111 protein-coding genes, 2 tRNA genes and 1 pseudogene (1 of these 114 running past the window's edge) are annotated in these 115343 nt (G+C 49.8%); 63 read left to right on the forward strand and 51 right to left on the reverse strand.

The window, feature by feature from the left end:
- From JVX88_RS05200 to JVX88_RS05215, 4 genes are all read left to right on the forward strand, one after another.
- A protein-coding gene (locus JVX88_RS05200) for a class I SAM-dependent methyltransferase (RefSeq protein WP_211626274.1) crosses the window boundary here: on the forward strand, nucleotides 1-477 show its 3' portion. The gene continues 279 nt to the left of window position 1, outside the view; only the last 477 of its 756 coding nucleotides appear in the window; its start codon lies off the left edge, out of view; it ends in the stop codon at nucleotides 475-477.
- A gap of 9 nt (nucleotides 478-486) precedes the next feature.
- Complete coding sequence (locus JVX88_RS05205; protein ID WP_211626275.1) at nucleotides 487-1347, forward strand: MqnA/MqnD/SBP family protein; 861 nt, start codon at nucleotides 487-489, stop codon at nucleotides 1345-1347.
- Nucleotides 1348-1472: 125 nt separating this feature from the next.
- A complete protein-coding gene (locus JVX88_RS05210; RefSeq protein WP_211626276.1) occupies nucleotides 1473-1793 on the forward strand; it encodes an STAS domain-containing protein in 321 nt (106 codons plus the stop codon).
- On the forward strand, nucleotides 1793-2734 hold the full coding sequence (locus JVX88_RS05215; RefSeq protein WP_211626277.1) for an HD-GYP domain-containing protein: 942 nt from the start codon (nucleotides 1793-1795) through the stop codon (nucleotides 2732-2734). The genes JVX88_RS05210 and JVX88_RS05215 overlap by 1 nt, the downstream gene beginning before the upstream one ends.
- Here the strand turns inward: JVX88_RS05215 and JVX88_RS05220 are convergent.
- From JVX88_RS05220 to JVX88_RS05245, 6 genes are all read right to left on the reverse strand, one after another.
- Nucleotides 2670-4280: an AMP-dependent synthetase/ligase gene (locus tag JVX88_RS05220; RefSeq protein ID WP_211626278.1), complete on the reverse strand. Its 1611-nt coding sequence runs from the start codon at nucleotides 4278-4280 to the stop codon at nucleotides 2670-2672. The two genes, JVX88_RS05215 and JVX88_RS05220, sit on opposite strands and share 65 nt — an antisense overlap.
- A 115-nt stretch (nucleotides 4281-4395) precedes the next feature.
- Complete coding sequence (locus tag JVX88_RS05225) at nucleotides 4396-6411, reverse strand: O-antigen ligase family protein (protein ID WP_211626279.1); 2016 nt, start codon at nucleotides 6409-6411, stop codon at nucleotides 4396-4398.
- Between the two features lie 99 nt (nucleotides 6412-6510).
- Complete coding sequence (locus JVX88_RS41750) at nucleotides 6511-7062, reverse strand: type II secretion system protein (protein ID WP_315875322.1); 552 nt, start codon at nucleotides 7060-7062, stop codon at nucleotides 6511-6513.
- Between the two features lie 322 nt (nucleotides 7063-7384).
- A complete protein-coding gene (locus tag JVX88_RS05235; protein ID WP_211626280.1) occupies nucleotides 7385-7900 on the reverse strand; it encodes a prepilin-type N-terminal cleavage/methylation domain-containing protein in 516 nt (171 codons plus the stop codon).
- 105 nt (nucleotides 7901-8005) lie between these two features.
- The gene (locus JVX88_RS05240) at nucleotides 8006-9400 is read right to left on the reverse strand and encodes a sigma-54-dependent transcriptional regulator (protein WP_211626281.1); all 1395 of its coding nucleotides are present in this window, start codon (nucleotides 9398-9400) and stop codon (nucleotides 8006-8008) included.
- A gap of 101 nt (nucleotides 9401-9501) precedes the next feature.
- Complete coding sequence (locus tag JVX88_RS05245; RefSeq protein ID WP_211626282.1) at nucleotides 9502-11202, reverse strand: two-component system sensor histidine kinase NtrB; 1701 nt, start codon at nucleotides 11200-11202, stop codon at nucleotides 9502-9504.
- Between the two features lie 65 nt (nucleotides 11203-11267).
- Between JVX88_RS05245 and JVX88_RS05250 the strand changes: the two genes are divergently transcribed.
- Together JVX88_RS05250 and JVX88_RS05255 are read left to right on the forward strand one after the other, a co-directional pair.
- Nucleotides 11268-11645, forward strand: a complete 378-nt coding sequence (locus JVX88_RS05250; protein ID WP_211626283.1) for a phosphomannose isomerase type II C-terminal cupin domain — start codon at nucleotides 11268-11270, stop codon at nucleotides 11643-11645.
- 128 nt (nucleotides 11646-11773) lie between these two features.
- A complete protein-coding gene (locus tag JVX88_RS05255; protein WP_211626284.1) occupies nucleotides 11774-13351 on the forward strand; it encodes a sensor histidine kinase in 1578 nt (525 codons plus the stop codon).
- Here JVX88_RS05255 and JVX88_RS05260 read toward each other — a convergent pair.
- Nucleotides 13256-13693: a D-glycero-alpha-D-manno-heptose-1,7-bisphosphate 7-phosphatase gene (locus JVX88_RS05260; RefSeq protein ID WP_211626285.1), complete on the reverse strand. Its 438-nt coding sequence runs from the start codon at nucleotides 13691-13693 to the stop codon at nucleotides 13256-13258. The two genes, JVX88_RS05255 and JVX88_RS05260, sit on opposite strands and share 96 nt — an antisense overlap.
- Nucleotides 13694-14065: 372 nt before the next feature.
- On the opposite strand from JVX88_RS05260, the gene JVX88_RS40445 reads away from it, so the two are divergent.
- A complete protein-coding gene (locus tag JVX88_RS40445; RefSeq protein ID WP_263975472.1) occupies nucleotides 14066-14200 on the forward strand; it encodes a hypothetical protein in 135 nt (44 codons plus the stop codon).
- Nucleotides 14201-14395: 195 nt separating this feature from the next.
- Here JVX88_RS40445 and JVX88_RS05265 read toward each other — a convergent pair whose 3' ends face one another.
- The 3 genes from JVX88_RS05265 to JVX88_RS05275 form a co-directional block, all read right to left on the reverse strand.
- Entirely contained in the window at nucleotides 14396-16213 is a 1818-nt protein-coding gene (locus tag JVX88_RS05265) for a tetratricopeptide repeat protein (RefSeq protein ID WP_211626286.1), read from the reverse strand.
- An 81-nt stretch (nucleotides 16214-16294) separates the two neighbouring features.
- Nucleotides 16295-16369: transfer RNA gene (locus tag JVX88_RS05270), tRNA-Glu, on the reverse strand.
- 95 nt (nucleotides 16370-16464) lie between these two features.
- A complete protein-coding gene (locus tag JVX88_RS05275) occupies nucleotides 16465-17007 on the reverse strand; it encodes a hypothetical protein (protein ID WP_211626287.1) in 543 nt (180 codons plus the stop codon).
- A gap of 149 nt (nucleotides 17008-17156) precedes the next feature.
- Here JVX88_RS05275 and JVX88_RS05280 point away from each other — a divergent pair, with 149 nt between their 5' ends.
- The 3 genes from JVX88_RS05280 to JVX88_RS05290 all read left to right on the forward strand — a co-directional run bounded on the left by JVX88_RS05280 (nucleotide 17157) and on the right by JVX88_RS05290 (nucleotide 19074).
- Nucleotides 17157-18167 (forward strand): YdiY family protein, encoded by a 1011-nt coding sequence (locus JVX88_RS05280; RefSeq protein WP_211626288.1) that lies wholly within the window; start codon nucleotides 17157-17159, stop codon nucleotides 18165-18167.
- A gap of 78 nt (nucleotides 18168-18245) precedes the next feature.
- Nucleotides 18246-18707: a thioredoxin-dependent thiol peroxidase gene (gene bcp / locus JVX88_RS05285; RefSeq protein ID WP_211628621.1), complete on the forward strand. Its 462-nt coding sequence runs from the start codon at nucleotides 18246-18248 to the stop codon at nucleotides 18705-18707.
- Between the two features lie 25 nt (nucleotides 18708-18732).
- Nucleotides 18733-19074: a rhodanese-like domain-containing protein gene (locus JVX88_RS05290; RefSeq protein WP_211626289.1), complete on the forward strand. Its 342-nt coding sequence runs from the start codon at nucleotides 18733-18735 to the stop codon at nucleotides 19072-19074.
- Nucleotides 19075-19297: 223 nt separating this feature from the next.
- On the opposite strand, the gene JVX88_RS05295 is transcribed toward JVX88_RS05290, so the two are convergent.
- On the reverse strand, nucleotides 19298-20635 hold the full coding sequence (locus JVX88_RS05295; protein WP_211626290.1) for a nucleotide sugar dehydrogenase: 1338 nt from the start codon (nucleotides 20633-20635) through the stop codon (nucleotides 19298-19300).
- A 167-nt stretch (nucleotides 20636-20802) separates the two neighbouring features.
- Here JVX88_RS05295 and JVX88_RS05300 point away from each other — a divergent pair, with 167 nt between their 5' ends.
- The 9 genes from JVX88_RS05300 (at nucleotide 20803) to JVX88_RS05340 (ending at nucleotide 29972) form a co-directional block, all read left to right on the forward strand.
- Nucleotides 20803-22011 (forward strand): hypothetical protein, encoded by a 1209-nt coding sequence (locus tag JVX88_RS05300; RefSeq protein WP_211626291.1) that lies wholly within the window; start codon nucleotides 20803-20805, stop codon nucleotides 22009-22011.
- A 60-nt stretch (nucleotides 22012-22071) separates the two neighbouring features.
- Nucleotides 22072-22938 (forward strand): UbiA-like polyprenyltransferase, encoded by an 867-nt coding sequence (locus JVX88_RS05305; RefSeq protein WP_211626292.1) that lies wholly within the window; start codon nucleotides 22072-22074, stop codon nucleotides 22936-22938.
- A complete protein-coding gene (locus JVX88_RS05310) occupies nucleotides 22938-23498 on the forward strand; it encodes a DUF6642 family protein (RefSeq protein WP_211626293.1) in 561 nt (186 codons plus the stop codon). Before JVX88_RS05305 ends, JVX88_RS05310 begins: the two co-directional genes overlap by 1 nt.
- A 51-nt stretch (nucleotides 23499-23549) precedes the next feature.
- Nucleotides 23550-24530 carry a radical SAM protein gene (locus JVX88_RS05315; RefSeq protein WP_211626294.1) on the forward strand — a complete coding sequence of 327 codons (981 nt, stop codon included), beginning with the start codon at nucleotides 23550-23552 and terminating at the stop codon, nucleotides 24528-24530.
- Nucleotides 24481-24885, forward strand: a complete 405-nt coding sequence (locus JVX88_RS05320) for an EVE domain-containing protein (RefSeq protein ID WP_211626295.1) — start codon at nucleotides 24481-24483, stop codon at nucleotides 24883-24885. Before JVX88_RS05315 ends, JVX88_RS05320 begins: the two co-directional genes overlap by 50 nt.
- 22 nt (nucleotides 24886-24907) lie before the next feature.
- A complete protein-coding gene (locus JVX88_RS05325) occupies nucleotides 24908-26263 on the forward strand; it encodes a hypothetical protein (RefSeq protein WP_211626296.1) in 1356 nt (451 codons plus the stop codon).
- Entirely contained in the window at nucleotides 26260-27720 is a 1461-nt protein-coding gene (locus tag JVX88_RS05330) for a reprolysin-like metallopeptidase (protein WP_211626297.1), read from the forward strand. The genes JVX88_RS05325 and JVX88_RS05330 overlap by 4 nt, the downstream gene beginning before the upstream one ends.
- A gap of 79 nt (nucleotides 27721-27799) precedes the next feature.
- A complete protein-coding gene (locus JVX88_RS05335) occupies nucleotides 27800-29413 on the forward strand; it encodes an acyl-CoA carboxylase subunit beta (RefSeq protein ID WP_211626298.1) in 1614 nt (537 codons plus the stop codon).
- 22 nt (nucleotides 29414-29435) lie between these two features.
- Entirely contained in the window at nucleotides 29436-29972 is a 537-nt protein-coding gene (locus tag JVX88_RS05340; protein ID WP_211626299.1) for a DinB family protein, read from the forward strand.
- 96 nt (nucleotides 29973-30068) lie between these two features.
- Here the strand turns inward: JVX88_RS05340 and JVX88_RS05345 are convergent, their stop codons facing one another.
- Both JVX88_RS05345 and JVX88_RS05350 read right to left on the reverse strand, forming a co-directional pair.
- The gene (locus JVX88_RS05345) at nucleotides 30069-30221 is read right to left on the reverse strand and encodes a lmo0937 family membrane protein (protein WP_211626300.1); all 153 of its coding nucleotides are present in this window, start codon (nucleotides 30219-30221) and stop codon (nucleotides 30069-30071) included.
- 246 nt (nucleotides 30222-30467) lie between these two features.
- The gene (locus JVX88_RS05350; protein ID WP_211626301.1) at nucleotides 30468-31085 is read right to left on the reverse strand and encodes an inorganic pyrophosphatase; all 618 of its coding nucleotides are present in this window, start codon (nucleotides 31083-31085) and stop codon (nucleotides 30468-30470) included.
- A 29-nt stretch (nucleotides 31086-31114) separates the two neighbouring features.
- On the opposite strand from JVX88_RS05350, the gene JVX88_RS05355 reads away from it, so the two are divergent.
- Nucleotides 31115-31687 carry an enoyl-CoA hydratase/isomerase family protein gene (locus JVX88_RS05355; RefSeq protein WP_211626302.1) on the forward strand — a complete coding sequence of 191 codons (573 nt, stop codon included), beginning with the start codon at nucleotides 31115-31117 and terminating at the stop codon, nucleotides 31685-31687.
- Here JVX88_RS05355 and JVX88_RS05360 read toward each other — a convergent pair.
- A complete protein-coding gene (locus tag JVX88_RS05360) occupies nucleotides 31684-32637 on the reverse strand; it encodes a hypothetical protein (RefSeq protein ID WP_211626303.1) in 954 nt (317 codons plus the stop codon). The two genes, JVX88_RS05355 and JVX88_RS05360, sit on opposite strands and share 4 nt — an antisense overlap.
- 65 nt (nucleotides 32638-32702) lie before the next feature.
- Between JVX88_RS05360 and JVX88_RS05365 the strand changes: the two genes are divergently transcribed.
- From JVX88_RS05365 to JVX88_RS05375, 3 genes are all read left to right on the forward strand, one after another.
- Nucleotides 32703-33026, forward strand: coding sequence for a hypothetical protein (locus JVX88_RS05365; RefSeq protein ID WP_211626304.1), 324 nt, complete (start codon nucleotides 32703-32705; stop codon nucleotides 33024-33026).
- A gap of 4 nt (nucleotides 33027-33030) precedes the next feature.
- Nucleotides 33031-33795 (forward strand): enoyl-CoA hydratase/isomerase family protein, encoded by a 765-nt coding sequence (locus tag JVX88_RS05370; protein WP_211626305.1) that lies wholly within the window; start codon nucleotides 33031-33033, stop codon nucleotides 33793-33795.
- Nucleotides 33796-33920: 125 nt separating this feature from the next.
- The gene (locus JVX88_RS05375) at nucleotides 33921-34985 is read left to right on the forward strand and encodes a DEAD/DEAH box helicase family protein (RefSeq protein ID WP_211626306.1); all 1065 of its coding nucleotides are present in this window, start codon (nucleotides 33921-33923) and stop codon (nucleotides 34983-34985) included.
- A gap of 274 nt (nucleotides 34986-35259) precedes the next feature.
- Here the strand turns inward: JVX88_RS05375 and JVX88_RS43885 are convergent.
- The 10 genes and pseudogenes from JVX88_RS43885 to JVX88_RS05425 all read right to left on the reverse strand — a co-directional run.
- A pseudogene (locus tag JVX88_RS43885) lies at nucleotides 35260-35361 on the reverse strand (twin-arginine translocase TatA/TatE family subunit); the annotation flags it as partial.
- Nucleotides 35362-35410: 49 nt separating this feature from the next.
- A complete protein-coding gene (selD, locus tag JVX88_RS05385) occupies nucleotides 35411-36388 on the reverse strand; it encodes a selenide, water dikinase SelD (RefSeq protein ID WP_211626307.1) in 978 nt (325 codons plus the stop codon).
- Nucleotides 36389-36468: 80 nt separating this feature from the next.
- A complete protein-coding gene (locus JVX88_RS05390; RefSeq protein WP_211626308.1) occupies nucleotides 36469-37380 on the reverse strand; it encodes a ParB/RepB/Spo0J family partition protein in 912 nt (303 codons plus the stop codon).
- The gene (locus JVX88_RS05395) at nucleotides 37373-38134 is read right to left on the reverse strand and encodes a ParA family protein (protein ID WP_211626309.1); all 762 of its coding nucleotides are present in this window, start codon (nucleotides 38132-38134) and stop codon (nucleotides 37373-37375) included. Before JVX88_RS05395 ends, JVX88_RS05390 begins: the two co-directional genes overlap by 8 nt.
- Before the next feature lie 111 nt (nucleotides 38135-38245).
- On the reverse strand, nucleotides 38246-40135 hold the full coding sequence (gene mnmG / locus JVX88_RS05400) for a tRNA uridine-5-carboxymethylaminomethyl(34) synthesis enzyme MnmG (RefSeq protein WP_211626310.1): 1890 nt from the start codon (nucleotides 40133-40135) through the stop codon (nucleotides 38246-38248).
- A gap of 83 nt (nucleotides 40136-40218) precedes the next feature.
- The gene (locus JVX88_RS05405; protein WP_211626311.1) at nucleotides 40219-41721 is read right to left on the reverse strand and encodes a type VI secretion system contractile sheath domain-containing protein; all 1503 of its coding nucleotides are present in this window, start codon (nucleotides 41719-41721) and stop codon (nucleotides 40219-40221) included.
- A gap of 70 nt (nucleotides 41722-41791) precedes the next feature.
- Nucleotides 41792-42112, reverse strand: coding sequence for a PilZ domain-containing protein (locus tag JVX88_RS05410; protein WP_211626312.1), 321 nt, complete (start codon nucleotides 42110-42112; stop codon nucleotides 41792-41794).
- Nucleotides 42113-42199: 87 nt separating this feature from the next.
- The gene (locus JVX88_RS05415; protein WP_211626313.1) at nucleotides 42200-43549 is read right to left on the reverse strand and encodes an SLC13 family permease; all 1350 of its coding nucleotides are present in this window, start codon (nucleotides 43547-43549) and stop codon (nucleotides 42200-42202) included.
- 334 nt (nucleotides 43550-43883) lie between these two features.
- Nucleotides 43884-44066, reverse strand: coding sequence for a hypothetical protein (locus JVX88_RS05420; protein ID WP_211626314.1), 183 nt, complete (start codon nucleotides 44064-44066; stop codon nucleotides 43884-43886).
- Between the two features lie 274 nt (nucleotides 44067-44340).
- Nucleotides 44341-44829 carry a pyridoxamine 5'-phosphate oxidase family protein gene (locus tag JVX88_RS05425; RefSeq protein ID WP_211626315.1) on the reverse strand — a complete coding sequence of 163 codons (489 nt, stop codon included), beginning with the start codon at nucleotides 44827-44829 and terminating at the stop codon, nucleotides 44341-44343.
- 95 nt (nucleotides 44830-44924) lie between these two features.
- Here JVX88_RS05425 and JVX88_RS05430 point away from each other — a divergent pair, with 95 nt between their 5' ends.
- From JVX88_RS05430 to JVX88_RS05440, 3 genes are read left to right on the forward strand one after another with little or no spacing between them, the layout of a single operon-like run.
- Nucleotides 44925-45623 carry a universal stress protein gene (locus tag JVX88_RS05430; RefSeq protein ID WP_211626316.1) on the forward strand — a complete coding sequence of 233 codons (699 nt, stop codon included), beginning with the start codon at nucleotides 44925-44927 and terminating at the stop codon, nucleotides 45621-45623.
- 51 nt (nucleotides 45624-45674) lie between these two features.
- Complete coding sequence (locus JVX88_RS05435) at nucleotides 45675-45890, forward strand: hypothetical protein (RefSeq protein WP_211626317.1); 216 nt, start codon at nucleotides 45675-45677, stop codon at nucleotides 45888-45890.
- Between the two features lie 14 nt (nucleotides 45891-45904).
- On the forward strand, nucleotides 45905-46198 hold the full coding sequence (locus JVX88_RS05440; RefSeq protein ID WP_211626318.1) for a hypothetical protein: 294 nt from the start codon (nucleotides 45905-45907) through the stop codon (nucleotides 46196-46198).
- Here the strand turns inward: JVX88_RS05440 and JVX88_RS05445 are convergent.
- The gene (locus JVX88_RS05445; protein WP_211626319.1) at nucleotides 46149-46463 is read right to left on the reverse strand and encodes an ArsR/SmtB family transcription factor; all 315 of its coding nucleotides are present in this window, start codon (nucleotides 46461-46463) and stop codon (nucleotides 46149-46151) included. The genes JVX88_RS05440 and JVX88_RS05445 overlap by 50 nt on opposite strands.
- 115 nt (nucleotides 46464-46578) lie before the next feature.
- On the opposite strand from JVX88_RS05445, the gene JVX88_RS05450 reads away from it, so the two are divergent.
- From JVX88_RS05450 to JVX88_RS05470, 5 genes are all read left to right on the forward strand, one after another.
- Nucleotides 46579-47079, forward strand: a complete 501-nt coding sequence (locus JVX88_RS05450) for an SRPBCC domain-containing protein (RefSeq protein WP_211626320.1) — start codon at nucleotides 46579-46581, stop codon at nucleotides 47077-47079.
- 42 nt (nucleotides 47080-47121) lie between these two features.
- Nucleotides 47122-48720 carry an L-aspartate oxidase gene (nadB, locus tag JVX88_RS05455; RefSeq protein ID WP_211626321.1) on the forward strand — a complete coding sequence of 533 codons (1599 nt, stop codon included), beginning with the start codon at nucleotides 47122-47124 and terminating at the stop codon, nucleotides 48718-48720.
- A gap of 89 nt (nucleotides 48721-48809) precedes the next feature.
- Nucleotides 48810-50405 carry a long-chain-fatty-acid--CoA ligase gene (locus JVX88_RS05460; RefSeq protein WP_211626322.1) on the forward strand — a complete coding sequence of 532 codons (1596 nt, stop codon included), beginning with the start codon at nucleotides 48810-48812 and terminating at the stop codon, nucleotides 50403-50405.
- A gap of 77 nt (nucleotides 50406-50482) precedes the next feature.
- Nucleotides 50483-50833 carry a c-type cytochrome gene (locus JVX88_RS05465; protein WP_211626323.1) on the forward strand — a complete coding sequence of 117 codons (351 nt, stop codon included), beginning with the start codon at nucleotides 50483-50485 and terminating at the stop codon, nucleotides 50831-50833.
- Nucleotides 50830-51729 carry a TIGR01777 family oxidoreductase gene (locus JVX88_RS05470; protein ID WP_211626324.1) on the forward strand — a complete coding sequence of 300 codons (900 nt, stop codon included), beginning with the start codon at nucleotides 50830-50832 and terminating at the stop codon, nucleotides 51727-51729. The genes JVX88_RS05465 and JVX88_RS05470 overlap by 4 nt, the downstream gene beginning before the upstream one ends.
- Nucleotides 51730-51741: 12 nt before the next feature.
- Here the strand turns inward: JVX88_RS05470 and JVX88_RS05475 are convergent, their stop codons facing one another.
- From JVX88_RS05475 to JVX88_RS05490, 4 genes are all read right to left on the reverse strand, one after another.
- Entirely contained in the window at nucleotides 51742-52488 is a 747-nt protein-coding gene (locus JVX88_RS05475) for a cyclase family protein (RefSeq protein WP_211626325.1), read from the reverse strand.
- A gap of 69 nt (nucleotides 52489-52557) precedes the next feature.
- The gene (locus JVX88_RS05480) at nucleotides 52558-53898 is read right to left on the reverse strand and encodes an FAD-dependent oxidoreductase (RefSeq protein WP_211626326.1); all 1341 of its coding nucleotides are present in this window, start codon (nucleotides 53896-53898) and stop codon (nucleotides 52558-52560) included.
- Nucleotides 53899-53968: 70 nt separating this feature from the next.
- Nucleotides 53969-55267 (reverse strand): kynureninase, encoded by a 1299-nt coding sequence (gene kynU, locus JVX88_RS05485; protein ID WP_211626327.1) that lies wholly within the window; start codon nucleotides 55265-55267, stop codon nucleotides 53969-53971.
- 360 nt (nucleotides 55268-55627) lie between these two features.
- Nucleotides 55628-56056, reverse strand: coding sequence for an amidohydrolase family protein (locus tag JVX88_RS05490; protein ID WP_211626328.1), 429 nt, complete (start codon nucleotides 56054-56056; stop codon nucleotides 55628-55630).
- Here JVX88_RS05490 and JVX88_RS05495 point away from each other — a divergent pair.
- Complete coding sequence (locus tag JVX88_RS05495) at nucleotides 56037-57428, forward strand: FG-GAP-like repeat-containing protein (RefSeq protein ID WP_211626329.1); 1392 nt, start codon at nucleotides 56037-56039, stop codon at nucleotides 57426-57428. The genes JVX88_RS05490 and JVX88_RS05495 overlap by 20 nt on opposite strands.
- Nucleotides 57429-57504: 76 nt before the next feature.
- A complete protein-coding gene (locus JVX88_RS05500) occupies nucleotides 57505-59172 on the forward strand; it encodes a PrsW family glutamic-type intramembrane protease (protein ID WP_211626330.1) in 1668 nt (555 codons plus the stop codon).
- Nucleotides 59173-59253: 81 nt separating this feature from the next.
- Here the strand turns inward: JVX88_RS05500 and JVX88_RS05505 are convergent.
- Nucleotides 59254-59329 (reverse strand) — tRNA-Lys (locus tag JVX88_RS05505).
- A 153-nt stretch (nucleotides 59330-59482) separates the two neighbouring features.
- Here JVX88_RS05505 and JVX88_RS05510 point away from each other — a divergent pair.
- On the forward strand, nucleotides 59483-60499 hold the full coding sequence (locus JVX88_RS05510; protein WP_211626331.1) for a tetratricopeptide repeat protein: 1017 nt from the start codon (nucleotides 59483-59485) through the stop codon (nucleotides 60497-60499).
- A 145-nt stretch (nucleotides 60500-60644) separates the two neighbouring features.
- Here the strand turns inward: JVX88_RS05510 and hutU are convergent, their stop codons facing one another.
- Nucleotides 60645-62300 carry a urocanate hydratase gene (gene hutU / locus JVX88_RS05515; RefSeq protein WP_211626332.1) on the reverse strand — a complete coding sequence of 552 codons (1656 nt, stop codon included), beginning with the start codon at nucleotides 62298-62300 and terminating at the stop codon, nucleotides 60645-60647.
- A gap of 117 nt (nucleotides 62301-62417) precedes the next feature.
- On the opposite strand from hutU, the gene JVX88_RS05520 reads away from it, so the two are divergent.
- Genes JVX88_RS05520 through mfd form a run of 3 tightly spaced genes read left to right on the forward strand, consistent with a single transcriptional unit; the run spans nucleotide 62418 to nucleotide 68114 of the window.
- Nucleotides 62418-62885: a YciI family protein gene (locus tag JVX88_RS05520; protein ID WP_211626333.1), complete on the forward strand. Its 468-nt coding sequence runs from the start codon at nucleotides 62418-62420 to the stop codon at nucleotides 62883-62885.
- Nucleotides 62886-62930: 45 nt separating this feature from the next.
- A complete protein-coding gene (locus JVX88_RS05525) occupies nucleotides 62931-65876 on the forward strand; it encodes a carboxypeptidase regulatory-like domain-containing protein (RefSeq protein WP_211626334.1) in 2946 nt (981 codons plus the stop codon).
- A gap of 21 nt (nucleotides 65877-65897) precedes the next feature.
- Nucleotides 65898-68114, forward strand: a complete 2217-nt coding sequence (gene mfd / locus JVX88_RS05530; protein WP_211626335.1) for a transcription-repair coupling factor — start codon at nucleotides 65898-65900, stop codon at nucleotides 68112-68114.
- Here mfd and JVX88_RS05535 read toward each other — a convergent pair.
- Nucleotides 68071-68652: a hypothetical protein gene (locus JVX88_RS05535; RefSeq protein WP_211626336.1), complete on the reverse strand. Its 582-nt coding sequence runs from the start codon at nucleotides 68650-68652 to the stop codon at nucleotides 68071-68073. The two genes, mfd and JVX88_RS05535, sit on opposite strands and share 44 nt — an antisense overlap.
- Nucleotides 68653-68960: 308 nt before the next feature.
- Here JVX88_RS05535 and JVX88_RS05540 point away from each other — a divergent pair, with 308 nt between their 5' ends.
- Together JVX88_RS05540 and JVX88_RS05545 are read left to right on the forward strand one after the other, a co-directional pair.
- Complete coding sequence (locus JVX88_RS05540; protein WP_211626337.1) at nucleotides 68961-70016, forward strand: peptidyl-prolyl cis-trans isomerase; 1056 nt, start codon at nucleotides 68961-68963, stop codon at nucleotides 70014-70016.
- A gap of 59 nt (nucleotides 70017-70075) precedes the next feature.
- Complete coding sequence (locus JVX88_RS05545; protein WP_211626338.1) at nucleotides 70076-70324, forward strand: S4 domain-containing protein; 249 nt, start codon at nucleotides 70076-70078, stop codon at nucleotides 70322-70324.
- Nucleotides 70325-70333: 9 nt separating this feature from the next.
- Here JVX88_RS05545 and JVX88_RS05550 read toward each other — a convergent pair whose 3' ends face one another.
- Genes JVX88_RS05550 through JVX88_RS05580 form a run of 7 tightly spaced genes read right to left on the reverse strand, consistent with a single transcriptional unit; the run spans nucleotide 70334 to nucleotide 76664 of the window.
- Nucleotides 70334-70801 (reverse strand): hypothetical protein, encoded by a 468-nt coding sequence (locus JVX88_RS05550; RefSeq protein WP_211626339.1) that lies wholly within the window; start codon nucleotides 70799-70801, stop codon nucleotides 70334-70336.
- Nucleotides 70802-70804: 3 nt separating this feature from the next.
- Nucleotides 70805-71650, reverse strand: coding sequence for a hypothetical protein (locus JVX88_RS05555; RefSeq protein ID WP_211626340.1), 846 nt, complete (start codon nucleotides 71648-71650; stop codon nucleotides 70805-70807).
- A 24-nt stretch (nucleotides 71651-71674) separates the two neighbouring features.
- Nucleotides 71675-72754, reverse strand: coding sequence for a tRNA dihydrouridine synthase DusB (gene dusB, locus JVX88_RS05560; protein ID WP_211626341.1), 1080 nt, complete (start codon nucleotides 72752-72754; stop codon nucleotides 71675-71677).
- 18 nt (nucleotides 72755-72772) lie between these two features.
- Nucleotides 72773-73159 (reverse strand): hypothetical protein, encoded by a 387-nt coding sequence (locus tag JVX88_RS05565; RefSeq protein WP_211626342.1) that lies wholly within the window; start codon nucleotides 73157-73159, stop codon nucleotides 72773-72775.
- Between the two features lie 13 nt (nucleotides 73160-73172).
- A complete protein-coding gene (locus JVX88_RS05570) occupies nucleotides 73173-73709 on the reverse strand; it encodes a DUF4920 domain-containing protein (RefSeq protein ID WP_211626343.1) in 537 nt (178 codons plus the stop codon).
- A gap of 43 nt (nucleotides 73710-73752) precedes the next feature.
- Nucleotides 73753-75207 (reverse strand): amidohydrolase, encoded by a 1455-nt coding sequence (locus JVX88_RS05575; RefSeq protein ID WP_211626344.1) that lies wholly within the window; start codon nucleotides 75205-75207, stop codon nucleotides 73753-73755.
- Nucleotides 75204-76664: an amidohydrolase gene (locus tag JVX88_RS05580; protein ID WP_211626345.1), complete on the reverse strand. Its 1461-nt coding sequence runs from the start codon at nucleotides 76662-76664 to the stop codon at nucleotides 75204-75206. The genes JVX88_RS05575 and JVX88_RS05580 overlap by 4 nt, the downstream gene beginning before the upstream one ends.
- Between JVX88_RS05580 and argH the strand changes: the two genes are divergently transcribed.
- The 7 genes from argH to holA all read left to right on the forward strand — a co-directional run bounded on the left by argH (nucleotide 76621) and on the right by holA (nucleotide 83500).
- A complete protein-coding gene (gene argH, locus JVX88_RS05585) occupies nucleotides 76621-77268 on the forward strand; it encodes an argininosuccinate lyase (protein WP_211626346.1) in 648 nt (215 codons plus the stop codon). The genes JVX88_RS05580 and argH overlap by 44 nt on opposite strands.
- Nucleotides 77269-77343: 75 nt before the next feature.
- Nucleotides 77344-77778 (forward strand): PaaI family thioesterase, encoded by a 435-nt coding sequence (locus tag JVX88_RS05590; protein ID WP_211626347.1) that lies wholly within the window; start codon nucleotides 77344-77346, stop codon nucleotides 77776-77778.
- An 80-nt stretch (nucleotides 77779-77858) separates the two neighbouring features.
- Complete coding sequence (gene tilS / locus JVX88_RS05595) at nucleotides 77859-78896, forward strand: tRNA lysidine(34) synthetase TilS (protein WP_211626348.1); 1038 nt, start codon at nucleotides 77859-77861, stop codon at nucleotides 78894-78896.
- A 122-nt stretch (nucleotides 78897-79018) separates the two neighbouring features.
- Complete coding sequence (gene ftsH, locus JVX88_RS05600) at nucleotides 79019-80968, forward strand: ATP-dependent zinc metalloprotease FtsH (protein WP_225931346.1); 1950 nt, start codon at nucleotides 79019-79021, stop codon at nucleotides 80966-80968.
- 82 nt (nucleotides 80969-81050) lie between these two features.
- Nucleotides 81051-81896, forward strand: a complete 846-nt coding sequence (gene folP / locus JVX88_RS05605; protein WP_211626349.1) for a dihydropteroate synthase — start codon at nucleotides 81051-81053, stop codon at nucleotides 81894-81896.
- Entirely contained in the window at nucleotides 81893-82444 is a 552-nt protein-coding gene (gene lptE, locus JVX88_RS05610; RefSeq protein WP_211626350.1) for an LPS assembly lipoprotein LptE, read from the forward strand. Before folP ends, lptE begins: the two co-directional genes overlap by 4 nt.
- 9 nt (nucleotides 82445-82453) lie before the next feature.
- Complete coding sequence (holA, locus tag JVX88_RS05615; protein WP_211626351.1) at nucleotides 82454-83500, forward strand: DNA polymerase III subunit delta; 1047 nt, start codon at nucleotides 82454-82456, stop codon at nucleotides 83498-83500.
- A 148-nt stretch (nucleotides 83501-83648) separates the two neighbouring features.
- On the opposite strand, the gene JVX88_RS05620 is transcribed toward holA, so the two are convergent.
- From JVX88_RS05620 to JVX88_RS05640, 5 genes are all read right to left on the reverse strand, one after another.
- Nucleotides 83649-84380 carry a zinc-ribbon domain-containing protein gene (locus tag JVX88_RS05620; protein ID WP_211626352.1) on the reverse strand — a complete coding sequence of 244 codons (732 nt, stop codon included), beginning with the start codon at nucleotides 84378-84380 and terminating at the stop codon, nucleotides 83649-83651.
- Nucleotides 84381-84440: 60 nt separating this feature from the next.
- Nucleotides 84441-85646 (reverse strand): type IV pilus twitching motility protein PilT, encoded by a 1206-nt coding sequence (locus JVX88_RS05625; RefSeq protein ID WP_211626353.1) that lies wholly within the window; start codon nucleotides 85644-85646, stop codon nucleotides 84441-84443.
- A gap of 152 nt (nucleotides 85647-85798) precedes the next feature.
- On the reverse strand, nucleotides 85799-86431 hold the full coding sequence (gene thiE, locus JVX88_RS05630; protein ID WP_211626354.1) for a thiamine phosphate synthase: 633 nt from the start codon (nucleotides 86429-86431) through the stop codon (nucleotides 85799-85801).
- A 19-nt stretch (nucleotides 86432-86450) separates the two neighbouring features.
- Complete coding sequence (locus tag JVX88_RS05635; protein ID WP_211626355.1) at nucleotides 86451-86879, reverse strand: GNAT family N-acetyltransferase; 429 nt, start codon at nucleotides 86877-86879, stop codon at nucleotides 86451-86453.
- Between the two features lie 328 nt (nucleotides 86880-87207).
- Nucleotides 87208-87357 carry a hypothetical protein gene (locus JVX88_RS05640; protein ID WP_211626356.1) on the reverse strand — a complete coding sequence of 50 codons (150 nt, stop codon included), beginning with the start codon at nucleotides 87355-87357 and terminating at the stop codon, nucleotides 87208-87210.
- 409 nt (nucleotides 87358-87766) lie between these two features.
- Between JVX88_RS05640 and JVX88_RS05645 the strand changes: the two genes are divergently transcribed.
- The 10 genes from JVX88_RS05645 to JVX88_RS05690 all read left to right on the forward strand — a co-directional run bounded on the left by JVX88_RS05645 (nucleotide 87767) and on the right by JVX88_RS05690 (nucleotide 100374).
- Nucleotides 87767-88855 carry an FG-GAP repeat domain-containing protein gene (locus JVX88_RS05645; RefSeq protein WP_211626357.1) on the forward strand — a complete coding sequence of 363 codons (1089 nt, stop codon included), beginning with the start codon at nucleotides 87767-87769 and terminating at the stop codon, nucleotides 88853-88855.
- An 86-nt stretch (nucleotides 88856-88941) separates the two neighbouring features.
- Nucleotides 88942-90129 carry a hypothetical protein gene (locus JVX88_RS05650; protein WP_211626358.1) on the forward strand — a complete coding sequence of 396 codons (1188 nt, stop codon included), beginning with the start codon at nucleotides 88942-88944 and terminating at the stop codon, nucleotides 90127-90129.
- The gene (locus tag JVX88_RS05655; RefSeq protein ID WP_211626359.1) at nucleotides 90050-94117 is read left to right on the forward strand and encodes an RHS repeat domain-containing protein; all 4068 of its coding nucleotides are present in this window, start codon (nucleotides 90050-90052) and stop codon (nucleotides 94115-94117) included. The genes JVX88_RS05650 and JVX88_RS05655 overlap by 80 nt, the downstream gene beginning before the upstream one ends.
- 29 nt (nucleotides 94118-94146) lie before the next feature.
- The gene (locus JVX88_RS05660) at nucleotides 94147-94806 is read left to right on the forward strand and encodes a hypothetical protein (protein WP_211626360.1); all 660 of its coding nucleotides are present in this window, start codon (nucleotides 94147-94149) and stop codon (nucleotides 94804-94806) included.
- 240 nt (nucleotides 94807-95046) lie between these two features.
- Nucleotides 95047-96288, forward strand: a complete 1242-nt coding sequence (locus JVX88_RS05665; RefSeq protein WP_211626361.1) for an RHS repeat domain-containing protein — start codon at nucleotides 95047-95049, stop codon at nucleotides 96286-96288.
- 5 nt (nucleotides 96289-96293) lie between these two features.
- Nucleotides 96294-96710 (forward strand): hypothetical protein, encoded by a 417-nt coding sequence (locus tag JVX88_RS05670; RefSeq protein ID WP_211626362.1) that lies wholly within the window; start codon nucleotides 96294-96296, stop codon nucleotides 96708-96710.
- A gap of 55 nt (nucleotides 96711-96765) precedes the next feature.
- Complete coding sequence (locus tag JVX88_RS05675; protein ID WP_211626363.1) at nucleotides 96766-97188, forward strand: hypothetical protein; 423 nt, start codon at nucleotides 96766-96768, stop codon at nucleotides 97186-97188.
- Nucleotides 97189-97204: 16 nt separating this feature from the next.
- Nucleotides 97205-97906 (forward strand): NADP-dependent malic enzyme, encoded by a 702-nt coding sequence (locus JVX88_RS05680; protein WP_263975473.1) that lies wholly within the window; start codon nucleotides 97205-97207, stop codon nucleotides 97904-97906.
- A 165-nt stretch (nucleotides 97907-98071) separates the two neighbouring features.
- Nucleotides 98072-99607 carry a carboxypeptidase-like regulatory domain-containing protein gene (locus tag JVX88_RS05685; protein WP_211626364.1) on the forward strand — a complete coding sequence of 512 codons (1536 nt, stop codon included), beginning with the start codon at nucleotides 98072-98074 and terminating at the stop codon, nucleotides 99605-99607.
- 158 nt (nucleotides 99608-99765) lie between these two features.
- The gene (locus JVX88_RS05690) at nucleotides 99766-100374 is read left to right on the forward strand and encodes a hypothetical protein (protein ID WP_211626365.1); all 609 of its coding nucleotides are present in this window, start codon (nucleotides 99766-99768) and stop codon (nucleotides 100372-100374) included.
- A gap of 72 nt (nucleotides 100375-100446) precedes the next feature.
- Here JVX88_RS05690 and JVX88_RS05695 read toward each other — a convergent pair whose 3' ends face one another.
- A complete protein-coding gene (locus JVX88_RS05695; RefSeq protein WP_211626366.1) occupies nucleotides 100447-101478 on the reverse strand; it encodes an NAD(P)-binding domain-containing protein in 1032 nt (343 codons plus the stop codon).
- A 25-nt stretch (nucleotides 101479-101503) separates the two neighbouring features.
- Nucleotides 101504-101773 (reverse strand): hypothetical protein, encoded by a 270-nt coding sequence (locus JVX88_RS05700; protein ID WP_211626367.1) that lies wholly within the window; start codon nucleotides 101771-101773, stop codon nucleotides 101504-101506.
- A gap of 141 nt (nucleotides 101774-101914) precedes the next feature.
- Between JVX88_RS05700 and JVX88_RS05705 the strand changes: the two genes are divergently transcribed.
- On the forward strand, nucleotides 101915-102727 hold the full coding sequence (locus JVX88_RS05705; RefSeq protein ID WP_211626368.1) for a hypothetical protein: 813 nt from the start codon (nucleotides 101915-101917) through the stop codon (nucleotides 102725-102727).
- Nucleotides 102728-102789: 62 nt separating this feature from the next.
- Here the strand turns inward: JVX88_RS05705 and JVX88_RS05710 are convergent, their stop codons facing one another.
- Complete coding sequence (locus JVX88_RS05710; RefSeq protein WP_211626369.1) at nucleotides 102790-103668, reverse strand: YgfZ/GcvT domain-containing protein; 879 nt, start codon at nucleotides 103666-103668, stop codon at nucleotides 102790-102792.
- A 9-nt stretch (nucleotides 103669-103677) separates the two neighbouring features.
- Nucleotides 103678-104268 carry a uracil-DNA glycosylase gene (locus JVX88_RS05715; protein ID WP_211626370.1) on the reverse strand — a complete coding sequence of 197 codons (591 nt, stop codon included), beginning with the start codon at nucleotides 104266-104268 and terminating at the stop codon, nucleotides 103678-103680.
- Nucleotides 104269-104322: 54 nt separating this feature from the next.
- Here JVX88_RS05715 and apbC point away from each other — a divergent pair, with 54 nt between their 5' ends.
- Nucleotides 104323-105405 carry an iron-sulfur cluster carrier protein ApbC gene (gene apbC, locus JVX88_RS05720; protein ID WP_211626371.1) on the forward strand — a complete coding sequence of 361 codons (1083 nt, stop codon included), beginning with the start codon at nucleotides 104323-104325 and terminating at the stop codon, nucleotides 105403-105405.
- Nucleotides 105406-105425: 20 nt separating this feature from the next.
- On the opposite strand, the gene JVX88_RS05725 is transcribed toward apbC, so the two are convergent.
- Nucleotides 105426-107348, reverse strand: a complete 1923-nt coding sequence (locus JVX88_RS05725; RefSeq protein WP_211626372.1) for a winged helix-turn-helix domain-containing protein — start codon at nucleotides 107346-107348, stop codon at nucleotides 105426-105428.
- A 39-nt stretch (nucleotides 107349-107387) separates the two neighbouring features.
- Here JVX88_RS05725 and JVX88_RS05730 point away from each other — a divergent pair, with 39 nt between their 5' ends.
- Genes JVX88_RS05730 through JVX88_RS05745 form a run of 4 tightly spaced genes read left to right on the forward strand, consistent with a single transcriptional unit; the run spans nucleotide 107388 to nucleotide 111148 of the window.
- Nucleotides 107388-107540 carry a hypothetical protein gene (locus JVX88_RS05730; protein WP_211626373.1) on the forward strand — a complete coding sequence of 51 codons (153 nt, stop codon included), beginning with the start codon at nucleotides 107388-107390 and terminating at the stop codon, nucleotides 107538-107540.
- A 3-nt stretch (nucleotides 107541-107543) separates the two neighbouring features.
- A complete protein-coding gene (locus JVX88_RS05735; protein WP_211626374.1) occupies nucleotides 107544-108479 on the forward strand; it encodes a tetratricopeptide repeat protein in 936 nt (311 codons plus the stop codon).
- A complete protein-coding gene (locus tag JVX88_RS05740) occupies nucleotides 108476-110143 on the forward strand; it encodes a 6-pyruvoyl-tetrahydropterin synthase-related protein (protein ID WP_211626375.1) in 1668 nt (555 codons plus the stop codon). The genes JVX88_RS05735 and JVX88_RS05740 overlap by 4 nt, the downstream gene beginning before the upstream one ends.
- 30 nt (nucleotides 110144-110173) lie before the next feature.
- Entirely contained in the window at nucleotides 110174-111148 is a 975-nt protein-coding gene (locus tag JVX88_RS05745; RefSeq protein ID WP_211626376.1) for an ABC transporter ATP-binding protein, read from the forward strand.
- A 20-nt stretch (nucleotides 111149-111168) separates the two neighbouring features.
- On the opposite strand, the gene JVX88_RS05750 is transcribed toward JVX88_RS05745, so the two are convergent.
- A complete protein-coding gene (locus tag JVX88_RS05750) occupies nucleotides 111169-111681 on the reverse strand; it encodes a hypothetical protein (RefSeq protein ID WP_211626377.1) in 513 nt (170 codons plus the stop codon).
- 73 nt (nucleotides 111682-111754) lie between these two features.
- Between JVX88_RS05750 and priA the strand changes: the two genes are divergently transcribed.
- Nucleotides 111755-114229 (forward strand): primosomal protein N', encoded by a 2475-nt coding sequence (gene priA, locus JVX88_RS05755; protein ID WP_211626378.1) that lies wholly within the window; start codon nucleotides 111755-111757, stop codon nucleotides 114227-114229.
- Nucleotides 114230-114254: 25 nt separating this feature from the next.
- On the opposite strand, the gene mtnA is transcribed toward priA, so the two are convergent.
- Nucleotides 114255-115310 carry an S-methyl-5-thioribose-1-phosphate isomerase gene (mtnA, locus tag JVX88_RS05760; RefSeq protein ID WP_211626379.1) on the reverse strand — a complete coding sequence of 352 codons (1056 nt, stop codon included), beginning with the start codon at nucleotides 115308-115310 and terminating at the stop codon, nucleotides 114255-114257.
- Nucleotides 115311-115343: the final 33 nt, after the last annotated feature.

Raw genomic sequence — 115343 nt, forward strand, 5'->3', positions numbered from 1 at the left:
GCGGAAACAGGTTTAGGCGATGCTTCGTGCGACCTCATAATAGCGGCGCAGGCGTTCCACTGGTTCGAGCCCGGACCGACCCGCGCTGAATTTCAGCGGATCCTAAGACCTCACGGACACGTGGCGCTTATCTGGAATGAACGCCAGATCGATTCGACCGAATTCCTAAAAGAATACGAAAAGCTGCTTTTGAAATATGGCCGCGATTATTCCGAGGTGAGGCACGAGCAGATAGACGAGGCCGTGCTTAGGCAGTTTTTCGGAGTTGAGATCAGCAAGGCCACATTCCCGAATTTGCAGGAGTTTGACCTAGAAGGCCTTCGCGGTCGTCTGCTGTCTTCATCGTATATGCCGGATGAAGCAGACCCGGTCTTTCCGAACCTTGAAAAAGAGCTTGCTGTCCTTTTTACCAATCACGCTGAAAACGGTAAAATCAAAGTTTTCTACGACACCAATATTTTCTATTTTGAGCTTTAGTATTTGTTTATGAGTTCTACACCTGAAATATCGCCCGAAGTTCGTATCATTTCCGTTGCGCATTCACCGGATTCGGACGATGCATTTATGTTTTACGGCCTTGCCACGAATAAACTTGAGACGGACGGCCTTAAATTCGAGCATACGCTCAAAGATATTCAGTCTCTGAACGAGGATGCGCGAAACGGCGTTTTTGACGTAACGGCCATATCATTTCACGCCTATGCTTACGTTGCGGATAAATACGCATTGCTTCCGCATGGGGCAAGCATCGGCGACAAATACGGCCCTATCGTAGTAGCAAGAGAGCCCCGGGAGCCGGAAGATATCGGAAAAATGAAGATCGCCGTCCCCGGCGAATTGACCAGCGCCTATCTGGCTCTTCGGATTTTCAACAAAGATTTCGAACACGTCGTAGTGCCCTTTGACGAGATAATCGAGGCGGTCCAGAAAGGCGAGGCCGACGCAGGTTTGCTTATCCATGAAGGCCAGCTTTTTTACAAGCAAATGGGCCTTGATAAGGTGCTCGATCTAGGCGAATGGTGGCATGAGCGTACAGGACTTCCGCTGCCGATGGGCGGCAATGCGATAAAGCGCGAGCTTGGGCCGGAATTGATGAAACAGGTATCAAAACATCTGCACCGGAGTATTCTTTATTCGATGGAGAACCGTGAGGATGCTTTGACGTATGCAATGCAGTTTGCACGAGATATGGCGCCGGAACTCGCCGATCGGTTCGTCGCAATGTGGGTCAATGATCTTACGCTTGACTACGGCGAGCGTGGCCGCGAAGGCGTCCGGCGCTTGTTAGATGAAGGTTACGAGGCAGGAATAATACCGCACAAGGCCAACATCGAGTTCGTCGACTAGCCTTTGGCGGCATCGCCGGGCTCCGCAGATTTTTGTTGTCTTATCTCGGCCTTTGTGTTAAAACATCTCTAAAGTTTTCGTTCATCCCAAGCATTGCAAAAGTAAGAAGGAAAAGAAGTTAAACAATGACGGAATCTGAGCTTGGCGGGGCCATCCGTTCAGAGGGTGAGACCGCAACGGTCTTTGCCGGCGATTATTTGAACAAACTGACCGGTGAAATGATCGAACGCGAATGCCGCCGAAGGCTGGCAGAAGGCTGCCGCGAGATCGTTGTAAATTTTTCCCGGACGGAGATCGTCAATTCGATCGGTGTATCCATATTGCTCGGCGTTATCGATTCAGCCCGCGGTGCCGGAGCAAAGGTAGTCTTCTCTGACCTTAACCAAAGCACGATCGAACTCTTCGATATGCTCGGTGTAACTAAACACGTTGATCTAGTTAACTAGTGAGATTGCAGGACATAAAGACCGCAAACGTTAAACAGATGACCGAGGAGCGGCATCGGCTGATCCACACTTTTGGTGCACTTGCGGAGCTAGGACAGGAAGTTTCGACCGGTCAGAATTTCAACGAAACGGTCAGGACCTCGATGCATCTTATGCTTGGCTCGCTGGCGATAATGCGTGGCGGCGTCGCAAGATATTCCCGGTTCGAACACGAATTCTCAATGCTCGCCGGCCGCGGGCTCGGCGAGGATTTCCCGCTCGCTCTTTCACTATGTTATGAAGACGAGCGCCAGTTCCTTGCCAACGGCCTTTATCCGATCGAGATAGCGCAGGCGAAGGCACTCCCTTTCTTTCAGGTTTACGACCGAAGCCTTGAACTCGGGGGCCTTGAACTTTTCGTGCCGCTCGTGGTACGCGGCGAATTGGTAGGGGCCGCGTTTCTCGGCCGAAAGGCGACCGGTGAACCGTTCACCAGCTATGATAGGGAGATCATCTGCGCCATGGCCCGCCACATAGGCGTCGCTATTGCACACCGTGCGATGATGATCGAATTAGAGCGTCGCGCTGACGAGAATCGCAAGCTCTATGATGAACTGCGGCTTACGTATCGTGATACGGTCCGAGCCTTTGCTGCGGCGATCGACCGAAAGGATAAATACACCGAAGGCCATTCAGTACGCGTCGGGAAATATACCGAGATAATCGCAGAAGAGCTGGGCTGGAATGAGCACGAGGTTGAAGGTGCGGCAGTAGCTGGTTATCTTCACGACGTCGGAAAGATCACCGTAGAGCGAAAAATTATCAATGCCCCTTATCGCATAAATGCGAAGGATTCGGTCGAACTGAACCGCCACCCGACTGCCGGCTACGACATTCTTATGCCGATAAATCATCCATATGCCGATGTTCCGCTAGCAGCAAAATACCAATCGCTTCTTTAGAATTTGGGAGCTTTGCTTGCTTCAAATACTCAAAATCAGGAATGACAACGGCAACCAGCTTCTCGGCTCCGGCTCGGCCTTCTGCCGCATCAGCAACTCCTATTATCGCGAGTTCTTCTACTTCCGGAGCTTTCAGGTAATGAACCTCCAGGTCTTCCGGGTGAACGTTCTTTCCGGAGGGGAGGACGATAACGTCCTTTGCACGGCCGACTATGTAAAGGTGGCCATCCTTGTCGAACTTTCCAAGGTCCCCCGAACGGAACCAGCCATCCTCCGTAAATGACTCAGCAGTGGCCGCCGGATTTTTATAGTAGCCAGAGAAGACCATTCCGCCGCGGATAAGGACTTCACCAACACCTTCGGCGTCCGGATCAGCGATCTTGACTTCAGCTCCAGCGAGTGGCTTTCCAACCGAACCTACTCGGTTGTCGTCAACATATGTACCTGTCGCGGCTCCGCTGGTTTCTGTGAGTCCATAGCCTTGCAGGATCGTGAAACCGAGTTTATGGAAATCGCGGGCGACGTCTTCATCGAAACGAGAGCCGGCTGAGATGGCCATTCGAAGCTCCCCGCCGAAGGATTGATGGACCTTACCAAATAACTTTCGGCCCAGATCGATCCCAGCGGTGTCACGAAGCGCTCCGTTGGTCGTGAGCATCGTACGAAAGAGGGCCCGGATGGCTTTAGGCTTTGCGTCGATCGCATCAAAGATCCTCTTGTGAAACAAATACCACAATCTTGGAACTGTTGTTAGGATTGTCGGTTTGAACTCCTTCATTGCGTTCCCAAGTTCGGCGGGCGAAAGTTCCTTTAGATAACCAACCTCGCAACCGTAAGTTGTTGCTACCCAGAGATTGACGATCTGTAAATAAGCATGGAAAAGCGGAAGAAGGCTAAGGATACGCTCCTTGTCTGTTAGCTCAAGAATATTCTTAATGCCATCAAGCTCGGCGACTATGTTCGCATGCGTAAGCGGCACCCCCTTTGGCGTTCCGGTTGTTCCACTTGTGTAAATTAGTAGAGCAATATCATCTCCTGCTGCCATCGGTTTTTCCATGGCAAAGTTCTCGGGAAACTGTGTGTCTGCCCAATCGCAAAACGGCAGAAATCCGTTGGATCTAACGGTTTCGCTACCATTAGTAGTTTGCCAGACGACAGCCGGGATGTGCCGACCGAGTTTTTCCTCGATCTGTTTGAACCGCTCTGTTTGCGTTGAATCGATGAAAGCGAGCTTTGCCTCGGAATTTTCAAGGAAATTGGTTACAGTTTCTATCTCGCCCTGAGGGTCGATAGGAACACACACTGAACCGCGGTATAGCGTAGCGAGATAAGCGATGGCCCACGAAGGGTGATTCTCGCCCATTACAACGATGCGGTCCCCGAAATCCACATTCTCCTGCTCGATCCGGTAGGCGACCGAGCGGATCATCCTTAGCGACTCACCAAAGGTATAGATATGCGAATCATCACCGACGATCCGCATAGCTACCTTTTCTGATCGAGACTCAAATGATCGGACGAGCCGGTTTAGATACGAATCCGTCATAGGCGGGCTGTTTTACCTAATCTGTCAATGCGAGATTAGGATAACAGGAAATCGCCCGATAGCAATTCATTGGACAAGGGTTGGGAAGTCTAGCGACCCGGATATCAAGCGGGATCTAGCGTCGGAACGGTTTCTCCCACGGGAACTTTATTCGTTCATCTGGAAAGCGAATGTCGCGCTCGGCAAGAACGGCATAGATCGCATCATTCGGGGCGAGGTCCATTAGTTCTAAATGATCATCCCGCTTATGAGCCAGCTCGGAAGCTGCTTTAGCTCCATTGTTGATAAATGCCCACCAAGAATTCGTAGCCTCAGTGTCGATAGCCCGGGCACGTGCTAATTGCTTCTCAGATTCCTCAAACTTACCGTTAATTCGAAGGAGAGCCGCGTATCGAGTAAGTACGAACGGCGATCTAGGATACATTTTTACAGCGATCTCGAACGTTCTTTCGGCACCTACATTATCTCCTGCAAGGCTTTGGGCGGTGGCAAGATAAGAATGATCTGAAGACCTGCCCTTTCCTATCTTTAATGACTCCTCTAGATGCGGAACTGCTTCAGCATACCTACCAACTTCTACAAAGCGGAGCCCAAGAGAATACCGAGCCTCAGGATTTGTCGGATCAAGAGCCATAGCTTGCCGATATATCGGTTCTGCAAGATCTAGCGTTGCGACTGCGTTCGCCCGATTCGTAAGATGAGAACTCCATGCACGAACACCACAGAAAACGGCGAGTCCGACACAAGCCGAAACCGCAGTGAGATGTGCGAAGCGAAACCGACCTTGCTTAAGGTCAAACCTCGCTTCTTGGGAAGATCGTTTACTACGCATCGTATATCGCGACGCGATCGCAAGCAGAAAGAAGAAGACAAAGCCGTTTTGGATCAGTCGGAATGAATAGGACGTTACAAGGGAACTGGCGAGAAAAAGCACTAGTCCTATCGCAGAAGCAAAGGCTAAGGGATAGAGACGGTTCCTTCCGACAGTTGCCCGATAAACGATCAGAGCTACACCGAAAAGGAACCACCCGAAAAGAAGTATCCCGACTGATCCGAGTTCTGCCGATATCTGAACAAATTCGTTGTGGGCACGTTCCGGCAGATAGGCTTCAGATTCGGCGAGGGTAAGATCGTCCGGATATCGTTCGGAAAATCTGATCCTAAAATCATTGACCTTGAAGCCAAAATTGTCAGCGCCAATACCTAAGATCGGTGCGGATCTGAACATCTCTGCGGATATGTTCAGCATAAGGATTCGAAAATTATTGCTGCCGGTTATACCGGCTGAATCGCTGACCCTTTCGACCATCGGAAGACCGGCCTTGTCTGAAAACACTGAGAATATATGAAGCGGAAATGGCGACGTGATCAAAAGAACGATCACCAATGCGAGGCGAGTTCTATACTGTTTTAGGCGTTTCGAGGTGATCAGAAATACCGATGTAATTGTCGAGCCAAAAATGAATAGTCCCCAGCCTGTTCTGCTGAGGCTTGCGAACACCATAAGCCAGAGTAAAACAAGAATGACAACGCCAAGTTTGAATTTCTTTTCCGGTAAAAGTAAAACTGCCACAAAAAGGAGTGGAAAAAGGGAATTCACTTGTTCAGAGTACTTTGAATATATGATACCGAGTGACGGTCCGGTCCCGACTGCGAGTACAGTGCAGTATCCTACTAATGCAAATAGGGCAATAACTGTAAGCGATATTGATGCCGATGAGAGCAGACGTCCGAGATTGTTTCGTCTCTCTAACAGCTCACGTATAAAAAGAAAGAATACGAGATAAATTGTCCAGATAAGTGTGTGGTGTAGCGCAGGCAGCCACCATGACGCCCAAAATGCCGAAAGCCCACTCCACACAATGAAAAGTATTAGCGGAAGTATGATGAATTTTGCTTCATCGCGGGTGAACGGCGTGGGGCGAATTCGATCGTGGCGAGCAGAGAATAGGTAAAGAAGGGCTAAGAGTAAGAAGATCGCTGCTACCAAGTCCGTCTTCCAAGACAAAATGAATGTGTCACCGAATGCGGGTAAGGGAAGCAAAAGAGCTAAGAAAACGAACGCCCAGCCAATACAGAAAAGTATTGCCGGGGCAGACAGAATATTAACGATTCTTTTGATTCGGGACACGGTTTTTAATGGAAATGCCAGTATGATTATCTATCGGTAAAAAAAGGAGGCGGCCATTTCCATAAACCGCCCCCTCTCCAGAATTATACTAAGATGCGATTAGGAGTTACCCATTGGGGTACCATTGCTGTATGAAGCGCCGGTGGCAGCCGAACCACCAAGTGTCATACTACCTGCACCACCTGTTGGCGGAAGGACTTCCGATCCAAGAACACCATCCGTTGCGATACCAAAGTTTCGGGTACCTGTCGCGGTCAGACCTGAGTTGGAGCTCGGTTTTGCGATTGCAGCAAACGAAGCCGGGTTTGGCGGAGCGCTTGTTGCGAGGTCGAAATTGAGCATCGTGAAGTTATAGCCGCTCTTCTGGCCGAGTGTGCTACCGAGAACACCATCGATCAAGCCGGCACCGTTGAGTTCAACAAGTCCGCTTGTTCCGGTTGTTCCAGAATCGCCTGCATAGTTACCGTTACCAGACGTTGCCTGGTAAGTAGCCTGTGCACCGTGAATTGTGCGGAGCGAAGAAACTGCCGAGCCTTCATTCGCCGAGCGACGAGCTGCAAGCAGGTTTGGGATAGCGATCGCTGCGATGATGCCGATGATCACGACAACGATCAAAAGTTCGATAAGTGAGAAACCTTTCTGATTTTTCATTTCTAATTCACAATCTCCTGAAGTTTTTGGTCAAAGTCAGAATCTACCTTTCCCAGGCACTTATGCCTTAATCAATGCGTGTGCCAAACTATTTTCGAGGTGCTAAAATGACTCTAACCTATTGAACAGCAATGAGATAAAGGCTTGGGATGTTATGGTCAAAATGACCGTCCTACTCAGGAGAACCTAGAATTACCAGAATTTGGTAAAGCGGTAATGACAAAAAGTGTCAATAAGAGCGGGCTTTTGGGCTATAAAAATATAAAAAGGCCCGAAGGCCCATTTAGAAGAATACTGGTTTTAGTTGAAATGTAGATACCGATCACTGATTAAAGGGTGGTGCTGATGCAAGTGTTACTGCGTTGAAATGAGTTCCGAGATCGGCTTCTGTTGAATCGGCCTTTACGACGCCATTTGTGGCTATTCCGTAACGACGCACACCGGTCTGGCTAATGCCCGAAGTAGAGATGGGGATGGCAGAAAAATAGAATGTGGGTGGGATGCCCGGTGATGAAGGCACGCGGTCTCCTACGAAGCTGAAACCGCTTTTATAACCACTTCCGAGTACGTTATCGATCAAATTAGCATTGTGGAGTTCTGCAAGCGAAGATGTGTCCTGTGAATTAATATTGCCGGCAAATTCACCGTTTCCGCTGGTAGAACTATAGGTAGTTTGCGCTCCGTGAAGTACCCGCATCGCGGATACTGTAGATGCCTCATTAGAGGCGCGCCGAGCTCCCATGAGATTCGGGATGGCGATAGCCACGATTATTCCTATGATCACAACTACTATTAGAACTTCGACGAGCGAGAAGCCTTGATTTTTGAATCGGACCATAATCCTCCAACGTTGCGGCATAGCCACTAGAAGGAGGACAAGCAAACACTATGCCCAATTACCGTATTACTTAAGATGGCAAGAACTCAACGATCTCCAAACGAGTTATTCGCCATTTCTCATTTGGGCAGAGAGGCTTCGGATACTGTGCTTATCGAGTAAATGGCGAAGCGATCTAACCTGCATTTGAAGGAGGTCTGCCGCTTTTGTTTGATTGCCTGACGTTTTTCTTAATGCCTCAATGACGTAGGTTTTTTCAAGGTTATCTAAATGTGCAGAGAGATTGATCCCGGTGTCAGGAAGCTCAAATTCAGCGTTGATGCGTTCGGGGTTGTAATTCGTTATGTGCTCCGGGAATCGTTCCGGCTGTATCTCATCGCCGCGTTCTAAGGCTACAGCACGTTCGATGGTATGTTCTAATTCGCGCACGTTTCCGCCCCACATATAGTTTTCAAGCAACTGCATTGAGCGTGGCGAAATGGAAAGCTGGCGTCCTGTCTGATCACAGAACTTCCGGATGAAATGTGCGACAAGATCAGCAATGTCCTCGCGACGTTCGCGCAAAGGCGGTAAGGTTATCGGAATCACAGAGATTCGATAGAAGAGGTCCTCACGGAAAAGACCATCGATCGACATTTGCTTAAGGTCGCGATTCGTTGCGGCTATCACCCGCGCGTCGATAGGTATCTCATCATGAGCACCGACAGGACGTATTCTTCTTTCCTGCAGCACGCGAAGTAGCTTTACCTGCATGGCGGCCGACATTTCGCCTATTTCGTCAAGGAAAATAGTACCTTTATTTGCAGCTTCAAATAGACCCTTGCGGTTAGTGTTCGCCCCAGTAAACGAACCTTTTACGTATCCAAAAAGCTCTGATTCGAGAAGCGTTTCTGTAAAAGCCCCGCAATTGATCGAAATAAAGGGCTTCTCAGCACGCGGGCTTAGGTCATGTATGGCGCGTGCGACCAATTCTTTACCCGTACCGCTTTCGCCGGTTATCAAGACTGTCGATTGCACTTCGGCAACCGTCTCGATCATCTGAAAGATCGCCTGCATTTTTGCAGAATTGCCGATTATATTCTTGACACTTCCACGTTCACGCTGAGCGCGTCTGAACGCCCGATTCTCATCGATCAACGCCTGTTTCTCAAGGGTTTTCTTAACGATGAGTTTCAATTCCTCAACGTCGAACGGTTTCTCAATAAAATCGTCGGCACCAAGTTTGAAAGCTTCGCGGGCTGTTTCAACGGAAGCGTGGGCGGTTACAAGAATAACACCAACATCAGGGTATAGTTCGCGCACCTGACGAAGCAGCTCGATGCCGTCCATATCCGGCATTTTTACATCGGAGATGATTACGTGTGCGGGTTCTTTTTTAATGACGTCCACCGCTTCACGTCCGTTAGCGGCAGTTCGGATAATATGGCCGTCGCCTTCGAATACAAGACTTAGTAACTGCCTATAACTTTGCTCGTCGTCAACGATAAGTATGTTGGACATTAGCGTTTCAGAGTTCGTGAAACCTGGGGAATGGACGACACGATCGCGTCGCTTTATTTATTTTCACAAATAATCAAATGATTTATCAAGGCTAATTTTGCTCATTCATTCTTAACATTAAGAAATTCGCTGAGCGGACTGCCCTGATCTGTGTTAGTTTTCTGGATGTTATGTCGGGGTCTTTCTACCGATGTCTGCTCCCGCGGCAGCTCAATTGTAATGGTTGTACCTTCACCTTCAGAGCTTCGGACATTAACCGTTCCGCTGTGATCCTTGATTATTTGATAAACAATCGAAAGGCCTAGGCCGGTTCCGCCGGATGTTGAATTTGTGAACGGCTCAAACAATTGTTCGACCTGTTCGGGAGTCATGCCAATTCCCGTATCCTCGATCGCTATGCGCACCCGTCGGTTTGCGGCCTGCTCTACGCGCACTGTTAATTTCCCACCGTCGGGCATAGCACTGATGGAGTTTCTTGCCAAATTCCAAATAACTTGTTTTAGCTGCGAACTGTCTGCCAACACGGTAACCGGTGCATCTGGCAAGTGTTCGACGATAATGTGGCTATCTTTTAACTCAGGGCTATGCCTAAGAAGTGTTGTTGTGTCACGGATAACTTCACAAACGTCTACTTCTGAGAAGTTGCCAGACTTGGGTTTCGCATAGTTAAGAAAGTTGGTGATTATACTGTTCAAGCGGTCTGATTCACGCATTATTATGCCCATAAGATCGGCCTGCACCGAATCTTTTGGGGTGTTTGACTCCAGAACCTGAATCGCTCCACGCATTGCTCCAAGCGGATTTCTGATCTCATGTGCAAGACCAGCCCCGACGCGTCCGACCGCTGCAAGGCGATCCTTCCGACGAACGCTTTCCTCCATTGATCGGATCTCTGTAAGATCTTGGAAAGTGATTATCAGCCCTGATTTTTCTTGCTCTTCCGAAAAAAGATTCGTTACGCTGTAACCTATCCTTACAGTAAAACCTTCCGGGGTCATGAGATCACATTCAAAGCGAGGGGATTGTTCGCCGCGCGCCTGTGCCTCACTAGTTAGCTGCAGAGCCTCATCAATGTTAGGGATCAGGTCTTGTATCGGCCAACCGTGGATCTCAGCCGCGCTGTAACCGGTGATCTCGGCGGCGGCTGTGTTAAAGGTATAAATCTTGCCCGCGAGATCGGTTGTGATAAGGCCTGAACGTATCGATTCCACAATTCGTTCATGGAGAGCTCGAAGGTCGGCCAGAGATCTTGTCGCCTCGACCAATTGCTCGCCAGAAGTTCTTCGGTCAGATAGTCTCGCCGCCAGTAAACCGACTACAAGGAATGCGACTATGTGGAAGCTCACTACCTGGATCATACGAACCGTTGAAACGCTGTCTCCGGTCCCGTTTATAATGTCGAAAGCTATCAGGACCCCCATTAGCGAGAACAATGCGATCGAAACAAATGCCATCATCAGCGTCTGAGCTGGGTTGAGGAAAATGCTGGAGACGCCGATCACAACGATATACAATGTGATATAAGGCGAGGTTAGGTCGCCAGTTTGCCAGATCAGCCAAGTGATCAAAAAGATGTCAGTCAAAAATTGCGCCCTGACCTGCCAGTTCAGGTTCGTGCTTAGGCGCAAAAACAAGAAATAGACAGCGGTCATCCCGACCGAAATAGCAAATATTAGAAATGGTCCGCGCGGGATATCTGAGAGAGTAAGGTTCAGTGAACGGCTGTACCAGACCCAGCCGGTAATAAGCAAAAGAAAGATGACGATCAGCCGGCCAATTATCAGGTTTTGAACCTTTTGCATGGTTACCGCATTTACCGAGACTGAGTTTTTATCTAAACTTGCCATTAGACTGTAACGTTTTGATCATGAAAAAAAATGATACGCTACTTGGAGCCTTTAGTGAGCAGCGGCCATGGGGCAGCTTTACCATTCTCGATGAAGATGAAGATTTCAAGGTGAAACGCATCGAGGTGTTGCCGCTTAAACGTCTGAGCTATCAGCGCCATTCACATCGCAGCGAACATTGGTTCGTCGTTCGCGGCAAAGCTAAAGTAACACTAAACGGCGAAGAAATTCTAGTTGGTCCCGGGGAGTCTATTGATATTACTGCAGGATCAGCACATCGAGTAGAAAATTCAGATCCGCAAACCAAATTAGTATTCATTGAGACCCAAACTGGCAGCTATTTCGGCGAGGACGATATTGAACGTCTCGAAGATGATTTTGGCAGAGCAGATATCTAAGAGTCAGGCCCAATTATAGCTGAGCCTCACATTTTTGGCTGTAAAACACTAATCGTATATTATACAGAATTAGTGCTCCACTTTTTCCCGCGCTGAGTCAGATCTTCTATTGAGGAAGCAGCTTAACGATGTCATTGAGGTCCGAACGAAAACTTCCGATAATATCGGCTTTCGTGTTCCTTATGCTTGTGATGATAGGTGTGGTGTTTTACCAAAGCACCGTTTCATCTCAGGAAGCTCTCGAATGGCAACGGCATTCTCAGGACATAATTTACAGGCTTGATGAGCTTCTGTATTTAACACTTGACTCTGAAGCCTCCGTGCGTGGGTTTGCACAGGTCGGAAGCGATACATATCTTGACCCGCATCGGCGAGCTGAATCTCAGATAAAAGCCAATCTAAGCTATCTTCGTCAGCGATTCGGTGATCATAAACCGCAGCTTGAAGAGCTGGATCGGCTGGAATCTTTTCTATCCCAGTATCTTTTCGAAGCCAACCGAAAGATAAATATCCGTATCCGCGAGGGAATGGAAGCCGCGATGCTGGAGACATCTCCTCAGAAGGTCAAGCCCATAATTGATGGTATCAGGACGTCGATCGATAAACTGAAAAATGAAGAGTCTGCATTGCTTAATCGGCGAGAGCGTTCACTCTCAGCAAGCCTTAAACAGACGATCTGGATACTGATAAGCGGAAGCGTTGCAGGCATTGCCGCACTTTTTCTGGCAAATTGGTTGGTTTCGCGGGAGTTCCGGCGGAGAAGGGTAGCCGAAGGAGCACTTGTTGAGGCAAATCAGGAGCTTGAACAAAAGGTCACCGAGAGAACCCAAAGTCTTGAGAGCGCAAATGCTGAATTATTGAAGGTCGGGCGAGAACGAGAGGACCTGCTTCGGATGGAACAAGAAGCCAGACGTGAGGCCGAGATCGCAAATCGTTTAAGAGATGAATTTATGGCCACGGTCTCGCACGAATTGAGAACGCCGCTGAACTCAATTTTAGGATGGGCAAGATTGCTGCAGGAAGGCGATCTGGATGAAAAAGAGGTTCAACGTGCCGTTAGCACGATAATTAGAAGTTCGGAGAATCAGAACCGGTTGATCGAGGACCTTCTTGATGTTGCTCGGCTTATCTCCGGAAAGCTCGATCTGAATTATCAGGAGGTTGAGTTAGGCGAGGTCGTGCGTCACTCCGTCGAGAGTCTTCGCCCAACCGCAGATCAAAAGGGTGTGAGATTGCGGTTCGATATTATGCCCGAAAAGCCATGCAAACTCTTGGGAGACCGAGATAGACTTGTTCAGATATTTTCTAATTTGATCGAGAATGCGATAAAATTCTCTTTCTCGGGCAATAATGTTGATATTGTCTTGGAAGAATGTGAGGGTAAAGCAACAGTGCGTGTTCGTGATGAGGGCGCCGGAATTAGCCCTGAATTTCTGCCTCAGGTGTTTGAAAGATTCCGACAGGAATCAAAACGTGATGGAGAAGTGCGTGCCGGACTCGGTCTCGGACTTGCGATTGTCCGTAATCTTACGGAAATGCATAACGGTACAGTAGCGGTTAAAAGCGAAGGGGAAGGTAAGGGGTCGGAATTCCTGGTTACTTTGCCGCTTTCACCTGACGATCCGGAGATCGGGTCTGACGATCTGCCTGACGGCTTCCAAGAGATCAGCGGCGACAACGTTGGGCTTCGTGTTCAAGATGCTTAGATGGCTGGAACCGTATCCCGTTTTAACAAGAGCGGTCTGAATTCCCGCATTCTTTCCTGTTTCTATATCCAGAGTCTTGTCGCCGATCATCCACGAGCCGCGGAGATCGATCGCCAAGTCAGCTTGAGCAGCTTCGAGCATTCCTAGTCCGGGTTTGCGGCAGCGGCAACCTTCGTCTGGCAAGTGAGGACAAAAATAATAACGATCTATTAGCCCTTCGAGCTCTTCATCCATCGCTCTATGAATAGAGTGCATATCGGCTTCGGTATAGATGCCGCGGCCAATGCCCGATTGATTGGTAACAACCACGACGAAAAAACCAGCAGAGCGAAGACTTGCCAACCAAGAACCATACCTCAAAGTCAGGAAAGGAAAAAACAAGAATAAGGGCCGCAGCCAGAGCCAATAATGCATTGCTCAGCGAGGGTATCAGCAGCCTTGCACAATTACGAAGCATTCCAGCTATTCTAGCAAAACAGTTCGCCTATCCATTCGAATGACACGTTTCGTAGCTTAAATTGAAGGCAGTTCATTCAGTTTGAGGCTTTTCTGACCGAAGTGATTCAAAATTTGTCAGGCCGGAAATGACGGAAAATGTCATCTGACGCAAATTTGAAACCTGATAGGCATCAATCTGCATCGGTTTTGGCAGATAATCGTTCATTTTTTCTCAATATGAACTATAGATAAGTGAAAATGCCCAAACATCAATAAATGCAAGGTTTAAAAGCAGGAGAGCCCGGCCGTTTTGGCCAGGCTCTAAAGGAAGGACAACTGAAGGAACGCTCGGAAGGTGATCAAGCACAGTGGCAAACCGCGCTCGGATGTGTGTTGGCGGCGGGGTCTTGATTGACTTCATCAAGCTAGCCGCTTTTCAATTAGCACGCAGCGTGCCAAAGATGCGTTCCAGTTCAGATCCGAAGTGATGAGTATCTATGGAAGCGGCTAACTCTATATAGCACAAATAGTTAGCGACATTGAATGACGATGGGAGATGAGAAGAGGGAAAACTTTCGGCGGTTTACTCAGGTGAATTTGCTTACACTATTTGGAACATCGCTCGGCCTGACGCCCGAGCGAGATCGCATCTGAGTAGTTCGGATCGATCTCTAGGGCTGACGCAGCGTAGTTTTTGACCTGCAGACATTCCCCACGCTCGAAGTAGATCCTGCCCAATGCTATGTGCGCATCGATCTGCCGATTGTCCCAGAAAAGTGCTGTCTTGAAGGAACTCATCGCTTGTTCACGGTCGCCGCGGCGAAGATGTATCTTGCCGAGCAATAAATAGCTTTCCGCATTCATCGGCTCGCCTGAGAGTATGCGGCGTATCACTGCCATCGCTTCTTCGTCGTTTCCGTTCTTGAAGTGCTCTCTGGCTTGCGCCAACAGATTGTCGGTCTCGCTCAAACGCGGCTGAGAAGCGACAGTATTCCGGCGATCCCGAAGAACAACGCTGACAAAATCGCTACGACGCGGCTGCGTTACACGCATTCTGATGTCCGGAATGGTTTGCGATCGTTGCCATTCGCGTTCGAGCGTGGCGTATCGGTTTGCCGTTGAAAGAAATGTACGAGCCTGATCGTCAACGACCGCTGCTGATTCATCCTTCAATGCCTGAAGGCTTTTTGCCAAAAGGTAGAAAGCTTCGCCGTCGCGAGGATTCGCCTCAATGGCCGCCCGAAACTGCGTCGCCGCATCGATGAAATTCTTCTGCAGGAACAGTGTATATCCGTAATTAAAGCGGATCGACGCGTCGTCAGGTGAAGAATCCGCCGCCGTTTTCAAAAGAGCGATACCCTCGGCCAATAATGCTGCAGCGTTCTGTTCATTGCGGCGTTCAGCACGCGATGCCTGAACAGCGATCGCACCAAGAGTGTTATACACGGTCGTGAGCTGCAGATCTTCGGCAAGCGGACGAAGAACTGCAAGTGCCTGTTCGAAATTGCCGCGTTCCCATTGGATAGTGCCAATATAGAATGAAGCCTCTGCAAAGCTTTCGTCGTTGCACCCAAGCATTCTGTCACCGGCTTTCGCCGCGGCCCGACACTGATTGTGAGCCGATACCACACGCTCGAACGCATCGATCGCTTCATTAAACTTACGCTGGCCCAAATATAGATGCCCTAGTTCGAGGGCTGCTTCGGCATAGGCAGATTCGGGATTGCTTTCCGAATACAGCCTGACCGCGTTCCGTAAGAAGTTTTCTCGCAACTCACCAGCCGGAGAAAGTAGCCCCTTGATGTATGCCTCAAATGCACGGGCCGGCACCTTACTGGCTGATTCGATCAGCTGATTTTGCGAGAACGGCAGGGCCTTGTCACGTTGATAAAGTATCTGATATGCGACCTGGCCCTGTACGGACTGCAAGTTTCCCAACGCATCGCGAAGCACTATGTCGCGGCTGATCTGTCTGTTCCCGATCTGTTCGCTTAGATAGCGGCCTTCCGCAACGAGGATTATTTTTACAGTAACGTCGATAATCGCGGCGGTGTCTTCGGCAGCAGGAGTTATCGAGTAACGGCCGGTTATCAATAATGTTGCCCCGGCCTCGCGGCTAAGCCTTAAAGATGATGCAAGGCTGGGTAAACTTGTTAACGGCATCCGAAGCCGTTGCTGTAAAAGTTTGCGTTCAGCGTTTGTTACAACATTAAGGCCGGGCACACGGAGCAGTTCGGATACGGAAAGAGCAAAACTTTCTCCGACCCAATTGAACTCTTGCATATCCGTCCGATTCTCGAACGGCATAACAAGCACGGTGTCACCTGCGGAAGACTGGCCGCGCGATTCTGCCGCTAATACGAAAGGCAGAACAATAATGAAAAGCGTCAGGAGCTTTCGGATCATTTCCATTGTGCCGACCATCCACTCAAGGCCTTAAAAGCAAAAATTCGCCTGATCTTCAAGCGAATTCACTACATATGATGCAAACTGTTGCAAAAAGGGTGGTATCCGGTACGGGATTCGAACCCGTGTTGCCGCCGTGAAAGGGCGGTGTCCTAACCCCTAGACGAACCGGACACATAAAACTTCGGCCAAAGATCGCGTCCGCTTTTCGCAGACGAACGGTTAGATTAACAAGCCAGCTTTGCGGTTGTCAAACGTTTGGCACCGCGTCAATAACTTATAAAACGAGACCAATTCCTGATCGCAACCGGGATCGGACAAGGCAAGGATCGGTCGCCATAAACACGAGCGTTCAAACGTGCTATGCGACTTTCGGCATTTTCAAGCAGCTCGTCCGGCGGCAGGTCCTCTCTTCTTTCATAACAAGCGTGCACTATACATGGCAGCGGCTTTGCGATGTTGTGAACTAAACATCCAATGCCGGCCTCAAATAGCGGACATGCGAAAGTTTTAAGCTCATTAGCGTCTGCTTGATCAAGTTTGAATGTACTTATCGCCCTAGTGGTTCGGTCCCTTACACGTTCGATCAATTCGCTAGGAAGATCTTGGATCGCTGCTCCGATAGCACGGGCTTCAAGACGCGTGATCCTTACATTTACATAATGCTCATCTTGGCAGCATTTGCCCGGAGAATCACATAGATCACAAGGTTTGGCTTTGGCTTCGTATCGTTCGCGGATCATTTTGGTGAAGGAATCGCGCAGTTCTTCGAGCTTAAAAAGTGCTCTTGTTTCTGAGATGGGTTTTATCATTTTACCATTCCCGTTAAAACGCCTGGTACCGATCTAGTTCGTTACCTGTGCTATCAGCGCATCTAATTCACATCACGTATTCATAATGTTAGCATTATCAACATCGGCTTCACCCTGCCGGTTAAAATTTCAAATAAAGGCTAGCACGTATGCTGAAGAAACTGCATTGGCTGGCGGCCCCATTGTTTGCGGCCGTACTCACTTCTGCCGTTTTTCCTAATGAGGTAAAACTCAAGAACGGAGACAAGATCTCCGGTAAAATAATCGAGCGCAATGATGAACACGTCATCATCGAGACCGATTATGCAGGAAAGATAATGATCTCCGCGGAGCACATCGCGTCGATCGCTGATAGAACCGAAGAGGCGTCAGCAGGAAATGCGGGAAATGATGCAAAGGCCATCCCCGTGACCGTGAAGGAAAAGACTGAACCGATAACGCCCCCTCCACCAAAGGCGAGGCTTTTCGGCGGAAGATATATAGGCATCGCCGAAGGGTGGGAAGGCAACGCGAACATCGGCTTCAGTTATACAACCGGCAATTCACGTACATCAACGATGACCACCGGTATTCGTGCCGTAAAGACCGGCGGTATCGACAAGCTGACGGTATATGTCCGAAGCCAGTGGCATAACGACCGGAAACGAACGGCCTTCAACACAACGCAGAACGCGATCTGGGGCGGCACAAGGTATGACAGAAATCTAAACGGTAAAATATTCGGTTTTGCTTCATATGATTTTGAGCGAGACCGCCCGAAACGGCTGAATTTTCGCTCTGTGCTAGGAGGTGGGGTCGGTTATCGTCCGATCCGAAATGAGAATACCGAAGTGGACCTTCTTTTAGGTGCGGCCTGGAACAGAACCTGGCAGATAGGCCCGAACACAGATACACCTGAAGGGCTTGCCGGTGCCGTTTTGAAACATCGCTTCCACGAGCGGCTGAAGCTGCAAAGCACCTTTACGGTTTACCAGAATGTTACCGATCGGCGTGAGTTCCGCTTCATTTTTGATTCAACCTTCTCGGCAGATATAACGAAGCGAATCGGGTGGCACATCACCGTTGGCGACCGCTTTAACAATGACCCGGTCGGCACTGCTGAAAAGAATGACGTACTGATCACTACGGGCCTGAGATGGAATTTCGGGAAAAAGAAATAATGGGCGATTGCGAACAAAGCGAGTATGGTTCAGAATCGTGATGAACAGAATATCAACCATACAAGGGGAAACGAGAATATGTTAGAGATCGGCAAGAAAGCTCCTGATTTTACGGCAAAGGATCAAAACGGAAATAAGGTAAAACTTTCCGACCTTCGCGGACAGCGTGTTGTTCTTTATTTTTATCCGAAAGACGATACTCCGGGATGTACGAAGCAGGCCTGTTCGCTTCGCGATTCATATGAGGTTTTTAAAAAGAAAGGCATTAAAGTGTTGGGCGTTTCGATCGACGATGAAAAGTCACATCAGAAATTCATCGAAAAGTACAAGCTGCCATTCGATCTTCTTGCGGACACTGACAAGAAGTTAGTTGAAAAGTATGGCGTCTGGGGCGAAAAAAGTATGTACGGCAAGAAGTACATGGGCACGCATCGGAAGACTTTTTTAATAGATCCTGACGGCAAACTGGTCAAGATATTCGATAAGGTAAAGGTTACTGAACATGCCGATGAGGTGCTGAAAGCATTTGGCGAGGCGTAAAGAAAGTGAAAAATTTCCAGTCAGTATGACCTCTAAAACAAAGATCGCGGCAATGTTTGCTATTGCGTTCTCGATCGCGGGCTGTCAGTCGGATAACGCGAATGTTTCCCAAGCCGGTCGGGAGATTCTAAATACACAACCATCGCCGGTGAAGAACAATATCCCCTTTCCTTCTGCCAAACGCATCTCGCTTGCAGACGCGAAAACCGCTTATGATGCCGGAACGGCGGTATTTATTGATACGCATTCCGAAGCTTCATTTACAAACGAGCATATTACCGGAGCTATAAACGTTCCCACGCTAAAAGTAGAGGAAAAATTCGATTCGATACCCAAGGGCAAAAAGATCATTGCCTATTGCTCCTGACCGGCCGAGAATGCAAGTGCCGGTCTGGTACAAAAACTCAATGAAAAAGGGATCGAAGAAGCATACGCTTTGCTTGGCGGGACTCAGGCATGGAAAAATGCCGGTTATCCAATGACCATCAAAGGAAAAAAATAAGCGTAAAACAAAAATGAGAAATTACAGATAAATTGCCGGATGCTGCACGAAGTCAGGTCGCGTCCCAGCGACTTAGATAGCCTCTCTATCAAAGCCGTATGATGGTTGCGGAGCTTTGTTTACGGAAATCCTCCGAAAGCGCGTTGCGTGTATCAACGATAAGTGACGAAATATCGCAAACGCGGCCATAGTCAACATCGGTATGGTCGGTACAGATCACCACGCAGTCCGTTTCGCGAATAAGTTCGTCGGTAAGTTCCCTGCTGAATAAAGGTTCGCCATCGCCGATAGTGTATGAATGGTCGAATGTTACCTCGGGAACGAAAGGATCGTGGTAATAGACATTCGCTCCGCGCGATCTCAGCAGGTCGATGATCGAAAGCGCCGGCGATTCGCGCATATCATCGATATCCTTTTTGTATGCAACCCCAAGGATGAGTATGTTTGCCCCCTTGACCGACTTTTCCTTTTCATTCAACGCGTCACGAACCAGCCCTGCAACGTATCTTGGCATCGAAGAATTCACCTGTTCTGCCAAGGAGATGAATTGTGAATCAAAACCGTGCTGACGAGCTTTCCATGAAAGGTAATGCGGGTCAAGCGGGATGCAGTGCCCCCCAATACCAGGCCCTGGATAAAACGGCATAAAACCGAAGGGCTTGGTAGCCGCCGCTCGAACCACCTCCCAAGTATCAATACCAAGTGCATTACACAAACGGGCCATTTCATTTGCCATACCGATGTTGATCGCTCGAAAAGTATTCTCCCAAAGCTTGCATGCCTCGGCGACCCGAGCCGATGAGACCGGGTGAACACTATCGACGATCGTCCCATAAAGCTTGGCCGCAACCTCGGTAGAAGCAGAAGATACGCCCCCGACCACCTTTGTTATATTATGTGTCTGAAACTGCGGATTGCCCGGATCGACGCGTTCCGGAGAGAACCCCAAGAGAAAGTCTTCGTCGAGTTTAAAACCTTTCGCCTCAAGCATCGGGAGTAGAACCTCATCCGTTGTTCCGGGATAGGTGGTGGATTCCAGAAGGACAAGCTGTCCCTTCCGCATGTATTTCTGGATCTCTTCACCCGCTGAAAGTATGAAGGACATATCGGGGTCCTTGGTCTTGCGAAGCGGCGTTGGGACGCAAATAACAATGACGTCACATTCTGTGAGCCGGGAAAAATCGGTCGTCGCGACCAAATGGCCCGCCTCAACGCACTTATTTAGGTTCTCGCTCGGCACATCTACGATGTAGGAAATGCCTTCATTTACCTGTTTTGCTTTATTCTCATCGACCTCAAATCCGATTCCGTCGAAACCTTTGAGGCAAAATTCGACAATTAGCGGAAGCCCCACATAACCTAATCCGATAACCCCGATCTTCGCTTTTCGTTGATCGATCGCTTGTCCTAATTTTTCCTTTAACATGCTTAAGTTCTGGCAGCGCCTGGAGCGGACCGCGGTCGCCAGGCAAAGCTTAAAGTTAGGCGAATACAATTACTTAGTCAAGATGCTGGTCGGCTATGTTAGACTTATCGTAACTTCCCGTCCGCGGGGCTGTTCATCGGCCTTTTCAGCCGCGGTTAGATCCGAATATGGCACTTAGCATTGAATCAACCAACCCGGTCGTAAGGGCCGTGATAGAGGGCAAAGCTCCGCGCAACGCACAGATTGCGGCGGCTCGCGGGATCTTGCCGCTGCCTCCGACAGACCTTCTGGAGATACTTGTAAACCTTGTGACATCGGAAGACGAAGAGCTCTCGAAGCTGGCTTCATCGACTATCCGGGAGCAGGACGCAATGCTTCTCCTGGATGCGATGAACGATCGATCGATAGCTGCTTCGGTGCTTGGCTACTTTGCCGAACATGCAGAGGTTGTGGAAGAAGTGGTTGCTACTGCTGCGATCAATAATGGCCGCACGCCGGAGGCCAGTATCATAGCACTGGCACAGAATGCAAAGAATGGCGAATTGCTTGAACTTCTTTCGTTGAATCAACAGTTGTTGCTGCGCTCGCCGGGGCTGATAGATGCAATTATCTCCAATCCGAACAGCACTTCAGAGGCCGGACGTCGAGCATCAGAGACCAAACGCGAGTTCTTTGAAAAGGAACGCGGGGCGAAGCAGATCGCTAATGAGCTTAGGGCACAAGGAAAGATCGCCGCAGCCGAGTTCTTTGAAAGCTCAGAAATGGATGGTTCCGATCTCTCTGCCGAGGACGCGATACTTTTGGCCGAGATGATCGAAATACCGGACGCGGACATCGACGATTCATGGATGGGCCTTGAGTATCTTGAAGAGTTTTACGAAGAAACTCCTGAAGAACGGGCGGCCATAGTGAACAGGATACTCGGTGAGCTTTCCGCAGATGAATTCGATCTACCGACCGAACGTATCTCGATGATAAATCGGATAATGAAGATGGGAATGAAAGACCGCGTGCGGTTGGCGATGAAAGGCGACCGCGAGGCGAGAAATATTCTCATACGCGATCCGAACCGCATCGTCTGCCAAGCTGTGGTGAACAATCCAAAGATAACCGAACAGGAAGTGGAGAAGATCGCCGCGATGCGTTCAGTAACTGAAGATGTGCTCCGAAAGATCGCAAACGATCGTCAGTGGGCACGCAGCTATCCGATAATGCATAACCTTGCGAGGAACCCGCGTACGCCGATAGCGAACGTGCTGCCAATATTAACGCGACTGCAATTACGAGATCTCACCGCGATCTCGAAGAGCAAAAATGTACCCGACGCAGTTCGCCGCCAGGCCCTCAGACTTTCCCAGGCCCGCTCCGGACGGTGATATGTTTTACCAAAGACGCGCTTTGTGAGATTTCCGATTATAATTTTCTAAATGACCGGAATGGTTTCTAAGCTTAAGACCACACTCGAGATGATAAAATTCGAGCACACGCTTTTTGCGCTTCCGTTCGCCTTTCTCGGGGCGATACTTGCGGCGAACGGCTTGCCGACGTGGCATCAGATACTATGGATCACGACCGCAATGATCGGCGCGCGTTCGGCAGCTATGACGTTCAATCGGATCGTCGATCGTGACATCGATGCCCAAAACCCGCGAACCGCCAACCGTGAATTACCGAGCGGACGGCTTTCTTTAGGATTCGCATGGGGATTTCTATTTATTTCAATCGGCATATTTCTTTTGGCATCTTGGTCGTTAAATTGGCTGACATTCGCGCTTTCGCCGGTCGCTTTGCTTAGCGTACTTGGCTACTCATACGCCAAACGGTTCACCGCCTTCGCACATCTGCTGCTCGGCTGGGCACTTGCCATTTCTCCGACCGCTGCCTGGATCGCGGTGCGCGGAGCAATAGATTCGGAAGTTCCGCTGCTCTTATCTTTGTTCGTACTTATGTGGACTGCAGGTTTTGACGTCCTGTATGCGTGCCAAGATCACGATTTCGACAAGCGTGCAGGGCTTCATTCGATCCCGGCACGGTTTGGCATTGCCCGCGCCCTCTGGATCGCTCGGCTTTTCCATTTTCAGGCGTTTATCGTTTTGGTACTGCTCTATTTAGTTTCCGGGTTGAGCTGGCCGGCTGTCGCCGGCGTTGCTCTGGTTGGGGCGCTGCTGATCTATCAGCATACCCTCGTCAAACCAAACGATCTTTCGCGAATGAACACCGCATTTTTCACGACGAATGCGTTCGTCAGTTTTATTCTGCTTATTTCGTTCGGTTCGGCTGTCTTTTTCGCAGAGCATCAGTAATGTCACGAAGGAAACGAAACATTGCTTGCCTTGAATCAATGTGGACGAGGCGTATCGAGAATCGGCTCAATGTCTTGCCAACGCTGGAACTGGTTTCACGTACCATGGAGGCCAGATTCAGCCACCTTACCTGCAACACACGAGAAGAACTCCGCTACAACCTGAATCTGCTGTGCAAACGCAATTATGGCGTTCTTTATTTCGCCTTTCACGGATCGCCGGGCAAGATACACCTTCACAGCGGAAAGATAACTTTGACCGAACTTGCCGAAATGATGGGCAAACGGTTCGGCAATTGGATCGTCCATTTTGGCACCTGCAGCACGATGCGAAAACCGCGCGAGGTGGCATATTTTGCGGAGGCTACCGGAGTTGCACTCGTGACAGGATTTACTAAGGATGTTGACTGGATAGAATCTTCGGCATTCGAACTGCTGCTCTTTAAGGCTTTTCAAACCTACCAGAGCCCCCGCGTTATCTGCCGCCACCTGCTCACCAAATATCCTGATCTGGCCGAATTGACAGGCTTCACCTATTTCCCGGAAGCCTTGTTGGACTAGTATTTACCAATACGCCCCACCCCTGATTTCTGATAAAATTATCTCATTAGTATGCAGTTCTCATTTGATAAGAATTTGATCGACATTGCCTTCAAGGTTGAAGACGGCGAGCGGTTGACGTTTGACGAAGGTATGGCGTTGTTCCAAACGACCGACCTCAACGCGCTGGGTAAACTCGCAGACACGGTTCGGCGCCGCAAGCACGGGCTGACGACGTATTACAACGTCAACCGTCATTTCAATCACACGAACATCTGCGTCGCGGACTGCAAGTTCTGCGGATTTTATCGCCGTGCTCGTCAGGAAGACGCATACACGCATTCGATCGAAGAAGGCATCGAGATCGCACGCGCGGCGGTGGCCGAGGGAGCGACCGAATTGCATATCGTCGGCGGGCTCAACAGCAAACTTCCCTTCAGCTATTACACCGATCTTTTTTCGTCGCTAAAGCGCGAGTTTCCAAAGCTGCATCTCAAAGCCCTCACGATGGTCGAGCTCGACTTCTTTGCTCGGTTTTACAAGATGTCCGACGAAGATGTCATCGAAAAGCTCAAGGCCGCAGGAATGGATTCCTGTCCCGGCGGCGGTGCCGAGATCTTTGCCGAACCCACACGTTCACGCATCTGCGACCATAAATGCGACGGCGACCGCTGGCTCGAACTTGCCGGCAAGGTTCACAAAGCCGGCCTGAAGACAAACGCGACGATGCTCTACGGCCACATCGAATCGATCGAAGACCGCATCGACCATCTCGTGCGTCTTCGCGAACAGCAGGACAAGACCGGCGGCTTTCAGTGCTTTATCCCGCTCGCGTTCTATCCACCTGGCACGGCGTTACACTTGGAGCGAAGAGCAGAACAAGAACAGCATCCGTGCAAAGATATTCAAGCCCATAAGGCCCTACGTGGAGCGGATGGCTCGCTGGCTGAACAAAAAAGCGGTAAAAGCTCAAAAGAAAACCTAGAAGTATTGGAAAAAGAAAATGAACTATTGGCTGGTGAAACAAGAACCCGGTTCGTATTCTTTCGATGATTTTCAGAAAGAGAAAAAGACGGATTGGACCGGTGTGCGAAACTATCAAGCTCGGAACTTTTTGCGCGATATGCAGAAAGGTGACGAGGTTCTCTTTTATCATTCCGGCGATGAAAAGGCGGTTGTTGGGTTCGCAACCGTTTCGAAAGAGGCATTTCAAGACCCGACCGCGGATGATCCGGCTTGGATTGCTGTTGAGCTGAAGGCAGGTAAAAAACTTAAGACTCCGGTTCCGCTTTCTTCAATCAAGGCTGAACCTAAGCTATCGAATATTTTGCTTGTCAGGAACGGCCGTATTTCTGTTATGTCGCTTACAAAGGCCGAATTTGACCAAATTGTAAAGATGGGTAGCTAACCAATGCTGTCCTCCTGCAAATATGCATAAAGAAGCCGTCGCCTACTATCATTCGCTGCTCGAAGATCACGAACTTGCTAATGAAAGCTTTGAACAACTTCAAAGTGGCCTTGAGCGAAATCTTCTGATCTTCGGCGGACGTCCGCTGTCGCCCTATCTCCGCCCACATTTTGTGAAGCGTTCGGATTGGCAAAAGGCCGCGAACGCTTGCGAAACCATATGGAGCGCATTGCAAAAAGTAAAAGATGCGGCCGTTAGTGACGAACTGCTTCTGGATGAGCTCGGCATCACCGAAATAGAAAGAGAGCTTGTAAAGATCGATCCCGGATACAGGCAAGTTTCACCGACGGCCCGTCTTGATTCGTTTCTTACCGAAAGTGCGTATAGCTTTGTTGAACTCAACGGGGAAAGTCCCGCGGGCATAGCTTACGCCGACGCCGCGTCAGAGATATTCACGGATCTTCCTGTGATGAGGAAATTTGGGGAACGGTATCCTTACTCGGGATTTTCGGGTAGGGAGAAGATGCTCAGCGTTCTCCTCGAATGCTGGAACGAATTCGGCAGCGGGAAGGCTAATAGAAAGCCGATCATCGCGATCGTGGATCTAAAAGACCTGCCAACGCAAAAAGAATTTGATCTGTTCCGTGACTATTTCGAAGCGCAGGGCTACGATGCCGTTATCTGTGCGCCTCAAGACCTTGAATTTGATAACGGAAAGCTGTGGTTTGGCGGTGTGGCAATTGACGTTATTTACAAGCGGTTACTCGTAAATGAATATTTGCCGATAATGGACGAAGCTCCGGCTCTTTTGGAAGCATATCGGGCCGGCGCGGTGTGTATGGTCAATAGCTTTCGGGGAAAGCTGATCCATAAGAAGGCTATTTTTTCTGTCCTCACCAATGAGAAATACGCTAAACTTTTTAATGGGACGGAAACGGAAGCTATCGCCGCTCACGTCCCATGGACGCGAAAGTTTCGCGAGGAACGAACCCTAAATGCGGGAAATGAGATCGATCTGGTCGAATGGACCCGTTCGAATTCGTCAAAACTCGTTTTAAAGCCGAATGATGATTATGGTGGCCACGGCATATACATCGGTTGGAATTCGAGTGAAGCCGAGTGGGATGCGGCGATTGCGGCAGCCCTTGCCGATGGTGATTATCTTGTGCAGGAACGTGTAAGCACCGCCAAAGAGATGTTCCCGATGATATTTGACGAACACGGAAAATGGGGAATGGTCGAACAGCTTGTTGACCTTGACCCTCTTCTTTTTAATGGGATTGTCGGTTCCGCTTTCACGCGGCTTTCTACTTCCGAATTGGCGAATGTTTCTTCTGGTGGCGGCATGGTGCCGACATTTATTATTGAGAATCAATGATGAAGATCTTACTATCCGGCTTATTTCTCTTATTTTTTTCGATCACAGTTGTGAATGCTCAAACTAGGGCAAAACTTTTCAGCATCACTAAAACCGAGAGTGTCTTTACAGAAAAAAGCTCGCCTGCCAGCATTGCTGAATTTATGATCGAATTCGCCAGCGAGGCTTTTACCGCGCCCGACGTCTTTGAGATCACGTTCGACGAAGGTAAGGTTCATACCGCTTCGCGTCTGTCTAAGGAATTTCGGGCGATGGATGACGTTACGTGGCGAGGCAAGATCCTGGAAGGGAAATTCGAGGGCGATGTTATATTGACCTTCCTAAAGGGCCACGTTGCCGGACTAATTTATACTCCGGATGCCGTCTATGAGATCATCCCGCGTGGGCAACATCATATCCTGGCTAAATTGGATCAATCGCTTTTCCCCGAATGCGGTGGCGAGATCAGATCAGAGGAAAAGCAGTTTGATCGTCCGAAAAACGAGGCGGGGCCGGCTGTTGATTCTGGTGATCGGATCGATGTTCTTGTTGTCTATACGACGGCAACAAAGAATTTCCTCGGTGGCGACGTACAGGCGCAGGTGCTCTCCCAGAATGCCATTGACTCAACCAATACCGCATACGTTAACAGCCGGATACGCCAGCGTGTCCGAATGGTGAGCGCACAGGAATGGGTTTATACAGAAACGACGAGCTACAGCACTGACCTCAGCAATTTACGAAACAGCGCAACCATCCAAACAACAAGAAACACCGTTAACGCAGACCTTGTAGCAGCAATAGGCGAGATATCTGGAGCCTGCGGCGTAGGCTACCTTATGGGCAGCAATCCATCAGGCAATCCCAACAATGGATTTACCGTTACGGCACGAAGCTGTGCTGTCGGCAACCTTTCATTTGCTCACGAGCTCGGGCATAACATGGGTAGCCAGCACAATCCTGAGAACGGAAGCGGTGCGACATTTCCTTATGGCTATGGACACTACGCTAATGGTGTGTTCCGAACAGTTATGTCTTATGTCGATCCGTGTCCGAATGGCTGCACCCGACGAGCATACTTTTCCAATCCGTTCATTGCGTATCAAGGTATTCCGACCGGCCTGGATAATCTTCGCGATAACGCTCGCTCGATAAACAACACGGCTGATGCTATTGCGAACTACCGTTACAGCGGTTCGAGCATCTTGCTTCAATCATATGCAGCGGGCGGGACAGTGCCCCGCGGAATTCAACGAACTGTTACCTGGGCATCGAACAATATAGCAGGGAATGTAAGAATCGAGCTATCACGTGATCTGGGTCTAAACTGGACCACACTTGTTGCGAATACTCCCAACGATGGCAGCGAACCAATAACGGTCTGGGGGCAAGCTAGTCGAAGGGCGTGGCTTCGGGTCGTTAGCGTTGACAACCCTAATATATCAGACACAAGCACCGGATCCGTTAGCATTCGTTGATGTATATCGATCAGATCATTTTCCTCAAAGCCCATCCATCGCGATGGGCTGTTTAATTTTTTTGTGTAGAATATTGGCAATGAACGACGTTCCCTCTAGCAGACTTCGAAAATTAACAAATGAGTTCCTTCGACTCTCAGAACGACTCAAGCAAGGTGGCGGGCCGGAGAAGATCCAAAAACTCCACAAGCAAGGCAAGCTAACGGCTCGTGAACGCATCGAGCTTTTGCTCGACAAAGGCACCTTCTCGCAAGAGATCGGATTACTTGTTGCATATGACGAGTACGGCGGGCAGGCGCCAGCGGCCGCCGTTGTAACGGTTGTCGGGAAGATCCATGGCCGAGAATGTGTTGTTGTTGCCAACGATGCGACCATCAAGGCCGGAGCCTGGTATCCGGAAACGATAAAGAAGATCTTGCGCGCTCAGGAGATAGCGATGCGAAACCGTGTTCCCATCGTGTATCTCGTTGATAGCGCGGGGGTGAATTTGCCTTATCAGGGAGGTGTTTTTCCGGGGCAGTACGGTGCCGCCCGCATCTTTTATTACAACTCGATTATGCGGCGCTATTTGAAGGTTCCCCAGATTGCCGCTGTGATGGGAATGTGCGTTGCGGGCGGTGCGTATCTACCGGCGTTGTCGGACGTTATTCTAATGGTCGAAGGCACTTCCTTTATGGGGCTTGGCGGTGCCAACCTTGTGAAAGGGGCGACGGGCCAAACTATCGACAATGAAACACTTGGCGGAGCAATGACCCATAATTCAATCTCCGGGGTTGCTCATTACCGAACAGCAAATGATGAAGAATGTCTCGAGAAAATACGTTGCCTTGTATTGGAGCTGCCAGGAAAAGAACCGACTCGCGTGTCGATTCAAGGTAGTCGTGATCCTTTAGCTGCTAGCTTTAAGCTTTACGATATCTTGCCTGAGGACCACAAAGCTCCTTACGATATGTACGCCGTCCTTGAGACATTTATTGACGCGGACTCGCTTGATGAATTCCAGGCGGACTATGCAAAAGAAATGATCTGCGGAACCGCCCGGATCGGCGGTATTACGGTAGGGGTTATAGCGAACAGCCGCGGAATGTTCAAGGGGAAGCAAGGAGAGCCTCCGCGTTTCGGTGGGATCGTTTATACTGAGTCTGCCGAAAAGACGGCATATTTTATCGAAAACTGCGACCGTCATTCAACGCCGCTACTTTTTGTCCAGGACGTTTCCGGTTTTATGGTTGGCGCCGATGCCGAACATAGCGGCATCATCCGCGCCGGTGCTCGTTTTGTCGAAGCAATGGCGACCGCCGCCGTGCCGAAAATAGTCTTGACGATAAACCACGCATCAGGAGCAGGATACTATGCGATGGCGGGGCTAGGTTTCGATCCGGATTTTATCTTCACTTTGCCGACAGGCCGAATGGGCGTGATGGAAGGTGACAGCGCCGTTCAGGCGATGTTCGGAACGCAGCTTGAAAAACTCAAAAAAGAAGGCACGGAGCCAGACGAGGCAATGCTTTCCGAGATGCAAAAGGTCCGCGAAACCTATGACCGCGAACTCGACGCAAAACATGCCGCCGCTCGCGGCCTGGTCGATGCCATTGTTACACCTGAAGACGTTCGCGATTCGCTGATACTGGCACTTGAAACGTGTCTAAACACATCAAACCCGCACATCGGTCCATTTGTGTTGACAGCCTAAATTAGAGTCCTGATCTTGATGAATGTCTATTACCAGTATGGACTTTGACGTTAACGATGCAAACGCCGTGCTCTCAGCAACACCGAGAACTTTGCGTGCTTGGCTTGGCGATCTGCCAGTTGAGTGGACTGCCTCAAATGGCGATCATAACGACTGGCAGCCGTTTGATATTGTCGGACATTTGATCCACGCAGACGAAACTGATTGGATACCGCGGGCCAGAGTCATCTTGGCACAGGGCGAAGATCTCCATTTTCCACCTTTCGATCGTTTCGGACAATTTGAAAAGACGAAAGGCAAAACACTCAAGACACTTCTAGAGGAATTCGCTGTTGTTCGCCGGAAGTGTCTTGATGAATGGTCATCATGGAAACTCACCCCTGAAAAACTTGCACTTATTGGGATACACCCGGAGTTTGGTGAGGTGTCGCTCGCTCAACTGCTATCCACCTGGGTGGTTCATGACCTGACGCACATCCGCCAGATCGCCATAGCAATGGCTCGTCGGTATGAGGAAGCAGTTGGTCCCTGGAAAGCTTACTTGAGTATTTTGAACTAATTGAATTCTAGGTAGTTCAAACGTGCGTTCGCCTGTTTTCGTAACTATGAGATGTGGGCGGGGTGAGGACCCGCCGCAAGTCAGGATAGAATTACATTATACTGGGCGTCGGCCCGTTATCAGCTGAACAATAAGAACCACAACAGCTACCACAAGAAGTATGTGGATCAGATTACCGAGCGCCGCTCCGGCAACGCCGAAACCAAGTGCCCAAAGTACCAAAAGAATTATAAAGATAGTCCAAAGCATTATTTTCCCTCCCTTGTGTGATTTAGATCTAGCAGATATAGACTATATAAACTAAGAGTCCTTCTGCTTGCTAAGTTTACTTCGGTTTTAGTGTTAGCAAAGGGTGTGCCAAATAATATTCCCCAGCAAAAACCTATATCCACTCAAGGAAACGGAAAATTATGAATTAAATCGATACATACTAAATTCTATTCAGCAGGTCAGATCAAAGTTTCAGCAACGAAATCAATACAAGTGCAAAACTAGTCAAAGTTTGTCTTGGATTAGGTGCTTGTAATCCGCGGCTGCGTTCCTGATAACGCTGTAGGATTCCTCGCGTCCATATGAGTATGCGATCTCACACTGGTTTGGCTGATCCGGTAGGGATTTGTATGTCAGGAAATAGTGTTCAAAGCGCTCGAGTATCCCCTTTGGCAGCTGAGCGATCTCTTGATACTGTTCAAAGACTTTGTCACCTTTAAGTACCGCAATTATCTTGTCGTCGGCCTGGTTATCATCCACAAGGCAAAATCCGCCGATGGGCCTTGCCTTCAGGATGATGTCGCCGCGTGGTATATGGTGTTCCGAAAGGACAAGTATGTCCAACGGATCGCCATCCCCACCATTTATTGTCAGATCGGTTTTTGACCGAGCAAGTTCCGCAATTCCAATGTCGCAGTACGTTTGTGGGACGAAGCCATAGTTCGCAGGAACAACGTTCGAATATTGCTGCGGTCGATCGATCTTTAGGTAACCCGTTTCCTTATCGACCTCGTATTTTACTGTGTCTCGTGGGACTATCTCAATAAAAACAGTTACTTCCTCCGGCGCTGAGCCGCCGATTGGAATGCCGTGCCATGGATGAGCTTTGTCAGTACGGTACATACTTATTATTATTTGTTCTTCAGAAACCTATGTCTAATGGGGTAAGGGTTGAAAGATCCGACTCGACAATAGTGATCAAGTTCGTTCGGCCGGAACTCCGCAATCCGCTTTCGTTATCTGTGCTTGATGAAATGGACCACGCTCTTGACCTAGCTAAGATATCTGGTGCGGAACGTATCATTTTCACCGGAACCGGAAACATTTTTGCTTCAGGTGCAGATCTTCGGGAGATAAATGCGGTTGAGCCTGAACGTGTTCGCGGATTTGCCGCGCGAGGACAACGCCTTATGGAGCGAATAGAACAGTGCCCGCTAACAACGACCGCTTTAATTAATGGAGCGTGTTACGGTGGTGCGCTTGATCTTGCGCTTTCCTGTGAGCAGCGGATCGCCGTTGCGGAGGCCACTTTTTGCCACCCTGGAACCGGCCTCGGAATTATAACCGGATGGGGTGGGACACAGCGTCTTCCTAGGTTGGTCGGCCAGGCAAACGCGTTGAGAATGTTTTTTACAGCGTCGCCGATTTCAGCAAGTGAAGCTCTTCGGATCGGACTCATTGATGCGATAACTGAAGATCTCGCTTCGTGTATCTTAAAAAGTTAATTCTTTACATCTCCTGAGCGAACCTCCACATCAGGATTGGTAAATCTCGTATATTCCATATTCGCCCTGACGTCAGGAATCACCCTTTTCTTCTTTATTTGAAGGGTAAATACCTCGACCATTATCTTAGCGGGCGTGAAGATCGCGAATTCACTTTCAGAATAGGTAAAGTCTGACCGGGTTACGATCACCGGGGCGGGGAATCCATTAGGTTGCGCGGTCATCTCTCTTATTTCGCGCAAAATGTGATGGGTTGCGGCATCGATCCACAACGTTCCCCGAAGTCTCGGATTTAGCGGAACTCGCGTGTCAGTATCCACGGCCACATCCACCAGAACATCCTTAGCTCTCTTGTCCTGGGTGTCATAGATCCTTACGTTTTCACTGGGATTGATCTGTTGGTAGAAAACAACGAGAACCGGTTTGCCTTCTATCTCATCGTGTTTGAGGAATTTGAATTCCATTATTTCACGGAAATTCTCTGCAAGTGGAATTCCTTGAAAGAGAGTGTAGCCCTCGATCTCAAATTCATCGCGGCGGAAGCTTTCTTTTCGGATCTGTTCGATTTCGTCTTTTGAAGAGGCAGCGCGCGAGAGCTTTTCAAAGAAATCTTTAGCGCGAACATCTGCTTTTCCGATCGGTTTCCCATCGACAGAAGTGATGTGCCTGTATTCCATCATTCGATCGTCGTCGCTGGAAAGTTGATAAACAATAAATGTGGAGCCGACGGTGCGACGTCGTCTAACAGAGCCATCTTCCCTCAAGACCTCGAAGGTTCTAAGTTCTTCCGATATCAGGTTTCGGAACGATGCCACATATTCCTTTGATCGTTCAGCCGCTTTTTTGATGACTTCGAGTACGTCCGTTTCGGTCTTTGACTGAGCATTTATGGGAACAACAATAAATGCAACTGAGAGGATGATGTAAATGTGAAAACGGATTAGCTTCATTACGATAAGAAATTCGACCTCCGATAGGTTATTATCATATCAAACTTAGATCAGAGGTTTTTATTATGCGGGTTCAGTTGAAAGATATAGCCCACGCACGTTCGGGAGATAAAGGAGATACTGCGAATATCGGCCTTATAGCTTTGAAGGACGAATATTACCCATTACTTGTTCGCGAGGTTACTGCCGAGCGCGTCAAACAGCATTTTGGTGAAATGGTCACCGGAGAGGTCGAACGATTTGAGTTACCGAATCTGAATGCTCTTAATTTTCTTCTGCATGGAGCCCTGGGTGGAGGCGGGACATTGAGCCTCATGACGGATGCTCAAGGAAAAACTTTCTCGACAGCACTTTTGCGGATGTACATCGATGCCCCAGAATTAAACTGATCTTATGCCTGTCGTCTTAACTTCGACCGAAGATGCGGTCCACATCATCACACTCAACCGCCCTGATAAGCGAAATGCTTTGAATGATGAACTGATCGATGAGCTGAAGACAGCTTTACGTTATGCAAATGATGATGATAGCCTGCGAGCAGTGGTGATTCGTGGCGCGGGCAAGGACTTTTGCTCCGGTGCCGACCTTTCTTCTATACAGAAAATAGCGACTGCAACATACGAAGAAAATCTCGAGGATGCCCGTTCCCTAGCCGAATTGTTTAGCCTTATTCGTGAAGTGAGAGTCCCAGTGATAGCCGCAGTCCATGGCCGTGCTTTAGCAGGCGGATGCGGGCTCGCGACTGCGTGTGATCTGGTTATTGCCACAAAGAGCGCACGTTTCGGTTACCCGGAGGTGAAGATCGGCTTCGTGCCAGCAATGGTATCGGCGATCGTTCGTCGGAACATTGGGGAGAAAAAAAGCTTCGAACTTTTGACGCAGGGCTTCGAGTATTCTGCACAAGAGGCCGAATCGCTCGGCCTTGTGAATAAGGTATTTGAGGATGAAGATTTTGAAACGTCGCAGATCGAATATGCTTCGGTTTATTCAAGGTTAAGCCCTTCAGCGGTCTCGCTATGTAAATCGCTTCTTTATAAGATCGATGGCACATTATTTAGGGAAGCCCTGGAATTTGGCGCCGCAACTAACGCCCAAGCCCGAATGACAGATGATTGCCAGAATGGCATCCGTGCGTTTTTGGAACGAGACAGATCCTAAAATAACGCGTGAGCTATCTCTTCTGTCCAAATTTTCATCAACCTATCGCACGCGAATGTAGGCCAACTTCGTTTTGCACTGATTCTTGCCTTTTGCGCAGACGTTCTCCGCATTATAATTAACCTATGCAATTTCGTCTCATAAGTGAAAATAAGCCGAAGGGGGATCAGCCGGAGGCTATCCGGCAATTGGTCGAGGGTTTGAATTCGGGAGCGCGCGATCAGGTTTTGCTTGGAATTACAGGTTCGGGAAAGACTTTCACCATTGCGAACGTAATACAGGAAGTTCAGCGGCCGACGCTTGTACTGGCTCACAATAAGACTTTGGCCGCACAGCTTTATCAAGAGTTCAAGACTTTTTTTCCGGAGAACGCGGTCGAATATTTTGTTTCCTATTACGACTACTATCAGCCTGAGGCCTATGTGCCTGCCGCCGACCTTTATATAGAGAAAGAGGCAACAATAAATGATGAGATCGACCGGCTGCGGCTCTCTGCAACGCGCGCACTCTTTGAACGTCGTGATGTTATTGTAGTCGCGTCGGTCTCATGTATCTATGGCCTTGGAGATCCGGATGCGTATTTTGGGATGCTGATGTTCATCGAGCCGGGCATGCAGTTGAAACGGGAAGACTTGTTGAAGAAGTTGGTTGAACTCCAATATGAGCGGGTGAACATCGACTTTGACCGCGGAACTTTCCGTGTTCGCGGCGATGTTGTTGAGGTCTATCCGAGCTATCAGGATCAGGCTTACAGAATAGAGTTTTGGGGTGATGAGATCGATTCGATAGCGACTATCGATCCGCTGTTAGGAGAAGTTGTGTTCAAGCATACGTCGCGGCTGCCGATATACCCGAAAACACATTATGTTATGTCGAAAGACACGATAAAACGTGCGGTGCAGACCATACGTGCGGAGCTTGACGAACATGAGGAAAAGCTGATCGGTGAAGGGAAGATCGTTGAGGCTCAGCGGCTACGGCAGCGCACGATGTATGACCTTGAGATGATCAAGGAGATGGGCTTCTGTCGTGGCATCGAGAACTATTCGCGTCATCTGACGGGCAAAAAGCCGGGCGAGCCGCCGCCGACCTTGCTTGATTATTTGCCGCAAGATGCATTGATGGTGATAGATGAATCGCACCAGACGCGTCTTCTTCATTGTCCGGCAAAAGGGTTTCGGCTACATTAGGCTTGTCGTTCGCGATCAAAGAGTTGCTGGTTTCCTCCGCTGCCGCCGAAAGCTTTTCAAATTCTCTCTTGTCGATCGAACGTACCTCCGGCGCAGCCAATTCAGATTCCATCTTTCGTTCCCGAGCGATGGTTCTTTCCTCTTCGACTTCTTTCTCTATTGCGTCAAGATCAAGTGCCTTTTCCTCTCCTTCCAGATCTACCTCGCGCTCCCAGGTCTGACGAAATTCATTCGACGTTTGGCGGAGATCGGCGACGACCTTTCCGATCTTTCGCGCATACTCCGGCAAGCGGCGCGGGCCAAGGAATATCAAGGCGACCAACGCTATCAGGATCAATTCCTGGGTTCCAAGGCTTTCGAGAACTAAGAGAAACATTTTTCTATTCTCTGCCGGCTACATAAGCATGCCGCCTTTACGTCGCGATCTATTCAACCGTGATCAGAACATCCGCTCTTTCGACCACTCGGCCAACGACCGCGGCTTCAGGTACTTGAGTCAAAAATTTATCGGCTCCCGCTTCCGAAATACTGATCAAAAGTCCGCCGGCGGTCTGCGGGTCGAAAAGAATGCTCTGCATAGTTGCGGATACAGAGCCATCGAATGCGACGCTCTCATCAACGTAGATCCTGTTATTCCTATCTCCGCGCGTAAGCATCCCCTGTTCGACAAGTTCAACCACGTCCGGAAGAAGCGGCACTTTCGAAGATTGAATTCTAAAAGTAACGCCGCTGGCACGTGCCATCTCGAACGCATGGCCCAACAGCCCGAATCCGGTAACGTCCGTGCAGCCGTTCGCTCCAGCACTAACCATCGCCTCAGAAGCAGCGCGGGCCGAAGTGCTCATCGCTGCAAGACATGCCTCTGTAGCCTTTTCGCTCGCAACGCCGCGTTTTACTGCCGTATTGATAGCTCCGGTTCCAATCGGTTTTGTTAACAAAAGAATATCTCCGGGCTTTGCCCCCGCATTTGTGATGACACGGTTCGGATCGATAGTTCCCGTAACTGCATAGCCAAACTTCATCTCCTGATCATCTACAGAATGCCCGCCCAAAATAGCGACACCCGCTTCGCTCATCGCGTTTTGCCCGCCGAGAAGTATTTTTGCCAAAACATCCCAATCACCCTTTTGAGGATAACAAACGACCGAAAGCGCGGTAAGCGGCCTGCCGCCCATTGCATAGATATCATTTAGCGAATTGATAGCAGCGACGCGGCCATACGTCTCCGGATCATCAGCCACGGGCGTGAAAAAATCTACTGTTTGCACAAGTGCAACGCTGTCCGAAAGGCGAAATACACCTGCGTCGTCGGCAGTATCAAAACCGACGATCACATTTTCATTCATCTGTTTCGGAAGCTTGCTCAACACCTGAGCAAGGTCGCCTGGGGCGAGTTTTGCCACTCAACCAGCACAGGAGACCATTTCCGTCAAACGCTTGGTCATTCGTGTTGTCCTCCTTTATTGATCATCGACGAAAAAGTTCATTCGCTGAAAGCTGCCTCACTTGAACGTCCCATCAGCAGTTGGAATATGCGGTCGAGGTCATCATTATTGTAGTACTCTATCTCGATCCTGCCGGCGCCATCCTTGTTTCCGGGACGAATCTTTACGTTCGTCCCAAGAGCACGCATCATTTTCGTTTCGGCATAGCGCAGATTAGGATCGATCGACCTTTCTGAAATTTTGTTCTGAGGTTTTGCTGATGGGCGTGACGTGGCCCGCTTTATGGTTCGTTCAGCCTCTCGGACGGACATTTGCCGCTCGATCATTTCACGGGCCGCCCTTATTTGCGTCGAGCGGTCATCTGAGAGGAGCAGGGCTCGTCCGTGTCCTGCTGAAAGCTTTCCCTCTTCGATCAGCTTCTGAATCTCTTCAGGTAACTTTAGCAACCGCAGTGCGGTCGCTATTAATGATCTTTCCTTACCAACGCGTTCGGCTATCTGCTCCTGCGTAAGTCCAATGGTATCAATAAGTTTACGGTATGCAGCAGCCTCTTCGATCGGGTTGAGGTCTTCACGCTGTATATTCTCTATCAATGCCAGTTCGACAATATGATCATCATCTACCTCGCGCACCACGACAGGTACGCGAGAAAGCCCTGCTCTTTGTGCTGCCCGCCAGCGCCGTTCTCCGGCTACGATCTGATATTGGTCGCCCTTTTCACGCACAACTATCGGCTGAACAATACCGTTTGCCGCAATGGAAGCTGCAAGCTCATCAAGCGCTTTCTCATCAAAACGCGTCCTCGGTTGTTCGGGATTGCCGCTTATCCGCGTGATGTCTATTTCTGTAACACCTTTGGCTACAACAGTTAGGGCGTCCTGGTCGGCATTTTCACGCGCCGGCTCACCCAAAAGGGCACTTAGTCCGCGTCCGAGCGGTTTTCTAGCCATGTTCGATGATCTCCTTTGTTAACTCCAAATAGCTTGTAGCTCCCTTCGAACGAGGGTCATATAAAAGTATCGGCTTTCCAAAACTCGGGGCCTCAGCAAGCCGAACATTCCTCGGAATAACAGTTCGCAACACCTGCGGGCCATAGAAATCACGAAGATCTTTAGCTACCGCGGTTGAAAGGTTGGTCCGCTCATCAAACATTGTCAGCAAAAGTCCTTCGATCTTTAGATCAGGATTCAGCTCCCGCTTCAGGCGAGATAGAGTTTCGAAGAGTTCTGCAACGCCTTCCAGTGCAAAATACTCGGTTTGGATCGGTACAAGAAGCGAATCTGCCGCAGTTAAGCCGTTTATGGTTAGAATGCCGAGTGAAGGTGGACAATCAATTATAATATAGTGGAAAAACTCTCTGATCGGGTGGAGAAGGTTTTTGAGAACGATTGCCCGATTGGTATCTTCAGCAAATTCGATCTCAACTCCTGCAAGGTCCTTATCAGACGGAAGCACCCAAAGCTTTTCGATCTCTGTAGGCAAGACTGCCTCGCGAACTGAATCACCCGATACAAATGCATGATAAAGAGACTTGCGGCCGGTCCGCTTCTCAATGCCGGCACCTGAGGTTGCATTACCCTGTGGATCAGCGTCAACGAGCAGGACTTTCCGGCCTGCCATAGCCAATCCTGCTGCAAGATTTATTGCAGTTGTTGTTTTTCCTACGCCGCCTTTTTGATTAGCGATAGCGATTATTCTGCCCATATGCGGAGGTCGGCCTCCAGGTAGCTCCGCAAGAGGCGACTTTTGAAATGATTTTAGGCTAAATGTGGAAGAACACAAACCGAACTAGGTTTAATTGTGGAACGTTCCACATTAGTTTTTTGTGTTCTCGCTTGGTTGTAAAGCTGTTAAATGCACTAGTACGGTCGAAAGAGCGGCCGGAGTAAGTCCCGGAATTGAACGCACCTGTGAAAATGTACGCGGGCGTGCACGCTCTAATCTTTCAACCATCTCATTTGAAAGCCCACTGATCTTGCCAAAATTGAAAGATTCCGGGACCTTAAGTGAATCGTGATGGTTAACGCGCTCGGTAGCATTTCGCAGTTTTTCGATATATCCGGCATAAAGCGAATCCGCTAGTGCAGAATCTAGGTCAGTTTCACGCACCTCATTTCGAATATCCGAAGGCAAGAGCTTTATCAATAGTTCTTTTTCTATCCCTTGCCGCAATCCAAGCTGAGACAGCGTGAAGGCATCACCAAGGTCAGCATCAAGCAAGCTTGAGACCGCGGCATACTCTACCGAGGAGCGTTTGAATCGAGTGTTATCCAATGCATTTCGAAGCCTTGCCAATCGGTCCCGCTTTTTCTCGAACCGCTCCCAATCCGCATCTCCGACCAATCCCGCTTCACGGCCGATTGCCGAAAGCCTTTGATCTGCATTGTCATGCCGAAGCAAAAGTCTTGCTTCAGCACGAGACGTGAAAAGCCGGTAGGGTTCATCTACGCCATGACGAATGAGGTCATCCACAAGGACGCCGATATACGCCTTATCTCGTTCTAAAATAAGCGGTTTGCGACGCTGCACAGAAAAAGCTGCATTGATCCCGGCCATCAGTCCCTGGCAAGCGGCCTCTTCATATCCTGTGGTTCCGTTGATCTGTCCAGCGAGAAAAAGACCTTCGAACCTAGAAGATGCCATAGTTGGAAGCATCTCTCTCGGATCGACATAGTCATACTCTATCGCATAACCCGGCCTTATGATCTGAACACTTTCAAACCCCGGGATCATTCTTAAAAGTTCCAATTGAAGCTCCGACGGCAAAGAGGTCGAAAACCCGTTAAGATAGACCTCGTTAGTGGTATGTCCTTCAGGCTCAAGGAAGAGCTGGTGCCTATCTTTCCCGGCGAACTTAACCACCTTGTCCTCGATAGACGGACAGTATCTAGGTCCTACTCCTTTGATCTTGCCTGAATAAAGCGGAGATCTATGCAGATTGTCGCGGATGGATTGATGGACCTTATTGCTTGTGTAACCAATGAAACACTGTATCTGCGGCTGTTCAATGCGTTCCGTGGAAAACGAGAACGGCACCGGCTTTTCGTCAGGCGGCTGCGGTTCGAATGCATCCCAATCTATAGTACGGCCATCCAGACGCGGCGGTGTGCCCGTTTTTAGACGACCAACCGGAAAGCCAAGCCGTTTCAGCGATTCTGCAAGTTCTATCGAAGCGGGCTCGCCGGCTCGGCCTGCGGAAAAAGTCTGTTGGCCGGTATGTATAGTGCCATTAAGAAAAGTTCCGGTCGCAATGATCACGGCCTTCGCCTCAAAACGCCGCGTATCTTGCATCTCAACACCTATAACTGTATTATTCTCAACAATTAAGTCGATCACCAGGCCTTGTCGCAAATGCAAGTTTGGCGTGGCTTCAAGCACGCGGCGCATCTCCGTTCTGTAAAGGCCGCGGTCTGCTTGCGCTCGAGGCGATCGGACTGCAGGTCCTCGAGAACGATTCAGCAGGCGAAACTGGATTCCGGTTCTGTCGATCACGCGACCCATTATCCCGCCCAGTGCATCGATCTCACGAACAACGTGTCCCTTGGCAATTCCACCGACAGCCGGATTGCACGACATTTGACCTATCAGGTCCAGATTGATCGTTACAAGTGCGGTGGAGGCACCGAGACGCGCAGAGGCAGATGCCGCTTCACAGCCAGCGTGCCCTGCCCCAATAACGATCACATCGAATCTCTCATCAAACATTGCGCAAAACAAAAGCGGGTGAGCCCGCTAAAAACTAAACTTAAATTGTAGTTCAAAGCAGGCCTATTGCCAACAAAATATCGTTAGTACCATCGGCCATTTAGTGCAGTTCCGGCGATGGATTGAAACATTGCGAGCTTGACCTTGTCCGTGCTTTTGTAAGAAACAAGCGGCATTAAGCCTTTCGCGATCATTAGCTCAACCGCGCGGTCTGAAAGTAGCACCTCTCCACAAGGCTTGTAAACGGTTTCTGTTCCTTCCTTGTAGATGTGGAGCGGCAGGCCGTCGATGTCTTGTTTGAAGTGGCGACCCATCTCCCACCCGCGCTCGCTAAATGTGGCCGCAAGCAGATGTCCGGCGATGAAAGCCGAGTTTGCCCAAAGATAATCATCATGTGCGGGCACATCCGCAAACTCTTCGAATAGGAAGCCTTCGAGCGGATCGGTGTCGGAACCGTAAGGCAAACGCCCGAGAAATCGCGGGGTTGTCAAACCGATATAAACTGCTTCCGATTGATCACAAACTGCGGCCCAAAGTTTGGCCGAGCTGCTGTCATCTGCTATTCGCCAATCAGCAGGATCGGGGTTTTCATGGAGCGAATGAACGCCAAGAACATCCGGCCGCATATGCGAGATGAACGGTGCATTCGCGGCGGCCGCGATCTTTGCTGTTCGCATCAGCAGCGCGATGTCATCTATCTCAGGGAGAAGATCGTAATTGCCGATGAGAGCGGCCCATGATTCATTGGTTCTGGTATCTGTCAGCAATTGCTTGTAGATGACAGACTGCTCCAGGTCGTCCACAGAACGCAGATCCTCCGCTAGTTCTTCTTTTGCGATATCAAGGATGAATAGCTTCAGATCCGGCGAGGTCTCCGTTCTTCTTACAAGCAGATAGAGTCCCCGCCACGCCGCCTCAAGCTCTTTGAAACCAGGATGGTGCAGGATCGTTCGCATCAACGTACTGGTCGCTTCATCTACCGCAGCGACATAGGCGGAACGTTCAGTATCATCTATTGATACTAAATGTGGGCGAACAAGATCAGCTACTAAAGCACCAAGATCGTCCGACGGTTTAGGCTTCGGGACCGACCCTCCACCCGCCGGGCGGTCCAGTATGGCGTCAAGCAGGTCATCGGCGGAAACTCCTGTAACAGTAGCGTCCTCGCTGAAGGTCTCCGGTCCGTCTCGGTCGATGTGGGTCGAGAACCGTTCCCGAACGTCTCGAGCGGCCGCATGAAAAGTTTCCTCACTGTTTAATCGTTTTCGAAGGTCACGCAGTTCAGCAAACAAAGGTATTTGTCTAAATATCTGGTCTGGATGAAAGTCGTCGAGCTCTCTGAATACAAGTTCAAGCCGAGCGCCTCCCTCCATATCGATCTCTACCTTCGGCTGCGTTAGGCCTAAGACCTCATCAAAATTATCGCGGTCGATCTCTGTCGGACGGCGATCGGCAAGCGGAGCTTTGACACCTTTGCCGCTCCAATCACCGAGGATCAGCATTCTGAACGGCGGCTCTTCAATAACCGCACCCTGTTTATCTTCAAGAGTAAAAGAGGCTTCAAGGCCGGGATCGTTGGACACCATAGTTTCTCCCAAATCTTCTGAATGGATTCTGAGAAACTATTATCCCTTGTAGAGATATTGTCAACCTTGATCAATATGAAGGTTGCTCGTGATATTGCTCTTCGGGAAGTGCTCTTTCAAGGAAGGCTATCTGTTCAGGGCCGAGATTAGTGAAACGAAGTCCAAATCCAAAGCCGTCCAATACGTAAGCCACCTCGCCGGTGAAGCCAACCGTTCCGCCGGACTGATCGGAAAGATCGAATGAGACTGCTTCGCCGGGTTGAAAACCGGTCATAGATTCAACATAGCATCCGCCTAGGCTTAGATCGCTTATGCGCGATTCGCGTCTTCCGGCTGAGGAATCAAGGACCGTACCAACAGCAACGGTCTTTCTTTCATGTTTTCGGGGCATTCCGGGCAGCTCCTTGTGTTTGAAAAGATCGGGCGGATGAGGCTCCCTATTTTAAAGAGACCGCGAAAACCGTGAGTTTTCCAGCCACTAGCGGAAACCTACAAGAGCAAGCATCTCGCGCCCTGTAAAACTCACTACAAAGCAGCCTGAGATCATGATCAATAGGCCCGGCCATAATAGGTCAGTGGCTCTAAGCCCTCCCTCCCCATACGCCATTGCATTCGGAGGCGTACTGATAATGAACGGAATGCCAAATGAAGCCGAGATCGCGATTATGATAGGGGTGGACGGAGATGGTATCAGCGCGGTGGCGATCGGGATCATCATTATTACCGATGCCGTGTTGCTCATAAGTGCGGCCAAGAGTGCGGTAAATAGACACAAAACAAAAAGTCCGATGCGCGGGTCAATTCCATCAAGGGAAATTTCTGCAATAAAAGTTCCAACCGTGTTTGTAGCCTCGAGCAGTTTGCCCAGTGTGATGCCGCCGGAGATCAGAAGCAGAGTGGACCAATCTATCTTTCTCAAAGACTCTTTGCTAAGGGTACCCAAAAGAAAAAGGGCGGCGGTGGTACAAAGCGATATTACCGCTGCGGGAATACCGTGTATTGGCTCGGCCAACCAAAACAAAATAGTAACCACCATCAAACAAATTAGAATGCCTCTTTGTCTGGTCGCAACCTCATCCAGCGATACCGGTTTGATCTGTTTCCGATATCCTCGCCATGCTTCGCTCGCAACGATCGTTCTGTTTCGCCAAACCAAAAAGATATAACTGATAATCAGCATTCCTATCGTTAGCGGGAACGCAAAGACCATCCAGCCGATGAATGAGACAGGCATCGTTTCGGATATCGAAGCTATGGCGACAGCGTTTGGTCCGGTCCCTATCGGCGTCGCAATGCCTCCAAGATCTGCGCCTAGGGCGACACCCAACAAGAGCATCCGGCGACCTAGATCCTCCTCCCCGAATTCGGCAAGCCACGTTCGAAGGCACGCAAACATCAGAGCAGCGGCCGCAATGTTCGAAAGCCACATTGAAAGGAAAGCAGTAAGGAAGATCACGAGAAAAAGCAATCCACGGTAGGAGCCACCCGAATATCTAATAGCGAAAGCGATCAATTGGCGGTCTAGACCGTAAAGTTCGGCCGCAACACCCATTGCGAAACCGCCGAGAAATAACGCAAGAACTGGGTCCGCGGCCCAATCGAGTACGCGAGCAAGCGACAAGCTCGGATCAAATGGAGCAACGACAAGCGGGATCAAAGCCCAAAGCAGTATAGTCGGGACGAATGGGGGCGCGATCTCTGAAAGCCAAATCACAAGGCAAACGCCTGCCACCGCGATCACGGCTGCGGTCAGCGGCGAGCTAACAAGAAGCTGCGGTAAACATATGACCGCGATCATCACCAACAAAATAACGAACCACCGATTCATTCTTGTTCGCCAAGTCTTGCTAACGCCCCTTTTTTCGAGATAGATGATACCAGTCTTTACTTCTTTCTCACTTTGTCCGAACCTTATACTAGATCGACCTAGAAGTCATTTGATCGCAACTGTGCTATGGCGAAAAATGACATCAGTAAGCTTTTCGTCGGGAGTTTTGCCCCCCACGCCTGTAGGTCTGAGCAAGTTCGACAGTTCGTTGGTCAGACTATGGCCATTATCCAATTAGCGATCCGGAATCTATTTCTTAACAAGCTAAGAACATTGCTAACCTTGCTTGGGATCGTAATTAGCGTTGCTTCGATGATAGCCTTGTAACCATAATTCAGGGCCTGAATACCACAGTCGCAAATACTTTCTCAGCAAATGGTTCTACGGTCTTTGCCCTCCCAAGGGCGCCAAGCGTATCACAAGCCGCTAGGAAATGCTCAAGCTCGGTAAGCGTCGTGACATCACCGAAGAAGATGCAGAAGCAGTGATCGGAGATCTTCAAGAATTTGTTTGACAACGCTCCTCCCAATTCCGTGGTCGGTATCGATCTTTTTGACCGGTATCGGTGGGATAATCGAATTGCTGATCGGCATATTGGACAGCTTTCTAATAAATTCCTATTCACCGCTCCCCGCAGACGTTCCTCTGTGGGCCGTACTTGTAGTGTAGGACTGACCGTTTATGCAAGAGTAGGCATCATTGTTGGTCTTTATCCAGCATGGAAAGCTGGAAGCTTGACCCGATAGTTGCATTGAGCTTTGAGTGATAGAGTTTCGACCGATCAAAAGCCTTCAGTTTGCCGGGTCCTTTTTTGCTGGGACGAATGGGGCCGACGTTCGCGTGCGGGAGACGGTGCCGCGACCAGTGATCGACGCAGGCTCGATCCGATAGATCACCTCGATATTCTCCTTCACCCAGCTGTCCATCCAGCGGACGCTTATCGCGGGCGTCATTCTCGGGTTTACTGCGGAGATCCGCTCGATAGCTTGGGTCCGCTCGTCCTCATCAACAACCCTGATAGCCTTGCCGAGGACTATCACGCTTCGCCAGTTCTCATTATCGACAACATCTTCAGCTTGAAGACAAACGCGCGGGTTGGATTCGATTATCCGGGATTTTTTGCCGTCTGTAGTGTAAAGATAAATATCGGTTCCAATGGCGGCAAAATGTATCGGCACAACGTATGGCTGGCCGTCTTCTGAGCAACCCAAATGTCCATAGTTTAATGAACCTAACAACTGCTCCGTCGAATGCCGATCAAGGTCTTCGATCTCGATCATATCACTTTCCTCCGCTTAAATGTAAATTATAACACTTGGCTGATCCGTGCGGATTGCGCGCGTTCGCCAGGTTTGATGTAAACTTAACGAAAACAATGAAAATACTTATCGCATATGATGGTTCGCCCTGTTCAGATGCGGCGATAGACGACCTTGTAAAGGCGGGTTTGCCAGAGCGTGGAGAGGCTCGGATCTGTTCGATCGCGGAGGTCTGGATGCCCCCAAGCAGCGGGATGGACGAAAGCATAACCGACGCCCGAATCGAGAAACTGCTAGAACACCATCGGGCAAAGGGCGAGGCTCTGATGAACGAAGCCAGCGCGAACGCAGAGCGCGCGGCCGTAAGGGTAAGTTCGATCCTGCCAAAATGGGATATTTCATCAGAGGCGGGATATGGTTCACCTGCTTGGGAATTGATAAACGCCGCCGAATCTTTCGGCTCAGAGTTAATAGTTGTTGGGTCGCACGGACAGTCTGCTATCAGCCGTTTTTTTCTCGGCAGCATCTCTCAAAAGGTATTAAGTGAGGCAAAGTGTTCGGTGCGCGTTGCCCGCGGACGCAATGAGGTCGATCCGGCGCCGGCGCGCATCGTTATTGGATTCGATGGAACGAGAGGAGCTGAGGCGGCGGTCAATGCTGTGGCTGAAAGAAACTGGCCCGCTAAGACCGAGATCCGCCTAGTCTCCGTTGTGCAGGATGCATCTCCGACAATTTTCGCCCGCAATACCGCGGCCAGAGCCTTGCGACATTCCCGCTGTTGTTCAATGCGATCTCGCAATAGGATTTATGGGTAAATTTTTCGTTTCAGTGTAATATGTCCGCAATCACCTGAACTGGAGAATTGAATGGATCTTTTGACCAGCATCAATCTGCTCTCGCTGTATGCGATCATCGGCGGCATTGGGTTTATCTTTTTGCTTGCGTCGCTGATACTCGGCGATATCCTTGAGATGTTCGGCGGCGATGCCGATCTAGTAGGCGGTGATGGGACGGATTTCGGCTTTTTTGACAGTCGTGTCATTGCCGTTTTATCACGTCATTCGGTGGTTTCGGTTTTATAGCTGCGTGGTCGGGAGTGGGCCCGATCGGAAGTGCTTTGATCGGCCTGCTCGGTGGTGTGATCTTCGGCGGCGTCGTATCTGCATTCGGACGATTTCTTATAAGTCAGCAAGCATCAAGCAGCGTGTCTGATACGCACCTTATCGGGCGCACGGCTCAAGTTACGGTTAACATCAAGCCTGGTGAACTCGGGCAAATAATGACAAAGACCGGCGATGAGCGCGCCGAAAAGCTCGCCAGAACCAGTGGCGACACTGAGATCAAGCCTGACCGGTTTCCGACTGTTCCAGGTCATTTTTTAGTTTTGTAAGCACGTCAACCGAGTGGGTCGCGTATTTGTTTATCCACCGGTCATAAATTTCGCGCATGGGGACGGCATTCAGGTAGTTCCACCTGAACCGTCCCTTTTTCTGCGTGATCACAAGCCCCGCTTTCTCCAGAACACCCAAATGCTGCATTACGGTGCAGCGGTCAAGTTTCCTGAAATGTGAACATATCTCTCCGGTCGTCTTAGGTTCATCGCGGATGAGATCCAATATCTCTCGACGCCGGCTGTCCGCTAGAGCCTTGAACACTGAATCATCTTTCTTCCGCCTTGACATGTTATATTTTTATAACATATAGTAGCGCCGCAATCAATTGATCGTTTACGATCCAGAAATTGTAAATTCACAATTTAGGAGCGAAAAGATGGAACTAAAATTCAAGGTACAGACAAAAATTCTGAAGCCGATCGAGGAGGTCTTCGATGCAGTGTATGATCCTAAGAAGCTTAGCGGCTATTTTACGAACGGCGGAGCGAGTGCGCCGCTTGATGAGGGAACAACTGTCGAATGGGCATTCGCTGATAATCCAGGTGATGACAAGGTGAAGTTCCCGGTCGTTGTAAAGAAGATGAAAAAGAATGAACTTATCGAGCTTGGATGGGAAGGTGCAAAAGGACTCGATACACACATTCGAATGGAGTTCGAATCTGCTTCCGACGGGACGATCGTTAGGATAAGTGAGACGGGTTGGCGGGAAACCCAGGAGGATCTTGATAGTTCATACCTGAATTGTATGGGTTGGTCGCAAATGATCTCGGCGCTAAAAGCTTACGTTGAATATGGCATCGATCTCAGAAAAGGCGCTTACTGCGGGCTCTATTCCGCGACAGAACATCACGGCACAACGAGTGAGAAGGCGGCCTGACCATACACGACACCACAACCGCAATCTGTTACATTTCTCTTAATGTCTCAGGTAACGGATTTTATCGTGATCGGCAGCGGAGTAGCGGGGCTTCGTGCTGCTATCGAAATGGCCACAAATGGTGCGGACGTAACGGTTCTCACAAAAGACAAAGCTAACGAATCAAACACAGAGTATGCTCAGGGCGGCGTCGCCGTTGTTCTTTCGGACGATGACGACGCTGAGCTTCATGAAGGCGATACTTTGATTGCCGGGGCCGGACTCTGTGATGAGCCTGCAGTCGAGGTACTTGTAAACGAGGGTACGCGGTATATCAAGGAATTGATCGAATGGGGAACAGAGTTTGATAAGGAAGGCGGTAACCTGGTGTTCACTCAGGAGGCGGCGCATTCCCGCCGGCGAATCTTACACGCACACGGCGATTCGACCGGTGCAGAATTCGTACGCTCTTTGATCGCGAGAGCACGGCAGGAAAAGAACATCACTCTTCTACCCTTCGCGAATACGGAGCGGTTGCTGGTCGATGAGAGCCGATGTATCGGCGTCAGGTATCTGGATCCTATACTTCGCAGCCCACGCGACATCTTCGCAAAAGCGGTCATCCTTTGTACTGGCGGGGCTGGACAACTTTACCAACATACGACCAATCCCCCGGTCGCGACCGGCGATGGTATGGCAATGGCCTACTTTGCCGGCGCAGAGATGGCGGACATGGAGTTTATACAGTTTCATCCGACGGCTCTCAGTCTTGACGGCGCACCTCGGTTCCTACTTTCCGAAGCGATGCGCGGTGAGGGCGGCATTTTGCGTAACGTCAACGGTGAAAGATTTATGGGCCGATATGATGAACGGCTTGAACTTGCTCCGCGTGATATTGTTTCCCGATCGATCGTGGCGGAAATGAGGCGAACAGGCTCACGCTATGTCTATTTAGACATGACCGCGCTAGATGGCAAATTCTTACGGCATCGTTTTCCAAAAATAAATGAGGTTTGTTTGCAGTTCGGGTTGAACATTGCAGAATCACAGCTCCCGGTCTCGCCAGCCTCCCACTATTGCATGGGTGGCGTGCGAACAGATCTATGGGGCCGCACAACGGTTCCGGGACTTTACGCTGCAGGGGAAGTTACCTGTACGGGTGTACACGGGGCGAACAGGCTTGCGTCAAATTCTTTGCTGGAAGGATTGGTCTGGGGTGCTCGCGCTGGGAAAGCTGCGGCAAATGATGAGCTTTCATCCCCGGTAGCAAAGCGAGCTCAAACAGTGTCAGACAATAGCGCTGCGATCGGGGATACTCGATCGGCCATCGCAACCGCGGTTCGGAAACGTGTGAAGCGCGTGATGTGGGAGCGGGTTGGTATATTGCGTGATCGGAAGAGTTTACTCCGAGCCATAAATGAATTCGAACAGATCGCTGGCTCTAATTTAAGTGTATCTTCTCGAAATTTTGTAACCCTCGCTTTGCTGATTGCCAGAGCCGCACTTTGGCGTGAGGAGTCACGTGGCGGACACTACCGTACTGATCACCCGGAACAAAGACTTGAATTCCAACGGCATTCGATCCAACGGATCAGCGAACCAATATCCTCTGCTCAAATTGTTGACTTTAATGCTACCGGACCGGCAAAACTTAGGGCTTGATCAACTTCGACAATTTCTCAGTTGGCTTAACCTGTGGCACAATTACCGACACCCAATCCAAAATCGCAGAAGGAAGGTAATCGCCATTTATGACGAACGTTACAACCCTAAATCTGGCTTCGATTGTCTCGCACCACGCAAGACTCGCCCCGCAGAATGATGCGATCGTTTTCGGGGATACTCGGCTGAGCTATGCCCAGCTCGAGGCGATGTCGAACAAGGTCGCAAACGCGTTGAACGCTATGGGGATCGGTCATGGCGACAAGGTTGCTTTGAACTGCCCGAATCTGCCGTATTTTCCGATAGTTTACTACGGTATCTTGAAAGCCGGGGCCGTTGTTGTGCCTATTTGTGTGCTTTTCACTCCGCGTGAGATCGAGCATCAGCTAAAGGATTCAGACGCAAAAGCGGTATTTGTATTCGAGGGCACCGAGGAACTTCCGATGGGGAAGAATACGAAGCAAGCCTTCGACCAGGTCAATGCCTGCGAACACTTGATCGTGATGACAAAAGATCCTGCCGCACCTTCACCGATCGAGGGCCACCCAACACTTGGACAGATGATCTTCCCCCAACCGGATACATTTCAAACATATCCAACCGCGCCTTATGATACATGTGCGATACTTTACACTTCCGGGACAACAGGACAGCCAAAGGGGGCAGAACTTTCGCATTTCAACATATTTATGAATGCTGCGGAGGTGTGGGCATTGCACTTTCCATCTGTAGATTTTACTCAGAAAGAACAGCAGACCTGCCTTATTACGTTGCCGCTATTTCACACCACTGGCCAGACGGCCCAAATGAACGCCCAAATATACGCTGGAAACCGAATTGTGCTTTTGCCCCGATTCGAGGTTCCGCCGGTGCTTGAAACCTTCAAGAAAGAAAAGGTCAATTTTTGGACCGGCGTCCCGACTATGTATTGGTCTATCTTGAAATATGTCGAGGAGAACAATATCGACACTGCCCCGTATGCAGAAAACCTGAAAGTATTGAGCTCGGGGGGCGCACCAATGCCGGTCGAAGTGATGAAGCAGTTTGAAGAACGATTCGATGTGAGAATTCTGGAAGGTTATGGGCTCTCGGAAACCTCACCGGTCGCGACATTCAATCATCCGCAGGTCCCCTCACGGGCCGGAACCGTTGGACAGGCATTGTTTGGGGTTGAAGTGAGATGCGTTGACGAAAATGATAATGAGGTGCCACGCGGGGAGCGCGGCGAGGTTGTGATCCGCGGACACAATATAATGAAGGGTTACTACAAACGGCCCGAGGCAACGGAAGAAGCTTTCAAGAATGGCTGGTTCCATACCGGTGATATCGGCACGATGGATGATGACGGTTTTCTTTCCATAGTGGATCGCAAGAAAGATATGATCCTCCGCGGCGGATACAACGTCTATCCACGCGAACTAGAGGAGGTGATAATGACGCACCCTGCAGTTTCGCTTGTTGCGGTAATAGGTGTCCCGGACGAAAAAATGGGTGAAGAGGTGAAGGCATATTTGGTCTTGAAAGAAGGCAGGCAGCTTTCGGATGCCGACTTTATCGATTGGTGCAAGACGCAGTTTGCCGCGAACAAGTATCCGCGGTACGTTGAGTTTCGAGACAGCCTTCCGATCGGTAACACCGGCAAGATCTCCAAATTAGCATTGCGCCGCGAATTAGAAGGTAAATAGGGCTTCTTTTTGATCTTAGACGGGATAATGTAAGCTGCATTGCAGATATAGATGCTTTGCGTGAGACTAATTCTAAGATGATCCGCGCAAAGCTTTTATTAACTCTCTTGTTCGGGACATTAGGTGTGGCAGCGTGTTTCACGAGCGGACCTGAGCAGTTCTCGATCCGGGAAAGCCGGGAACCGGCCGCATCGCTTTTTCGCCAAAACTGCGCAATTTGCCACGGCCCTGAAGGTGAGGGTCGTATGCTCGATGACGGGACCCTCGTACCATCTTTGCGAAGAGGCGAGTTCAAAAGGATCACTGAACAAGAGATATACGAACAGATCGCTGAAGGAGGCAACGGAATGCTCCCGTTTCGAAATCAATTGACCGAGCGGGAAATGCGCTTGCTTAGTGATCTGGTTCGTAACAAACTAAGGCAATGAAGATCCTTATCACAGGTGCCAGCGGTCTGATCGGAAAAGCTCTGCAGAGATCATTTACAGAGAAAGGCTATCAGATGTTGCTTGCTTCGCGGAGCGAGGCGAAGGACGACAAACATATCCAATGGAATGTGGAAACGGGCTTTGCTGAGGAAGACCTGGGGCGGCTCGAAGCACTGGATGCCGCCATTCATCTCGCCGGCGAAAATATCGCAGGACTTCGCTGGACCGATGAGAAGAAAAAAGCTATCCGTGACAGCCGTGTTTTCGGCACTCGGACAATGATCGAAGCGTTTGCCAAACTTGAACAAAGGCCGAAGACATTCATTGCCGGGTCAGCTATTGGTTTTTACGGTGATCGCGGAGATGGTGAGCTTACCGAAGCCTCGCCCTCCGGCAACACTTTTCTGGCCGAAACCTGTAAGGAATGGGAGGCAGAATCGCGGCGTGCGGAAGATCTGGGCATCCGGACGGTTTTGTTGCGAACGGGCATAGTTTTATCAAAAGACGGCGGAGCACTTGCTACGATGTTAACGCCGTTCAAGTTGGGTCTCGGCGGCGTGATCGGCAGCGGCAAACAATGGATGAGCTGGGTCTCGTTAGATGATGTGGTCGAAATAGTGAACTTCGTTCTTGAGGACGAAAAAGTGCGCGGAGCTGTTAATGTCGTGTCGCCTAACCCGGCAACTAATGAGGAGTTTACGAAAACTCTTGGCGAGGTCCTTTACCGCCCAACGATCTTACCACTTCCGGAATTTGCGGTTCATATGGTCTTCGGCGAGATGGGTGATGCACTTTTGCTCGATTCTACCCGTGTGCGGCCCAAACGCCTGCTGGATTCGGGATATAAATTCAAACTTCCTGATCTGAGATCGGCCCTTGAACAGGCAGTCAAGTGATACCTGCATATCCTAGTCCTTCTTGATCAATACGGGTCGGCTTGGAGCGCAGTCGCTTTCAAAAGGAGGGATCTGGAGATTTAACAGATAGTGGCCATCGGTGACGTCGTTCGGGACGTAGATCAATTCGGTAATAGTTGAATTGAGCCGCGTTTTCGGATTTGTTTCAAAACTCCCTTCCTCTACATTCCAAAAAATTCGGTGATTTATCAGTTTGCCTTCGTCGTAGATACGGTCGATCGACGGCAGGTCGCAGAGCAGATGCGTAAAGCCAGCATCTATAATAGACTGCATCGCGTCTGGCGTGAAGTAAGGCGGTATATTGTCCTTATTGTAGTCCGCAGTTAGCTTGCTCTTATCATTCGGAAGCGTACGCACTATTAGGGCCGTTGGTTCCTTGCTGATTTCACCCGAAGCGCCGGGTGGCTTAAGGCCTATATTTTTGAGTGAGATGGATGTAATTGTTTTTTCCTTCCCCAAGATCTCCGGCTCAACCGACACCAACAGGGCCGGAATAAAAATGTCTTTTAAAATATCCCGCACCGAAATGCGCTCGTGTGTGATATGCCCGACACATTCAGTGTGTGTTCCGTTACAATGCGGGATAAAAGTGTATTGCTCGAAGTTTATGCTGCCGCCGAGTCGCGTGTCGCCTATAAATTCTCCCGCTCTCACCGGCTCGGAACACGCTGTCTCAACACCGAATGCGTTGGGCTGCGGCCCGTTAAATCTTAGCGGGATCGAAAGGTCAAAGTGCATCTTTTACCTAGAGCTATTAGCTTCATACGAACAGCCTAAAGCTAACATCTCATTGCTGAACTACAATTATCACAATTTGCGCAACTCATCCATGATCTTGTCAAGATCTAATTTACTTATGTTCTCAACATTTGCGCATATTTCCATAAGGAGTTTGTCCTGGGCGGTTCCCTTTGTTCTTGCTACGGAATACGGCAAATCTTCTCGGAATGTAACCATTGAATACTTTGAAAAATAGTCGGGGAACATCTGTTCCAGTTTTGTCTCCAGTTCTCGCTTACGCTGAAATACGGGATCTGCCGTCGCGTCCCTCATCTCGTAGAAATTTTCTTCTGCCATATCCTGGATCGCTTCAGTATTTGATTTTCGGAGTGCCGAATAATTTTCAAAAACTGATCGCCAATCTGTACCTGAACCGGTAAGCATCGATCCGGGGCCTGATAGTAGCTCGTTCAGTGTACGGACATCCTCAAAGGCACAGTTCATCCCCTGACCGTAAAATGGAACCATTGCGTGTGCCGAATCACCTACTAGCAGCACCTTTCCGTCAATATGCCATGGCCAGCATTTAAGCGTGCCAAGCTCGCCGATCGGGTTCGAAAAAAAGTGATCGACAAGAGCTGGCATCAACGGAACAGCATCGGGGAACTCCAGTTCGAAAAATGTAAGCACTTTTGCCTCTGAATCAAGCCCAAGAAGGATCTCCTTATCAAGAAAAAGCGTACAGGTGAAACTGCCGTCAAAATTAGGCAACGCGATCATCATAAACTGATGCCGCGGCCATATGTGTAAAACATTCTTCTCAAGTAAAAAACTCCCGTGAGGTCCTGGCGGAATGTGCAGTTCCTTGTAGCCGTGATCAAGGAAAACCGATGTAAATTGAAATTCCGGCATCTGCTCCTGCATCGCCTGACGTACCGGTGAACCCGCACCGTCCGTTGCAAAGACCGTATCCGCACGTATTCTTCTGCTGCTGAAAAACACTTCGCCGCTGTCAATATCAAGGCCGCGACAACGCTCGTTGAACACGATCTGTACCTGTTCATACTTCTCTGCCTCGTTCATCAATGCGATGTTCAATCCCGCACGCGAGACGGAGTTTATGTATTCGCCCTCACGTCCGCTATATGGCAATAGTTTTGTGGTCCCCGCCGGATCGTGGATCATCCTTCCATACATTGGCACCGCTTCGTTCAGCATGAATTCATCCATTCCGATCTCGCGTAAAGCCGCTATCCCGCGATCAGATAAGGCTAGGTTTATAGAACGTCCTGCGGCAACACTTTCCTTTCGCATATCACCACGAGCCTCGTAAACCGTTACGCAATAACCACGGCGGGCCAGATAGATCGAAAGTAGTGATCCGGCAAGCCCAGCTCCGATAATGACTATGTTATTTGACTGAGACATCTAAGCGTGTAATGAAGAAAACGGATAGTCAAACTTATACCTTTCTGCTCGCAGACCTTTCTGGCACCCATCATCTGTCTAAGCGCACGTTCAAGCATTCGGAAAGTATCTGAGCAAATCTTGCTACATCCTCGAAGGAATTATAGAGCGGAACAGGTGCGACACGGATCACATCCGGCTCACGCCAGTCAGCAAATACGCCGCGCCCGGTTACAGCTTCGAATAGACCTTTGTCTGCATTCTTAACACGAATTGAAAGCTGGCAACCACGTTCTTCCGATTCAATCGGTGTAATGATTACGATCCTGTCTGTATTTATATGTTTTAACAATTGCTCAAGATAACCAGATAATCTTACCGATTTTTCGCGAAGCATCGGCATCGTTGCCTCGTCAAATATCTCTAGCGAAGCCCGCAGGGCCGCAAGCTGAAAGATCGGCGGATTTGAAAGCTGCCAGCCTTCAGCACCAGCAAGCGGAATAAAGCGTGGCCCCATTAGAAAGCGCGTGTCTTTATCGTGCCCCCACCAACCTGCAAATCGCGGCAGATCGAATGAGAGCGAATGGCGTTCGTGAACAAAAGCTCCGGCAATGCCGCCTGGTCCCGCATTCAGATATTTGTACGAACACCACGCTGCAAAATCAACATCCCAATCGTGTAACTGAAGCACTAGGTTTCCGGCCGCATGCGCGAGATCGAAACCTACAATGCATCCTTTTCTGTGTCCAGCCTCAGTGATCGATCGTAGATCGAACGCCTGGCCGGTATAATAATTCACACCGCCGAGCAATATCATCGCGATCGAATTGCCTTCGCGGTCGATGGTTTCAAGAATGTCTCCGGTGCGAAGCCTGTCTTCGCCGTCGCGAGGCCCGAGTTCGATCAAGCCGTCGCTTGGATCGAAGCCGTGAAATTTCAGTTGTGATTCGACAGCGTATTGATCTGAAGGGAACGCACCTTTTTCGATCACGATCTTATAGCGCTCCTTGGTTGGCCGATAGAACGACACCATCAAAAGGTGGAGGTTCACCGTGAGTGAGTTCATCGCCACGACTTCTAAAGGCTTTGCTCCGACAAGCCGAGCAAGCGACTCTGTAACAAACTCGTGATATGGCAGCCAGGGATGTCGGGCATGCAGATGTCCCTCAACACCAAGCCTTGCCCAGTCGTCTAATTCCGCTTCGATATACTTACGAGCGGTCTTCGGCTGCAGTCCTAACGAGTTTCCGCTTAAATAGACAGATTGTTTGCCCGATTTATCGATAGGGATACAAAAGCATTCCCTAAAATTACGCAGAGGGTCGTTTGCGTCAAGTTCGGTATAGAGCTCCGGCAATTGTCCAAGAGCATTAATTAGCATGTTATTCATTGCAAACAAAGGAGTTATTACAGGCAGAAGGGAATGTGCAGATATTTGCCATAAGATCGATCGCTAGGGCGGCGAAACGAGATCATATTATTTCACCCACACATTGCTATTTCGCCGCAAATATTGTTAATTAAGCTTTGCAGCGGCTTTAATGCCGATGCTCATCTGAATTCCGTTTTGGAGCGAAGATATTAACCATGGGTTATTTAGTATTACCGCATTGTCCGAGTCGCTTTATTGAGCGACACAAAAGCTTCCACTTTTCACATTTCCTCGTTTTTGCCGGGCTTGGGATCATAAACTCACTGATCATCATCCTCGGTGCGCCTGTATTGATCGGGCTCTTTATTGCGCGTCGATTTAGGTTACAGATGCGTTCTTAAATCGTCCGATGTCCATTCCGAGCCAATCACATGCTGAGCCATGAAATAATTTGGCCCTGGTCTCTCCACTATATGTCATGGACTCGATCAATTTTCCCGGCTCTAGCTCGCCGAGCGGGAATGGATAGTCTGTCCCGAGCATCACACGTTCCGCTCCCGTCAGTGAGACCAGGTAGTCCAGCATTGTGGGTTCATGGACAAGCGAATCAAAATATACCCGATCAACATATGAGCGAGGCCCTCTTTGATTATCCAGAAAGAGGTCGGGCCTCACGTTGAATCCGTGTTCTATCCGACCGATCGTTGCCGGGAATGAACCGCCGCCGTGGGCAAAACAGACCCGCAGCCTAGGGCATTTTTCAAGCGTGTCGAACCTTGCCACGCAGATGCCTACGCTTTTAGGCACTATCACTGATCCAAGCGCGACCATCACGGCTGGCAATAATATGCACAGCAGTTGGACGAGCGAAGATGGGAATTACTTATACTCTGCTCGTGAAACCACCGGAAGCAACGGGCCGCATCCGGGAGATCTTCGCGTTTATGACATCTCCAATCCTGCGAACCCGCTATTAATAAATCGGGTAACAATGAGTGATCTACAGATCAATGCCGTTACTCCGCACAATCCCGTTGTGATGGGGAACAAGCTTTACGTTTCGTGGTATCAAGCGGGAACGCAAATATTCGATATAAGCGATCCGACCATCCTGAACAGAGTTGGTCAGTACGATTCTTACCCGCAGGAATATGTTCCCGCGGAATACAACGGTGAGTTTGATGACGAGCCTTGGGACATCGTTTGCGGACGCCAGAGCCTTTCCAGCAATCTTCCCACGAGTTATGCGGGTAATTGGGCGGTGTTCCCGTTCCTTGGGGAAGACAAGGTGCTGTTAGGTGATCTGGCCACTGGGCTATACATCATAGATGTTTCGGATCCGAACTTCATCTCCGATTTTGATGGTGATGGAAGAACAGACCTGTCAGTATGGAACCCTACTACTGGTTTCTGGTCGATCCAAAGAAGTTCGAATGGCTCTAATACGTCTGTACAATGGGGCGATCCTGGTGATATCCCGGTGGCGGCGGATTATGATGGCGACGGTAAATCGGATCAGGCGATCTTCCGTCCATCAACCGGCACCTGGTGGTTCATTCGAAGCAGTGATGGCTCACGTCCGGCCGTGCAGTTCGGGGCGCAAGGTGATATACCGGTCGTCGGCGACTACGATGGAGATGGACGGGCCGATATAGCTATCTTTAGACCCTCGAATGGAGTTTGGTACATAGCGAAAAGTTCCGGTGGATTCCACATCTCGCAGTGGGGATTAGAAGGTGATAAGCCGATCTCGATCGATCACGATGGTGACGGAAAGACGGATCTTGCGGTATGGCGACCTTCTGATGGGGTTTGGTATATAGTTCAAAGTTCGAATGGTGAGTACAAGATCCATCCTTTCGGAATGTCCGGTGATCGGCCCGTTCGTACAGATTTCAACGGAGACGGACGTTCGGAGTTAACGATCTATCGGCCGTCAACCGGAATCTGGTTCGTATATGACCCGGTAACTTTTGCCTCGTATGGGTTCCAGTTCGGTATTGCAGAGGATATCCCGATCCCGTCTGATTTTGACGGTGATGGGAAGACGGATATCGCAGTATATCGACCGAGTGCCAATGAATGGTATCGAATCAATAGTACCGGTGGGGCTGTAGTTGTCAGGCAATTTGGATCTCCCGGTGAAGTAGCTTCGCCAGCTTCAGTTCAAGTTCGATAGTTAGACTATTAGCTCGTTTGGACCCAAAGTCACCACTAGCGGTTGACTTTGGGTTCTTTGTTTCTATGATTGCACTATGAAATTACAGCTTCGGGTAGAAAGCGGAACGCTTGCGGGACAGGTATTCGACCTGTCGAGCGGGTTTATGTGGATCGGACGCGGAGAGAACTGCACTGTGCGGTTCGATCCATCTGGTGAACGCATAGCCTCAAAACAACACGCTTTTATCGAAGCTAAACCTGACGGTTATTACATCACGGACAATAACAGTACTAATGGAACGCTAGTCAACGGAGATCGTATAACGACCGCCAAACTTTCTAATGGAGACTCCATTCAGTTTGGTAAGAATGGTGCGTTAGCACGTGTTTCTATCGAGGCGGCTCCGGATGATCGTGCGGTTGTTTCCGCGGCGGAATTCAGGGAAGAGCAGTTGGCAGGCTACGAACAGGCTGCAGACAGCGTTCCTACGGGCCTCCAAAATTCGATAAGCAATATTGGGCTCGGCCACATTGAGACATCGCCTCCGCCACCGCCCGCAAAGAGCATCTGGCCGACGGTTCTGGTGATACTGGCGTTCGTGGCTCTTATACCGCTTGCATTGTTGGTTTTTGCGATCATTTATCTTAGCGTGGGCCCGGTTCCAGCTGCGTTGGCAACTGCGATAGCATTCACTCCTGCACTTCTCTATTCGTTTCCCCTAGCTTGGCTCGATAGGTTCGATCCGGAACCGCCCTGGTTGATCGGCCTTTCATTTGCTTGGGGCGGCGTGGTCGCTGTTTTTGTCTCGATAATTCTAAATACACTGTTCGGAGCAGTCGTGTTTGCGGGAACGATCGCTGTAACCGGCCAAGGAATTCCTGAACTTGCCGATCTTGCCGGTGCCGTTATTTCGGCTCCAGTAGTTGAGGAGGCATCAAAGGGCCTCGGCCTGCTGATCCTTTTGATCTTTTTCAGACGATACTTTGACGACATACTTGATGGGATCGTTTTCGCTGGCCTGATCGCTCTTGGATTTGCGACCGTAGAGAATGTTCTCTATTACGGCCGCGGGATCTCTGACGCTATCTACAACTATGGCCTGACATCCGATGCGGCGTTGAGTTTTCTTGGGCTTTTTACGTTAAGAGGAATTCTCTCGCCATGGGCGCACGTAACGTTTACCGCAATGATCGGTATCGGATGCGGCATATCCCGCGAATCGCATAGCTGGGCTGTTAGGATAATTGCCCCAATCCTGGGTTATGTTGCTGCTGTTGTACTGCATGCGATCTGGAACGGGATGAGTATCTTGGTCACGATCGCGTTGATCGCATTGGGATTTGCTCCGGTTTGCGAAGGTCTTGGACTCGGGGGGCAATATCTTGGCTTATGCGGATTTCTTACGCTTTACATCCTGTTTGAGATACCCTTATTTCTGATCTTTCTTGGCTTTGCCTTTTGGGTGATGAGACGGCAAAAGCGGATCTTGTCAGATATGCTTGCGATCGACATCGCCCGAGGTTTGTTAACACACGACGATCTAGATCGAGCAGGAAGCTTTTTCCGCAGCCAATTCTGGATGCTGGGCGGACTATTCAAGGGCAAGTTTCTCGCCCGTTATTACTATGCACGGGCAGTATCGAAACTCGGATTAAGCTATTGGCATATTCAGCGGGCCCAGAAAGCCCAAGGTCATACAGCAAGCTTTCAGCAAAACCCGCTTTTGAGGGACGAAGTTCTCCGTTGGAAGGATAAGATCTAAGTATTAACCAGCATAACAAGTTTTGATGGCAGAAAATGAAACGGTTTGACGGATTACCTCGTCAAACCGTTTATTGTTACCTGGTAGGCCGTGCAGGGATCGAACCTGCGACCCGCGGATTAAGAGTCCGCTGCTCTACCAACTGAGCTAACGACCCATAAAGCAAACGAAATTATACCAATGCGTATGTAGCTATGCAAAAAGATGATTTGTGATAAGCCACTAAATGATTTTTCGTTTTATTGAGAAGTAGTGTGCTATGCTCATCCAATCTATCCGACATCGATCTGCCTATGCTTGGTTATTTATTATGAGAAAGATACCTATCATTCTCTTTGTTGTGGTAATGATGTTTACGGTAAGCTCTTTCACGTCTGGCCAGGTCGATGATTTTTGCGGTGAGTTTGGGTTTATTGCGACCCTTGATGCACCTCGGCTTAGCTCTCCGTTCGTGTATGGAAGAATAGTCACTCGCGGTGCTGACCCGGCTTCACGGCTCCCGAAGATCTCCATAACTTATCAAAACCGCACACAATCGCCAGAGCGGATCACCGTCGGGCGCTCTGGGAATTACTGTTTCAAGATAACGGCCGGCTCAGGAGGGGTATTGGTCGTGGAAGTTGATGGTGTTGAAGTTGCCAGACGACAGGTCGCAACATTTGGAACCGCACAGCAACGGGAGGACTTTGATATCAGCGCAGATGCCGTGAAGCGGCCCTCGATCACCGGAGTTGTCTCTTCAAAATTCTATCGACCGCCAAATAAAAGAACAGTTGATGCTTATGCTCGGGCAGCACAAGCAGAAAGATCAAAAGATGTTAATGGGGTTATCAAGTATCTGAAAGAAATAGTTAACCTCGATCCGGAAGATTACATTGCGTGGGGCATGCTTGCAGGTAAGTATTTGGAAAACAGTGATCTAGATGCTGCGGAGTCGGCTCTTCGGAAAGCGTTGCAAATTCGCTCGGATTATACCCCTGCGTGGATCACTGCGGCTCGGGTGCGGATGGCTCGGAAACAATTTGAGGCTGCGATCGAAGTGCTTAAACATACCATAACCTTGGAACCGGAAACTGCCCGAGCTTTCCAACTGCTTGGCGAATCATATCTCCAATTAAAACTCGGTTCATTGGGTGCCGAAGCATTAAACAAAGCTATTGAGTTGGACCCCATTGGCATGGCCGAATGCCACCTCCAGCTCGCCCATTTGTACCAACTTGCGAACGCCAACAAAATGGCAGCTGAGGAATATAAAAAGTTTCTCGAAAAAATCCCCAGCCACCCACAACGAAAGACTTTCGAGAAGTTCATAATAGAGAATTTTTAGTGCTTCCACACAACTGCACCTAGATATTTGGGCCGTTTTGGTGTTAGGTGAATCTCTTCGCAAGCTCTCTTACTAGCTTTTCATTGAGCACTCTTCTTGCGTAGGTAGATTTTAAGAGACGCCTATAGATACTGACGATCAAGAATCATTCCTGTGTTTGCGTAGGTAGATTTATATTGTTTTTTGCCGCGAATTCGATGGCCTCCTTGTAGCCCGCGTCGGCGTGGCGGATAACGCCCATTCCGGGGTCGGTGGTTAGTACCCGTTCGATGCGGCGAGCTGCTTCGGGCGTTCCGTCGGCGACGATGACCTGTCCGGCGTGAAGCGAATAACCGATTCCAACGCCGCCGCCGTGATGAAGTGAGACCCATGTCGCACCGCCGGCCACATTGATCATCGCATTCAGATAGACCCAATCAGCTATCGCGTCCGAGCCATCTTTCATTGCCTCCGTTTCGCGGTTCGGTGATGCTACGCTGCCGCAGTCGAGATGATCGCGTCCGATCACGATCGGGGCTTTCAGCTCGCCGCTGGCGACCATTTCATTCAATTTCAAACCTGCCTTTGCTCTAGCACCATAACCGAGCCAACAAATGCGGGCGGGCAGGCCCTGAAACTCTACTTGTTCCTGAGCCATTGTGAGCCAACGTGCGAGATGATCGTCCTCCGGAAAGAGGTTCATTATTGCTTCGTCAGTCCTGTAAATGTCTTCTTTTTCGCCCGAAAGTGCGACCCAGCGGAACGGGCCTTTGCCTTCACAAAAAAGCGGCCGGATATATGCCGGCACGAAGCCTGGATAATCAAATGCATTTAGGATGCCATTATCTTTAGCACGCTGCCTGAGGTTGTTGCCATAGTCGAAAACTATGCTTCCGCGACGTTGAAACTCAAGCATCGCCTCAACATGGCGTGCCATCGAATCCATCGCCGCCTGCTCATAAGCACTCTGATCTCGCTTCCGGAATTCCGCTGCTTCTTCGACCGTGTATCCAACGGGGATATAGCCGTAAAGAACGTCGTGGGCGGAAGTTTGGTCGGTGACGACGTCCGGGATGATGCCGCGTTCAAGAACCTGCCAGTGGATCTTGGCTGCATTGCCAAGCAGGCCAATCGATTTCGGCTCTTTCGCATCCATCGCCGCTTTCGCCAAGGAAATAGCTTCATCGATGTCATCGGTGGAAACATCAAGCTGCTTGAGCTGGAGACGGCGCTCGATACGCCAGGGATCTACCTCGACAAGAATGCCAACCCCGCCGTTGAACGTGATCGCTTGGGCTTGCGCTCCACCCATTTCTCCCAACCCGGCGGTCAATACAAGCTTTCCTTTAAGTGTGCCCCAGCCGTGCTGCCGGGCAAGCGAGCCGAAGGTCTCATAAGTGCCCTGCAAGATGCCCTGCGTTCCGATATAGATCCACGAGCCGGCGGTCATCTGGCCATACATCATCAGGCCGTCGCGCTCGTATTGGTCGAATTGCTCCTGCGTCGCCCAATGGGGAACGATGTTTGAATTAGCCAGCAGGACCCGCGGTGCATCGGAATGACTCTTGAAAATGCCGACCGGCTTACCCGATTGTACAAGAAGCGTTTCATCTTCATTAAGATCACGAAGTGAACGAAGGATCGCGTTATAGCATTCCCAATTCCGGGCGGCTTTTCCTCGCCCGCCGTAAACGATCAAGTTGTCTGGATCAAATGCAACGTCAGGATCAAGATTATTCTGTATCATCCGATACGCCGCTTCGATCAGCCAGTTTTTGCAGGTTAATTCGTTCCCAGTAGGAGCCTTGATATTCTTGGTCATAGGTATGTGTTAATGATAGCTCTAAGATACCTTCCGCATTAAGTCGGGATTTCCTCGGTATGATGGAATCTCAGTCACGTGATAATATTATCGGAATTTCTCGGAGGAAAAAGTAGCATGAGAGTAGTTTTTTTAATGACATTTGCGATCCTTCTTCTGTCTTTCTCAGCTTATGCTCAGTCCAAGTCTGATGCTCCACCTAAGTATGACTCTAACCTTGCTGAGAAACTCGGGGCCGATGAAATGGGAATGCGGAGTTATGTGCTGGTCATTCTAAAGACCGGGCCAAAAAAGGTGCCTGTCGGTAAGGAGCGCGATGAGATGTTCGCTGGGCATTTTGCCAACATGAAACGATTGGCTGCCGAAGGAAAGCTAGTGCTTGCAGGGCCTTTGGACGGGGTGAACGGCTGGCGGGGTTTATTTCTTTTTCTGAGCGATGATATTGAGGAAGCAAAGAAGCTTACAGAAACCGACCCGGTGATCATTAAGGGAGAGATGGTGGCCGAATATCATAAGTACTATGGATCAGCGGCACTGCTGATGGTGAATGAGATGCATTTGCGGATAGCGAAGAAGAGTTTTTGAACATTAAGCTAGCGATAATGAGTTTTACATAATGTGTTTTACACCATGAATATACAGAAGTGTTTTCAGACGATCATCGTTATTTCAGTATTTTCCTTATTGCTCAATGCACAGCAGCCCACCGGGACGTTGAGCGGCATCATAACAGATCCAAATAATGCGGTATTGCCAGGGGCGATCGTGACTGTTATCCATCCTGACTCCGGGACTGTCAGGACAGCGACGACGGACAGAAGCGGTAGGTTTGTAATGCCCAATCTCCGCCCTGGGAGCTATACAATTCGAGTGGTCGCTGCGGGTGGCTTCGAGCCTGTTTCGTCTTCTGGCGCGCTTGCTATAGGAGCTGGACAAACGGTTACGTTTGATGCGTCTCTTGCGATTGGTCACGCTGATTACGAGATCGACGTGGAAGTTGAGTGGCCTTCTTTAGTGCGGCTCGACTCACCGATTAGCGGACAGATCAACAATAATGAAATAGAGAACTTACCACTAAATGGCCGCAATTTTCTTGAGCTTGCGTTGCTGACGCCTGGGAACACTGTCGCTCCGAATTTTGACCCAACGAAGACCAATACGGTCGTCATTTCGTCCGCAGGGCAGGTCGGTCGTGGAGGCAGCGTAACGATTGAGGGTGCAGACAACAATGATGATGTTGTTGGTGGGGCTTTAATTAACATTCCGCAGGACGCGGTCCAGGAGTTTCAGGTTGCTACGAATCGCTTTTCAGCGGAGTACGGGCGAACAGGCTCGGGGCTCATAAATGTGGTGACAAAGAGCGGGTCGAACGCACTCCGTGGGTCTGCATCGTTCTTTGCTCGTGACAAAGCATTGCAAGGTCTTCCGGCGACGTTTGACCGATCGCTTGAGGCACCGCCATTTGACCGTCAGCAATATGCGTTTACGCTTGGCGGGCCGTTTATCAAGAATAAATTCTTCGGCTTTGGAGCCTTCGAATATCGCGATCAGGACGGAGCCACGCTTATCGGTATTCGCGACGTCCCTAACCGAGTGATACGTCGCGGTTTTGCAGAATCACCGCTTAACGACCTGCTGCTGACGACGAGGTTCGATATTAACGCAACACAAAAGGATAGGCTTGGATTCAGCTATGCATTTCAGGACGCCGACGCTCGGGGCCCGAGCAAACTCGACCGTGCTATCGGATCCGCCTATTATTTGCAGGATCTGAAAAACCGATTTCATTCCGTGATAGGAACGTGGAGTCGTGTGTTTTCGCCAAATGTAATAAATGAGGCAAGTTTAAGTTTCAATAAGTTTGCAAATACGACCGATCCGATCCAAAGGGGGCGGCAATATACCTTTCCGAGCATATTGGACGGCACCAGCTTTAGAGTGCCGCAAGCGACGAAACAGGATCGCATTCAATTCAGTAACGCGACCACACTGCTTTCCGGCAAACACATTGTAAAAATTGGCGGCACCTTTCAGCATGTTGCTTCACGGATAGACCTTGGTGTTTTTCAGGACGGACGGATCGAATTTGTTCAAGATTTCGCAAACTTTGACCGAAACAATGATGGCGTTATCGATGATAACGACCTTCTGTTTGCGGTAACGCTAAGAAGCCAGTTCCCGGACCGGCCTCTTTCGCTCGACGGGGTAAATAACAAACATTTCGCGTTCTTTGTTCAAGACGACTGGCGTGCCCGGCGTAAACTGACCTTCAACATCGGCCTGAGATATGAGGCCGACACGAACGTGAAGAATATCTCTGGTTACGCAGAAACGAATCCGCTCGTGGCGTCTTTTTACAGAGGCGAAAGGAAGCCGGACTATAACAACTTCGGGCCGCGTGTTGGGTTTGCCTGGTCCATGTTCAAAGACAGATTTGTTGTCCGTGGCGGTTACGGCATCTATTACGACCGCGTTGTATTGCAATTGATCACGCTGGAACGTGGGTTGGACGGACGTGCCCTGCCCGTCGCGGTTCGTGCCGGCAATGCACTGACGGATCCGAACGGCGTCCCGATCTTTTTGGATGCCAACGGACGCTTCTTGCCGTTTGCCCCCACATTTTCGAATCCGTTTACGGGCTTTATTTTACCTGGAGCCGGAGCCTCGGGTATCAACATTATCGACAATTCGCTGCAGAATCCGATGGTGCAGCAAAGCAGTATCGGTTTTCAGTGGGAGTTTGTAAGGGGCTATGCGTTGAAGATGGATTACCTACACAACTTCGGCACGCACTTCATTATTGGTCGTGATATCGGTGTCGTGAACAATCCGGTCGTGGGTGGGCCGGACAGAGTAGTTAATCTCGAATCGAGCGTAAAAACAAAATATGACGGGCTGCTGGTGAGCGTCGAAAGGAGATTCAGAGAGCGGGTCGGTTTTCGGGCCTCATATACGCTTTCTAAAGCATTTAACTATGCCAATGACGATCAGGTGCCATTTTCTAACGGGCCCGTTGACCCTAATAACCTCTACGCCGAATACGGGCCTCCACCCAACGATCAGCGACATAGGTTCACGTTTGCTGGCACCTTTGAACTGCCGTTCGGTTTTCGGGTGTCACCGATCCTCACGTTAGCTTCCGGGGTGCCGATGGACATATTGATGCCCGGCGGACAAATGCGCATACCGGAGATACAAAGGAATGCAGGGGGACGGTTGTTCAAGAATGCTGGCGAACTCAATGCATATCTAACGCAGAGAAACGCTGGTAATTCGCCCGCGGCGCAGCTCCCGCTTGCACCAGCGAACGCACGATTTAATGACAACTTTAGTTCGCTGGACGTTAGGTTTTCCAAAATATTTCGTTTTACTGAGCGTATGAGGCTTGAACCCATCATCGAGGTTTTCAATCTCTTCAATACGACCAACATATTGGGCGTTTCTAATACGAATTTTTCCGGATTCGGTAACGTACTGGGTACACCGAGCTTTGGCCAGCCGATCACCACAGCTGGGGGAGTCTTTGGTTCAGGCGGGCCGCGAGCATTTCAGATCGGGGGGCGATTTGTATTTTGACCCAGATTCTAGTGGTTGCCTATGAGTCTTGAACGGAAATTCGGGCTTTGGACTGCCGTCGCTGTAATAATCGGTCAGGTTATCGGCGTCGGCATTTTTCTGGTTCCTGCAGGTATGGCGAAATCGGTCGGGTCCCCAGCGTGGCTTTTTGGCATTTGGTCGATGGTCGGACTTATGACTCTCTGCGGAGCTCTTTGTTATGCAGAGCTTGCATCGCGGTTTCCAGAGGCAGGTGGCAGCTATGTTTACCTTCGAGAGGCATATGGGAAGGGAGCGGCATTTCTTTACGGATGGATGGTGCTTCTGGTGCTTGATCCAGGGTTAACGGCGATCTTCGGCGTTGGATTTGCGTCCTATGCGAGCTTTGTCTTAGATCTTACAAACACGGGGCAGACACTGATTGCTATCGTGACGGTTCTCTTGGTTGGAATCTTGACAATTTGCGGAACAAGCAAGACAAAAGCAAAGGCAAAGAGGGCGATGCGCGACATGGCGGACGAATTGCTTCGCCTTTATGCCGAACGAAAACTTGTTACCGGTTATGCCTTTTCGCAAGATGCACCGTGGCAGCATGAATTCGAGGATGCGTTTCCCTATGAGCTAACACCGGATCAGGCGACCGCGATCGAAGACGTGAAGGCTGATATGGAAACGGCTCGGCCGATGGATCGGCTTGTGATCGGCGACGTCGGCTATGGAAAAACAGAGGTCGCAATGCGTGCGGCATTCAAAGCCGTTATGGATGGAAAACAGGTGGCGGTCTTGGCTCCGACGACCATCCTTGCCTATCAGCACTATGAATCTTTCTCGCGGCGTTTCGCGGCGTTTCCGGCAAAGATCGATCTGCTCTCACGTTTTCGCTCTGCAAAGGAACAGAAAGAAGTTGTCGCAGCGGCTGAAAAAGGTGATGTTGATGTTTTGATAGGTACGCACCGTGTGCTTTCAAAGGATGTTAAGCTGCCCAAGCTCGGTCTAGTTATCGTTGACGAAGAGCAGCGATTCGGCGTTGCTCACAAAGAAAAGCTTAAACAGTTAAAGAAGAAGGTAGATGTCCTTACGCTTTCCGCAACTCCTATCCCGCGAACGCTAAATATGTCGTTGCTCGGAATGCGCGATATGTCTGTTATAGAAACGCCGCCGCGCGACCGTTTGGCGATAAATACGCAGGTAGTTCAATTCTCTGAGAATGTCATCCGCGCCGCTATCGACCTTGAACTTGCGCGAAACGGGCAAGTGTTTTTTATTCATAACCGTGTCGAAACCATTGATTCGATCGCGGCTTTGGTGCAAAAGATCGTCCCGAATGCCCGCATCGCCATCGGGCACGGCAAAATGAATGAAAAGGAAATGGAGCAGGTAATGCTCGATTTCATTGACTACAAATACGATGTGCTGGTGGCGACAACCATCATTGAGAATGGCATTGATATCCCGCGTGCTAATACCATCATTATCAATCGAGCCGATAATTACGGCCTCTCCCAGCTTTATCAATTGCGCGGACGCGTCGGCAGATCGAACCGAAGGGCCTACGCATATTTGCTGATCCCAAGCGAATTGGAGCTGACACCGATCGCACGGCGGCGCCTGAGCGCTATACGCGAATTCTCTGATCTCGGAGCCGGATTTCGGATCGCTGCGTTAGACCTTGAGCTTCGCGGGGCTGGCAACATTCTCGGCGGGCAGCAGTCCGGCCATCTTGACGCCCTCGGTTTTGACCTTTATGCGAAAATGCTCGAACGCACCATCGCTGAGCTTCGCGGTGAGGAAGTGTATGATGAGATGTCCGTCACCATCGAGCTTAGGCTCGACCTTGCAATACCAAAAGACTTCATCTCGGACACCGGCCAACGCCTTCGTATCTATAAACGTATCGCATCGGCTGAGAACGAAGCGACCATTTCAGAGCTTCGCACCGAGATCGAAGATCGATACGGTCGGCTTCCCACGGCAGTGTCGAATCTGCTCGATCATGGCCGACTTCGCATGGTTGCCGAACGTATCGGCGTTATTTCCATCGACAGCGTTGGCGAGGGCTTTTCGATAAAGATCGGGCCGCGATCGCGAGTGTCGCCAGAACGATTGCTTGAGTTTATAGAATCTAACGAAGGGGTTACGTTCTCACCAAATGGTATTATCCGTTGCAAAGATGCCGGAAGCGACCTTGTTGGGTCGATAATACGCTTGTTGGACGCTATCGAAGATATCGCCGGTGCGAGACCGTCGGTGGTTTCCTGATCGCTGTGCAATCAGATCCGGGATTAAACTCACAGATAAATAACCCCGGAACATAAAAGCGAGTTTGATTTTCCACGGTGCGCCAGACCTCAGATGCTCCAAATTTGTCTTCCGTCCAACCGAGCTTTGTTCTATTTTTCCAAACATACTCGTACGCGGCGGGTTCGTCCTCGCCGCGGACGTGCCTCGCTTCGTGAAGAAGTATCGCCGCCCGCTCAATGCTGCCTACTGGATGATCGAAGAATTCGGGATAAAGCGTGATTATGGCGAAAGGGAAATTGGTCGCCGCATAGGCATCTTCCTTTTCGACCGAAGCATTTAACCAGTTATCGTTTGAACGAAAAACAACCACTTTCCTCAGCAAAAATGCTTCGTCACGGAATCCTCGTTCTTCAAGCACGGCGATAGCTTCGAATGTAAGCAAACGCTGTTCGGGTGTTAGAGAAGCAGATGAAAAAACTAGAGATGCATAGAATCCGGTGATCGTGGCGATCGCCACTAGGAAAAAGGTCGCAAGTCGGTTATAGATCTTCTTCACTCTTCTGACTCCAGGATCGATGCCGATCGGCAACAGATCTGAAAATAATCAAAACATTTATTCGGCTAGGCCGCGTTCTGTTAGACCGCAATTAACGTTCCTCTAATTTGCAGACGATTTTGTCCTATTCTGGTACACTTTCTGGCTAAATTCGGGGGCTTTCCGGCGCAAAGTCTGCTAAAATAACTAGATTCGTAATAGGACATTTTTCGAGATTTGTTTTGAAATGATGCGGGACAAACCATCCAATGGAATAACGCATCGAACGATCTTAGGTATAATAGTAAGTTGTTGAGAACTAATATCATATGAACAAACCCAGCATTGCAGCTCTTTTAGCGGTCGTAGTATTCGCCTTTACCGCTTCGGCATCGGCACAGGAAACCGAGATCCGCGTTGTCGATGAGGTCATTGCACAAGTAAATGAAGGCGTAATAACTCTGTCGCGTGTAAAGCGTGAGATGAAGGCGATAATCGATCAGGAAGTATCCGAAGGAAAAAGCCGCGAAGAGGCGGAACGCCTCCTTGAAGAGAAGAAAGGTGAGCTGATCGCGAATCTTATTAATGAGGAGCTGGTCTTACAGCGTGCCAAAGAGATCAAGCTGGATAGTGAGATCGATGCGACATTAAATCGCCGTCTGCTTGAGATAATGCAGAACGCAAACATCAAGACCCTGGAAGCCTTATATCAGGAAATGGAACGGCAGGGCATAAACCCGCAGGAGATGCGCGATGTATGGAGGCGGCAGATAACGCGGGACCTCGTGATCCAGCAGGAAGTTCAACGGGCCGAATATTGGCGGCCAACCAATTCCGAGGTCCGGACCTACTACGAGGCCAACAAACAAAGGTTTACGAAACCCGAAACTGTCTCGGTGAGTGAGATCTTCCTAAGCTTTGCCGGTCGCAATGAAGGCGTTGTCCGTGAGAACGCAAAGCAGCTTTTGACCAGGCTTAGAGCAGGGGAGGATTTTGCAAAGTTGCAAAAAGAGAACTCAGATCCCGGCCAGCTTACGCAGGGACAAGGTAAAGCAGAACGCTTGGTCGTGGCCGACTTAGTAGAGGTGATCAGCAAACCGCTTGCCGGAGTTAAGGTAGGCGGATTTACTGAGCCGATCGAGATCGATCAGCTTGGTATCATCTTGCTTCGCGTAGATGCCCGAGAGGCAGCCAGCAGCGAATCGGAGTTCAATGAGAACGCGGTCCGTTCGGCGATGTTGCAGGCGCGTTTTCCTGAAGCACAAAAGGCATATATGTCCAATCTCCGCAAGGATGCTTACATAAAACTCAATGAGGAATATCGTCCCTTGGTCGCACCGCTTCTGTTTGCAGAGGAACGAAACGAAAAGGCAACTAAGAATTGATATTAGATCAATACTAAACAGGCCGGGCCAGACCTCTGCTGGCTCGGTCTAACTGTTTAATGAGGCTTGATATTTTTCTAAAGCTTTCAAGATTGCTATCGCGTCGGACTGCAGCCGCGGCCGCGTGCCAAGAGGGTCGCGTCCGGGTCAACGGAACAACTGCCAAGGCCTCTCGCAGTATCGCAACTGGAGACATAGTCGAAGTAACTTTCGATGACATCCCCTCGGAGTTTGTGGTTATAAAAGTACCGGAAACGAAGCAGGTATCGAAGAAGGAAGCTGCATTGCTTGTTTCTAAGAAAGGATAACTTCCCTTCTCAGTCCAAAATGCTCTTGATAGCCTTATCGAAGATCGCAACCCTGCGTTTTGCCCGCTTTATCTCCGGATGCTCATCGGCAAGCGTTCGCGAAAGCTTCCAAAGCTCGGTCTCGAGTTCAGATCTTCTTACCATCAGCCTTCCCAGAGCTTGCGTTAACTTACCTTGATCAGCCGGCTTTACTGATGAGAGGGTCTTAATGTCCCGTTCGATGGTCCCGATGGAAACTCTCAGTTCGGCAACTCGAGGATATTCCTCAGTATAATCAGCCAAAAGAGCGTCGAGCTCTGACTCCAGATCTGTCTTCCTGAGTATCAGCTCCGCATAAGCGGCTGATCCATTCATCCCACTTTCCGCCGCCGGCTGTTCCTGCACTGTAGCAGGTCGCCGCTGAGCCGAAACACAAACGACCGAAAGAAATATCAATACAACAGTAAACAGTCCGCCGAGTATTTCTTTATTTCGCATTCTTTAGTTAATAGCGAATGTGTTCGGATCCATGCTCTGATCTACAGCAAACTCAAGCAACTTATACGTCCAGGAAACTTCTTTGATGCCGCTGCTTCCTGAAAACGAATAATGCAATTTGTAATGTTTTGGAAGTGTTAGTTCCCCGACCGGCCCGAAATCTGAGAACGTCTCAACAACCCGGAGCCTTGTTTCCTGCTGCCTCGCGGAGGTGTCTATTGTTCGCCCGATCGCGGCTGATATGACACGGCTGTACTCCGTCCGGATGTGGCGAAAAGTATCTTTCTCAAAATAAAGCGTAATGTTCAGATCATTGCCGCCGCGGGGTGAGTAACCGATCGAGTAGCATTCGACACCGTCGATCTTCTTTGTCCCGCCGCCGGAAAGTTTTGGCCGAAGTTCATCTAAATTAAGCAATGCCCACGCCGTTGTAAGAGTTCCGCCCAAAAGCCCCTGGTTCAAAAGATCGCCATTGCTGTTCAAAAATGATCCGAGATCTGATCGTGCTCCCGGCCTAACAAAATCTACTTGCGAACGGCCGCCGTCGTAAATGATCTTCTCCATCGGGTAATCCGATGCATTCAGGCTGAACCCGAGAAACATCTTCCTACCTTCTGAAGCCATTACAACGCGACCAGTCGCGGAGGGGTTCTTTTGGGTAATGTAATCAACAGTAACATCCCCGACCGCGATAAGATTCTTTCGTGCGGTCCGCACATTGGCTGCCGCGATCGAGTCCAGATGCTTAGCTATTATCTCTTCCGGTTTAAGCTTCTGGGCTAATGCAAAGCTTGATAAAAATAGGGACAGCATCCCTGCGATAAAAACGATTGAAATGTATTTAGACATTTTAACTACTCCGAACCAATACTATCAGGCACTTGCTGTGACTGAACCCGAACGCGTATCTGTAAATTGCGAACAAGACGTTATGGATACGTCATCCGATTCAACCTGTCCGTCCCCATAGGCTTTTCCTGAGGATAATGTAGAAAAGTATTCCGTGATGTTATCCAGTATCTCATCGGCCGAATGCGAATGATAGAGCGTTTGCCTGAACTGCGCACCGCCAACAAGACCTTTTGTGAATTGGCCTGCAAGCTGCTTCATCTTACCCAGTGCGACTATCTCAGGCATTTCCTCAAGACACATTTCGAAAAACTCCAAAAGCACAGCCTTCTTTTCCACGAGATCAGGCTGAAAAGGTTCCCGTCCTGCCAATACATCTGCAAATTGGCGGAAGATCCATGGGTTCTGCATTGCCCCGCGTCCGATCAGAATTCCATCGGTTCCAGCCTGTTGCCATTTCCGCAGCCCATATTCAATAGACGTTATATCTCCGTTTCCGGATACCGGAATTGAAACTGCTTCCTTTACCTGGCGTATCAGGTCCCAATTCGCCAAGCCTTTGTAGCCCTGTTCTCGTGTTCTGCCATGGACTTGTATATGCTCAACGCCACACTGCTCTGCCATTTTTGCAACGTCAACAACGTTTATCGTCGATTCGGAATATCCCGTCCTGAGTTTGAGAGTCAAAGGTATTGAGATCGACCGCTTTATTTCTTTCAATATCTCCTCCAGCCGGCCTGGTTCGCGAAGAAGACCCGAACCGCCACCGTTCTTCACAACCTTTGGCGCGGGGCATCCACAATTTACGTCGAGGATATCGGCACCGACCTCTTCGGCCATTTCCGCTCCCATAGCCATCCGTTCCGGACGTCCGCCGAATATCTGAACGGCGAATGGCCGTTCCTCCTGGTCAAAACGCATCTGCCGCTTTGATTTGGGATTACCCCGTGTCAACCCCTCGACCGAGATGAATTCCGACACGACCAGACCAACACCGCCGCGTCGCTTTATAAGTCGCCGAAAAACGTAATCAGTGACGCCCGCCATTGGCGAGAGGATAAGCGGTGGATCGATCAAAACATCTCTTACGTAAAACGACTTCATCAGAGATCACGAGGTAACTTAGTGCGGCTTTTTCTTGCGGGCGACGAAAAACACTACTACCCCTATCACGAAAAGCAGAAATGAAAGCACCATCAAAATGGCACCGGGGATAATTCCCAGCATCGCCTCGTCCCAGCTTGTCTTCCCGCTGGTCAGCTCCGGCAGTGCCAAAGAGATCCCAAGAACAAGGAGACCGAGTACCGAACCCAAGGCTCCGAGCACGATCGCAATTATCGATGCAATTTTCACTTTGCTACACGCCTCCGAAAAGGTATCAGGAACTTCAGATGATTCTATCACAATGCGTAGTGCCATTGTGGATGGCCGCCGACCGGCTTGATCGAAGAACCCAAATAAGATCCCGCGTTGGCATATATAGCCCACGCGGGATGCACGTGTTAACAATTATGATCAAGCCTTACTCTGTTTTTGTTAGAACAACACCGGTCGCATCAAAGGAAACTTCCGTGACCGATCCGTCCGGATTCCGATTCTCAAAGACAGCTCCATCATCGTTGATAAGATGATCCACCTTATCTTTTGGCAATATCTTTGTCTTGAAAACACCCTGAGCTTTGACCTTCATTCCCGCGGCATTCAGGGGAATAAAGAAGGCATGATCGCCGAAGGTTACGCGAACGGATCTGCCGCCTTCCTTATCGGCCATCTCCATCCAGCAGCCTTCAGTTTTGCAGGACCGTACAATGATCCCCTCTACCTCAACGGTCTTGTCAGCGTATTCCGTCGGGTTCGAAAGTGCTTTTTCGACCTTGACTCTTTTCACGTTATTCGCAAGCTCCGCGCCGCGGGTTATCTTCTCGCCTTTCTTTAGATCGACCGGCGCATTCTGTTGGCTGCGATGGACAGGCTCACCTTTGCTGTTCAACTCATCCTGTGCCAAAGCGGGGGCACACAGCAGAATAAAGGCAGCTAATATAAAACCAAAACGATACATAACTTATACTTTAAACCTCAAAAAATTTACCGCTGATCAAACTTTAATGTGCCTGATAGACCACCCTTCCGTCAACTACCGTAAACAGTACTCGCCCAACTAGACCCGAGGTGTTATTTGTTGTCCTTTCCAGAACAACGATGTCTGCCAACATTCCGTTTTGTAGCGATCCTTTTATGTCTTCTCTGAATTCGGCGTATGCAGAGCTAACGGTATGCGCATAGAGTGCCTCATCTATTGAAAGTCCGATGCGGCCCGAACTTCCCACGGATGCCTGGATCGTCAGCAACGGATCGATCTCGGTCATCGGAGCATCTGACCCGAACGCGATCTGAATGCCTTCATCCATCAAGCTCCGATAAAAGCCTGCATTCCCCATACGACCACCAAACAGATAAGGCTGGACTGATGCAATGATGCCGAGCCGAGCCATCCGCTTTAGGTCCTCAACAGCGGCGCGTTCGGCGTGCTCAATGCGAAAACGTCTGTCCCGAGCGCCGTTCTCGCGGATAGCCGCCTCGAAGACATCTACGGCGACTCTTATCGCCCGAGACCCGATAGCGTGCAGTAGAACTTGAGATCCTGCCTTGTCCGCACCAATAACATCCCGCTTGAGATCAAGAATGGCTTGGCCTTCAACTTCGGCAGTTCCTTTCAAACAGCCGGCCCGCACCATCGCAGATTCTGAAGCGGCGTTATTCAAATCTCCCTTGTAAACCTTCCACGCAGAGAGATCAAAGCAATCATAGATGCGGACCTTCAAGCGTCCATTACGTGCAAGTTCTTTGTATAGTTCTGCATGGTCATCGGAATGTGTGTCATGAACGCTGGTTATCCCAAAACTGACGGTATAGTTCGAAGCGGTTTCCGCGATCTCGCTCCATCGGCGCGTATGATCCGCAGGTACATAATGCCTGACCCGTTCGAGAACGGGGCCACTTATGATCCCGGGTCGAGTGTCCCTGATCAGAGCAGCATTTAAGGCTGCAGAGTTTGCGATCGCCACGCTTCTGTCCGCACCGTATATGAAAACGGGGTTGTTTGGGGAAAGAGTATCGAGCTTTTCGAACGGAATATTGTTAAAGAGATCTTTCCTTCCACCGCTTCCGAGTATCCAGCGGCCCTTCGGCAAATATCGCGTGTAGAGTTCGAGCTTCTCGAAGAATGAACTTGTATTCGCGACGTCTTTAAGATCGAACGACGAGAACTTATTTCCGATCGCCATGAAATGTACGTGCGAATCATTGAATCCGGGGAGAACGGTACCGCCGTCCGCATCGATCACGCGAGTCGCAGAAGAGATTAATTTTCTAATGTTCTCATCAGACCCGACTGCGACGATCCTATTGCCGATAACCGCAACCGCCTCCGCCTTCGGCTGCTTTGGCGACATCGTCCTGACGTCTCCATTCACTATCACAAGATCCGCGGCCGTCTGTCCGATCGCGATGTCTGCTAAGAGCAAAGTCAAAATGAGAACACCGAAAAATGATCTCACTTCGCCTCGTAAACGGGCTTACCGTCAACCACCGTCATCACAACTTTAACGTCCCAGATCTTTACTGGATCGATAGAGAATATATCATCCGAAAGGATCACAAAGTCAGCAAGCTTGCCGACTTCCAGCGTACCCTTCGCCGATTCCTGGAACTCTGCATACGCAGATCCCCATGTAAACGCTCGAATCGTTTCTTCGAGTGATATTTTCTGTTCCGGGATCCATCCTGTCGGGTTCTTGTCGTCTAGGGTGCGACGCGTAACCGCGGCGTAAACACCCCAGATCGGATTAAGCGGTGCGACGGGCGAATCCGAACCGAACGCAAGCACGCCGCCTGAATCGAGTATTGTCCGGAAAGCATAGGTTCCTTTAAGCCGCTTTTCATCCAATCGCTTCCATGCCCAGCGGCCATCATCGATTATGTGAAATGGCTGCATCGAGGCAACGACGCGCTGAGCTGCAAAGCGCTTCAAATCCTCGATGCGGACGTGCTGAGCGTGTTCTATCGTGAATCGCCGATCCTGGGGTCCGTTCGCACGTTCGACAGCCTGAAAGTGATCCAAGATTGTAGCATTAGCACGGTCCCCGATGGCGTGAATGCGTATCTGTAACCCAGCCTTGTCTGCATTTGTGATGTTTTGGGGCATCGTGGTCGTTACGTCCGCCATCGCCAGGCCAAAGCTGTTGGGTGCGTCAAGATACGGCTCAAAGAACCAGGCAGTGGTTGACCCCAAACTTCCGTCTGCGTACCCTTTCAAGCAACCAACACGGAGCATCGGATCGCCAAATGAGCGCCTAACACCGGTTCGCTCCCACCGCTGATAATCGCCAAGCGGCGAACAGCCGTAAACCCTTGTTTTCAGTGTTCCGCGGCGCAGCAGTTCCTGGAAAACACCTACATCTATTCCAAGCGACATATCCTGAACGCTGGTTACGCCAAGCGACGCAGCATGATCTGTCGCCGCCTGCGCGGCTTCAATGCGTTCTTCCCAACTCGGATCCGGGATGACTCGGGTCACGTAGCTCATCGCCGCATCCTTGAAAACCCCCATCGGGTTGCCGGCAGTATCGCGAACGATCTCGCCGCCGTCAAGATCTTTTGTGTCTTTGTTCACCCCAGCGAGCCGCATCGCAAGACTATTAGCAAGTGCCATGTGGCCGTCTAGCCGATCAATAAAGACCGGATTGTCAGGGGTCACCGCATCGATCATGGCCGCAGTCGGCAGATCATTCGGCGTCCAGTTCTCGTGATCCCATTTTCCGCCCAAGATCCATCGCCCCTTCGGCAACTTTGCGGCAAAAATCTTTATACGTTCAACGAATTCCCGAGGAGTTTTCGCATCACGGAGATCGACCGAAGAAAGCTGCTGACCGGTTTCGAGAAAATGTACGTGGGCATCATTGAATCCGGGAATGACAAGTCGGCCTTTTTCGCGGCTTGCCGAGGATCTGATCATCTATTGCTCAGATGAATTCGGTTTCATTTCATTGAGCGATGCCGTCTCGTCGGGTTCGAGCCTAATGCCGCAAAAGAAGAATCCGGATGCTCTTGAATTATTGAGAGCCAAAGCCGGCCGCATTTTCGGACACAATATTTCTCTTTTGACGATGATCAAAGGGCTTCCGCTTGCATATAACAAGGATATGCAGGAAGACAAAGAGGCGGTCTTTGATACTGTTGATACTGTGCAGATATCGCTCCGAGCGGCAACTATAGTTCTTGAGAATGCGTCTTTGAATGAAGATCGAGCAAGAAAAGCTGCCGAGTCCGGCTATCTTAATGCGACCGATCTGGCTGACTATTTGGTGCGAAAAGGCGTGCCATTCCGCACCGCCCACGAAGCCGTTGGGAAGCTGGTTTTGATCGGAATCGAAAAAGACAAAGAACTTGAGGAGCTGTCTATTGACGAAATGAAGAAGATCGCCCCCGAGTTAGATGATGATGTTTTTGCTGTTCTAAGTCTCGAAAGTTCCATCTCGTCTCGGGCTGCCATCGGAGGAACCGCTCCGGAATGCGTAAGCGAGGCGCTTGAGAAAGCAAGAGCTTTGCTTGATCATTGATGCCCGATCTTTTAGTTCGATCGCACTGATTCCGAGTTCTCGCTTTATTCTTATTGGTTACTTCGAAAAGACACGATGGACAAGGCAGAAATACTAAGACAAACTGCTGAAAATGAACTAATGCAGTTCCTTGGGGTGGAGATCGTTGAGGCAAAACCGGAGCGCGTTGTGCTGACGATGACCGTTACACCTAAGGTTCACCAATACGTTGGAATAATGAATGGCGGTGTTTCACTCTATCTTTTTGAAACTGCCGCGTCGATCGGCGTGGTGGCAGGTTCGGATCTGGCTAAGGTAACGCCGGTCGGCATCGAGATAAATGCAAATCACCTAAGAGCAGTAAGCAGAGGACGTTTGACTGTTACCGCCGAGCCTATACGCCACGGTAGAACGCTAAGCGTATGGAAGATCGAAAGCCACGATGAACGCGGTAAGCTTGTATGCACCGGCCGTATCTCTATACTTTTACAGAAGAAAGCGGCGTTACCTAAACAAGACAAGGGTCAATAAGCCTCGACCTGGAGCATTATTTTCGTGCAATTGTCGGTATTCATGGCTAAACTCCTCTCGTGCATTCCTTTCTTCGAAAAATGATCACCGAATGGCGTCGGCTTGATCTTCCTATGAAGGACGCCGCGATCATAGTCGCAGTTTCGGGCGGTGCCGATTCGATCGCTCTCCTGCTAGCGATAGATGAACTTAGAAAAAAGAAGAAGCTATCGGTCCGGATAGTAGCGGCACATTTTGATCACAGACTTCGCGACGATAGTGCAAGTGATCTGGAGCACGTTCGAAGATTGACAAAGGAACGCAGGATTGAGCTTGCTCATAGCGAATGGAAGAAACGGACGCCGGGAAATTTGGAGCAAGAAGCTCGCCGTGCACGATACCGATTTCTACTGCGAACTGCCGAGAATGTTAACACTCAGTATATCTTAACTGGCCACACAATGAATGATCAGGCGGAGACGGTCTTGATGAACCTCATCAGAGGAAGCGGGTCTGACGGGCTCGGTGGGATGCAGCCGAAGAAAATAATAAGTGGCCTTTCGCACTACGACAAAAATGGTCCGCTGCTGCCATTTACCGAAGCTGTGGTAACGATCGTTCGGCCAATGATGCGTTGGGCGAAACGGGTCGATACCGAGAATTTCTGTCGGGAAATGAAAATGTCCTTCTGCCTAGATCCGATGAATGAAGATCTGAGATTTCGGCGCGTATGGATAAGAAAGACCTTGATACCACTACTCGAAGAGGTCAATCCGAAGATAGTCGACGCACTATGCCGAACCGCGGAGTTGATGCAGGAGGATGCAAAAGAAGCCACGGCGGCGAAGGCTGAAACATCCGTTAAAGCCAGCACTGACGCCCAACCAACATTATACCTCCGCGACCTGAAAAGCCTTGAAAGGCCCCAGCTTTTCAAGACTATACGGGAGTGGCTAAAAACTGGATATGGCGACCTTCGGCGCTTGAAATTGAAGCATATCGAAGCAGTTGCCGACCTGGTACAGAGCAAAAAGAGCGGTAAACTGATCGAGTTACCAGTGGGTGGGCGTGTATCGAAACGAAACGGACGCCTTGTATTCGAGCAGATAAAGGTTGAAAAAAGCCCCCCGCGCACATAGAATTTAAGATTGCGGTTCGCGCTTGGGCAATGCCCGATTCGCGAACAACGAGCCAAAGCTCGCTTTCATCAAACAAAGTTGTTGCGAATGAATCTGATGGAAGGCATCTTGGAGGCTAAAGTTTGAATTCAAAGGCTAGACAGATCTTAATGTGGATGATGCTCATTTCGGGAGCTCTTTTGCTTGTTTACTACCTTCAGGGTAAGCAAACGAAGGCCCCGCAAGAACTTGCAATAAATGAGGCAATCACCCGCATCAACAATAAGGACTTTAAGGAGGCCGCGATAAAGCAATCAGGTGTTGAATTCACCGATGCTGACGGCAATAAGTTCGTTACCTCACTTGGCAGCGATGCAACACGAAAACTGCTCGTTGACAAGATGGATGAATTCAACAAGGCCAATGAAGGTACTAGCGCGGTCATAAAGTATACCGAAGAGCCCGCTTCCAGCGGTCTCGGCTGGCTTTTCCTCATTCAGCTTCTTCCCTTCTTGCTGCTTGTCGGATTTCTTGTATTCACGCTTCGGCAAATGCAGGCCGGCGGAAACAAAGCTTTGAGCTTCGGCAAATCAAAGGCAAAACTTCTGAACAATCAGCAGAAACGCGTAACGTTCAAGGACGTTGCCGGAGTGGACGAACCCAAAGAAGAGCTCCAGGAAATAATCGAATTCCTTAAAGATCCGCAAAAGTTCCAAAAGCTTGGCGGAAAGATCCCGAAGGGAGTGCTAATGATGGGCCCGCCGGGAACCGGCAAAACACTTCTTGCAAAAGCTGTTGCAGGTGAGGCAAACGTGCCCTTCTTTTCGATCTCGGGTTCGGACTTTGTTGAGATGTTCGTAGGCGTCGGAGCATCGCGTGTTCGCGACCTTTTCGAACAGGGCAAGAAGAACGCCCCGTGCATCATATTCATCGATGAGATTGATGCTGTCGGACGCCACCGCGGTGCGGGGCTCGGAGGCGGCCATGACGAGCGCGAGCAGACGCTTAATCAACTGCTCGTTGAAATGGACGGTTTCGAATCTAACGATGGCGTTATCCTAATGGCTTCGACCAACAGGCCGGACGTGCTCGACCCCGCCCTGCTTCGACCGGGACGTTTCGATCGGCAGGTTGTTGTTGGCTATCCTGATGTGCGCGGTCGTGAGGGCATTCTAAAAGTCCATACACGAAAGATACCGCTGGACGAAGGTGTGGATGTAAATGTTATCGCACGCGGAACCCCGGGCTTTACGGGAGCCGACCTAGCCAACCTCGTTAATGAGGCTGCGCTGATCGCGGCCAGAAATAATAACAAGGTTGTTACGCTCCGTGATCTTGAATTTGCTAAGGATAAGGTCTTGATGGGCCCCGAACGTCGCAGCATGGTGATGTCTGACAAGGAACGTCGCCTGACGGCGATCCATGAAGCAGGGCACGCCCTTGTGGGAATGAATATTCCTGAAAGCGATCCGGTTCACAAGGTAACGATCGTACCGCGTGGACGGGCTCTCGGTGTTACCTTCTTCCTGCCAGAACAGGATGTTCTCGGACGAACTAAGGAAGAGCTCGAAGCAATGATCGCTAACTCGATGGGCGGACGCATTGCTGAGGAATTGTTCATCGGTCGCGTTACTACCGGAGCTTCTAACGATATTGAAAAAGCCACGGAGATAGCCCGGGCAATGGTCTGCCAATACGGAATGTCCGATCTTGGCCCGCTAGCCTTCGGCAAGAAAGACGAGCAGATCTTCTTGGGCCGGGAGATCGCACAGCACCGGGACTATTCCGAAGATACGGCCATCAGGATCGACCGTGAGGTCAATAAGATAATCGAGACCCAATACAAACGGGCGACAAAAATCCTAGAAGACAATCGCGAAGCTATGGAAAGGCTCGTAGATGCCCTTCTGGAGCACGAATCGCTGGATCTGGAACAGATGAAACGGGTTATTGCAGGGCTTCCGATTGATTCGCCGGAGCGGGTAGCATCAACTCCGGACGACAGCGGAACGACCGAGACCGAAGAAGTGAAGGAAGCCTTTGCAAAACCGATAATTCCTCCTATTACACCGAATAACCCTGCGACAGCATAGTCGTTTTGACCAGCTTTAGACAAAATAGGCAAAGGTAAGGCCACGCTTTACTTTTGCCTTTCATCTTTTTACTTTGTCCGATATGTATTCCTGGCGAACCGCAAAAAGGATCATTGAGATCGATGCTCCGATTGTAATGGGTATCCTAAATCTCACGCCGGACAGTTTTTCGGACGGCGGGAGTTATGGCTCGGTCGAAGCAGCCCTATATCGGGTCGAAGAGATGATCAGCGAAGGCGCGAGCATTATTGATATTGGCGGTGAATCTACTAGGCCCGGAAGCAAACGGATCACTGTAGAGGAAGAGATAGCAAGAGTCGTTCCAGTAGTAAGAGCGCTCGCAAAACGATTCGATATCCCTTTGTCGGTCGATACAAGCAAGGCGGCCGTCGCACAAGTTGCTTTTGATGCCGGAGCAGAGATCATTAACGATATTTCCGGGCTGCGATGGGATCCCGGTCTTGCCGAGCTCGCCGCACGGACCGGATCTGGACTGGTGCTTATGCACTCGCTCGGCGAGTTTGAGACGCTGCATTCCCAACCGCCGGTCGAAGATGTTGTGGTCGAGGTTATGAATGGACTTCGATGTTCGGTTAAACAGGCTCTCGAGCGCGGGGTATCACCTGATCAGCTTGCCATGGATATTGGCATCGGCTTTGGCAAATCGCCTGAGCAAAATTTAGAGTTGATCGCCAAAATTGATAGACTCGTAAACAACTTTGATGGTTATCCACTGCTGATCGGTGCTTCACGGAAATCGTTCATTGGTAAACTTTTGAGTGAAAATGATCCGAAGAAGCGAGTGGTGGGAAGCATCGCTGTGGCTACAATCGCAGCAATGAATGGGGCGATGATCCTACGGGTTCACGATGTGAAACAAACCATCGACGCCCTTAAGGTAGTAAACGCTGTAAAGACATTTTTATGAATATCCTCAAAGGGCTAATGTATGCGCTGACTATTCTTTCAGTTTCGGGTTTTACCGAGTGCTATAAACCAGTTACAAGTTCGGGCCTTCCGAAGCACATCAAGACGGTCGGCGTTCCGGCATTTCAGTATGAGGCAAAAGGACTTAGATACAGGGTCGAGACTCGATTTACCGATGCGGTTATCCGTGAGGTGATAAAACGGGGCGGCGGATTGCGTGTTCAGGGAACTGCTAAAGGGGCCGATGCGGTGATCGAAGGCAAGATCCGCGATTTTAGTTTCACCGGCGTGCTCCTTGACCGCGAAGGTCGGGCCCGCGTTTACGAGATAACTATCGTTGCCGCGGTTACGATACGAGACCTTCGTGAGGAAAAGATCCTATTCGATAACCAGAATTTCGTTTTTCGTGATTCGTTCGAGTTCTCTTCTGATCCGCGCTCATTTTTTGACGAAGAAGATCCGGCCGTCGAGCGCATTGCGCGTGCCTTTGCCGAATCAGCCGTATCGGCTTTTATTAATGGGATCGGTGTAAGACAGGAACGAAAATAATTGCTACAAATGCCAAAGATCTCGATAGATACATTAAGGCAGCAATTGCGGGCAAATGACATTAAACCCGTTTACGTGCTTTATGGTCCTGAGGGACACCTCCGGAATATTGTTGCTAACACTATTGCCGATCGATGCTTCGGTGAAGGCGACCTGCGCGATTTTAACGACTCGACCTTCAGCTTAGAAGACCCTGAGAACATTCGGGATGCCTTAGCTTCGGCAGATCAGCTCCCGATGATGGCTGCCAGACGTGCGGTCCGAGTAGTGAATGTTCGTGTTTCCTCTACTGCGGCCAACGATACGCTGAAAGAACAGCATGAACAATTGGTTGCCGGCTATCTTGAGAATCCGAATCCGACATCAGTGCTTATTTTTGTCGGAGAAGAATTGAACGGAAATCGGAAGCTAGCCAAGCTTCTTGAAAAACATGCTGTTGTGGTCGAGTTCAAGCCGCTGGAAGGAAAGGAACTTTTTGCACGTCTTGCCAAGATGTTCCAGGAAGAAGGTGTGACGGCGGAACCGGAGGCGATACGCTATTTGATCTCGATGACCGATCCTGACCTTGTAAAGCTTTCGACCGAGATCAAGAAGCTCGCCGCGGCCTCGATGCCGGAAGGCAAGATCTCAGTTGAACTCGTCGAGCAATTTATCTCTCGAACACGCGAAGTTGATAACTTTTCGCTGACGGGACATCTGATAGGCCGACGCCCTAAGCAGGCGGCGATCGCTTTGGCTCAGATGCTTAACGACGGTGCAGAACCGCTTATGCTGCTCGGCCTGCTCGGTTCAAATTATCGCCGGCTGATCATTGCGAAAGAAATGATGGATCAGGGGCGTGACCGTCGTGAGGTTGCGAACTCAGTCAGGCTAAGGTACAGCGACCAGGAAGCATTTTTCGCCGCGGCACGGCGGACACCCATGCAGGATCTATTGTATGCTGTTGGACGGATTGCGGATGTTGATCTTGCTATCAAGAATTCACTTGGCGGTGGCACGTACGGAGCTCGAATGCAAATGGAGATGCTGGTTTGTGATCTCGCCTCGCTAAATTGATCGCCGTGAATATTCTAGATTGTAGGGGCAGCTAATATGGCTGCCCGAGGAACTCTTGCCCGGGAAAAGCAGATGGACCGGACAGTATTCTGCCCCTACAATGTCGTGAAGGCCGCTGGGAGAACTCCTTCGAACGGCCTTTGAATGATCAAATAGGTTCAACGCCGAGGCCCTGATTCAGGTAATGGTATAGATCGTTATAATCGCTTAGAGCTCGGTTCAGAATAAGCGGAAGCTGAGCGATGTCACCGGAATTAACTATCAGATTTAGATTTCGCAAGAACGCATCGTGTGCATTCATAGTCGTCCCATCGTCCTCGATCGAGACCAGATAAAGCCTTCTTCGCTCTGATGAATACATCGCATTCGCCTTCTGCTGGATGATCGCGGCTCCGCCGTATTCCGCTGCGAAATCTGGTGAGAATATGACGATCTCTGTTTTCCCGTCGCGCAGGCGTTCATTCGCCTGTGCCGGTGTATCGGCGATATAAACCCGATAGCCAGCGTCGGCGAGTATCTTTGCGATCTCTTCACGCTTTTGTCCAAGGCAGAGCAGAACGCGTCTCGGCTTTGCTGCAACGTCCTCATCCTTGTCCAAAAGTTCCTTTCCCGATTGAAGTGCTGCAAGCAGCGAACGAAGAGCACTGTTTATCTCGAACTCAGACGCCTTCTCTGCAAATTGTGCGCTGCCGTCGGGTGTTGCGGGCGCGGGCTTATTATCGGCGAGCTGTTTTACGGTCGGTGAAACATCGCCATTAGCGTCCTTATTCGCACGAAGCATATTCTGGCAACGAGGACAACGAACGGTAAAATTTCCGCTCGGCACTTTTGCTTCATCGAGTTGAAGCGAAACAGAACAATTGTCACAGCGAATGATCATATTTCTTGAAGTTCCTTGTTCAATAGAACCGTGGTTTGACAGGCGGCTTCATGACAAAGCTCACTCCATTAGATCCAGGACCGAACTGGAACTGTTCACAACAGGTGGCGGCGCGATGGCTTCGACCGCCGGGCGGTTAAGGTTGTTCTGATTGATGTAATCTTCCGTCGACGAAAGCCCTTTTAGCTGAAGCAGAAGGTTGTTTTGGTTTGTCGCGTAAGAAAGTCCGTCCTCAAGCGTGATTACCTTCTCTTCGATCATCTTCTTGATAACGCTATCAAAGTCCTGCATGCCGTCTATCTCACCATCACGGATCGCGTCCAGAAGGGTCTTGCCCTCGCTCTCACCTTTCTCAATATATTCGCGGGTACGCGGGTTAGATTTCATGATTTCGACCGCGGCGATACGTCCCTTTCCGTCAGCTCGCGGAATCAGGCGCTGAGAAACTATGTAACGGAACGTTTGTGCTAGCCTTGTCCGGATCACGCGTTCTTCGTTCTTTGGATAGAGGCCAATTATTCGATCGATGGTTTTTGAAGCATCTATCGTATGAAGCGTAGATAGCACAAGGTGGCCGGTCTCGGCGGCCTCAAGTGCTATCTCTGTCGTTTCAAGGTCGCGCATCTCACCAACCAAGATCACCTTCGGAGCCTGTCGTAATGCGGCACGGAGAGCCGAGGCAAAATCCTTCGTGTCTGCTCCGACCTCGCGTTGGTTGATGGTGCTTTTCTTGTGATTATGGAGAAATTCGATCGGGTCTTCGATCGTAACTATGTGATAACTTTTCGTCTCGTTTATCTGATCGATTATCGCAGCCAACGTCGAACTTTTCCCGGAACCTGTCGGTCCGGTCAGCAGAACAACACCGTTGCGGATGTTGCAGATCTCTTTTAACTGCAGCGGTATGTTCAGCTGTTCGAAACTCGGTATGTCGTGCGGGATCACACGCATCACGATCGAATAAGAATTTCTCTGTTGGAAGATATTTACCCGGAAACGGCATTTTCCGGGAAGGGCGTAGCTTAGGTCCGCGGTCCGCGTCTTTGCAAGCTGCCGTGCCGCGTCCGGATTATCGCGAAGGATCGCCATCGCGATAGTTTCCGTTTGATATGCGGTAAGGCGGCCAAGCCCGAGAGGCGTCGCAGGGTATAACGTTCCGTTTATCTCCACCTGCGGCTTTTGTCCACAAGAGAAGTTCAGGTCGCTTACATTGTCTGAAATGAGCAGCATCTGCTCAATGATGGGTGCTACGTCCAGCAAACTCATTTGGCGGGTAACTCCTGAAGATAGAACAACAAAGGTGAGTGCCGCTGAGGCGGCCAACGGTTGGCGTCCACGGCAGAACCGTAAACAGATAAATTATCACCTATGCATTCAACAATTGCAAGATAAATTTATGCGCTGTTAAACAATCGGGACTATTTTCCTGATATTGAGATAAGCAGATCTCGAAATGCTTTTTCAATATTATCTTTTGGATGAGCCAAGGCTGAAATAACGGCAGCCGAGCTTGCTCCCGCATCGATAACGTCTCTAACGTTAATCTTTTGTATTCCACCAATTGCTACGAGTGGAACATTCTTGATCACCGACCTTACATTTCGAACCCCCTCAAGGCCGACGACCGGTAAAGTATCCGATTTTGTTTCAGTCGCAAAAATGGGGCCGATGGCAATGTAATCAATTGGTTCATCGGCGGCTGCACTGGCCTGTTCCAGCGAATGAGTAGAGATCCCGATGATCGCATTTTCTCCAAGCAGTTTCCTGGCTTCTTTTGGTGAAAGATCATCCTGGCCAAGATGAACGCCGTCCGCGCCGGCAAGAAGAGCGATGTCAGCGCGGTCATTTATGATCAGGCGGGCATTATGCTTTTTAGCCTCTTCAAGAGCATTCTTTGCTTCATAAAGAAGTTCTCCTGAAGGCATAGTCTTGTCGCGGAGTTGGATAAAACGGGCACCCGCGCCCGCAAGGCGTCGTACCTGTTCCGAATGCGGAATGCCGAGGATCGCTCTGTCCGTTATCGGATAGATGGTAGGAAGTTCAAGTTTCACGGTGGGTCTTTACTCTGTATTAGGCAAGCGATCTGACCATTAGAAAGCCGTCCTCGCCGTTGTTGTAATATTTGCTTACCCTCTGGGTGATCGTATATCCCAAACTATTGTAAAGCCTCTGGGCCGGATGATTGCCGACACGGACCTCAAGAACAATTGTTGAGATCCCCTTTTGAAGAAGGACCGTTTCCAAATGAAGCAATAGCCTTTTCGCCAGACCTCTGCGTCGGTGTCTTGGGTCAACTCCGACCGTCGTTACATGGGCGGTACCGTCGGCATTTACCAGTACAAACAGGAACGCTACTATTGAACCTTCGCGCGTTATCGCCTTATAGCTCAATCCCCTTGGTTCATTGAGAAGGTAATTGAACGTTTGTTTTGAGTAATTATCTCCATCATAGAAGCATCGGAGATTGAGTTTCACGATCTCAGAGATATCACGGGGCATGACCGGCGAGAGAGAATAGGTCGTTTCCTAACTTTGCTCCATTGTTAGATAAATTTTGTATCTGTTTAGAACAGATGTCCTAAACGATCTTCCGCTAACGCATCTTTTCCTGATCACTTACCCGATTTTCCACAGATGCGGAAATTTTTCCGGTCTGTCATGCCCGTGTGTTAAACACCTTACGCTTTTTTCCACTCTTATCCGTGCCGATACCCGTTGATGCGGATTGATACGTTGTTTGATCGTCCACAAAGGATCGCCTTAGGAGATGCAGACATAGCCAGGCGATAGCAGAGACCAGCCTCAGGAATTGCAAAGACCGGCGGCCTCAGGCCGCAGGTGGGGTTTCAGCCCGTCTTCGCTTGCAGAACCAGCCGACCACGCCAACATCTTCTTGCCGCCGCGGCCCGATCCGATCAATTAATCGCTTGTTTCGACGAAAGCAGGAACGGAAGATATAAGCCAGCTCACGAGTCAAGGTTCCCGTGTCGCATATATGAAAGACGGTCTTGTTATATCGGACAACCGCAGAGATGGTACTGACCTGATATCTGCGGCCAGATCTGACGAGAGGAAAATTTTTCTTGACAGAAGGCCAGAGTTTTATATATCTTGTCTGACAATCGTTCTTTAACCGCTACGGCTCCCAGAGTCCAAAGCTAAGTTTCAAACCTTTCAGCTTATTCCCGCATTGGGAATTCGATTTTTTTGGAGATCGAAATGACGTTGTTCCCACACAGTATTCGCCCTCGCGGCAGAACTGTGCCATCTGATGCCGGGTTTTGGATCCGGGATCGCGGAGTGCGGATCTGTTGCACCATTGCAGAGAACAAAAGTTCCGGGTCCGAAGGCCGGAAACAAAAGACCATAAAGCCAGGAGCAATCAAGTGACCGAATATCTTAGAGATCATTTTTGGGCGGCTATTGCCGTATTCGTGCTATCGCTCGGCGTGTTAGGGGCCGGTTTGAAATATCTGGAGCAGGATGCCGCGAAGCAGAATGCTTTGAAGGCGAAGGACCGCTCAGCACTTTCCAGGATCAATCCTTTCGTCACAAGCCCATTGCCGACGCCTACCCCACAGCTTGCGAAAGAATATATTTATGCAGGCTCGCGTCTGTTGGCCGTCGAAGACGCCGGGGCCAATGTCGCACCTCCTGCTGATCTCGCGGTGTGGCGGTCTTCAACGGGTGTCTGGTGGGTGCTCGGCGGGTCGGGTTCGCAAGCTGTCACATTTCAATGGGGAATGGCAGGGGATGTGCCTATCCCGGGCGATTTCGACAGCGACGGCAAGACGGACTTTGCGATATTCAGGCCGAGCCAGGGGGAATGGTGGATCTTCAAATCATCCGACAGCACCTATTATGCGACGAACTTTGGCACAAGCGGCGATCAGCCGGTAGTTGCGGATTATGACGGCGACGGCAGAACGGATATCGCGGTTTTCAGGCCGGATGCTCAGGCAGGGCTCGGTTACTGGTATGTGCTGAAAAGCTCGGACTCGCAGGTTAACAGCTATCAATACGGCCTGAACACGGATGTCCCCGTACCGGCAGACTATGACGGAGACGGAAGGGCCGATCTTGCCGTCTTCAGGGCTTCGAACACAATGTTCTTCTCATATCTGAGTTCGCAGAGCACGACGATTAGCGTCGGGATGGGCACAAGCGGCACGCCGGTCTCGGCAGATTACGACGGCGACGGCAAGGCGAACTTCGCTCTGCTGAATGGCAATAGCTGGGTCATCATGAACGCCGCTCACACTCAGACGTCGAGCACCGCGTGGCAGAACTCCGGCGACATCCCCGTCCCGAACGATTACGACGGAGACGGAATTGTCGATATCGCCGTCTGGCGAGACTCAAACGGCACCTGGTACATCCGCCAATCAACAAAACTTGGCACTCAAGACGAACTCCGCCAAGTCCAATGGGGGTCAAGTGGAGACATTCCAGTACCGGCGTTTTACAGGAGATAACCGAGATTAAAGAGTAGGGAGTTCAGACCTGAGGTGTTTGTCTCAGCATTTTATGGGTTTTTATGTATGACATCGGAGATCTAAATATGTGTAAAATAGCGAAATCGGAGCTTATCACAAGTCACTTGGGTAGATTTGATGCCACCATTCGAGCTTTGGTCGCATTCAATCTCCTTACAGTCTTCCTTTTCGCATCGGTTCTCGGTCAGGCGGATCAGGTCCAACCCGAGCGAGGCTCAAAATTGGGGAATGCATATGCGATAAGCGATTTCGAGACGATAAACACGACGAATGGAAACCTGATGTTCAATTTTATGTTTGGAGGGCTTCCGGCCGGACGTGGACATACTGGGGCGAGGTTTAATCTCTTCTATAATAGCAAGCTTTGGGAGACCAGGACCTTAAGAATACGAGATGAGACAAAACCGTGCGATCCGGGTGAGCCAGAGGGCCCAATAAACTGTCCCCATTACAACAAGACGGTTGTCATGCCGAGCGCAAAAGGCGGCTGGCAATTGGGGACTGTATTCCGGCTTGAATTTGAGGATCGCCGGAACAAGTATGGGCTGAATCCTCCCAATTGCCGCACTTCAATGGGAGTTCCTGGGACCTATTGGACGGAGCTGACTTGGATTCATAAGCTAAGAGTTGTGTTCCCTGACGGAAGCTCGAAGGAGATGATACCCTACGGCCATTCGGATGCGCTATTCGACCGCTACTACAGGGTCGACATCAACGGGACCGTCGAGAACTGCGGCGGAATGCCCACTCAGACCTCCCGGCCAGTCTACTACAGCGTTGATGGCAGTTTTCTTCGTCTTGAAACGACAACTGTAAATGACTGGATATTGTATCTCCCCGACGGCGGTCGGGTGGTAAATAGCAATTCTGAGCCTCAACGTGTTTACGATCGAAACGGCAACTATGTGGTACTGTCGGGAAACGCGGTCACGGATGAATTCGGGAGGTCTATAACTTTGACACATAACCAGCTAGGGGACAGCCTGATAACCTCAAAAGGCTTTGACGGTGAAGAACTTATCTGGACCATCAAATGGAAGAACATTGGGGTCAGGAAACACTATATTGCCTGCTATCCTGACTGCCCAGAGATCGAATGGAATGTTCCTCTTGAGGAGACCATTCCGGTTGTCGATGAGATTGTACAGCCTCAACAACTTGGCGGACGGTCATATGTTTTCTCTTATAATGCTCCTGATTTTGCTGATCCAATGGAGGAATCCGAGGGTTGGGGGGGAGATAAATGGTGTTGAGTTACCGAGCGGGGCTACGATAGGATATGCGTATCTAATGGACGGGAGAGGCTCTGCTGAAGAGCCTGAGTTGCCAGATGGTATACTGCGAAATTCTCCAGTGGCAAAGGTCGTTCAATATTTGAATGAACACGACGGATTCGGCAGCCAGACAACAGAGACGTGGACTTATAGCACTTCCCCCACGCTCTCATCGGTTTATTCTCCCGATGGAAGTTTGACCACGACTTGGTATCAGGATGTGCAGTCCGAAAGCTGGGATGCAGGATTAGTATACAAGACCGTAAGCTCAAATGGTTCGATGGTCGAAAATATCTGGGGGCGAAATACACCCGTCGCGTGTGGGCAGGGGAACAATTCTTGTTCCGGTAAGCCTAACAATCCATATATTAAGACAAGTTTCACATCGATTCGCAATGCGTCGGGCGATTTTGTCTTGACCGCGATTAAGGACTTCGATAACGACAAGAACGGCAACATCCTCGAAGTCAGGGAGTACGATTGGGTCCCGTATTCGAGCGTTCCGCGCGATCAATACGGCCGGATAACTGGTATTCCGGGCGATGCTATCTTAAAGCGTGTGACTAAAACAGAGTATTATAACCCCACACCTCATGCCTCATCGACAATTTATAACGATCCTGATAGCTATCACCTTTCGTCAAGCAAGCGTTTACTTGGGCTGGTGAAATCTGTCGAGATGCTTGATAGTTCATTAAATCCGAGGTCGCGCTCGGAAATGACCTACGACTACACTGATTACGATTCGAGCAACACAAAAGGTGGTAACGCGACGCTTACAAAGGTCTGGGATTCATACAAAGGCGGCCAGTATCGGGCGTATAGTAATCCTTTAACGAGCACGAACTCGATCACCACGTCTGTCACATATAATCAATACGGGATGCCTTTGACGACGACCGACGCCAACGGCAATGTTACACAGTTCTCATACGGGGCAATACAAAGTCCGAACGGGCCGGTTTACGATCTTTATCCTACGCAGACCGTGACGGCCTATGGTACAAACATAGCGAGGACTACAGCGACTCAGTATGATTTTTATACGGGGCTGGTGACTTCGACGATGGATATTGACAATGGCGTTTCGACCGTCACTGAATACGATGCGCTTGGAAGGCCGACAAAGGTCAGAGCTGCTGCAAATACCCCGCTTGAGTCGTGGACGCGGACTGAATACAGCGACGTGCATCGTCGTGTCGTGGTGCGCTCAGATGTCGAAGCGCTGGGCGATGGGCGAAAGGTGTCGATACAGCATTATGATCAGTTGGGGCGGGTGCGCCTCGCACGTACGCTGGAAGACCCGCAATCGGAAGACCCATACAATGAACAGCACGGCATAAAGGTAGAGACGCGGTATAAGACCGTTTCGGGCTACACGTATCAGTTGACTTCAAATCCGTTTAGAGCGAATTACTCAACGAGCGAAACGGACCCCACAATGGGCTGGACGCTCTCGACCGCGTGGAGCAATGGCCGCAGATCAGAGGTTGAGACGTTTGCGGGGGCCGCTCTGCCGGTTGCGTTTGGCGGCAATAACGCAAACTCTACTGGAATTGTCCGCACCGACATCGACGCCAATCGCACGCTTGTGACGGATCAGGCTGGAAAGAAACGCCGTTCGATCACGAATGCGTTGGGGCAGCTTATTCGGGTCGATGAGCCGGATGCGGCGGGGAATCTCGGTCCGGTCTCGAATCCCGTTCAGCCGACGTATTACAGTTACAATACGCTTGGTAAAATGGTGAGAGTGCAGCAAGGGGTTCAGAACCGGTATTTTATGTATGACTCGCTTGGGCGGCTTTTGCGTGTGCGGCAGCCGGAGCAGACGGTAAACACCGCTTTGAACACTTCGGGCAACCCGGACAACAATAGCTGGACGATCGGGTTTACTTATGACAACAACGGAAATCTTCTGACCTCGCGGGATGCGAACAACGTCGTTATCACCAGCACCTACGACGCCCTAAACCGCCAACTCACGCGCTCATATTCCGATTCGACCCCGACAGTTACGTACACCTACGACGACTCTCAGGTGCCTTATTCCAAAGGCCGTGTGACAAAGATCGCTTCGTCTGTTTCCGAGACGCGTTATACTGAATACGACCTCGCGGGCCGGCTTGAAAAGAGCGAGCAGCGAACCGATGGTGCGGTTTATCCATCAGAGTATAAGTATAATCTGGCGGGTGCCCTTATCGAACAGACATATCCGAGCGGGCGGGTGGTGAAGAACGTGCTCGACGCAAACGGCGACATCTCGATGATCCAGAGCAAGCGAAACGCGAATTTTGGTTTCCACAATTACGCCAAGCATTTTGCGTACACGCCTTCAGGTGTAATACAGCATCTTCAGCTTGGAAACGGGCTTTGGGAAAGTGCGGTGATGAATAGCCGGAATCAGGTATTGGAACTCAAGATGGGCAATTCGCCGACGAATGGCGGGTTGATGCATTTGACCTATGAGTATGGTGAGTTTGGTACCGACGGGAATGTTGACGTGACGAAGAACGCCGGGAACATCGTCAGGCAAACGATCAGTTTTAACGGTTTAGCAAATCCGTTTGTTCAGCGTTACAAATACGATTCGCTGGATCGAATTACCGAGGCGAAGGAGACGGTAAACGGCGGTCAGACGTGGATACAGACGTTCGGCTATGACCGATACGGCAACAGGACTTCTCATTCGGAGACGGTTCAGGGACAGGCGAAACAGATCAACGAAGTCACGCTTCCCGCGGTTGATGCGGCAACGAATAGGTTTTCTAACACGGCGAATTATCAGTTTGATGCGGTTGGCAACTTGATCGTCGATGCACACGGGCGGCAGTTTGTGTTTAATGGCGATAACAAGCAGGTGCAGGTTCGGGATCAGTATAATAATATCGTCGGCGAGTACGTCTATGACGGCAATGCGAAGCGGATAAAGAAGATAACGGCTTCGGAGACGGTTGTTTTTGTGTATGACGGGTTTGCGAAATTGATCGGCGAATACTCGACTGACGGCCCGACGCAGAGTCCGATGGTTCACTACACCGCGACCGACCCGCTTGGCTCACCGAGAGTGCTGACCAACGAGAACGGCGTGATAATCTCGCGGCGTGACTTTATGCCGTTCGGCGAGGAGATCGCTCCCGACACAAACCACCGAACCGCGACGCATAAATACGGCGTCGGCGACAATGTCCGCCAGAAATTCACCGGCTACGAACGCGACGAGGAAACCGGGCTCGACTTTGCCGAAGCCCGCTATTACTACAACAACCACGGCCGCTTCACCGCCGTCGATCCACTCCTGGCCTCCGGCAAATCCGCAAACCCCCAAACCTTCAACCGCTACGCCTACACAATGAACCGCCCGTTGATCTTGACCGACCCCACGGGCCTGCAGGCGGGAACACCCGTTAAGGTCGAGATTACGGTTCCTGAAACTAAGGTCTATATAAACGAAAAAATCAGCGATGGAAAAAAGAATCAGTATTTTTCTGGCGTTGGGGCAATCATCACAATAAAACTTACAGATGCTGAAGGAAGACCGCTATCGGGTGCAACTGTGAGCGAATCAAATGTCAGAAAAGCAGGGTCAGGAAGCATAACTGAAAATAAAGGAGCGGTTCCTTTAGGTGAATCAGGTGAAACACGAGATATCGTTGGTAAGGGTGAAATCACCAATACTCCTCAAACTGAAACCACCGAAGACGATGTCCCTGGCGTGACGGAGTTCTTTAACTCAACTCCTTTTACATCGACTACCGAACAAACACTAACCGTAAAGACGTCTGACGGCGGAATTTACAATGTAATAACGGAACGTACGATCACTAATGTTGGAAGAGATGGAAAGCTGAATACTGATCTGAATGGAAATGGGCTAAATACAGTAGTGACCGTTTCACCCGCTAAGGTCACAGTTGTAAGAGCCCCTGATCCCCCCAAAAGTCTAGAACCCAAAATGCTTAATCAGTAGTAGTTCTTTATTGGAGGAAGAGAAGAATCATGAGACATTTGGCAAATAGCGTTATTCTAGCAGTAATATCGGTGATTTTTACGCTGAACATATTCTGCCAAGAAAATACAGAGAATCTATTAAAACAGAGGGTAACCCTTCAGGCCTCTCAGGCAACATTCGTATACGCACTTGGCACGTTAGCTCAGAGGTACAAACTGCCTTTGGGTCTAGAAAAATCTTCCAGACATATGGATGATGCTAAAATAAACATCGATATTCGAGAAAAGCCATTGATCGAGGCTCTTAACTTACTTTTTGAGCAAGAACCAGCCTACAACTGGGAAATCAACGATGGCGTTTTGAACGTTTTTCCAACAGGCGATAAAAGTGAGTTTCTTTCATTGTTTCTCGGGTTACATATTGAGCGAAAGTGTGTGATTAAAGAAACAAACGAATTCAACGTAAGAAAATGTATCTTATCTCTACCAGAAGTGGTTCTCCTCATGAAGTCGAAAAGAGTCGAGTACGCGACTTTTATGAATGAACCTTCATCAAATTCGATTCGTCTGAACGACAACGCTGATTTAAGTGGTTCAAACCACACCTTGAGAGATTATCTAAATGCCATAGTTTTAAATAGCAATCGCAATACTTGGGTCGTAGAAATGGTTGGGAAGCACAACGATAAATTACTGCTTTCCTTTTGAACGGGTTTGCGGTCGACGCTTCGACAGATTTTCATAACAAGGTAGTGAAAGAGAATGTAAGACGAATATCAAACTCTTCAGTTAGAGTGTGATTGCAATCGATACGATCTCTCGTTCGCACAGGACATCGGCGGGGTTACGAAGAACACGACACCGGCTGTAAACGCGAACACAAACCGTTTCACAAGCACCGATTTCGGCTACGATGCAAACGGCAATATCGTTGAGGACATTGATGAAATGACATCGCTCCCGCGTCAGTTCATCTTCAACGGTGACAACAAACAATCGGAAGTAAAACGCGACGGCGTAACCATCGGTCGCTATTACTACGACGGTGAAGGCCGCAGGGTCAAGAAAGTCACCGACACCGAGACGACCGTGTTTGTCTATTCCGCCGGCAAGCTCGTTGCCGAATACTCAACCCAACTTTCACAGACTCCGCAGACAAAATACCTGACCAAAGATCATCTCGGAAGCCCTCGAGTCATCACCAACCAAAACGGCCAAGTCTCATCCCGCCGCGATTTCATGCCATATGGCGAAGAGATCTCTTCACCACAGAGGACACAGAGCCTCGGCTACACCACCGACACCATCCGCCAAAAATTCACCTCATACCAACGGGATACAGAGATTGCATTAGACTATGCTGGTGCTCGATATTATGGGTTTTACCTTGGAAGATTTCAAACACCAGATAATTTCCTGAATGATACACGAACGTCGGACACCCAAAGTTGGAATCTTTACGTTTACGCTAGAAATAACCCGTTGTATTACGTGGATCCTTTTGGCGAGAGGATCTACGTAGGCTACATTACAAACGATGACGATCGTAGCGAGTTTCTTAGGCGGGTCAATTTTACCTATGGATGTGAGAATTGTGTCACGATAGATGCAGATGGATATTTAGCTGTCGATACTTCTGGTTTAGATGAAGCCGTCGTTAAGGCGACCCAGTTCCTGACTGACGCGATAAATTCTGATGATCCTTCTAAGCTTTTCACAGTAGAGATAACAAACAATAACAACGCTGTTGCCTTTGGTGATTCTGGTACCAGACGTGGTGTTGCCGTAAGTCAAGCTGATGGGTCAACCGTGACGATCTCTGCTATCAACATTAGATTAGACTTTGGTGACGATGTTCATGTGCGAGGTGGTGATGATGTAAAGGCATCATTCTTGAATCTGGTCTTTGCACATGAAGTCTCTCATTTTTATCCAACGTATAAACCGGATCCAACAGTCCCTGGAGTGCGCGGACCGGTTGATAATCCGATTAATGAGATAAGACTAGCCCTAGGTCTTCCACTTAGGGGGGAATACCAAGCTCGCAGGTTACATGTTGGCTCAACGGTGTATCTGAGATTCGGATATCCGATTCGACCTCCATTTGGGGGGCCGTTACGTGGAACTGATGGACTCGAAGTTGAAATGAGTAGAATGATTCTCTGGGTTCAAGACAATGTTAAGAGGTAAAAAGAATGAAAATGATGATCTTGGGATTACTTGCTCTGCTCGGATTTTTCTGGCCGGCAAATTCGGCTAGATGCCCTTCCGCAGCTGCCGCGAGCGGCGATGCTCCGAAGCGACTCGTGTTGATCAAAGGAAAGGCATTCATCCTGAATCTTCGGGATATTGGGCAGGCACCCGCTACGAGTGAAACCATTATCTTTCAGAAGACCGATTGTGCATCTTGTTTTGTGGGGACGAACGTTGACGTTGACGGGAACTACAAAATTCTCGTCGGCGATGGAAGTTACAGACTTATCGTTAGAAACCCCTCGTCACCCGAGGTTGACCTACTGGATAAGAACCAGGAACGTGTCATCAATACTGGAAATCCCAATTCGGAGAATTCAGTAATCAATTTTGACATCAACATTCGTTTACCTGAGTGAGGATACGAAAGCTACATCTTGATTCATTGGGACGTCGTTCGACATCTTAGGGCGTGTGACGCGGAGCAAGCAGACGACAGATGGAGTTGAATACGGTGGCGGAACCGATCCGCCGAAATGGATGACCTACACCTACAACCTCTCCGGCGCTTTGATCGAGCAGACGTATCCGAGCGGGCGTGTTGTGAAGAATGTTTTAGACGCCAGCGGCGATCTTGCACAGGTGCAGAGCGGACGGAACGCGGACACCCCTGTCCGCAATTATGCGAGCAATTTTGTTTACGCGGCGGCGGGTGCGGTCGCGAGCATGAAGCTCGGGAACAGCAGGTTTGAGAACACGGTGTTCAACTCGCGATTGCAGCCGACACAGATCGGCCTCGGAAGTTCGGCGACAAACCAGGGCCTGCTCAAGCTAAACTACGATTACGGAACGACGAATAACAACGGGAGAACTCGATATTCCAGTCTTTCACGATGACCAGCATGGCACCGCAGTGGTTGTTCTAGCTGCGCTGATAAATGCCCTGAAAATCGTCGGCAAGCGGATGGAAGATATCAAGGTGGTCGTCAATGGTGTTGGGGCTGCGGGAGTTGCCTGCTCGAAGATCGTAATGGCTGCAGGTGTGAAGAACATCGTCGGCTGTGATCAAACCGGTGCGATCTACAAGGGCCGCACCGAGAATATGAATTGGGTGAAGGATTGGTATGCTCGCAACACTAATCCCCTGAAAGAAAAAGGTAGTATCCACGATGTTATAAAAAACGCTGATGTTTTCTTTGGGCTTTCGGTACCTGGCGTCATTGGTCCTGAGGATCTTAAGAATATGGCCACCGACCCGATAGTGTTCGCGATGGCAAATCCCGTTCCGGAGATAATGCCCGAGGATGCCGTCGGGCTTGCGGCAGTTATGGCTACCGGACGAAGCGATTATCCCAATCAAATAAACAACGTCCTTTGCTTTCCAGGAATCTTTCGCGGCGCACTTAACTGCCGTGCGTCGAGAATAAATGAGTCGATGAAGCTTGCCGCTGCAAGTGCTATTGCCGATCTCATCGGAGATGATGAGCTTCATCCGGATTATATAATTCCTTCTGTATTCGACCGACGCGTTGGCGAAGCAGTCGCAGCCCGAGTCGAAGACTCGGCCTATTCCTCCGGTGTCGCCCGCCGAGTTAGGTCATCCAACGAAACTTAGTTCCTTTACTTTTTGCTCCTAATTCCTTTATTATTCAGGCAAATTTGAGTTCACATTTGTGCGCCGCGCCTGCCTCCTACGGCACGCACGCGGCTTATTTAACTTCGTCGTCAGATATCAGCATCTGCCGGAGGATCACATTTATTGGAAATAAGGAGGAAAATAATGAATTTTGTTCGTAGAGTCTTTCCGCTGCTCTGTCTCTGCCTGATGGCGACAGTCGCGACATTTTCCGCTACATTCACTGTTACAAAGGTCGCCGACACCAACGACGGTGTTTGTGATGCTGATTGCTCCTTTAGGGAAGCGGTGGCTGCCGCAAACGCTGCAGCCGGCGATGACATCATTGTGTTCTCAAGCCTTTTCAACACGCCGCAGACCATAGTTTTGTCAGGAACTGAGATCATTATTGGCTCGAACGGTGCGCTGACGATCATTGGTCCCGGGGCTAATTTGTTGACTCTGGACGGAAATCAGGCAAGCAGGATATTGGTAACCGGAGCAAATGTTAATGCCACAATTGAAGGTATTCGCTTCACGCGCGGAAACGGTGTTGGTGCAACAAATACTGGTCGAGGCGGTGCGATCTACAACGTCGGCGGAACGCTCACGATCAGAAATTCGATACTCACGAACAATACGGCTGCAAACGGTGGTGCGATCAATAATGCGGCGTCAGCTAGTCCCAATCCTGTTGTAAACGCCGACCTGACAATCTTCAACTGCATAATATCAAACAACAGCTCGACCTCCTCCGGCGGGGCAATGCAAAATTTCTCAACGAGCACATTCCGGCTTTACAGTTCGACAGTTTCAGGCAACACAAGTGCAACTGGTGGCGGAGGAGCTATGCAGGCGAATGGTTCGGTGATCATTGCGAATTCAACATTCGCCGGCAACACTTCACAGGGCACAACCGGCGGCGGCGCTATCGTAACCAATGGCAGCCTATTCAATATGACCAATTCAACCGTCTCCGGCAATACATCGGCAACGAACGGAGGTGGCATACACAGATCTACCACGAACGTCAATGGATTTATCAGAAATTCGATAATCGCCGGCAATACAGGACCATCACCCGACGTCAGCAATTCGGCTAACGGACTTCAATCGCAGGGAAATAATATAATCGGTGCGGTCGGCACCAGTACGGGCTGGGTGGGATCAGATCTTCTGAACACAACCCCAATGCTCGGCACCTTGGGTGATAACGGTGGTTTTGGGCAGACATTCGTTCCTCAGCCCGGTTCTCCGGCAATTAACGGTGGGCAAAATTGTGTACTTGACGCATCATGTTCCGCAAACAACCTTCCAATCAACTTGACCACAGATCAACGGGGCATTTCACGTCCGCAGGGAACGAGTGTTGATATCGGAGCTGTCGAGGTTGCTGCCTCAGCATCAAACGTCTCGGTCGGAGGCCGAGTATTTGCTTCCAACGGCCAAGCCGTGCGGGGCGCAATAGTAACTATCTCTACGCCTCCGACGCTAGGTACACCTGTCATACAATCTGTAACAACCAATAACTTTGGTTACTTTACCTTTACCGGAATTCCGAGCGGAGCGTCTTACCAGTTGAACGTTTTTGCAAAAGGATTGGAGTTCAATGCGGTAACTATCCAGGTATCTTCGGACATCAACGATCTTGTACTCACCGCAACTAACAACAATCTTTCCGGGAAAGACGGTCATAGATAAAGCCATCTTTCGCTTTGAATGGCCCACACATACTAAATGCGCGGGCCATTTTTAATTTGAGCAGAAAATAATATTCTTGCACTCCTCATTGATCAGGAGTATGCTTCACTAAACGCTCAATACTATTCCAATTTCTCTATTTTTATTTAAGGAGAGATATGAGAAACGATCGTGCCGCTATATGTCAGAAAAACTCCATTCTCTTGGTGTTTGCTCTGATCTTGGTGTTTGTAGCTGAGTCGGCTTCGCAGTCCAGCCGTGCCGCTTCTGCCGTAGGCCGTCGCATTGATGAATTCAATAGGCAGGGTGAAAAAGCCACACATGATGAGATGAACCGCGAGCTGCGTAAAAAGGCTCCGAGCAAAGAAGAACTAGAAAAAGCAGTACGGATCAGATCAGAAACAAAAGCGGACCTGGAAACTCTACAGGACAATTACAATTTGATGATACTTCGTCTTTCTGACCGCTCTGAGCTCCCTCGGGAGTTTATAAATGAGACATCCGAAGCGGTGATAAAGGCAGCACGACGTTTGAGGACAAATCTCGCCTTGCCAGCCTCAAAACCTCAACAAAAAGAGTCTGAGGAAGAGAAAATTCCATCGGAAACTCGGCTTCAAATGCGTATGCTGTGCTCAGCGATCTATTCTCTACTGACCGACCCTATGGTCGAAAATCTCAATGTGGTCGATACAGAATCCGTGGCAAAAACCAATATGAAACTGGAAAAGATAATCCTCATTGGTCAATTGCTAGCAGCCGGACGTTAGAATAACAAATGCCGCGGAGAACGTGAAAAGTCGATGAAGAACAGTTCAAAACATCGGTCTTTATTACCATTCTTACGCGGCAGCATTTTCCTTTTGGGGACAAACACGCTCAGCAATCAAAGGAATGATCTTCCGAGGAACCTCTATCGCGCTTTTAATGTGCCTTTCATTAGTAAAATGTCCCGCAACAAAGATGCCGGACATGTTCGTCTCATAAGTTTCCTTGTCGTATATCGGCACCTCACCATATTTCCCCATCTCGGTCTCAACCCCAAGTTGCTTCAATATCGATAGGTCTGCATCCGACCCTATCAAGACAAACACTACATCGTTCTCCAGCGAGATTCGCTCGCCAGACTCGCTCTCAAGCTCTACCTCGTTCTCGCGGATCTCGATCACCTTGCCGAGGAAAAAGAGATTGAGGCAATGCTGCTTGAGCTCCTCTTCGAGCGGCTGTTTTACCCAATACTTTATACAACCCTGTTTCGGGTCAGTGTTTTCCCAATCTTTGCGAAAGATCGCGAGTGTTGTCTCAGCACCTTCCTGCGCGAGGAACAATGCAGCCTCACCAGCCGAATTTCCGCCACCGACAATTAAAGCTTTCTTCTTAACCCACGGATATGTTTCACGAAAATGGTCGTAAACTTTTGGCAGATCTTCGCCCGGTACATTCAGTCTCCGCGGATGATCCATCGCCCCGATGGCAAAAAGGACATTACGGGCCTTATACTCGCCTCTTTCCGTTACGACCGTGAAGGTTGGCAAGCCGCCTTTGCTGTTTTTCATTTCCGCTGGAAGCTCATCCTTATGAACCTCTATTACTGTCTCTTCAGTCCGTATATTCAACTCATTATCCAGAACAAATCTTACATAATACGAAAGCAATTCCTCACGGGTCGGCTTTTCACGAGCCGGTTTCAGGTCCCCTGCGTTGAACTCAAGTTCATTTACCGTCGAGAAAACCGTTAGCCCGACCGGATAATTGTAGATGGTATTACCGATCAGCCCCTTTTCGAAGACAACATACGAGAGCTCCGCACACTTTGACTCGTAAGCCGCTGATATACCAGCCGGCCCAGCACCGATTATTATCAGATCGTACATATTACGAAGAGCTACCAGCTGATAGCTATAAGCTGTCGGCTGGACTTGAACCCGCTTCAAGTTTCTTGAGATTCTCAGTAAATTTTTCGACCTGCAGCTTCGTGTTTTCGATATTTCGCTTTGACTCGAGGTACTTCTGCCACTCGTTGGTCATCGTCAGGGCCTTCGTCACGTCCTCGTCCAAGGCATGCGCCGCAACCACCAGCAGATCGCTCAATGCCTCATTCGCCTCCAGCAGCGACTGGATGATCGTATAAGCCAGCTTCGCATTCGGCAGATCGATATCTTTATCCATACGCCGGATTTTACTTCATTGAGATATATTTCGGCTATTTACCTTTGAGCAAACTCCGTAGGCTGTGCCATTCTATTGATTGGTTTACCCACAACATTTCTTCTAACAATCAGATCAAAGTTAAGCCTAAAGGAGGATTTGATGGCATTATTTTTTTGTTCCATGAAGTATCGCGGCATATGGCTCGCGTTTCTATCGGTGATGACCATATTTTTTGCTCTCGGCTTTTCGGCATGTGACAGAACCGAATCAAATGCCGGTAACACTGCGGTGAATTCTTCCGATGCCGCCTCTAATACGCTCAAAAAAGAACCTGAGAGTGACCCGGTCAAAGATAAAGATGTTGGGGTGAATTCGCCGTGTAGTTTGGAGTATTACCCGATCTCTGCGGAGAAGCAGACTCAATACAAGGTTACCGGTGCCGGTGCCGGCACATATACGCTAAGTCATTCCGAGATAACAGAAAAAGGGTTCAGTGAAAAACGCAATTTCAGCTACGGGCTTGAGATCGTCAATAATTGGGTATGTGAGCCCGAAGGCATTCGGAATGCTGTTTTCACGAACACGGGAATGGGCGACAACACAAGCTTTACGGTTGATACGCTTAGCAGCAGCGGAATAACACTGCCGCGTGAGATCTCAGTCGGGAAGGAATTTGAATCGAGCTATGATGTAAACGCGAACGTTACGGCAGGTGGCCTCAAGGCCAACGGCAAAGGAAAGGTCAGCGTAAAGAGCAAGGTTGCCGCTATTGATGAGCCGCTGAATATTGGCGGCAAAGACTATAAAACCATCAGGATAGAGAACACAACCAAGATCAATGTAACGGTAACTGGTCGCGGAATTGAGGCGGGCAATTTACGAATAACCAATTGGTATGCTCCCGGCGTCGGGTTGGTCAAGCAGGAAACAAAGAGTAATCTCGGAAATCAGACAGTAACCATCGAAGAATAACAATATCTGAATCTAAGCGAACGTCGAGGCGGCCGGCGATGCAGTAGGCCGCCCATTTTTTATCAAGCAATAAGAGGCAGCGACGACACTTCGAGCACAACATCGCCGGACGCGAGATTGGTGCCAACGGCAAGGAAATCGTAACGAACGTATGCCAGTGCTATCGTCATCTCGAGCTTTGGCGAGTATGCTACCGACGTTATCCTGCCCGCAGGTTTACCTTCGGTCGATGTCAATTCATTGCCGGTCTCGACGGTGCCTTTGGAAATTAGTCCGGTCAATTGTTTCGCTACATGCCCACGGAAGTGGATGCGGGCGATTATCTCCTGCCCTATGTAGCAGCCTTTGTTATACGAGATCAAACCATCAAGACCGAGCTCCGGCACGACGGTGGTCTCGTCCATATCAATCCCGTATTTTGGAATACCGGCTTCTATTCGCAACACCTCATAAACGTTTTCGGGAATAACTCGTCCACCCGCTTCAACAAGAGCAGAAATGAAAGCCTCCCAGCTATCACTCGGTGTAGCGATAGTCTCGAATCCGAGTCCATTAAAGGTAATAGCACCATCCGGCACATCAGTGTTCCGATCGAATACGTCAGCAAATCGATAACCTTCCGCTAGATCTTCGACAAAAAAATCACCAGCGAATGTGAATCGAAACAGATTTTGATAAACCTTCTCTCTCGTGGCTTCTTCGGTCTCGATCAGAAACCGGTCACCTTGTCGAAGAACACGTACTACTGCAAGCAGCCGCCCCTGAGCATTCGGGAACGCGGCGAGCATCTGATGCCCGTCACCTAGCGTCTTCACATCGTTCGTGATCATTCCGTCGAGGAACTGCACCGCTTCCCTTCCCCAGACGGCAATCAACCCCCGTTCTTGCTCGTGAAACCCTGTTCCACCCGAGCGGATATGTTTATAGACCTCGATATCCATTCGTTTCTATTATATAAGTTCGGCGAGCCGCTCGAAATGCTTGAGCTGAAGACCGAGTCCACGTTGGGCCGCGATCACCTGCGGGCTTGGATGATATAGTGGAACGAGCGTACGGCCAAACCATCTAATCGGCCGCCCGACATCGGTTGCAAGCTTTAGGGAATGCGGCTCAATGGATCTGATCGCGTCAAGTGCGACGCCGCCCAAGGTCGCGATAATGGGCGAGTCTATCAACTCAACGGTCCGTCTAAGAAACGCTGAACAATTCTTTATCTCCCTCCGCGTAGGCTTACGGTTGGCGTCGGTCGCGGTTCGGGGGCTGCACATTACCGCATTCGTGATAAATATCTCATCCCGTGTCAAACCTATAGAATCAAGCAATACTTGAAAGTTCTCACCCGACTTGTCGCCGTAGAATGGCCGCCGAGTGCGGTCAGCTCCTTGCCGCCCCGGAGCCTCAGCAATAAACATCACTCGCGGCTCAAGTATGCCGTTATACTTGCTCAAAACCGCTGTCTTGTCAGCAAGCTCCGGACAGATGCGGCAAGCCTGGGCCTCATTACAAAGGGTTGCAAAGAGTTTTGGCTTGGACAATCCCATATCCGAATTTGATAGAATAACTTTTTAAGAAGGTTATCAGAAACCGGATAAACAATGAGTCAAATTTCCGAACAGCAAGTATTGGATTCTCTTAAACAGATCATTGACCCCGACCTGCGAAAGGACATCGTCACCCTTGGGTTTGTCCGCGATGTTGCTATCGAAGGCGGTGATGTCTCTTTCCGTATCGTATTGACGACGCCAGCCTGCCCGGTCAAGGAGCAGATGGAAACCGAGGCTCACGCCATAGTCTCCGGGCTTGAAGGCGTTACGTCCGTCAAGGTAACTATGGACGCCGAAGTGCCGCAGGGCCGTGGCATCGCGAATAACGTCGCGATACCCGGCGTGAAGAACATCATTGCCGTCTCATCCGGCAAAGGCGGCGTCGGCAAATCGACGGTCGCGGTCAATCTCGCGGTCGCACTCGCAGCTGACGGCGCGAAGGTCGGCATTATGGACGCCGATGTTTACGGCCCAAACGTCCCGCTCATGCTCGGCACCGGCTACGACCAGCCTGAGGTCATCGATGGACAGCTAAAACCTATCGAAGCGCACGGCATCAAGATGATATCGATGGCGGTGCTCGTGCCGCCTGACAAACCGATGATCCTTCGCGGGCCGATGCTTCACGGCGTCGTGCGTCAGTTTTTGAGCGATGTAAATTGGGGCGAGCTCGATTATCTGATCGTCGATATGCCGCCCGGAACCGGCGATGTGCAATTAAGTTTGGCGCAGCTCGTGCCGGTGCAAGGCGCCGTTCTGGTTACAACGCCACAGGAAGTTTCACTTTCGGATGTTCGCCGTGCAGTGAAGATGTTTGAAACGGTCAACGTGCCGGTCCTCGGCGTGATCGAGAATATGTCGTATTTCATCGCACCAGACACCGGCAACAAATACGAGATCTTTGGCAAAGGCGGCGGGCAAAAGCTGTGCGACGAATACGATCTGAATTTCCTCGGCGAAGTTCCTCTCGGAATGGAAGTCCGCGAAGGCGGCGACAAAGGCACGCCCGTCGTCGCGACGTTTCCCGATTCGCCGCAGGCGGCCGCATTCCGCAAGGTCGCGGAAGAGGTCGCCCGTCAAGTATCCATAGAAGCGATGAAGCCAGAACTTGTCATTATGTCCCGGGCGAAATAGAAGAATCTATAAAGCCTTACTCAAAAGGCCAGCCTGGTGAGCTGCAATAATCGCACAAATCTCTCATCCGACCTGATCGGATCAAGATTTGGTGCGACTTTCAGATACACCATCAAATAGTTTTTTTCTTTCAATGCCTTTTCGAGCCATTCAAAAGCCTTATCCTTTTCGCCCATCTGGGCGTATATCTCGGCCATATCAAAGTTAGCTGGAGGTTCGTTTCTGGCATCAGCATATTCCTGGTCAAGTCTGTTACGCCAATAATCGTACGGCGATGAAGCAGCAGCGGCGCGTTTAATCGGTGGTGTTTCGATAGGGTCGAGATCGGCAAGTTTTCGCCGCATTTGACGTGCCGCGATAGCCTCACGATACATTCCTTTTTGGTCGTAGCACCGTTTCAAATATTCATATACTTCGGCAAACTGAGGATTAGTTTCAGCGAGCCGCTTACCATTTTCTATTGCTTCATCGTAGCGGCGAGCGTAATAAAGCACCCAAACCTCGCCCGCGTTTATTATCGGCGCAAGCGGATCGATCTCCTTCGCTCTTCTGATCTCGACCAAAGCTTCGTCAAAGCGCCCCATTGCGGTCAGAAATTCCGAGTACCACTGATGAGCGGTTGCGTAGTTTGGGCTTAAAGCGATCGCCTTTCGAAAGCGACTTTCGGCTTCTTTCCAGTTCCAGGAATGATACATCCTTACATACGCAAGCGATGTGTGCGCTTGGGCCAGATCATTGTCCAGCTCAAGGGCTTTTAATGCCGCGGCTTCTGCCTTTGAGTAGGCTTCGTCCGTGGGGGCCCCGCGATAATCGGCAAGCAGACTGTAAGAATCCGCAAGGCCCGAATAAGCGAGGGCGTAATTCGGATCTTTTTCGATCGCCTGATTAAAATGCTTGATCGCTTCGCGAAAATCCTCTATGGTCCGTTTGTTCCAAAAGACTCGTCCGCGAACATACGCGTAATGGGCCTCCGGATTAGCCGTATAATCTTTTGTTATCTGGCGCCGATCTTCACCGGTCAGCTGCAATGCCAATGCGGACACGGCTTGCTCAACGATCGCGTCTTGAACACGGAAAACGTCGGTAAATTCTTCGTCAAAAGCTCCGCCCCAAAGCAGCGAACCATCTCTAACACTCACTAACTGCACTGTTACACGAATCTTCTGACCGATCCGCTGAACGTTTCCGTCGAGAACAGCATCCACCGCAAGTTCACGACCGGCCACTAACAGATCACTTGTTTCGTATTTGAGCACTGCATTCGTTGGCCGCACTACGATCTGTTTGATCCCACTGAGTTTTGTGATCAAACCATCGGTCAGGCCAAGCCTCAGATTGTCATCGTGGAAGTCCGCAGCTACAGATTTGAAAGGGAGAACGGCGATCGACCTCGGCCTAGAAACTCTGTCTGATCGTGTCGGATGCATGGTGATCCAAGCAATAGCTGCAGCAAAACCAAATACGGCAATGAGCAATAAACTGGCTAAAAGATATCGCATTGACAGTTTACGACCAATAACAGGATGCCGGACGATGTCCTGCGCTGTTTCTTGGTCAAGCAACTGCACAGGTTCGGTTACCGGCATCAGGATTTCAGGCGTTTTCTGAACCAACTGCTTGCGATGCAGATCTGCCGTAAACCGGTAACCATGCTTTGGTATCGTTTCTATAAACTGCTGCTCGCTGGTGTTCAACACCTTGCGAAGCCGCGATATCTGTTTCGTGAGATTGCCTTCCTCGACAAAAGTATCAGGCCAGATCGCTGCTAGTATCTCCTCCTTTGATAGAGCCTGACCGTTATGCTCGACCAAAAAGAGAAGTGTCTCGAACTCCTTGGCAGGAAGATGGACCGATTGCCCCTCGATCAAGAGTGTTCTTTCGAAGGGATCCAAAACGAATCTTTCACACTCATAGACAAAGCCTTTGTTTTCAAGCTTATCCATCAGGTAAGAAATAAGTCACAAAAAAGACAGAAAAACCGAATGACTTCTCATTTCACGTTTGTAACAAATGCCGCTTATGGTGAAACGCCGCCGACAGGAATGTTCATGGGGGCCGCTGTTTATGCGATCGTTTTCAACTCGATACTGATCGTTATGGCTATCCTGATCTTCAGACGACGCAACTTTAAGTAAAAAATGTCCGCTGGTTCGAAACATCTAATAATTGGCGTGTTCGTCATCACGGTTCTATTTGCTGCGTCAATACCTTTGACCGGTTACATAGGGTCAATTAAACCGCCGCTCCCAAAAGGTTATGAAGACGATGATATGTCGCTTCAGACATCGAAAATAAAGGGGTTTGCATTCGGTGCCGAAGGGCTTGTAGCAGATTGGTATTGGATGAATTCGTTGCAATACATTGGGGGCAAGATCTCCAAGGTCGGGCTCGATCAAATAAATATTGACGATCTGAGAGGGCTTAATCCAAGGCTCTTGTATCCGATGCTGAACAACACTACGGATCTTGATCCGCGGTTTATCGCGGCATATTCCTATGGAGCTACGGTGCTCCCGGCAATAGACGTTGAGCAGGCGATCGCCCTTACTGAGAAAGGGATAGCAAATAATCCTGATAACTGGCGGCTTTATCATTATCTCGGCTATATCTATTGGCGAAAGAAAGACTATGAAAGAGCCTCCGAAGCGTATGCCGCGGGATCTCGTGTTCCCGATGCAGCACCATTTATGAGGGAGATGTCGGCGGCGATGCGTACACGTGGAGGGAGCCGCGAAATCGCACGGCAGATGTATCTTCAGATCTTTGAGGAAGCGGACGACCAACAGTCCAAAAGCAATGCGGAGCTTCGCTTGATGGAGATAGATTCGCTCGACGAACGTGAAGCTATAAACAATGCCCTGTCTTCCATACGCGAGGCTCGGGGCACCTGTCCGGTGCGGCTTTCTGAGGTCATTCCAATGCTCCGCACCGTTTCACTACCTCGCGGCCGTTCATTTTCCACGAACGATAAGAATGAACTCGTAGATCCAACAGGTTCACCCTACCGCTTTGATCGCGAGAACTGTAAAGCCGATCTGGACTTCCGTTCGCGGATCCCAAGAACTCTCGAATGAGAAATGAAGAAACTGACAGTGTCCTGAGCTTGTTTCGTGATGCGGGGATCCTCGTCATTGCGGCAGGCATAGTTATGCTGCCGATATTCGTTTTCGGGATTCCGTCCGGAAACGACCTTCCCGAACACTATCGTTTTGCAAATGCCTTTAAGGATTCCATCGCTAATGGTCATCTGATACCCTCATGGTCCGCCGCGGTCAACCACGGGTTTGGCGACGTCAGTGTCAGGTTTTATCCGCCGATGGCATATTATCTTCTGGCGACTGCGGAATTTTTCACCGGCAGTTGGTATTACGGAAGCAAGGTCGTATTCCTTCTGCTCTTTTTTATTGGTGGCCTGGGAATATACTTATGGACGCGTGAATATTTTGACCGGGTGTCATCATTGACGGCGGGCATTGTCTATATGGCTTTGCCTTATCACGTTAATCAACTTTTCAACGCCTTTCTGTTTGCTGAATTTGTCGCAGCCGCGATAGTTCCATTTGCGTTTTATTCGGCGGTTCGTTTGGTCCGAGAGCCGGGCATAACATCCACAATCTCTTTTGGGCTGTCCGTTGCGGGAATAGTGCTTACACATATTCCAACAACGATCATTTCAGTGATCGGATTGGCGGTTTATGTCTCAGCTCTGCTGATCATGAGCAAGAACCGGCGGGCTATGATCGGATATGCCTCAGGTATTACCATCGCTCTTTTAACAACTTCTTTCTATTGGATACGCGTCGTCTCAGAGATAGCCTACATCAAACACGCTGGACAGAGCTTTGGCTCTGCTGATTTTGACTTTCGCAATAATTTCCTATTTTCCTATTTCCTAAATGAAGGTCCAGAATATTGGGACCGCTCGTTATGGTTTGGTGATGCAATGTTCTTGCTGACGGGCATGGTTGCAGCATCTGTTTTTTATCTCACAACCCGGAACCGCAGTGACGGTGTACGATCGATAATATTTCCGCCATTCTTAGTCCTCTGTGTGGCGGTTTTCTTCGCAACTCCGCTTAGCTATCCTGTTTGGGCAAATCTGCCCGGCGTATCGGCGATCCAGTTCCCGTTCCGATGGATGTCGCTAGCTACTATCGCAACAGCGTTCCTGGTGGCGGCAGGCTTCAGCCCTACATTGGATCTTTTGCGCTCTAAACATCGGCCTATTGGGATGATCGCTGCCGGCTCTCTTGCGCTGGCGGTTGCATTTTCTATCTTCCAGGTAATGCGGCCGGCTCGATATTCAGAGATGGCAATTTTTGAGACACAAGTGTCATCGTTTCGGACAAGCGAGAGCTGCGAATGTTGGTGGCCGATATGGGCAAAAAAAGAGGCATTCGGAAACAAAGCACCTGTATCATCTATCGACAGAAAGCTCATCCACTTAGCGGGAACCCCAATCGATAGGACATATTCGATCAGCGATGGCCCGGCCGGCCCTGCGAGGTTCGCATTGTTCTATTATCCGTTTTGGCGTGCGAGCATTGAGGGAGTTGAGAGAACGATCCACCCCGCCGCGGACGGAACTATGGAGATCCAACTTCCGGAGAACGCTCTAGATATTCGACTCAATTTTCAAGAGCCGCGCCTATACCTTTTCGCCCGCTTTGTTTCGTTGGTTATTTTTATTGTGTTGCTTGGCATTTACGCAGGAGTTGCCTACCGGCGAACAAGCTAGCAGAGTTGATCATCCAAGCGAGTTTTGTTTATGAAATATATCGTCGAAATAGAAGGACTTACTAAGGATTACGACGTTGGTTTCCTCAAGAAACGAAAAGTTAGAGCACTTGACGATCTCAACCTTAAGGTCGAGCCGGGCCAGATATTCGGGTTTCTTGGCGGCAATGGCGCCGGGAAAACTACGACCATCAAGATATTGATGTCACTTCTGTTCGCTTCCGCGGGGAGAGCAAAGATCTTAGAACGTGATATCTCGGACAGATCTATGCATCGTGAGATCGGATATTGTCCGGAGAATCCATATTTTTATGACTATCTGACAGCACGAGAATTAATGACCTATTTCGGTGAGATATTCGGAATTGACAGTTCAAAATGCAAACAACGAACAGCAGAACTGCTTACCAGAGTCGGATTGCGTGAGAGCGACTGGGATAAGCAGCTTAGAAAATATTCGAAAGGAATGCTCCAGCGTGTAGGTATTGCACAGTCACTGATCAACGATCCAAAGATAGTGTTCCTTGACGAACCTATGAGCGGGCTCGATCCCATGGGACGCCGCGAGATCCGCGAATTGATCGCAGAACTCAGACAAAAAGGCACTACGGTTTTTATGTCCACACATATTCTTTCGGACGTTGAAGCGCTTTGTGACCGAGTTGCCATTCTTCGGCGAGGAAGGCTGGCCGCGACCGGTGATCTTATTGACCTGCTGAGCCGTGATCAGGAAAAGCGTGCATTCGAGGTGATCGCGGCAGGTGTTAGTGCAGAAGCATTGACCCAGGAGCTTTCAAATTCCGGCGGTGCCAGGATCACCCCCAAGGCAACTGGTGCGGTTGTCGAGGTAAAAGATGAGAAAGATGTGGATACCGTAATATCAGCGATCAGAAAGACCGGCGGCTCATTGGTTTCGGTTCTGCCGGTAAAACAATCGCTTGAAGACTTTTTTATCGAAACTCCGGTAGATCCATCAAATAGACAAGAAGAAAAACATCATCATTGAGGCACTAAAAGATCAGGAGATCAGTTCTTTGGCTGGCGTATCGCCGTAACTCTCCAGCGAATATAGGCCCGATCATCATTCCGCTTAAAGCCAGCTATCTCCAGCGTGATCGGTATGGTCTCGCCCGGCGAAATTGATCCGCGTTGGGTCGGCACGACCAACACATCCTTACTTTTCAGCATATTATTTTGCTGGTCAAAAACGGCAGCATTCACGGAAAGTCCATTATAAAGACGTTGGCCCTTGTTCTTGACGTTCCCAACGATATACATCGAAATACTGCCAAATGCATTTGGTGATTCGATCGTGTTCTCACCGGTTTCGATCACAATATCATTGGTCAGTTCGTCAAAACCCGGATCGCCTTCGTGAAGAGCATCTGCCAGAACCGCGGCCTTTTGCTCCTCCATTGATGGCTGCATCATCAGGATGCCAACAAATACCGCCATTATCGCAACACCTGCTATCATCCCGATAACCAACCCCTTGTTAATGCTCGGTCGCTTTTTGTTTTGCTGCAAAAGGGTTTCCATTTCTACAGTGCTTTAGATGCTGATTAAGCTATTAAGTTCCCTTAGGTTATCATCAGCTTGAGCTGATAAGGAAATGAACAGCGATAGCAGGATTGACGAGAGAGATAAGCTCTATGTTGAGGTCGCGCTGCCGATCCCGGTGCGCAGGACATTTACGTACCGAGCTGATAAATATATCGCGGCAAGTCTTTCTCCGGGCACACGCGTCCTTGTCCCTTTCGGAAAAAGAGAATTGGTCGGCTTCATCGTGGGAATAGATTCGAAAAGGCCTGCAACGATAGACGAGGAGTCCATCAGAGACATTATTGACATTGTCGATCCGGAGCCGATCATTACTCCCGAAATATTCGAACTTGCTCGCTGGACGGCAGATTATTATGCCGCTTCATTTGGCGAGATGCTGAAGGCAACGCTACCGGCAGGCATAAGCTCCGTTGCTTCCCGGACGTATAGACTCCTACATAAAGGATCCTCCATCCTCCCGAGTAAACAGAATTCCTCCGCTCTGAAATGGCAGCTGCTTCGCAAGATCGACGAATATGAAGCGATAGATGAATCAGACCTGATCAAAGATGTCGAACCTAAAAGTGCCCGGCGGGCTATCGCTGAACTCAAGCGAGCCGGCTTCATTGTCTCAAAACCCCGTGTCGTCCAACCGCGTATCAAGCAAAAACGTCAGAAGGCGGTGCGTCTTAAGACGTCCGCGCGGGAGCCTGTAAAACCTCTTTCCGAAGCCCAAAAGCGGATCCTTGTATTGCTAAACGAGAATGGGGGTGAAATGCTTTTCACGGACTTGTTGGAAAAGGCTGAGATCAGCTCTTCCCCATTAACTACACTTGCAAAAGCCAGCCTGATCGAGATATTTACACGCGATATCCAACGAGATCCGCTTGCGGATATTGAATTGCCGGAGCTCGATCCTATCGTACTAAATACTGACCAGACGAGTGCCCTAGATGCCATAAATTCGTCGCTAAGGGCCGAGCAATATGCCTGCTTTCTCCTTCACGGCGTTACCGGAAGTGGCAAGACTGAAGTTTACATCCGAGCAATGCGAGAAACTCTTTCGCTTGGCCGAACGGCTCTTATGCTTGTACCTGAGATCTCTCTGACCCCGGTTTTTTCTCGCCGTCTGAAGACTGTATTTGGTGAGAAGGTCGCGATCCTACATTCCAACCTTTCCCCCGGTGAACGATTTGATGAATGGAGAAGAATACGAGACCAAAGGGCATCGGTAGTTATCGGCACCCGTTCTGCAGTATTCGCTCCACTCGATAATCCTGGTATCATCATCGTTGATGAGGAGCATGATACGTCTTACCGCCAGAACGAATCGCCTTCTTATAATGGCCGAGATGTCGCCGTCAAGCGCGCCCATTCGACTGGAGCAGTAGTAGTTCTCGGTTCTGCGACGCCAGCTATCGAATCTTTCCATAACGCACAGATCGGCAAATACAGATACTTGCCATTAGGAAACCGGATCGGCGGTCGTCCGCTTGCCAAGGTCGATCTGATCGATATGCGAGAGGTCTTCAAATCCGAAGGCAAAGATGTGATTTTCTCCAAAGCTCTCGTAAATGCAGTAGAACACACTCATTCAAGAGGAGAGCAAACAATAATCTTATTGAACCGGAGGGGGTTTTCTTCTTTCGTTATTTGTCGAAGCTGCGGGGAAAGACTTGGATGCAAAAACTGCGACATTGCGCTGACCTACCACAAAGCAGATCGCAAACTTGTTTGCCATTATTGCGGTTATGCGACCAGTGTTCCGGATGTTTGTCCATTTTGCAAAAGTGAGTATCTTTACTTCATCGGCCACGGCACCGAACAGATCGCAGAGAGATTATGTAAACGGTTCGACCATCTGCGTATCGAGAGATTAGACCGCGACACCGCAAGACGCAAAGGCGAGATGGCAAGGACTATTCTGGACTTCGACAAAGGAAACATAGATATCCTTGTCGGGACCCAGATGATCGCAAAAGGTCATGATTTTCAGAATGTAACACTTGTAGGCGTTGTTTCCGTTGATGCAGGGCTTGGCCTTCCGGACTTTCGTTCGGCCGAACGAACATTCCAGCTTCTGACACAGGTCGCCGGACGGGCAGGACGCGGCGAGCTGCCCGGAAATGTTCTGATCCAAACCTATCATCCGGGACATTATGCTCTCCAATTCGCGGCCAAGCAGGATTACGAAGGGTTCTATGAACAAGAACTCTTATATCGCGAGCGTTTTGGATATCCGCCATTCACGGTTTTGGCCTCAGTGCTCTTCAAACACAAAAATGAGGATTACGCGCGGCGAAGTTCTCGTATCCTACGGGAATGTATGGATCGAAAGAATACTGATCGCTCAGTTCGGGTGCTTGGGCCGGCCCCCGCTCCGATCTATCGTATAAAGAATGAGTTTCGATATCAGCTAATATTGCGTTCAACAAACAGAAAACTTTTGCGTGAGAGGATCGATTCCGCGATGGGTGAGGCAGAGGCGCTAGGATGCGACCTTCGGATCGCTAGATTGGAGATCGATCCGATGGACATTATGTAGCAACGCACTTAAGCGAAGAGTTAGATCACAAATCAAATTGTTTCCTTAGACTTTCAGTGTATGGAGCGCGAGCAACGCCTTTTTCGGTTATTATCGCCGTCACGAGCTCATTAGGCGTTACGTCGAATGCGTAGTTACTGACACCGATGCCGTCCGGGGCCAACTGAATGTCGCGCACATGAGTAATCTCACGTGTATTGCGTTCCTCGATAGGAATGTCGTCACCGGTTGGGCAATTCTTATCGATGGTCGAAAGCGGTGCCGCCACATAGAAAGGGATGTTATGGCGCTTGGCAAGCACTGCCACCATATAAGTACCGATCTTATTTGCCACGTCTCCATTAGCCGCGATCCGATCGCTTCCTACGACTACCGCCTGCACACGGCCTTTTTTCATCAGGTGGCCGCTCATATTATCCGTAATGAGCGTTACCGGGATATCATCTTTGTGCAACTCCCAAGCTGTTAATCTCGCCCCTTGTAGATAAGGACGCGTCTCGTCTGCGATCACTGCAATATTCTTTCCCTGCTCAACAGCTCCGCGAATAACGCCAAGTGCAGTTCCCCAAACGCCGCCCGTGGCCAACGCACCCGCATTACAATGCGTGAGAACCGAAGAATTATCCTCAAGCAATCCCCCGCCGTATTGAGCGATCAGCCTCTGTGATTCGATGTCTTCGTCGTGGATCGACTTCGCTTCTGCCGCAAGGATCTGCTTTATCTCACTGACCGTCCTGCCCTCGCTTTTTGCCAAAAGAAAAGTTTCCTTCATCCGTTCGATCGCCCAAAAAAGATTGACCGCAGTAGGTCGCGTCGCAGCAAGCACCTCGCAAATATATTCGATCTCTTCACCTAGATCTTCGACCGTGGTACCCACAAATTGTTTTGCACCAAGAGCTACCCCATAAGCGGCTGAAACACCGATCGCCGGCGCTCCGCGGACCACCATATCCTTGATACCGTCAGCAACGTCATTGTACGTTCGGAGCATCAGCCACTTCTCCTCACCGGGTAAAAGTCGCTGATCAAGCATGGCAACGCCTTCATCGGTCCATTTGACGGGTATAATATCCAGTTTCATAAGCAAAAATAGCCGCAACGATGGTCAAAATTA

The organism is Leptolyngbya sp. 7M, assembly GCF_018128485.1.

Excerpts from the sequence above, each read along its gene's own strand:
- JVX88_RS05205 (WP_211626275.1), top strand. The coding sequence starts at position 487 with ATGAGTTCTACACCTGAAATATCGCCCGAAGTTCGTATCATTTCCGTT.
- JVX88_RS05210 (WP_211626276.1), top strand. The coding sequence starts at position 1,473 with ATGACGGAATCTGAGCTTGGCGGGGCCATCCGTTCAGAGGGTGAGACC.
- JVX88_RS05220 (WP_211626278.1), bottom strand. The coding sequence starts at position 4,280 with ATGACGGATTCGTATCTAAACCGGCTCGTCCGATCATTTGAGTCTCGA.
- JVX88_RS41750 (WP_315875322.1), bottom strand. The coding sequence starts at position 7,062 with ATGAAAAATCAGAAAGGTTTCTCACTTATCGAACTTTTGATCGTTGTC.
- JVX88_RS05235 (WP_211626280.1), bottom strand. The coding sequence starts at position 7,900 with ATGGTCCGATTCAAAAATCAAGGCTTCTCGCTCGTCGAAGTTCTAATA.
- JVX88_RS05240 (WP_211626281.1), bottom strand. The coding sequence starts at position 9,400 with ATGTCCAACATACTTATCGTTGACGACGAGCAAAGTTATAGGCAGTTA.
- JVX88_RS05245 (WP_211626282.1), bottom strand. The coding sequence starts at position 11,202 with ATGCAAAAGGTTCAAAACCTGATAATTGGCCGGCTGATCGTCATCTTT.
- JVX88_RS05250 (WP_211626283.1), top strand. The coding sequence starts at position 11,268 with ATGAAAAAAAATGATACGCTACTTGGAGCCTTTAGTGAGCAGCGGCCA.
- JVX88_RS05255 (WP_211626284.1), top strand. The coding sequence starts at position 11,774 with ATGTCATTGAGGTCCGAACGAAAACTTCCGATAATATCGGCTTTCGTG.
- JVX88_RS40445 (WP_263975472.1), top strand. The coding sequence starts at position 14,066 with ATGCAAGGTTTAAAAGCAGGAGAGCCCGGCCGTTTTGGCCAGGCTCTA.
- JVX88_RS05265 (WP_211626286.1), bottom strand. The coding sequence starts at position 16,213 with ATGGTCGGCACAATGGAAATGATCCGAAAGCTCCTGACGCTTTTCATT.
- JVX88_RS05275 (WP_211626287.1), bottom strand. The coding sequence starts at position 17,007 with ATGATAAAACCCATCTCAGAAACAAGAGCACTTTTTAAGCTCGAAGAA.
- JVX88_RS05280 (WP_211626288.1), top strand. The coding sequence starts at position 17,157 with ATGCTGAAGAAACTGCATTGGCTGGCGGCCCCATTGTTTGCGGCCGTA.
- bcp (WP_211628621.1), top strand. The coding sequence starts at position 18,246 with ATGTTAGAGATCGGCAAGAAAGCTCCTGATTTTACGGCAAAGGATCAA.
- JVX88_RS05290 (WP_211626289.1), top strand. The coding sequence starts at position 18,733 with ATGACCTCTAAAACAAAGATCGCGGCAATGTTTGCTATTGCGTTCTCG.
- JVX88_RS05295 (WP_211626290.1), bottom strand. The coding sequence starts at position 20,635 with ATGTTAAAGGAAAAATTAGGACAAGCGATCGATCAACGAAAAGCGAAG.
- JVX88_RS05300 (WP_211626291.1), top strand. The coding sequence starts at position 20,803 with ATGGCACTTAGCATTGAATCAACCAACCCGGTCGTAAGGGCCGTGATA.
- JVX88_RS05305 (WP_211626292.1), top strand. The coding sequence starts at position 22,072 with ATGGTTTCTAAGCTTAAGACCACACTCGAGATGATAAAATTCGAGCAC.
- JVX88_RS05310 (WP_211626293.1), top strand. The coding sequence starts at position 22,938 with ATGTCACGAAGGAAACGAAACATTGCTTGCCTTGAATCAATGTGGACG.
- JVX88_RS05315 (WP_211626294.1), top strand. The coding sequence starts at position 23,550 with ATGCAGTTCTCATTTGATAAGAATTTGATCGACATTGCCTTCAAGGTT.
- JVX88_RS05320 (WP_211626295.1), top strand. The coding sequence starts at position 24,481 with ATGAACTATTGGCTGGTGAAACAAGAACCCGGTTCGTATTCTTTCGAT.
- JVX88_RS05325 (WP_211626296.1), top strand. The coding sequence starts at position 24,908 with ATGCATAAAGAAGCCGTCGCCTACTATCATTCGCTGCTCGAAGATCAC.
- JVX88_RS05330 (WP_211626297.1), top strand. The coding sequence starts at position 26,260 with ATGATGAAGATCTTACTATCCGGCTTATTTCTCTTATTTTTTTCGATC.
- JVX88_RS05335 (WP_211626298.1), top strand. The coding sequence starts at position 27,800 with ATGAACGACGTTCCCTCTAGCAGACTTCGAAAATTAACAAATGAGTTC.
- JVX88_RS05340 (WP_211626299.1), top strand. The coding sequence starts at position 29,436 with ATGTCTATTACCAGTATGGACTTTGACGTTAACGATGCAAACGCCGTG.
- JVX88_RS05345 (WP_211626300.1), bottom strand. The coding sequence starts at position 30,221 with ATGCTTTGGACTATCTTTATAATTCTTTTGGTACTTTGGGCACTTGGT.
- JVX88_RS05350 (WP_211626301.1), bottom strand. The coding sequence starts at position 31,085 with ATGTACCGTACTGACAAAGCTCATCCATGGCACGGCATTCCAATCGGC.
- JVX88_RS05355 (WP_211626302.1), top strand. The coding sequence starts at position 31,115 with ATGTCTAATGGGGTAAGGGTTGAAAGATCCGACTCGACAATAGTGATC.
- JVX88_RS05360 (WP_211626303.1), bottom strand. The coding sequence starts at position 32,637 with ATGAAGCTAATCCGTTTTCACATTTACATCATCCTCTCAGTTGCATTT.
- JVX88_RS05365 (WP_211626304.1), top strand. The coding sequence starts at position 32,703 with ATGCGGGTTCAGTTGAAAGATATAGCCCACGCACGTTCGGGAGATAAA.
- JVX88_RS05370 (WP_211626305.1), top strand. The coding sequence starts at position 33,031 with ATGCCTGTCGTCTTAACTTCGACCGAAGATGCGGTCCACATCATCACA.
- JVX88_RS05375 (WP_211626306.1), top strand. The coding sequence starts at position 33,921 with ATGCAATTTCGTCTCATAAGTGAAAATAAGCCGAAGGGGGATCAGCCG.
- JVX88_RS05390 (WP_211626308.1), bottom strand. The coding sequence starts at position 37,380 with ATGGCTAGAAAACCGCTCGGACGCGGACTAAGTGCCCTTTTGGGTGAG.
- JVX88_RS05395 (WP_211626309.1), bottom strand. The coding sequence starts at position 38,134 with ATGGGCAGAATAATCGCTATCGCTAATCAAAAAGGCGGCGTAGGAAAA.
- mnmG (WP_211626310.1), bottom strand. The coding sequence starts at position 40,135 with ATGTTTGATGAGAGATTCGATGTGATCGTTATTGGGGCAGGGCACGCT.
- JVX88_RS05405 (WP_211626311.1), bottom strand. The coding sequence starts at position 41,721 with ATGGTGTCCAACGATCCCGGCCTTGAAGCCTCTTTTACTCTTGAAGAT.
- JVX88_RS05410 (WP_211626312.1), bottom strand. The coding sequence starts at position 42,112 with ATGCCCCGAAAACATGAAAGAAAGACCGTTGCTGTTGGTACGGTCCTT.
- JVX88_RS05415 (WP_211626313.1), bottom strand. The coding sequence starts at position 43,549 with ATGAATCGGTGGTTCGTTATTTTGTTGGTGATGATCGCGGTCATATGT.
- JVX88_RS05425 (WP_211626315.1), bottom strand. The coding sequence starts at position 44,829 with ATGATCGAGATCGAAGACCTTGATCGGCATTCGACGGAGCAGTTGTTA.
- JVX88_RS05430 (WP_211626316.1), top strand. The coding sequence starts at position 44,925 with ATGAAAATACTTATCGCATATGATGGTTCGCCCTGTTCAGATGCGGCG.
- JVX88_RS05435 (WP_211626317.1), top strand. The coding sequence starts at position 45,675 with ATGGATCTTTTGACCAGCATCAATCTGCTCTCGCTGTATGCGATCATC.
- JVX88_RS05450 (WP_211626320.1), top strand. The coding sequence starts at position 46,579 with ATGGAACTAAAATTCAAGGTACAGACAAAAATTCTGAAGCCGATCGAG.
- nadB (WP_211626321.1), top strand. The coding sequence starts at position 47,122 with ATGTCTCAGGTAACGGATTTTATCGTGATCGGCAGCGGAGTAGCGGGG.
- JVX88_RS05460 (WP_211626322.1), top strand. The coding sequence starts at position 48,810 with ATGACGAACGTTACAACCCTAAATCTGGCTTCGATTGTCTCGCACCAC.
- JVX88_RS05465 (WP_211626323.1), top strand. The coding sequence starts at position 50,483 with ATGATCCGCGCAAAGCTTTTATTAACTCTCTTGTTCGGGACATTAGGT.
- JVX88_RS05470 (WP_211626324.1), top strand. The coding sequence starts at position 50,830 with ATGAAGATCCTTATCACAGGTGCCAGCGGTCTGATCGGAAAAGCTCTG.
- JVX88_RS05475 (WP_211626325.1), bottom strand. The coding sequence starts at position 52,488 with ATGCACTTTGACCTTTCGATCCCGCTAAGATTTAACGGGCCGCAGCCC.
- JVX88_RS05480 (WP_211626326.1), bottom strand. The coding sequence starts at position 53,898 with ATGTCTCAGTCAAATAACATAGTCATTATCGGAGCTGGGCTTGCCGGA.
- kynU (WP_211626327.1), bottom strand. The coding sequence starts at position 55,267 with ATGAATAACATGCTAATTAATGCTCTTGGACAATTGCCGGAGCTCTAT.
- JVX88_RS05495 (WP_211626329.1), top strand. The coding sequence starts at position 56,037 with ATGCCTACGCTTTTAGGCACTATCACTGATCCAAGCGCGACCATCACG.
- JVX88_RS05500 (WP_211626330.1), top strand. The coding sequence starts at position 57,505 with ATGAAATTACAGCTTCGGGTAGAAAGCGGAACGCTTGCGGGACAGGTA.
- JVX88_RS05510 (WP_211626331.1), top strand. The coding sequence starts at position 59,483 with ATGAGAAAGATACCTATCATTCTCTTTGTTGTGGTAATGATGTTTACG.
- hutU (WP_211626332.1), bottom strand. The coding sequence starts at position 62,300 with ATGACCAAGAATATCAAGGCTCCTACTGGGAACGAATTAACCTGCAAA.
- JVX88_RS05520 (WP_211626333.1), top strand. The coding sequence starts at position 62,418 with ATGAGAGTAGTTTTTTTAATGACATTTGCGATCCTTCTTCTGTCTTTC.
- JVX88_RS05525 (WP_211626334.1), top strand. The coding sequence starts at position 62,931 with ATGAATATACAGAAGTGTTTTCAGACGATCATCGTTATTTCAGTATTT.
- mfd (WP_211626335.1), top strand. The coding sequence starts at position 65,898 with ATGAGTCTTGAACGGAAATTCGGGCTTTGGACTGCCGTCGCTGTAATA.
- JVX88_RS05540 (WP_211626337.1), top strand. The coding sequence starts at position 68,961 with ATGAACAAACCCAGCATTGCAGCTCTTTTAGCGGTCGTAGTATTCGCC.
- JVX88_RS05545 (WP_211626338.1), top strand. The coding sequence starts at position 70,076 with ATGAGGCTTGATATTTTTCTAAAGCTTTCAAGATTGCTATCGCGTCGG.
- JVX88_RS05550 (WP_211626339.1), bottom strand. The coding sequence starts at position 70,801 with ATGCGAAATAAAGAAATACTCGGCGGACTGTTTACTGTTGTATTGATA.
- JVX88_RS05555 (WP_211626340.1), bottom strand. The coding sequence starts at position 71,650 with ATGTCTAAATACATTTCAATCGTTTTTATCGCAGGGATGCTGTCCCTA.
- dusB (WP_211626341.1), bottom strand. The coding sequence starts at position 72,754 with ATGAAGTCGTTTTACGTAAGAGATGTTTTGATCGATCCACCGCTTATC.
- JVX88_RS05570 (WP_211626343.1), bottom strand. The coding sequence starts at position 73,709 with ATGTATCGTTTTGGTTTTATATTAGCTGCCTTTATTCTGCTGTGTGCC.
- argH (WP_211626346.1), top strand. The coding sequence starts at position 76,621 with ATGACAAGTCGGCCTTTTTCGCGGCTTGCCGAGGATCTGATCATCTAT.
- JVX88_RS05580 (WP_211626345.1), bottom strand. The coding sequence starts at position 76,664 with ATGATCAGATCCTCGGCAAGCCGCGAAAAAGGCCGACTTGTCATTCCC.
- JVX88_RS05590 (WP_211626347.1), top strand. The coding sequence starts at position 77,344 with ATGGACAAGGCAGAAATACTAAGACAAACTGCTGAAAATGAACTAATG.
- tilS (WP_211626348.1), top strand. The coding sequence starts at position 77,859 with ATGATCACCGAATGGCGTCGGCTTGATCTTCCTATGAAGGACGCCGCG.
- folP (WP_211626349.1), top strand. The coding sequence starts at position 81,051 with ATGTATTCCTGGCGAACCGCAAAAAGGATCATTGAGATCGATGCTCCG.
- lptE (WP_211626350.1), top strand. The coding sequence starts at position 81,893 with ATGAATATCCTCAAAGGGCTAATGTATGCGCTGACTATTCTTTCAGTT.
- holA (WP_211626351.1), top strand. The coding sequence starts at position 82,454 with ATGCCAAAGATCTCGATAGATACATTAAGGCAGCAATTGCGGGCAAAT.
- JVX88_RS05620 (WP_211626352.1), bottom strand. The coding sequence starts at position 84,380 with ATGATCATTCGCTGTGACAATTGTTCTGTTTCGCTTCAACTCGATGAA.
- JVX88_RS05625 (WP_211626353.1), bottom strand. The coding sequence starts at position 85,646 with ATGAGTTTGCTGGACGTAGCACCCATCATTGAGCAGATGCTGCTCATT.
- JVX88_RS05635 (WP_211626355.1), bottom strand. The coding sequence starts at position 86,879 with ATGCCCCGTGATATCTCTGAGATCGTGAAACTCAATCTCCGATGCTTC.
- JVX88_RS05650 (WP_211626358.1), top strand. The coding sequence starts at position 88,942 with ATGTGTAAAATAGCGAAATCGGAGCTTATCACAAGTCACTTGGGTAGA.
- JVX88_RS05655 (WP_211626359.1), top strand. The coding sequence starts at position 90,050 with ATGTTTTCTCTTATAATGCTCCTGATTTTGCTGATCCAATGGAGGAAT.
- JVX88_RS05660 (WP_211626360.1), top strand. The coding sequence starts at position 94,147 with ATGAGACATTTGGCAAATAGCGTTATTCTAGCAGTAATATCGGTGATT.
- JVX88_RS05665 (WP_211626361.1), top strand. The coding sequence starts at position 95,047 with ATGACATCGCTCCCGCGTCAGTTCATCTTCAACGGTGACAACAAACAA.
- JVX88_RS05670 (WP_211626362.1), top strand. The coding sequence starts at position 96,294 with ATGAAAATGATGATCTTGGGATTACTTGCTCTGCTCGGATTTTTCTGG.
- JVX88_RS05685 (WP_211626364.1), top strand. The coding sequence starts at position 98,072 with ATGAATTTTGTTCGTAGAGTCTTTCCGCTGCTCTGTCTCTGCCTGATG.
- JVX88_RS05690 (WP_211626365.1), top strand. The coding sequence starts at position 99,766 with ATGAGAAACGATCGTGCCGCTATATGTCAGAAAAACTCCATTCTCTTG.
- JVX88_RS05695 (WP_211626366.1), bottom strand. The coding sequence starts at position 101,478 with ATGTACGATCTGATAATAATCGGTGCTGGGCCGGCTGGTATATCAGCG.
- JVX88_RS05700 (WP_211626367.1), bottom strand. The coding sequence starts at position 101,773 with ATGGATAAAGATATCGATCTGCCGAATGCGAAGCTGGCTTATACGATC.
- JVX88_RS05705 (WP_211626368.1), top strand. The coding sequence starts at position 101,915 with ATGGCATTATTTTTTTGTTCCATGAAGTATCGCGGCATATGGCTCGCG.
- JVX88_RS05710 (WP_211626369.1), bottom strand. The coding sequence starts at position 103,668 with ATGGATATCGAGGTCTATAAACATATCCGCTCGGGTGGAACAGGGTTT.
- JVX88_RS05715 (WP_211626370.1), bottom strand. The coding sequence starts at position 104,268 with ATGGGATTGTCCAAGCCAAAACTCTTTGCAACCCTTTGTAATGAGGCC.
- apbC (WP_211626371.1), top strand. The coding sequence starts at position 104,323 with ATGAGTCAAATTTCCGAACAGCAAGTATTGGATTCTCTTAAACAGATC.
- JVX88_RS05725 (WP_211626372.1), bottom strand. The coding sequence starts at position 107,348 with ATGGATAAGCTTGAAAACAAAGGCTTTGTCTATGAGTGTGAAAGATTC.
- JVX88_RS05730 (WP_211626373.1), top strand. The coding sequence starts at position 107,388 with ATGACTTCTCATTTCACGTTTGTAACAAATGCCGCTTATGGTGAAACG.
- JVX88_RS05735 (WP_211626374.1), top strand. The coding sequence starts at position 107,544 with ATGTCCGCTGGTTCGAAACATCTAATAATTGGCGTGTTCGTCATCACG.
- JVX88_RS05740 (WP_211626375.1), top strand. The coding sequence starts at position 108,476 with ATGAGAAATGAAGAAACTGACAGTGTCCTGAGCTTGTTTCGTGATGCG.
- JVX88_RS05745 (WP_211626376.1), top strand. The coding sequence starts at position 110,174 with ATGAAATATATCGTCGAAATAGAAGGACTTACTAAGGATTACGACGTT.
- JVX88_RS05750 (WP_211626377.1), bottom strand. The coding sequence starts at position 111,681 with ATGGAAACCCTTTTGCAGCAAAACAAAAAGCGACCGAGCATTAACAAG.
- priA (WP_211626378.1), top strand. The coding sequence starts at position 111,755 with ATGAACAGCGATAGCAGGATTGACGAGAGAGATAAGCTCTATGTTGAG.
- mtnA (WP_211626379.1), bottom strand. The coding sequence starts at position 115,310 with ATGAAACTGGATATTATACCCGTCAAATGGACCGATGAAGGCGTTGCC.